Genomic DNA, 113599 nt, shown 5'->3' with positions numbered 1-113599 from the left:
CCAGTACCCAATTTCACATTTAGGAATGGTCCAGTCAATCCTCTGAAGGCTAGTTATTCCAATAAAGTTATTGCTAGCTTTATCAAAAATAAGAAAACGAAAACTTTCCCTCTTTAAAAAATTTATATGAGCGTTTCTTAAATTTACCTCTGTTTCTTCAACAGTAGGAAGTTCTTGAGCAAATGGCAACCACGCTTTTAATTCATTAAAGGAACCCCTAATTGCTTGGTTTACAATTTTCCCGTCTCCTGTTTGGTGTGGTGCTCGAAGGATTAGTCTTTCTGTTTCCAATTGTAAAGGCACATCTAACAATAAAGGATTCATTTGATAACTCCTCTCGTAAGTTCAATGTTAAAAATTGAAAATAAGTAATAAAAACTCTTATCTATAAGAAATAATTCTTGAGGACGTGAGTTATAACTACTTGGTATCTATTTGTTTATCTATGATGCCTCCAGTAAGAATTGAATATTCTTTATTCTCTTCAAAGAATTTTTTCACACTAGAGTAATTCACTTGTAGCCTCACATACATTTAATTTTGGTTTGCAATTCATCAATCTTATTAAGTTCATACTCATAATCACAGTTTTCTTCTAAAACAAAATTCATAGTTTCAAAGAAACTTCTCGCATTCTTTAAGAGTGATTCAAAAAAATCAAGTTTCGGTAGTAAAACTTTTTGTTTTTGATCAATTTCAAATAACAACATATCATTCGATATTGATTTCATTTTCAATAGAAGGGGTTGATCAGGAAAATAAGTTTCGCTTTCTCCTGTTTCAATAGCTTCTTCAATTAGATTTAAAAAATAAGCCCACAATTGGTCAACCAAGTCCCACATAGTGACATCAAGCAAATCTTGTTCACCATATTTTAAAATAATCGCTCCAGATAAATAGTAAGAGTCTAACTGTGATTTTATGTTCTTTAGTCCCTCTATATTGCTAAGTGGAACAAAGTAATCGTCAATATTATTTTTTAAGATTGAAAGATCGTTTATCTTCTTATTTGGCCTAAGAATTAATGATTCAATATAAAACATTTTACCTCTCCTATTTTTCTGGATAGAATTGTCCTACTCTTCCTTTTTGAAAGCCAACAACATATTTTTGACCCTCATATGTTCCTCGAATTTGATAACTAAATTTAGTTCCTTTTTTTGTTAACTCTTCACGGTTTTGTTCATAATTGATTCTATCGCATCTGCAACATCGTTAACAGTCATCTCTTTATTGAGAAAAGATTGTTGAGACTTAATTGAACCATCCCATAAATTAGGATGATGGCGCTCTAAAATATGCTTCATTCCTCGCTTATCAATGAGGAATGATTGTCCTCCAAAAGTGTATTTTCTGCTTTGGAAAGTTTTTAATTCGTTTACAACTTCATGCGGTTTAGCTTTCTTTAATCCTTGTACAGTAGACGAGTTCTTAAATATTTCAAGTGCAGAGTTTTTATAATTCTCTCCATCAAGCACGTTAAAAGGAAAAGTCCCTGAACCACCAGCCATTGCGTACTGTTGTTCAAAAACACTTGGTATTTTAACGTATTCAATTCCTTTTTTTATTCCTGTTTTTGAAACTTCAAGTGTCTTAAGTGCAGCAACTTTTGAACCGGCTTTTGCAACTTTGGATACTTTATCAATACCCTTTGAACCCACTAATGCAAGAACAACCGTACTGCCTACATAGGAAACCCATTTTGCTCTGCTGTAGCTATCTCCATTAAATTCCGATGATAGTGTTAGGAAGACTGTATTATAAAAAGAGAGACAGAATATGGAGGAACTAAAAGAGAGTTTAGGGAAAACAATTGCACTAAACATAAAAGAAAAACAAGCCATTAAACCGACAGGGTTCTGGACATTTTTCTGTAACCCAAAGGTTTGGGCTATTGATGATTTTTTGAGTTCAAACCAAATAGAAGATACATTTTCCATTACAAGTTGGCAAAAAGAGTGGTTTAAGGAAGGTCCACAAGGGATTATTAGAGTTGGTCATGATAACCGGAATAAAAAAATGTTAAATGGTAAACCAAAATTAAATCGAGGTATTTATGCGGTAGTAGAAATAACGGGGAAACCCATCTATTCTGATAAAGATGAAAATTATTATTATGAAGAAAGTGATCATTTCAATTACAGAGTACCAGTTAGATACATTAAGAATTTGCTGCATTCACCAATCTTACTTGAGGATCTAGATTTTGAAAATGATGAATATGATAAGTACTTAATCGAAGGGTTTCAAGCCTCATCAATGCCGTTAAATCCAAAAGCATTTTAAAAAATATCTTCATTGATTCATAACACTGATGCACATCCTTTGAGAATTGGAGAACAATACTCAAGAAAAGATATTTACAAGATTTTTAACGTACCAGAGGGTAAACAGGGCGGTAATAATGATGTATTTGTCTTTATCAATATAAGTTCTGCCGGAAGAACGGGGCATGGTTACGATAATAAATTTATCGGAGATGACCTCCAATGGTTTGGTAGTATTCATTACAAAATGCTTCTATTCAATCTATGTTAAAACCCAAAGGTAATATTTATATTTTCACACAGGAAGATAGTAATAATCCCCTGTTTACTTACCAAGGAAATGCTAGAGTAAAAGAGTTTCATGACACTAAGCCAGTCAAAATTATTTGGGAATTTAATGATGAAAAAGAAATCCGACATAATCAAATGACTGAGGAAATTGATAACCCAACAAGATATATTGAAGGAGCCACAAAACAGGTCTCATTCAACGTTTATGAGAGAAATCCCATGGCGAGGAAAAAGTGTTTAGAGCATTATGGTTTTAGTTGTGTCATCTGTGGGTTTGATTTTGAGAAGGTATTCGGAGAATTGGGTAAAGGCTTTATTCACGTACATCATATAATTGAGTTAAATCAGATAGGCAAGGAGTACGAAATTGACCCGATCAACGATTTACGTCCAGTTTGTCCAAATTGTCATGCTATGTTGCATAAGAAAAAACCAGCTTTCACGGTTGAGGAGTTAGTGGAAATTATCAACGATAATAGATAAAAGCCAACCATTGTTTAAATCGGGTTGCTGCTCCATTTTTACTTCCAATTAGAAATTACAAATAAATGCACTTAATTAAAAAGAATTCGGCGCTATATAGGATTTGTGACGGGAAATACAGGTTTCACTTTATTGAGAGCTGATGGAAAATAAAGAGACAATAAATATTGTTGCTGGCTTGTCTCTTTATTCCATAAGGAGGCTCTAACTTTGCCGATTCAACCGTCTTTGTTTCAGAATGGTGATTATTAGAAAGGAAATCCCCCCAATAATGCAGTAAATAAAAAAAACAACTAAAAGTTTAGGGTGTTCTAATGACGTTACGAGAATCAGAATAAAAGGTATGAAAATTAAAAATATCAAGTTCAAAATAGAGCGTTTATTTACTAGAACCCATTTTCTCTCAATCATGTCATCCAGACATGCAACTAAAAAGAATAGACCAAATAAACCAGTTGTTAATTTTGTTATGTTCCAGAATGGATGTTGGGAATAACCTAGGGAAAATGCAAGAACTAAGTATAATACAACTAGTGCTGAAATAATTGGAGGAATAAATACATCTTTTAAATTAGATAGTGAGCGAGTTATAGTTTCCATAATGCTCTCACTATATATAATGTTATCATTGAACTTTATTAACTTAATAGCCTTTAAAATTTCATTTTTTATCTTTTCTGATTTATACCCACTACATTCATCGAGGTTTTTTTCTAAGATGTTTCTTATTATCAAATAGGTTTTTTAAATCAAGTAATGGTAGTTGAGTTTGTACATATTTTAAAAATTCATCATCGGTCAAACTTTCTCTTCCAATAGTATGATACTGTTTTAATATCTCTGAAATAATCTTTAGTGAATTTTCTCTCTCTGTCTTTCGAAGTTCCTTATCTTTTTCATAAACAGATTTGATTTGTCGGCTTAGCCAAATAGTGAATATAAAAGTAAGTGTTATAGTTAGACCAAGCAAGTATTGTCTCCAACAAGGTTTTTAACAGAATCCAATATTAACTTTTTCATTCTTAGTTCTCCTTAGCATCATTCTTTTAATTAAATAGTATACTGCTGAGCAATGATTAAACTGAAGAATTTCATAAAAAGAAACCAGTTCAGATAAAGAACTGGTTAGAATAAACTCAAAGAATTAATGATTAAATAAAGTTTTCTTTGAAAGAACGAACTTTTCAGTATTGAATGATTGGTTATCTTGTTTCCATTTCACTTGAACCGTTATCTTAGATCCTTTTAGATCAGATTCTTCTAAACGCTCTAAAAATGAAAATGATTTTTCTTTAGCTGATCCATCGCTAGAGGTACCACCTGAATAATCTTTCATAGGGATATCGCTGTTAAAATCTGAAGAATCAAGAAGTGTTTTATTATCTTTCATTATTGTTATTGATTCTATATAAGTTTTATCAGTTTTATCTTTATCGCCAATCCAAAGAATCTCCCCGCTAAACTCTTTTGGAGCATCTTCATTCTTTTTAAAGATTACTTCCCAGTTGTGATCCTTACTTTTACCTTCCCAGTTAGGATATTCGAGATTGTAATGGTTATAGATTTTTAATGAGAAAAACACTAGGAAAATAATCACCAAAGCAGAAATTGTAAATAAAACAGGTCTTTTATACTCCTTTTTCATAAATAACCTCCAAAAAATGTATTGATTTTTCCTCAAAAAGTAATTACTATATGATAGTACCATAAATTCAAATAAGGAGAAACAAATGAAAAAAATTGCACTTAGTCTTATAGTAACATCGGCTTTGAGTTTCACTTTCTTTAATAATGCTCATGCAGCTGAAGCTGAAAATGAGAACTTAACAGTCAAGCAAGGGGAAACCGAAGTCCAAAAGTATTTAAAAGCACAACATTTGAATTATAACATTAATTCTCAGGATTACATTAATTTTCTTCAAGGTATTAATGAAAAAGCCGATGAGATAACAAAATCAGGTTATAACTTTTCTTTAATGGAAGTCTATTCAGATACTTATTTAGAGGAATTGGCTAAGTACGCCGCCCAAGAAGAAAAAAAAGATGAGAATGGTGAAGTAGAGGTTGAAAACTTTGATCTTCCTAAACAAGTTGAAAATGAAACTGTTAAACAAGTACAACAAGAAAATATAAAAGAAGACAAACAAGCTGAAGCAAAAGTTGAAGAAATTAAAGAAGAATCAGGTCAAATTCCAATTGACTATATGGCAAGTACTAATTCTAATTCCTTTTTTGTAACTCAACTGGGGTCTAGTTATAGTAGATCGGCTGCAAAAAAATACATGGTTAACAATTGGAATAAGAAGACGAGTCAATATGGGTACTATGGAGAAAATAGCGGTGGAGGAGATTGCACCAACTATGCATCACAGGTAGTTTTAGCTGGTGGAATGCCAATGAATACTACGGGATTCAGCTTTAATCGTGGTCACCATAAAACCACAAAAGGTTGGTATAATCAATCAGTGCCTAGAAGTGCGGCAAGAACATATTCAACTTCATGGACTGTTGTTTCAGATTTTTATACATATTGGGCCGGTACAAAAAAACATAAAGTTTACAATTTAACAAGTCCTAAGGATGTTTCAAAGTATGTCAAGACAGGTGACGTTATTCAGATGTACTCTAAATCGTCTAAAAAATGGAAGCATACTGCTGTTATCTATGATGTTTATAAAGGGTATCCAAGATATTCTGCACATTCAAGTGCACACTTATATGCACATTTAGAAAAAGACTGGAAATCAAAGTATTATAAATATAGAGTTATCAAATTCTAATCCTAACAAAAATTGAACTAGTTACTTTGTGTGACTAGTTCTTTTTTTGTCTAAAAAAAATTTGAGATGGATTAGAATAGTATCTATAATGAATACTTACTCTATTTTCACACCTAAAAAATTAACACCCCTTAAATCATTTGAACATAATGAAAGTTGATGAAGAAGGAAATAAGGGGGGTTTTTGCTCACCAATTATTAACCATAATTCATACAAGCTATAGAAATGATGTAAAGTGGAGTTAGAAAGTGTAGTAAAAATAAGCTTTCATAACCAATGTTATAGATTTACTATGTTGAGAGCCTTTCTAATACAAACCAGAAAATGCATGTGTGTTACCTATCATTTTTAGGTTCCATTATATGTAATAAAATCAAAAAGAATAAACGGAAAGGATACCAGTTAAAATTAAAAGAATACGGGTTTATAATAACCTCAAAGATTTATATCCTATAATAGTGTAAAAATAAACTTTTATCATATTTATTACATATAAGATTGGAGTCTGAAATGAAAAAAGCAAGTTTATTTTAGCAGCTATCCTTTCTATTATTCTATTAGTTTTTTTAAGTTAGTTCTTTTATACTGCTACGCATCAGCCGCCAATTCTAAAGGGGCATTCAAAAGATGGGAAATGGAGCGCTGTCTATGCTCCTGAAAAAGACATTGATCTTGCAAGGAAAGATTTGTGGGCTGTTCATATTAAATGGGAAGGCAGATCTGAATTTTTGATAAAAAAGGTTGTTTTCAAAGAAAATAATACGGTGGAAGCATCAGGTCAAGCAGGTGATGAACCTAAGAATGCAAAAGAAATAGCAGTAGCCATAATGGCAGATCCACCAAATACCTCCAATGATTATAAGGTAGTAGTCACTTAGGAAGAGAATGGAAAAACACAAAAAGACATTATTCAGGTAAATAAAGAAACCAAACGTTCATTTGTTATTCCTAATGTAATAAAAAGAATTTTAAGTTTAGGATAAAGCTAAAACACTCTAATAGGAATATTTAAAAAAGCAGGTGAACGCGCCTGCTTTTTTTATGTTTATCTTAATTTTCACCTTAACCGATTACTTCGAGCAGGGCTGTTACTAAGTAAACATCAATAATAAGGTGATTTTTTTAAAAAAGACCGCTACTCCATTTTTGCTCCTCAATATATATAAATCATTATAAAACCTTATAATCAAAATAAATAAACACTGATATAAAAAGGTTTTGTAACAGAAAACACAGAATCACTTTATTGAGGGCCTAGTGGGTGAATAACCCGTGAGGTTCAAGTCCTCTCGGCCGCATCAATGATACCAAGGGTTGTAGACCTTTGGTATTTTTTGTGCTTATTTTTAAAATTGTCTACTGCCCTAAAACTGCCTACTTACCTACAGTAAGCCAACTAGATTTTCTGTTTATTTGGATTTAGCTATTCGTAAACATCAATTGTGTCCACAACTTCTGCCTCTTCAGAGTGATAACCAAGAATTATTGTTCGGTTAGCACCACCAGAACCGTTTACTGTTGTTTTTGGAAATTGATCACCTGTTGTATCACTGAATATCATAAAATGTACCGCCAAGAACCACAAATTACACCAGATCGATAAGTGAACCCTGACGAAATCATGAATTTCGTCAGGTTCTTTCTGCATTCTGGTTCATGATTAAATCAAAGTAATCTAAGTAAACATAAAAGTATTTTATATTTTTGTATAAGTTTACTTTACTTTTATATAAGGTGGATTTATAATTTGGTTCAAGAGGTGATGGTCATGAAGAAAGATTTTGGTGATTCGATCTCAAATAAGGTTTATGAATATCGTGTACTTGCCAGATTGTCTCAGCAAGAATTAGCAAAGAAAGTCGGGGTTTCCAAACAAACCATCTTTGTAATGGAGAAAGGAAATTATGTTCCGACTCTGCTGTTAGCTTTTCGAATTGCCGAATTTTTTAATGTGGATGTAAACGAGATTTTTACTTATGAGAAAGGAAATGATCAAAAATGAAAATGAATTCGATCACAGATACGATCACCAACGCAATTTTTTCCCCTTTAAAGTCCTGGGCTGAACATTCTCCGGGAAATTGGAATATTCTTATTGGTAGCGGGTTTGTATTGCTTGTAGTTGGATTGATTCTCACAATCGTATTTCATAAAAAAATGGGTAAGACTGACGAGAGAACAAATCAAATAGCATTAAAAAGTTGCCTCTATATGTTATGTGCACTAATTTTGTGCGACACGATTTTCCCGAAAGATTATATGTGGCAAGTTTTCTTCTTATTTAAGTATTCTATTGCATTCTTTGCTTCAGCAATCTATCTAGCTGTTCGATATAAAAAAGATTTTATGTGAATTCAATAACCGAGAAAGATAGTGTCTCTGAAGTTTTAATTGTTTTAGGAGAGGGAACGAATATGAAATCATTTTATAATGAGATTTGGAGAAGTGAGGAAGTAGGTTTTTGCTCACCAATTATTAACCATAATTCATACAAACTTATAGAAATGATGTAAAGTGGACTTAGAAAGTGCAATGAGCTTTCATAACTAATGATATGGATTTACTATGCTGAGGGCCCAGTGGGGTGAATAACCCGTAAAGTTCAAGTTCGCTCGGCCGCACCCCAATAATACCAAGGGTTTACCATCTTTGGTGTTATTTTTTTATGCAGAAAAACGACTATGGAAGATCGTATGCTAACCAATACTCACCAGTTATTTAAAACCACTTATTATATTTCATATTCCCCTGTATCCCCAAACCAAATAATTCAAAAAACGGTATCCTACATAGAACAGGAGTCAGATTTCTTTTTTTTGAACATTTTCATCACCTCTCCATATTATCAACAAACACGAAAAGGATTTTAATGAAAATAAAATGATTAGCGTATGTATCTCTAATTCTCAAAATGAATGAATAGTCCTTTTTAAGATTTACACACAGTTATTCTCCAAGGAAAAATGACTCAATTTTTCGATTTTTTATGTAAATCAAAAAAGAATCATGTTAGAGTAGGTGTGCTGAAAATAATTCAAAAAATTATTTTGAGATATGATTAAAGTAATATTGCCAGAGAGTTTCAATTGGACAAAATTGTAAGTGTTTAATACACTGGGGCTGCAATCAAATATGCACCTGGAATCAATTGCTAAACGGGGGAGTTTATATGAACAACAAGAAAAATATCTTTGATATTGTAATGTACATTATTTTCGGTGTGTTAAGTCTTTTTCTAGTTGCAAAAACTGATTATGGCACTGGAGTTTTAGTGTTTGTTGCAATTTTATACCTCGCTGTTATTGCTTATAAAATTAAGCAAGTATTTAGTAATTCAGATTCTTAAGGTGTAACACAAGGAGGATTTCAATTGAGAAAGAAAAGAGTTATTACTTGTGTTATGGCTGCATCATTGACTTTAGGCTCACTTTTACCTGCAGGTTACGCTTCTGCAAAGGAGGACTCTAAGACAACCCCTTCTTACGAAGAACTAGCTCTACATTACAAAATGAAAAGTGAAAAGATTTCATCGAACGGGAAATTAGTTGAAATTGAGTATGTGAGTGGAAATGAAACTCACAAAGTTCAGATGAACGGAAATGATCATACTGTAAAAGTCGATGGCATAGAACAAAAAGGTTTAAACTTTGAGTATGATGAAAATGTTGCTAAAAGAACAAATTATGAAAACAATAATTTGAAATCAAATGAATTCACAACACAGGCTGCAAAACCTAAAAAGGGATACCATTATGTGGGGACTTTATCTGGGCATACAAAAGCAGCTAAAAATGCGTTATCAGTTACAATGTCATTAGTCGGTATTGTCCCTGGCTTGGGATGGGGGAGTAAGGCTGCCACTATTTTATTCTCTTATTGGGCAAAAGAACAAATCCCTGATGCGTATTATAAATATGATTTATACGAAAAAGGAGCAATGACTGATAGTTGGTATCAGTATGCTACAGTTCAATTTTTTGAAGATAAAGCTCATAAAAAGAAAATGGGCAAACCTTGGACAAGTACTCCTGCAAAAGTAGATTTACCTAATAGCTAATTTTAAAATCACTTTGTCTTTATAAAGGACAAAGTGATTTTTTGTTATACAGAAGTAAAATCCCTCGTCTGAGGAATCTTGGAAAAAACTTGGTTCAATTTTGATATAACATGTTTTTTTCTTGCTAATTTAGTTTTTCTATGTATCGCTACACATTCTAAATAATAAGATATTAGCCGGACGGTTGATGCCAAGCTCAAAAGTTTATATGGAAGTCAAAGCATAAAAAAGGGTGTTACAACGTGTAGTCTTCTTTTTATTTTGCCAACGTAACAAGTGTGAAAGTAATGATTTGTAGGATCAGTTAAGAAAGGTTTAAGATTAGATATTGAAAAATTTTATATATTTTCAATAAAATACTGGTACTATAATAAATGTATACAGATTGTATGGAGATGTAATTAATTAAAAAGGAGTTTTTTAATTGCGTTGGAGTAAATGGTTCAATGTTTTTTGTATAGTAGCATTGGGATCAATATATGGTTATAAATTATTTACTAACCAAGAAGTCAGTACTACTCGTTTAATAATAGCTTCTGTAATTGTGTTGTGGAATATTGTTGGACTTTTTAGCAAAGAATCAGTAAAACAAGCACAGCAAGCAAATTAAAAGTCATAAAGTTGGGAAAGAAGGATGTTACTTATGTAGTATCCTTCTTTATTATTCCTTGAAAAATGAAACAAATTGGAGATTACAGCTTATATAATCAATTGAAGTCGTTGATTATTTTCATGAACAGGAGATTTAATGCTTTCTGATGAAATATTATCGTATGAATGTTGCAAGAGGAAACGTTACTCAAAGATTACAGGGATGTGATGAACACTCCTCTTTATCGCACTCACCTGACCCCAAATTGTTGGGGAAGGGCAGGTACGGAAGATAGAGTATTTTTTCTTCGTAACAAATCGAAAAGGTTGGATAATAAAAAACTTATAATCTAAGGCGGTATATAGTTGTGAAAAAGGCGTTATTTCTTATATTAGACCAGTATGCAGATTGGGAAGGTGTTTACTTAGCATCTGCATTAAATCAAAGAGAAGATTGGTCGGTTCACACTGTTTCTTTAGACCCTATTGTAAGCTCAATAGGTGGTTTTAAAACATCTGTCGATTACATAATAGGGTTAGAACCTGCAAATTTTAATTTGCTAGTTATGATTGGCGGGGATTCCTGGAGTAATGACAATAAAAAACTATTACATTTTGTAAAAACTGCATTTCAAAAAAACATTCCAATAGCAGCGATATGCGGTGCAGTGGATTTTTTGGCGAAGAATGGTTTGCTGAATAATCATAGCCATACAGGTAATTTTGTTTACTTATGGAAAGATTACAAACAATATAAACCGATTAGCAGTTTTGTAGAGAAACAAGCAGTAAGAGATAAAAATTTGGTTACTGCTAATGGAACTGCCCCTATTGAATTTACTAATTTAATTTTAGAGATGATTGATTTTGATACTCCTGAGAACATAGAGAAAATGATGTATATGAATCGTTATGGTTTTTATCATTTTTGTGATAAATATGGAAATCCATTTGTTGATTAATTTGCTGGAAATGATTTTCCCGAATAGGGGGCTTTGCGATTGAGTTGAATTTCCTAATAAAGCAAAGAAAGATGATTTGAGGTCAAGTTTAACAAATAATGCCATCAATATTAATTTGCAGTTATTTCCGATACCTGATATAATAAAGAAGAATTATTTTTGTTCGGTGTAAAGGATAGTATGAAGATTGACTTTTCGTCTTGATGATACTTTGGGCAAGGATAGTATATACTGTGTGGTTACACACTAGGAGGCAACAAAAATGGAACAAGGTACAGTTAAATGGTTTAATGCAGAAAAAGGTTTTGGTTTTATCGAACGCGAAAATGGAGACGATGTATTCGTACACTTTTCTGCAATCCAAAGTGACGGATTCAAATCTTTAGACGAAGGTCAAAAAGTATCGTTTGACGTTGAGCAAGGTGCTCGTGGAGCTCAAGCTGCTAACGTTCAAAAAGCTTAATCTTCAATCGTTTATACAAACAGGCTCTTTATATAGGGCCTGTTTTTTTATGTCTATATCATACTAAATAAAAAACCCTACTCAACGTTCGAGTAGGGAGATGCTACAAGGTATAGAAAAAGATTTAAAACTTCAAAGGTTTGTTTACAGTATAACATACTGGATTGACAATATGCGGAATGTATATAAATTATTTAATGTTTTGTTCAAATATAACTCTTTTTTTCACTAACCTGTTCGTTAATTTAAGTAAGATTAATGAATTATAAAAATGGTTTCATCTAGATGTTATAACTCGCATATCTCTTTTATGAGAAGAAGATAAACAATTATTATTCAATGTGGCAGTGGATATAAGAAATTCTTAAAAATAATGAGGAGATCGATTGTTTTTTTCTCCTGGAAATAATCACTTAGAGATACCTAAAACAATGAAAGCCCTACCTCTCTTCCATCCTTACGGCTCCTTGTCCGTGCCAGTGTGAATCAGGATACTAAAAAAGTGACTATTTTATTGAGTTTTTTGGTAAAACTTCAATCTTCGCAGAAGAAATGTAAATAATAAAAATGGATTAGAATGTAGGAATAACAAAAGAGGTCGTTAATGTTCTAAACATAAGTTGGAGAAGATTTGCTTTTCATCATAATATTCCGAAATATTTTTTGGGATGTATCTAACCAAAACTTTTTATTTGTTTTTCAGTGATTCCTTTAATTACTTCCAGTTCACTAATCAAAAATTCATATGCATTATCCAGCATTTTTTTTTCGCTTGCATTAAGTGCTTTTTCTTTCTTCATACGCATTAAATCACGTACAACTTCAGCGCCTTCTTGTATTTCACCCGTTTTTATTTTGTCCGTGTTTATTTTATACCTTTGCTTCCATGGCAGTAACCTATCTGATTCTCCATGCTGAAAAATGTGCATAATGTGTTTTAATGCAAGTATATCGGTAACTGGTCGTATATTCGAACTCAATATTTTACGCGTTGGAATCATAACTGTCATATTACTGATTGACATTCTTATGACATAATACTGTTGTTTTTCCTCTAAGAATTCTTTTTCTTCTATGGCTTCAATTATACCTGCTCCGTGCATTGGATAAACAATGTTATCGCCAACTTGAAACATATCATCCACCTCCATATATGGTAACCTTCTTAAGATTAACATATATGGAGGTGTAATATCAAAATTTTAATAATAACATGATCGAATTTTTGATGTCAATAACTTTTTTGGAAAAACAGATCAAGCAAAAACAATAGGGAACGTGTCGGATTTCCAATCAGGAAAAGGTCAATTGATCCGTGTGATCAGTTTTTCATTGGCTCAATGACATCACAGAAATGATTTGAGTAGAAATAAGAAGGAACGATATTTGTGAAATGTCAGCTAAAAATAATAAAAGCACATGATTAAGTTCTAATTTCTTTACCGATTTGATATGGATAACGGCCCACTTACTTAATGATGCATTTTCACTTATCTTGCGAACAGAAAAAGGTTTGTTGATAAACATTTAGCCACCAAATTGGCATTATTATCAGGGAAATTGACAACCTTCAAATGGGTATTGAGGTGAGAAGAAAAATAAAGAAAGGAGAGATTATAAATGAAGACCAGAACATAAAGAAGTGAAGGGGAAAGAACAAGGTTAATTGAAAAGCAAACTATATAAAATAGTTTGCTTTTCTTTTTGTTATGAATTCACTTCTTTTTCTTTCTCTTTAATGACTAATAAAACACCGCTCAGAATTAAAAACGAACCTATCCAAAATGTCCCGCCTATTTGTTCTCCAAGCAGAATCCATCCGAGTAAGGTTCCAACCAGAGGCTGAAAAAAGAAAAAGAGGCCTCCACTTGAGGCATTTAATAATTGTAAGCCTCGGTTCCACAATAAAAAAGCACAAGCGGTTGAAACAATTCCCAAATACAAAAGACCACCTAGAATTTTAGGGTCAAGCAGTTGTGATGTAAAAATGGTGCTAGGTTTTACAAAAGGAGTTAGTGCCACAATGGCCACAAAAGTTGAATACGTGGTAACAAGTATAGGCGAATAGCTGTTTGGCACGCGTTTGATAAGCACTGACATCAGTGCCCATGTAAGGGCTGCAACAAGCAGAGAAATACCGCCAAGCTGATTAGAGGTATCAATATGTCCGTTTCCAACAATAAATAATACGCCTGTGGTCGCTAAAATTATTGAAGTTCCTTTTTTTATATTCAATGGTTCTTTAAGTAATAGACGAGCAAAAATAACCATGAACGCTGGTGTGGAGGACGTAATAATTGCTCCCATTTGTGCTGAAGACAACATCGTTCCATATTCTTGTGTAACAATTGAAATGGTGTTGCCAACAATTCCAATGGCAACAATTAATAAAAGGTCGCGCTTATGAATTTTCCAAGATTGTTTCCTTATCAAACCAACAATAAGAAGCGCAAGGATGGCGATGACGTACCTGATCCAAACCAATTCAAAAGGCGGAATTACTGCGACAACAACCTTAACCACAACATACATGCCACCCCAGATACTAGCGGCTAAAGCTAAATATATAGAGCCTAACAGGGTATTTTTCATTTTTTTGTTCCCTCCGTATTTAAAATTAGGTCAATAAATGCCCTAACGGAGAGAAGTAGTCACTTTACTCCATTAAGGGCGGAGAAGTGCTACTGGAACATCATTTTCAAATAGTGGAGCTAAAAACATGTTATGATCACCTCGATTTTCAAGAATGACTATCATTATACAATGTTGGTTTTAAAGCCGTAAACATTTTAAGAGGACTCCGTTTATTAATAGAATAAACTTTATGAATTCATTTTTTTGTATGATAATGGCGTCATATTCATCGCTTGTTGAAATTTACTTATGAAATAACTGGTACTGTTAAATCCAACTTGATAAGACACTTCTGTCACATTGGATTCAGGGTGTTGCAGTAATAATAAGCTTTTTTGAATTCTATAATCCATTACATAACGTAATGGCGTCTTATTCAGCATTCGTTTAAAATAACGGCAGCATTCAGAACGGCTCAGTTGGCCAGCTTTTGCAATGTCCTCTAATGTGATTTTTTCAGCATAATGGAGATGGATCCAGTTTAACATTTGTTTCATTCGATGACTTTTTATCATTTCAGATTGATCGTACTCTAATTGAAAACCATTAACGACCAGGTTTTTCCACATTAACGTTAATTGCATCGTAATGTCAATCTCATAGAGCGATGTCTTTTGTTGAATCAATTGATTTATTTTTTTAACAGCATCTAGAATATTTTTTGCCCACTGTTGATTTCCAGCCAAAAATAAATAGGGCAAATTGGTTGAAAACATATAGGGCTGAACATAGCTTGAATACAGTTCCTGAGATAAAACGAAATGGGGTGACACATTCAAGCAAATATACGTACAATCCGAGCCTTCCTTTTCTTCGGCCATGTGCAGGCAGCCGCTATTGATAAATAATCCATCCCCTTCGTGAACCTCTATTTTTTCTTCATTTATTTGAAAGAGAGCTATCCCTTTTAGTATCAAAACAAATTGGATTTCATCATGCCAATGAAGCGGAATATAGCCATTTATATTTTGATTGATCGTTGTCTTGTAGCAGGCAACTGGCAATTCTACCGTTCGGTGCTCTGTTAATTCTTTTAAATTTTGATCGATCACAAAATTCTTCATTCTGACTTCACACCTCAATATATTTATATTTTTTCATTCAATTTGAGTATTTTTTATCATGTTTTGCATTTATTATAACACTATTATTATATTTATTAGTGAGGAGTCATGTATGAATACTTCCAATAGAAGAATGGGATTGTTCTATGTTATCACAGGGGCGACATGTTGGGGGATTGGAGGCACAGTAGCCAAAAAACTTTTTCAAGAATATCAAATTGATGTCAATTGGCTTGTAACGACACGCTTGCTTACGGCTGGAATGTTACTTTTAATGCTGCAACTGTTCAGAAAGGATCGGTCTCAGGTTATTGAGGTTTGGAGAAACAAAGCGTCGGCTGGCCAGCTTCTTATTTTTGGCCTATTGGGAATGCTAGCTGTGCAGTACACATATATGGCATCCATTCAACATGGGAATGCTGCCGTTGCTACATTATTGCAATATTTATCCCCAGTAATCGTCATTATCTACACGCTTTTGCGAAAACAAACGGTTCTTACCAAACAAGATATCATTACTGTTGTACTTGCTTTAGTGGGTTGCTTTTTTTTGTTAACAAATGGTTCAATGTCTCAACTTTCAGTGCCGGCAGCTGCAGTAGTATGGGGAGTTTTATCAGGATTCGCGGCAGCTTTTTATACTTTGTATGCCGTTGGTTTATTAAATAAATTTGATTCTCTTGTCGTTGTAGGTTGGGCTATGATTATTGGCGGTTTTGCATTGGGTTTTATCCATCCGCCATGGCAACTGGATTTTCAACGATTAACTGCTGAGGCGTATGCATATATTTTATTTGTGATATTATTTGGAACAATGATTGCGTTCTGGTTCTTCATAAAAAGCTTGGAAAGCCTCTCTCCAAAAGAAACAAGCCTACTAGGCAGTCTAGAGCCTCTATCAGCTGTTGTAACAACTGTCGTTTGGTTAAAAGCGCCATTTGGTTCTTTTCAATGGATTGGTGCTATTTGTATTATAGGGATAACTTTAATATTGGCTTTACATAAAGAGCCTTCTATGGAGAGTGAAAAATCGATATTAAAGATTAGGAATCATGCAAATCGGGATATATAGGGGCTTTTTTTGCTTACATGACCGGTCCGGCAATGAAAAACACTGGTGGAGTTTGAGCCCTCTCGGCAATATCAAAAATACCAAGGGTTTTGACGCCCTTGGTATTTTTTCTTCAAGAACCTTCAATTTTTCTTTTTTGTAATTGGTATCCAAATTTCGCTTTTAAAAGATGGTGATGTTACATCCTTATGCTCGTTCCACAATATTTCTGGACCTTCTATTTGTTCGTAATTTGACGATGGAAACCATTCGGAATAAATGCGTCCCCATACTTCTTGCAGTGTATCCGGAAATGGCCCGATTGATTCGAATACAGCCCATGTTGAGGCAGGAACTTCAAGCCGTGAGAAGTTATCTGGACACTGTTTCGTTGTGGCTGCGCCAATATAGTGATCGAGCTCTCCTTTTTCCTCTGTCCGACCTTCAGAAAAATTGGTGGATGCACTAATGAGTCCTGATAGTGCTACATTAGAAAGCTCTTTTAGTTTATTTATTGCTTTTTCATCTAAACTTTCCCACATAGATGCAATTTCCGGATTAATTCCTTTGAAAATAATAGGAACTCTTTTTTTAATGCCAACGATGCGAAATGCCTCTTTTTCTTCAATACGGTAGTTCATTTCATTTCCTCCTTTAATTGTTAGCTGGAAGGTCATTCGTGGATAAGCTTTAAGGGAATGGCCATTAAGTCTGGCTTTTGATGGGTTTATGCCATGTAAATTTTGGAATGCCCGTGCAAAAGAATCTGGTGAGTTATAACCGTACTTTATTGCAATATCAATCACTTTTACATTGCTGTCTTTCAGTTCAAAAGCTGCAAGAGTAAGACGTCTGCGACGAATATATTCCGATAATGAAATACCTGCAAGGAAGGAAAACATCCTTTTAAAATGATATTCAGAGCAGAAAGCAAGCTTTGCTGCCTCTTGAAAATCAATATCATTAGTGAGGTTTTCTTCAATATACTTTAACGCCCTATTCATACTTTTAAGCAAATCCATTTATTTGGCCTCCTTTAACCAAAGAATAACAGGAGTGAAATGTATTTATCCGACATTCTGTGCACAGTTTTGCAGGATGACTTATATGAAATAAAGTAAGTGATTCACTTGTATTTGTACAGGTTTTATTGAAGCATGCTGTTCATAAAAAGGCATCAATAAAGAAAGTTATAATTGTCTTATAAGCAGCACATTCATATAATTGAGTGAAAAAGGATGCGTATCATGCCTATCAATTCTTTTGAAAATTATCCGATGAGCTGGAAGCCATCGATTGATAAAGCTGAAAAGCCTATTTATAAAGCACTTGCAGGGCAATTGGAACAGGATATTTTAAACGGAGTTTTATTACCTGGAACAAAACTTCCTCCACAGCGAGAATTGGCCGATTATTTAGATTTAAATGTGAGTACGATTTCCAAAGCATTTAAAGTGTGTGAGTTAAAGGGGCTGCTGAGTGCGACTGTAGGGAGCGGCACATTTGTATCGTATGATGCGTTGTCGAATGCGTATTTACTTGAGGATACAAAGCCGACACATTTAATTGAAATGGGAGCAATACTTCCAGATCACGCTTCATATGAGCCCTTGTTACACCAACTGAAAAACATGATTCAGGAGGAGGATTATGAAAAATGGTTTAGCTACGGCCGGGCAGGCGAAAGCCTTTGGCAAAAAGATGCAGCTGTAAAGCTCATCCAAAGAGGCGGATTTGAAACATCCGTGGATCACATTTTATTTGCAAATGGAGGGCAAAATGCGATTGCTGCGACATTGGCGAGTCTTTGTAAGCCTGGAGATCGCATCGGTGTTGACCATCATACGTACCCTGGATTAAAAACTGTTGCATCATTGCTTAGTGTGCAAATCGTACCGATAAAATCAGAAAACGATGAAATGAGTCCGGAGTCACTTGAATATGCGTGTAAAAACGAAAATATTAAAGGTTTGTATTTAATCCCGGATTATCATAATCCGACGACTTCCTTTATGTCTGTTGAGAATCGAAGAATGGTTGCAGACATTGCAAAGAAATATAATCTATTTGTTATTGAGGATGCATCGTACCATCTTCTCAACAAAAATCCGCTTCCGGCACTCGCCTCATTCGCACCGCAACAGGTTATTCATATTGCAAGTTTATCAAAATCGTTAGCGCCAGGCCTGCGTTTGGCTTATGTAGCAGTGCCGAGACAATATAAGGAGCCAATATCGAAGGCGCTTTATAATTTAAATATAACCGTTTCCCCGCTATTAGCTGAACTTACTGCTCGCACGATTGTATCAAATCAATTTGAAGTCTTAATTGAGAGTCATCGTGAACAAACCATTCGCAGAAATCAACTCGTAAACCGATATGTTGCGGGATATACATGTTTAGGTGTTGAAACAGGCATTTTTCGTTGGTTGTTGTTACCGGGTAAAATGTCTGGTGCCGAATTTGAAGAATTGGCTGCTCGACATGGCGTGCAAGTGTATGCGGCTGAACGCTTTGTAGTGGGAAATAGTTGTCCTGAAAGGGCTGTAAGGGTTTCTGTCTGTGCACCAAAAACACTTGAAGAGCTTGAACAAGGATTAATGATCCTGAGACGTTTGCTAGATGATCTTACCTAATATTGTTTGCCATACAATTATGACATTGTATGGCTTTTTTGTGCGTGTTATGATGATCCACATCTAGAGGGAGGTTTATACAAAATTGGCTTTTAGAAAGGAAGGTCAGATGATGTTAGACAAGGACAGCGTAAAAGCAATAGATGTTCAAACTGCTTCATTACAAAGCTACATCGGTTCACCAGAAAAACAAAAATCGTTATACAAGCGTACACTATTCGTTGTGAGTATCTCACAAATTTTTGGCGGTGCGGGGCTGGCGGCAGGAGTGACTGTCGGTGCGCTTATTGCACAGCAAATGCTTGGCACTGATGCGTTTGCTGGTCTGCCTTCTGCGTTATTTACTTTAGGGTCAGCAGGATCTGCATTAATTGTTGGAAGACTTTCTCAACGTTATGGCCGTCGAACAGGTCTTTCGGCTGGCTTTATGATTGGCGGACTTGGAGCAATAGGCGTTATTATGGCAGCAATCATAAATAGTATTTTCTTGTTATTTATTTCGTTGCTTATTTACGGTGCAGGTACAGCCACTAATTTACAGGCCCGTTATGCTGGTACAGACTTAGCAAATCATAAGCAGCGAGCGACTGCTGTTAGTATAACCATGGTTTTTACTACATTTGGCGCAGTGGCAGGTCCAAGCTTAGTGAATGTGATGGGGGATTTCGCTCTTTCTATTGGTGTTCCATCACTTGCTGGCCCTTTCATTTTAGCCGCAGCAGCATATATGTTAGCAGGTGTGGTCCTTTTCATTATGCTTCGTCCAGATCCATTAGTTATCGCAAGAACAATAGAAGCGGCAAATGAAGAGCCTGGTGATAAAGGACATTTGGCGGCAACTGAGCATACAGAAAACAAAAAAGGGATAATCGTTGGGGCAACGGTTATGGTTCTTACCCAAATAGTAATGGTAGCTATTATGACAATGACACCGGTTCATATGAGACATCATGGGCATGACTTGGGGGCAGTAGGGCTTGTTATTGGTTTTCATATAGGTGCTATGTATCTCCCTTCACTGGTTACAGGTGTTCTTGTAGATAGGTTGGGACGTACCGCAATGGCTATTTCCTCTGGAACAACGTTGCTTTTGGCAGGTGTAATAGCAGCATTTGCTCCGGGAGATTCTATGGTTCTTCTCGTCATTGCTCTTTCTTTACTGGGATTAGGGTGGAATTTTGGTTTGATAAGCGGGACTGCCCTTATTGTAGATTCAACTGATACTGCCACACGAGCTAAAACGCAGGGGACAGTGGATGTTCTGATTGCGTTGTCAGGGGCTGCTGGCGGAGCATTATCTGGAATGATTGTGGCAGGTTCAAGTTACCTAGCATTATCATTTGCTGGAGGGATGTTGTCCTTATTACTCATTCCAGTGGTGGTATGGTTTAGGGGACGATAAAGGATAGGATTGTTTAATTTACATTAATTTGTTATATTGTTAGATAAAGTCTATTGCGTCGTCTAATAATCTAACTAACTATAGTTGCTCCATTAAATCTATTATAAAGATTTGACTAGGATTCCTTATAGCTGTGTCACTCACTGCATATTCTTTAATTGAATCACATAAAATGGTTATCGGATTTGAAAAAGGCAGGATTACTCGCTTTAGGTAAAGGAGTCATCACGTTGTTAAAAAGGTTTTCTCTTGTTTTTGTTACACTAATGATGTCTATCGTTGTTGTTTTAGCGGCAGCTAAAGAGTCGCCTGGAGATTATGTCATCTCATTTGATGAACCTATTATCTTGATGATCTCAATTGGAATCGTTGTATTTTTATTTATCCCTCCATTAGTCATGTCCTTTTTTGGCAATTTGGTTGTAAGAATAATATCTGGTGTATACCAATGTTTTATCGTTTTCACTTTTCTGGGGCTCATTCCAATTGGATTTCTTATTCCCAATGGCTTTTTGACAATTCTAGTTTCTATTGCAGGAACTTTAGTCAGTATAGCTAGTGTTGCCGTAACCTTATGCATTGGCAAGAATAAAAAAGATATATAATAATCGAATTGTTATTTTTTCAGATTGTCAGTGAAATAATTATACAAGAAGAGAAGGCTTGTGGGCCTTCTTTTTTTGTTGTTGCATCATCCCCACTTTAAGCTTAATCTATTGAATAATAAGAGAAGGAACCTATAGAAGAATAAAATAAATACCGAGATGTCAAAAATAAAACTGGACTTCATTATTGTCAATTCACGTAAATGTAAAAAGCTTGGAAAGAGAGGAATTCCTTCATGACAAATAGCAGAACGAATCCGAAGGTTGATGAATTTTTAAGTAAAGCGAAAAAGTGGAAGGAAGAATTTGAGAAGTTGAGAACCATCATTCTTGACTGTGAGCTGACTGAAGATTTTAAGTGGATGCATCCTTGTTACACATACAATAATAAAAATGTCGTTTTAATACATGGGTTTAAAGAATATTGTGCGCTTCTGTTTCACAAAGGCGCCTTATTACAGGATACCGATGGAATTCTCATTCAACAAACGGAGAATGTACAGGCGGCGCGCCAGATTCGGTTTACAAATGTTCAGGAAATAAATGAGCTAGAAAACATTTTGAAAGCCTATATTCACGAAGCCATTGAAGTTGAAAAAGCTGGTTTGAAAGTGGATGTTAACAAAAATATTGAATTGAACATTCCTGAAGAACTTCAAAATAAATTCGATGAAATCCCTGCCTTGAAAACTGCTTTTGAAGCATTGACCCCGGGACGGCAAAGAGCATACACTCTTTATTTTTCTCAAGCCAAACAATCCAAAACCCGAGAATCGAGAGTCGAAAAATATGTGCAAAAAATTCTCGATGGAAAGGGATTAAAGGATTAGGCACGCCAAGGTTCAGGCTAAAGGAATAGCATCATAGCGTAATAAGATACTTTCTATAGAAGAAAAACAAGCATAGTAAGATGCTTGTTTTTTTCTTAGGACAACATTCACTTACTGCTGAAATGCTTCTTTTGATTAACATTGTATGCCACTAGACAGCGTTATAAAATATTAATGCAACACCTAGAAATAGCTCAATGGTACGGCTCATCACATTTAGAATGCCTAGGAGAACTAATAGAACTGGAAGATTTTTAGCAAGTTACTACACTCCAAACTTTGTTTTTATATTAATATACCTTATTAGCCATTGTTTACTAGTCAGGTGCAGACAAACGAATACTGATTAATGAATCATCATGATATCAATGAGCCGCTTGATTTTTTCATTGTCACCTGTATCAACATACACTGTTTTTCTGTTTTTTATGATATTCTCAGTCACTTCCCTCATGACGCCTTTTTCTACATCATCAGCAGAATCCCATCGTAAAGGCACATTATATACATGAATCGTGCCATCCCCATTGCCATGATAAGTGACTGATCCATCCACTAAACGAGAACCTGCTAACTGGGTTACATCTTCTGGATAGCTGGCACTTGTATCATCATTAGGATTAATTAGCTCGCCAGCCGAAATATGTCGAACATTTAATTCATCTATCTCTTGATTAGGTCCAAGTTGAAGCCAAACTCTGGCATATTCAATTTTTTCCGAAGAGTATGCTGCCAATACATTGTCTTCTTTGCTTTTCTCCTCTGCTGAAGAGGTATCATTTGCAGCTTTTGTTGCGGATTCTTCTGATTCTGTTATTGGCTCCGCTTCATCCTTGCGTATTTTGGTGCTGTCTTCAGTCTCAGTGTGTTTTTCGTCAGTTTGTACAGCAGAAGCTTGATTTGAAGGTTGTTGTGCTTCTTCATCCTTACTGCCCGTACATCCAGCAAGCAAAATCATGAGCAGCAGGGCAGTATTGCAATAACATATCATTCTGCATTTCTTCATTCTTTCATTCCTCTCCATTAACTCAGGTCAGCTTCATATATAAGTTTATGTATCTAAATATTACCATGGAATAGATAGGATGATATTGAAAACTGTTTAAGAAGAGGAAACGATCTTGAATAACATCGCGAAAACTTAAGAATTCTTAAGAAATTTTGCCCCTTTTTCTTCAGGTTTTGAATGTAAAGTGGGATATAAATGCAAAACAAATGGAGAGATTAGATATGAAACGCCTGTTATTCTTATTTCAGTATATAGTGAATCCGAGAACTGTTGGTGCGATCCTTCCTAGTTCAAGGTATCTTGGAGATAAAATGGTGGAAGGAATTGATTTCAAGAAGGCTGCATACATTGTCGAATATGGGCCGGGTACGGGTGTATTCACAAAAAAACTGCTTGAAAAAAGAAGACCTGAAACGACTATTTTATTAGTGGAGCAAAATGAAGAATTTTATTTACTATTGAAAGAGACATTTAAAGACGAAAAGAATGTATTCATTGTAAATGGATCTGCTGAAAATAGCAGCCAGTATGTAAAGGATTATGGTATGCCTTATATAGACTATGTGATTTCTGGCCTTCCCTTTGCAAGCTTGCCAAAAACTGTTTCAGCCAACATTTTATTAGATACCGCAAAGATTTTAAAAAGAGATGGTGAATTCATTACTTTTCAATACACTACGTTGAAAAAACCGTTTTTTGAACAGTTTTTTACCAAAATAGATGTAAAAAGAGAGCTTAGAAATGTACCGCCGGCTTATGTCTTTAGCTGCTCGATGCCGCAAAATGATTTGGAGGAATTATATGGAGTCGAACGTTCTTATTGTTGATGATGACAAAGACATTAGAAATCTCATCTCTGTTTATTTAGAAAATGAAGGCCTGCACACTCAAAAGGCTAAAGACGCAATCGAAGCTTTAAACCTGCTGGGACAAAAAGAATTTGACCTCATGATTTTGGATATTATGATGCCCAACATGGATGGAATTGAAGCATGTATGAAGATTAGGCAAGAACGAAATCTGCCTATTATCATGCTTTCTGCAAAATCGGAGGATATGGATAAAATTCAGGGACTTGCCGCTGGTGCCGATGATTATTTATCAAAACCGTTTAACCCATTAGAATTAATCGCCAGGGTTAAATCTCAGTTAAGAAGATATAAAAAATACAATACTGATACAAGCAGCACGAAGAACATCATTGAAATTGGTGACTTGACCGTAAATACAGATACACGGCAAGTATGGGTGCGGGGCCGGGAAGTGAGGCTGACCCCAAAAGAATTTGATATACTCGAACTTCTTTGCATCAACAAAGGAATGGTTCTGAGTGTGGAGAAGATATATGAAGCAGTATGGAAGGAAGACTTTTTTAAGTCGGACAACACTGTCATGGTCCACATTACAAAAATCAGAGATAAAATAGAAGAGGATTCCAAACATCCCATTTACATCAAAACTGTTTGGGGAACGGGATATAAAATATGAGAAAGTTTGGAAATAAGCTGGTTGCAAAGCTTCTTGGCGCGATTGCAATTAGTTTTCTTGTTTCATTGGGTATGATGGCACTCATTATATTATCGAACGTCTATCTACAAAAGATGAATTATCTCAAAGAGTTTAGCATCCGGAGCAGCTATTTTATGATACTGCTTCAGTTTTCGGCAGCTATTCTTACTTTTATTGCAGTTTTTTTTATCATGGCACGGAAAAAAATATTATATTTGAAGCTTATTACTGAGAGTGTTCATCATATTGCTAATGGAAAATTAGGCTTGACCATCAGGATTGAAAGTAGGGATGAATTGACCCGGCTTGCACAAAACATTAATGATATGTCCAAAGAGTTAGAAAAAAAGTTTGAACACGAAAGACAGTTAGAAAGGTCGAAAAGTGAACTGATTTCAAATGTATCCCATGATTTAAGAACACCATTAACATCAATTATCGGATATTTGGATTTATTAAAAAAAGGGCAATACGACAGTAAAGCGCAATTTCAGGAATATCTTCAAACGATTGATTCGAAATCGCAAAGACTGAAATACCTGATTGATGAACTGTTTGAGTATACGCATTTATCGAGCCCGGACGTTAAGTTAACCTGTAAAGAAGCTGATTTGTCAGGTTTATTGGAACAAATAATAGGAGAATACATTCCCATTTTTGAAAAGGAACGACTAAGTGTTCAAAAATCAATTGCAGAAGACAATGTACCTGTTGTAATGGATATAGAAAAGATGGTTCGCGTTTATGATAATCTCTTTATGAATGCGATAAAATACAGCAGGAAACCATCTGAATTATTCATAAGCCTTGAGATCATTGGTGACAAAGCACTTTTGAAAATTTCTAATCAAGTTGAGGGTTTTCCGGCTGACAATATAGACAAATTGTTTGAACGGTTTTTCAGGGGTGATAAGGCAAGAACAGATCAACGAGGAAGCGGCCTTGGGCTAGCCATTTCAAAAAGAATTGTTGAGCTTCATAATGGTAATATCCATGCGGATTATAGAGAGGGCTGGATGAGCTTTATTGTCGAACACCCATTGTGTATATAAAAGCTTATGGAGGAAAGTTTCCATAAGCTTTTTTCTTTAGAATAAAACTTAAGAAACCTTAAGAATTTTACGGAGAGTTTCTTCATTCTTATTGCTTATCATGTAGGTATGGAAAGTGAGGAGAGTGTAGAAATTGAAAAGTAAATTTCTTATTTTAGCTTTGTGGTTTTTAGCCATTTATATAGCAAAGGAATTTCATTTACTGTCACTCGATATGGATGATTTACAGGAATTTATATCGGAGAATACAAAATACGCAATGCTGCTGTTTATTGCGCTCTGGATCATTAGACTTCTCTTTTTTATTCCAGGTGTGACTCTCATGTTTTTGGGGGGAGTATGCTTTGATCCGGTTGTGAGCTTTATATTGTCGATAGCTGGCATTTTTTTGAGCGAAACCTTGGTTTACGTTTTTTCAAGAATGTTTTCAAGCGGGAACATGATGAAGGATTTAGAACGTAAATATCCAGAGTTGAAAAAATTATTGGAGACTTACAATTATAAGTTTTTGGCGCTGGGGATGATTTGTCCAATAGCTCCAACAGATGTCGTTTGTTTTTTATCGGCAGCTGTAGGAATCAAGTATACCACTTACATTTTAACGGTTATCGTTACGAATATCCCTTTATTGATATTTTCGAGTTTCATTGTGATCAATTTTAGTGAGTCATTAATGGGAACTGTATTGGTTGTCGCATCATTTGTTTTGGTTTCTATTGTATCCATTAAAATGTGGAACACCCTTAAGCATAAACGGAGCACATAGAAATGCCACGAGACTAACCATTTATAGCTTATAAGCACCTGTAGAGATTTAAGTTCTTTCGGTATCCAATAATACCAAGGGTATAACTGCCCTTGGTATCCAATAATACCAAGGGTATAACTGCCCTTGGTATTATGTTCTGCTGCACATATATAAACCCTCCATTTTCGTTTGTAGATCCTTTTTAATTTTTGTATTTTAGGTTGAATGATCACCAGAAGAAAAATGAACGCATGATCTGAAAAGCTGTTTTGTCGCAAAATAAATAAATCAACCAACGATAACAATCTCGCTACTACGATAGATTTTGATTACTGTATATAATCGTTTTTTAGTAAATGCTCTTTCATTTTTTGAATTGCCTTCGCTTCGTCGGCTCCATGAGCGTATATATGTATTTCGGTTCCTGGTTTAATTCCTAAATCCATAATGTCCATGATGGCTTTTGGCGCTTGTTTGAGGTTAACAGTTTTCCCTTGGTATTCAAGAAAAATGTCTGATGTAAACCGATGAGCTATACTGACTAACAGGGGAGCCGGTCTCGCAAACCCTGTTTCCTTAATGATCGTAAATTGTCTTTTAATCATTCTTCACCTCATTACATTCTGCCTCTTGACGGATTTATAGTTGGGCTGCAGATCAAATTCGAATTTAGAGTACCTTTAGGATAAGCGGTCTAATTTCATCGAAATAACACCCTTTCTTTGTGTTTACAAAATAATTCTCAACTAACTAAAATGGACAATGACTTCATTCGGGAAAAAGCATGATTCACTATCAACTTTTATTTATTATTGTAAATACAAACATGGTGTGTACAATGGTTACATTCAGGCGATTTGTTGATTATTCAACATTCCACTCTAAATTGTTGATTATCTTAAGAAAGTTTGGTGAAAAGCTATGTCCAAAGTGGATAGAAGAATAACCAAAAGCCAAGAGGCTATTAAAATAGCTCTGATTGAGCTGATGACTGAAAAAAGTTTTGATCATATTACGATTAAGGAAATTTCTGAAAGGGCAAATGTAAACCGGGGAACAATCTATCTTCATTACTTAGATAAATTTGATCTATTAGAAAAAATTATGGAAGAGCATATAAACAATATGGGGGATTTTTGTGAGTCGGCAGCTGAAATGGACTGGATTGAATCGACTGTACACTGCATGGAATACCTTGAGAGTAATTATTTATTCTTTTCGACGATGTTAGCCAGTGAAGGCGCTCGATATTTTCGCAGTCAGTTCCTTAAGTTTAATATCGAAGAGTTCAGGAAAGATGTAGATGTAACGAAAGGCAAGAATTACGGCCAAAGTGAAGATGTCATTGTTGAATTTATAGCAAATGCTTATGTAGGGGTAGTGGAATGGTGGTTGAAAAACGAGATGCCTTATCCGCCTCGTGTCATGGCAGAAAAAGTGGGGGATTTATTAGAGCGGATTTTATAATGGCGTCAGGTAAATGGGTGTTGCGAATCGTTAGGAACAAAGGTGACTTATTTGTCTAAGCGAGAGATTCAAGTCTCCTCGATCGCATACAAATACCAAGGGTTGCTGGCCCTTGGTATTTTTATACTTTCATGCATTTTTGAAGTTTATGCTTAAAGGTCTGCCTTACTTTGCAAATCGCCGAGCTGCTGCAACGCACATGATAACGGCGATATTCACTGCTACGAGTGCCCAGCCCACTTTCTCGTGCAGAATCACTGAGGCAAGCAGCAGCCCAAAAAAAGGCTGGAGAAGCTGGAGCTGCCCAACCGCCGCAATTCCTCCTTGGGCAAGACCTCGATACCAGAACACAAAGCCGATCAGCATGCTGAATAAGGATACATATGCAAGACTGAGCAGTGCGGGAACGCCGATGTCCGACCATGAGTCCGGCGTAAAAAAGAACGACAATGGCAACATAAGAGGAAGCGACAGAACGAGTGCCCATGAGATCACCTGCCAATTCCCCAGACGCCGTGAAAGCCTTGCCCCTTCTGCATAACCAAGACCGCATACGACAATAGAAGCCAGCATGTACGCGTCGCCAAGCGGGGATGAACCTCCCCCCTGAATGAGGGCGAAACCTGCTACTAACAAGCTGCCGGCAGCTGAGAAAATCCAGAAGACGGGGCGGGGGCGTTCACCCCCGCGCAGTACGCCGAAGGCCGCCGTTGCGAGTGGAAGAAGTCCAATGAAGACAATGGCGTGTGCGGATGTGACATGCTGAAGCGCTAAAGCTGTCAGCAACGGGAAACCAATGACTACGCCAAACGCTACCACTAATAATGAAATGAGGTCTCTTTTGGCAGGATGCTGCTGCCGGAAGATGAGAAGGAGACATCCCGCCAGTACACCAGCTATCGCAGCACGGCAAACGGTGAGAAATAACGGATCGAAGTCTGACACAGCCAAACGGGTCGCAGGCAGCGAGCCGCTGAAAATGAGTACGCCTATAAAACCATTTATCCAGCCATTTGTTGTTTTGTTCATTATAATCACTCCACATATCTTTCTTGTTCATTGTCTGTATTTTCTTAACAAAACCAGCAGCTAAGGATTACAATGACTATAAACTGGAATTGGCCTTTTTTAAACGGCCAGTTTTCATAAAAAAATGCATACCAGTTAGGAGAACAACGCGCAAATGGATATCACGCCTTTTTTGAATAGAACTCTGGATATTCCGCTTTATCAGCAGCTTTATCGGTATTTTAAAGAAAATATGCATCGGGGCCGTATTCAAAAAGGAATGAAGCTTCCTTCAAAAAGACTCCTGGCGAATCAGCTTTCCATCAGCCAAACGACTGTAGAACGTGCCTATGAACAGCTCGCTGCTGAAGGTTATATTGTGAGCAAGCCAAGAAGCGGGTGGTTTGCTGATTATCATGATTCTGATTTTGCTTATGATAGAATGCCAAGCACAACACCCATTCAACAAGAAGCAGAAGAAAATAAACAATGGATTGATTTTCATTATGGGAATGTAGATTCTTCTTACTTCCCTTTTTCCGCATGGCGAAAAAGCATGGTCAATAGCTTAGACCAATATGGACACGAGCTTTATCGGCCGGGACATGTTTTAGGAGAGTTTGAGCTGAGAACACTCATTGCAGAGTACCTGTATCAATCTCGGGGGGTTCATTGCGGCCCTGAACAAGTGATTATAGGTGCCGGGAACCCTATTCTGCTGCAAATCTTGTGCCAAGTTTTTGAGCCGAATATTTCTATAGGGTATGAGGATCCTGGTTATCCAAGAGCACGCAAGATTTTTGAAGCCAACCGCATGAATATTGTTCCTATACCAGTCGATGATGAGGGAATCTGTATACAGAAGGTCAAAGAACAGCAGCCAAACCTTGTATATGTCACACCTTCCCATCAATTTACGCTGGGAACCATAATGACAATAAACAGAAGAATTCAGCTGCTCAAATGGGCGGCCGAAAATCAATCCTTTATCATAGAGGATGATTATGACGGGGAATTTAGGTACACAGGACAGCCGGTTCCTTCTCTGCAAGGGCTTGATCAGCATAACCGTGTCATTTATATGGGCACTTTTTCTAAGTCTCTTTTGCCCTCGCTGCGTATCAGCTATATGATTCTTCCTTCGCCTCTTTTAAAAAAGGGTCATGAAATCACGTCCTTATATAAGCAAACAGTGTCCTGCCACAGTCAGCTAACCCTAGCTGAATTTATAAAAAATGGAGAGTGGCAAAAACACATCAACAGAATGAGAAAACTTTACCGCAAAAAAAGAGCCATTGTATTAGAGGCAGTGCAAAGGGAATTAGGAGAGCATGTCAGAATCCGCGGAGAAAACTCTGGGCTTCGTATCTTACTTGACGTTTATTTGCCATTTGGTGAAAAAGAGTTAATTGAGAAGGCGAAAAAACATGGAGTAAAAATTTATCCTGTTTCTCTTTCTTATCAAAATCATCCTCCTGCAAAAACGGTCTCGCTCGGGTTTGCAGGGGTTTCTGAATCCGACATAAGAGAAGGTATAAAAAAACTGAAGGCTGCCTGGAAGATATGAGGGAGCTTTCAGTTTAGCAAAACGGCCAAGTGACGACTAAGTGTTGAGAGCTGTTCAATATTTTTTAAGTATATGATGAGTGCCAGCAGTCCAGTCCACGATATGTCTGTTTAGCGAAAAACAGAATTTTTTATTTGCTCCTCACAGTGCTAAAATAAACAAAATAGACAATTGAAAAAATAGAGGTGTAAGAATGAAGTTAGATGAGTTTACAATTGGCCAGGTCTTCAAAACGAAATCATTAAAAGTATCAAAAGATGATATTATGCGGTTTGCGGGTGAATTTGACCCTCAGTATATGCATGTAGATGAAGAAAAAGCGAGTAAAGGCAGATTTAATGGAATTATCGCTTCCGGCATACAAACACTGGCCATATCTTTTAAACTTTGGATTGAAGAAGGTTTCTATGGAGACGATATTATAGCCGGAACAGAGATGAATCATATGACATTCATAAAACCTGTATATCCGGATGATGAATTGTTTACAATTGTTGAGGTTCTTGATAAGCAGCCAAAGAGAAATGAATTGGGAATACTCACAGTATTGCTATCTACTTATAATCAAAAAGAAGTAAAAGTGTTTGAAGGTGAGTTATCTGTATTGATCAAACGATAACTCAGAAAGCCCGCTTTTCGCGGGCTCGATTGAAGCAGATGGGGGAAAGATGTTAGCGAGTTTCCTTTGAAAAATAAGAGGTTAAAACATCATAAACAATAGGCAAAGAAGTAAATCCCTCATCTTCTAGAAAATGACCTCCGTGCTGAACTTCATATAACGCAGCATCAATTTGTTGTGCCAGATCCTTGCTGAATGAAAAAGGCACAATTTGGTCGTCCTTAGAAGCAATGACAGCACGGTGCTTCGCGGACTCAATGATTGTTTGATGATCAAACGATCCCTGTGTAAATTCATCTAACATCTGTAAAGTGGGCAATGATTTGGCAAAGCCGGAAACAAGTATGATTCCGCCAAGCTGTTTTCGTAATTGAAGATGTTCCAAAAATCTCAAAATGGCGGGGCAACCTAAGCTGTGCGCAACCAAATACGTATTTTCATGTAAAGTGTGCTGATATAAAGAGAGTGTATCCAGCCAATCCTCAAGTCTTGGCTGGAGCGGATTAGGCATGTTTAAAATGTCTGCTTGGACCCCATCTGCGAGCAGACGTTTTTTCAGCCAAGGGAACCAATGATTTGTTGAGGAGGCTCTGTAGCCATGAATGATATAGACTTGTTTTGTCATTATTTCCTCCTAAGAAATATTTTCATTCAGTATAAAATTCCTCTCATTGGGAAACAAGTACGCACTTTTTTGTAAGTAGCTTTACATATGAGGCACTCCTTGTGCCATTCCCCACTTACACATCTCATCTATGAGGGGATACAAAGATCGCCCTCTGTCAGATAACGAATACTCTACTTTCAGTGGGGTTTGAGAAACCTCAGACCGATGAATAAGGCCGTCAGTTTGCAATTCCTTAAGCTGTGCGCTTAACATTTTATGGGTGATGAAGGGCATAGCCCTTTTCAGCTCGCCGTATCTCATCGTTTTTTCACACCCTAACTCATAGAGAATTCTCATTTTCCATTTGCCCCCTATAAGAGATAAGGTGTATTCAAATGGGGCTTGTTTACTGCGGCACAAGCTATTCACTGTAATCAAACCTCCTTTTTTTAGTATCATAACAGAATAATTCAGGGTTTTCGGTGTTGAAGTTTGAGGGCGATTCACGATCTGAAGTGAAAGGGGCCGCTTGCTCAACAGGCGGCACGGTACATGAATGTTCTAAGTCAAAGAGGGTTACCTTACTGTTAGTTACTTTATTTAAAAAAACGCATGTTTTTAGCTGAAAATATCTATTATGGTATATTTAAATATAACGAAATATTTGAGAAATGAGGAATGGTATGAATACACCCAAAAAACATAAGAAATTTAAAGCGAAAATGATTCTCCAAATCATCATGGTTATCATTGGAGGAATCATAGCGGCATATGGACTAGAAACAGTGCTCATTCCAAACAGTGTATCTGATGGAGGGGTGACGGGTCTTAGCATCGTTGGTTCACAGCTATTCAACTTGCCGCTGGGGATTTTGATTGCTGTGATCAACATTCCATTTGTCTGGTTAGGATATAAGCAAATTGGGAAAAGCTTTGCATTATTATCAATTATCGGAATCGTATCGCTTGCCGCGGGGACAAGCTTTTTCCACCACACACCCGCCATCATAGAAGGAGATACCCTGTTAATTACCGTTGTCGGCGGGATTATCCTTGGATTCGGAATGGGGCTGGCGCTGCGTAATGGCGGCGCATTAGATGGAATTGACATGCTTGCTGTGCTGCTATCCCGAAAACTGCCATTCGGAACGAGCGATCTCATTCTATTCTTAAACCTATTTGTGTTTATTTTTGTTTCCACAGTATTTGGCTTACAAGGGGCATTGCTTTCAGTCATTGCTTACTACATTGCATCCAAAGTGATTCATGTTGTGGAGGAAGGCTTAAGCGGCTCTAAAACCTTTCAAATTATTACAACCCAACCTGAATTAATGGTAGAGACAATACGTGATCAATTAGGCCGAAGCGCCACATATAAAGAAGCTTACGGGGGTTTTTCCCACGAGAAATTTAAAGAAATCACATGTGTCATCAACCGTTTAGAAGAAACCAAGCTAAAGGAAATTATTAATGATATTGATAAATCCGCCTTTGTCACCGTATATGACGTAGCTGAAGTGAAGGGCAGCAATTTTAGAAATCTCAATCATCATTAGAAAAAAGAATGACCTTAACTGACATGCCGCCGATAAATATAATCAAAAACACTTTTTGAGGGCTTGAGGGTGTAACCGTAAAGGTCTGAATTATAGAAATACCAAGGGTGTCAAAACCCTTGGTATTTTTTCTGCCAAAAATAAGCCATTTTGGTGAAAGATTATTTCTCTGTGATGAAATAAAGCAAAGCGATGACCGGAAAAGCGATTCCAATCCATAATGCTGTACTCCATCCCCCTGAGGCATATGCCCATCCTCCAATTGATGACCCTATCGCACCGCCTAGAAAGAAGATCGCCATGAATAATCCGTTTAATCGACTGCGAATTTCAGGCGCCAACGAAAAAATAGCACGTTGACTGAGCACGAGGTTTGCAGATACACCCATATCTAACAGAATAGCTGCGGCCACTAGAACTGTTATACCGACGGGGGAGCTGCTCTGAATCATGAGCGGCAGTAATAAAGAGACAACGACAACACCGAGAGCGATTCCAGTGGCAAGCCGGGTCAAGCCTCGATCAGCCAGCCGGCCGCCTATTGGTGCAGCGACTGCACCCGCAATGCCCACCAATGCGTAGAGTGCTATTGCCTTCTGAGAAAAATGAAAATCAGGACCCGACAATAATAAAGGAACGGTAGTCCAGAACAAGCTGAAAGCTCCAAATACAAACGCATGATAGATGGCACGGCGGCGTAAGATTGGAGTCGTGCGCAGCAGCTTCCACATTGAACCGAGTAAGGCAGTATAGTTTGTATTTGCTGTTGGTTTTCTGGCAGGAAGCACTTTTGATAATACGATGGCCAGGATAACACTTACCACGGCGGACAAAGCGAATATTGCATTCCACCCCCAGATATCAGCGACTAGACTAGATATCGGACGGGAAAGCATAATACCGAGTAATAAGCCGCTCATGACATTGCCAACAACCCGGCCGCGTGCAGCGTCTGATGCAAGGTATGATGCAAATGGAACAAGCACTTGGGCTGCGATTGATCCCAATCCGACGAAAAACGCAGCTGCTAAAAACAGTGTTCCATGCTTCACAAATGCTGTTAGTGTCAAAGCCGCTGCGCTTAGAAGGAGCGATACAACAATAAGTTTTTTGTTTTCGATAATATCTCCTAAAGGGACAAGGAATAGTAAGCCGGCAACGTATCCGATTTGGGTGAGTGTGACAATCAATCCAGCACCGCTTGGAGAAAGTCCAATTGCCTTACTAATTAATCCGACCAAGGGTTGTGCATAGTAAAGATTAGCAACAATGATACCGCATGCAGTTGCGAGAAGAAGGGTTAAACTGGGTGAAATCCTCTGACCTGCTTGTTTGTTTCCATTAGCCATATGAATGAACTCCTTTTTAAGTGGTTTTTTGAGTGTAATCATGACTTCTCACAAGTGATTTTATAAACTGAACGTTCAGTTTCGTCGATTAATAAAAATAATATACTAAACGTTCAGTTTTGTAAATGGATTTCTGTTTTCTTTTTTTATTCAATTTAAGTATACTGAACGTATAGTTTATATTGCGGGAAGGAATGATTTATGTGCAGAGTAAACGAGGGCGGCCGCGTGATGAAGGAACGCATAAGGCGATTCTCTCTGCAGCCTATGACCTATTGCTGGAAAAAGGCTTCGATGCGGTGACAGTCGATAAAATTGCCGAGCGTGCGAAAGTGAGTAAAGCAACGATTTATAAATGGTGGTCTAACAAGGCTGCCGTTATCATGGACAGCTTTCTTTCGACCGCGACGGACAGGCTGCCTGTGCCTGATACAGGGTCGTCAGTACAAGATATAGTAACCCACGCCACGAATTTAGCTAGGTTTTTGACAAGCCGGGAAGGAACCGTTATTAAGGAATTAATAGGTGCAGGGCAGTTGGATGAAAAATTGGCAGAAGAATATCGCACGCGATTTTTCCAGCCTCGCCGCCTCCAAGCGAAAGGCCTTCTAGAAAAGGGAATTCAGAAAGGTGAATTGAGAGAGAATCTTGATATTGAAGTAAGCATAGATCTCATTTACGGACCAATTTTCTATCGTCTGCTTATAACAGGGGATGAGGTGAATGATTCCTATGTGCGTGATTTGGTGATGAATGCGTTTAAGGGAGTTCAAGCTACCTCTGCTACAGAGAGTATGTAGCTGATAAGAACTGCAAAAGCTGCGGATTATATGACAAATTGGTTCCATCGTACAGTGAAATATAAGATTTTTGTTGCTGAGCGGAATCATCGAGGGAAAAGTTCTCTTATCGGATGTCGAAAAAGAAGTCATTCAATCGTGAATACATAACATCATATTATTACATTCCTTTTCATCGATTGGAACAAGGGTTCTATACTTCAATGGAATACCGCAAAGTTGGAGTATTTAAACAACAGGGGAAAATCGATGGCCATTATGTAGGTGTCATGGCAATGGAAAAAATACTTGCAATGTAAACAGGCCTCTAAAGAGACCTGTTTTTTAATATCCAGATGATTGTCTAGTTTCAGCTTGGGCTCTATGACCACTCCCATAACTGAAATAGTCTAATATTTATACCAGAAGGGATTGTTTATATAAATAAAAGTTTATATAATGACGGGGGCGCTAAGGAAACGCGGGGAGCGACTCAGGTTTTCGTTTCAAAGTTTTGATCCTTAAGATATACGGAGCGCTACATATGGAAACGTAAAGGGGAATGTATAATCATTTGGCGTGTATATAACGATTTGCTTATATATTGATTTGGGAAGGAGGAGCTCATATGACGATTGATGTTGCGGCGATGACTCGTTGTTTGAAAACACTTAGTGATCAAACTAGGCTTATCATGATGAGATTATTTCTTGAACAAGAATATTGTGTCTGTCAATTGGTTGATATGTTCGAAATGAGCCAGCCCGCCATAAGCCAGCATTTGCGGAAATTAAAAAACGCAGGTTTTGTGAATGAGGACAGAAGAGGCCAATGGCGTTATTATTCAATAAATGGTTCCTGTCCTGAGTTTGATACATTGCAATTGATCTTACATCAAATTGATCAAGAGGATGAATTGTTAAACCATATCAAACAAAAGAAAACTCAAGCGTGTTGCCAGTAAGGAGGCATTAGATTGACATCAATGATTTTGGCAGTATTCATCTTTTTATTAACTCTAGTATTGGTCATATGGCAGCCGAAAAATTTATCTATAGGGTGGTCAGCCTGTGGAGGCGCAGTTTTAGCTCTAATAGCAGGTGTTGTCAATTTTCATGATGTGTTAACTGTGACAGGGATTGTTTGGAATGCGACCTTGGCTTTTGTGGCCATCATACTGATATCGTTAATTCTTGATAATATCGGTTTCTTTGAATGGGCAGCGCTTCATATGGCTAAGGCTGCAAAAGGATACGGTGTGCGGATGTTCGTTTATGTATCTCTATTAGGAGCTATCGTCGCCGCGTTATTTGCAAATGACGGTGCAGCTCTTATATTGACACCAATCGTATTAGCGATGGTCAGAGCATTACATTTTAATGAAAAATTAGTTTTTCCTTTTATCATTGCCAGCGGATTTATTGCGGATACCACTTCGCTTCCTTTTGTAGTAAGCAATTTGGTCAACATTGTTTCAGCGGACTATTTTCATATTACGTTTATTGATTATGCATCCAGAATGGTTGTCCCGTACCTGTTTTCGCTGCTGGCGAGCATCATTGTACTTTACCTTTTCTTTAGAAAAAGCATACCAAAACGCTATGATCTGACTGAGGTTAAAAAACCTGTTGAAGCAATTAAAGATCAAAACATGTTCAGACTGTCATGGTATATCTTAGGGCTGCTGTTAATTGGATATTTTGCAAGTGAATTTTTTTCTATCCCTGTATCAGTGGTAGCGGGCAGCATTGCAATCATTTTCTTAATCGCTGCGCAAAAGAGTCCGGCCGTCCATACAAAGAAAGTGGTGAAAGAGGCGCCATGGGCTATCGTATTCTTTTCAATTGGCATGTACGTTGTTGTGTATGGTGTCCGAAATGCCGGATTAACGGATGTCCTTTCAGATGTGATTCAAGCCGCAGCTGATCAAGGATTGTTTGCTGGGACAATTGGAATGGGCTTTATTGCGGCGATTCTTTCTTCCATTATGAATAACTTGCCGACTGTTATGATTGACGCATTGGCCATTGCCGGTACAGATACACATGGGATGATGAGAGAAGCGCTTATTTATGCAAATGTGATCGGTTCAGATTTAGGGCCTAAAATAACACCGATTGGTTCCTTAGCGACATTATTATGGCTTCATGTTCTTTCGCACAAAGGTATGAAGATTTCCTGGGGCACGTATTTTAAAACAGGAATTATCCTCACGATACCCACTTTATTGATCACACTTGTCGGCCTGTATATTTGGCTGCTGATAATCCATTCTTGTTTCTAAAAGGACAAGGTCACTATATCAAGGAAAACAATGCACTGGTAACTCTTGCCGCAGCCAAATGGCTGAAGGGTGGGGGAGAAAATACCTTGGGGCTAAGTGGAATGTGTACAGCGCAGGAATCGAAGCTCAAGGATGACATCGAGTGCTGTCAAAGCAATGAAAGAAGCAGGGATTGATATTTCAAATCAAACATCGGAGAAATTTGATGATCCGGCAAAAGCACACGGAACAGAAGAAGTGTTTCCAAAGGGTCCGTGATGAAATTGGTGACCGTTTAAAACAGTTTGCTGTAACTGGGGAATAAAGAATCGATATACTAGCGTTTCCTTGGGTTATATAATGCAATGTGTTGTTCAACAGGTGTCTGCGAGCTGAGTGCAGACACCTGTTTTTATTAGTCTGAGATTCGTAACAGGGAAGTTATTTAGCTGGTGACAGAGGAAAATTGATTTGTGAACAGAATCATGAAGGAGACGGTGTTTTAAAGGAGTTGTCTGTTTTGCAGGAATTAACAAAAGAAAAATACAGTAGCTTAAAAACGATGTTTGATGACAAATATTGTCCCACATTTGTCTATTCAATATTAGACCAAACCATTCCGGGAGCTGTTTATGCAGATGATCAAACCTTTCCTAAATCGTTTTTTATAGGAACTGAATCAGGCATTTATTTTATTGCGGGAGACCAAGGGAATCGGGATTTTCATGATTTCATTGCAGGATATTATGAAGAACAAGTGAAATCATCAAAACGATTTACCTTGTTTTCTTCCAGTGATACATGGGATAGTGTACTGAAACCCATACTGAAAGATGACTTGAACCAAATGAGAAGAGCTGCATTTTCTTATCAACCAAAATCTTTCAAAAAGACTTTGCAACTGCCAAAGGGGCTTGTATTGAAAAGAATTGACGAAGAGATCATTTCACACAGCACAGCGTTTAACAGCGCGTATTATGAGGAGTATTGGGATTCTGTCTCACAGTTTGCTTCAAAAGGTTTTGGATTTGCTGTATTACATGGCAATCATGTAGTAAGTGAGTGTACTTCTATATTTTTAGGGCATAATCGATCGGAAATGGATATCTATACACTTGAGGAATATAGAGGACTGGGGTTAGCTTATTGCGTAGCAAATAGGTTTATAGCGTTTTGTATGGAAAATGGGATTGTTCCTAGCTGGGATTGTGATATCTGCAACAATTCGTCCATTGCATTAGCAGCTAAACTAGGGTTTAAGCCGGTAACGGAATACACTATTTACTACTCTGGCTAATCTTAATGAAAGAACCTTAAAAGGAGATACCAACCGATGTTGGTATCTTTTTTGTTTTAGAGTTTTTTTACCCTTTTAGCAGAAAAATGGGTGATGAAAATCTTATTCATTTTATTTACTTTTAGGTAGGTAAAACATACCCCGCCAACTGTAACCACTCCGCCTAGCAGAGAGAGCAGTGTGGGTATTTCGCCGATCCAGATCCAAGATATGATCAAGGCTAAAGCCGGTGTAACATAAAGTGAAAGGGTTGCTTCTGAAGCACCGACGAGTGAAGTGACATATGCTAGTGCGAAGTAAGGAATAACCGTCGGCAATAATCCTAAGTAAACGATAGACAAAGTTGCGCTTATTGAAGCGTTCATCATCTCTTCGCCTAAGCTTGGCAGAAACACAAGCATAGGTATTGTTCCGCCCCAAATGGTGAATGTAACGAATGGAATAAAACCATATTTTTTTATATAGCGGGCTTGAAAAACGAAATAAATACTTTCCGAAAATGCTGCCAGCAGGATGACCAAGATACCGCTCATTGAATATGTAAAGTCTCCCGCCCCAAATGCAATCAATAATACACCCAATAAACTGATCATAGAGCCAAGCCATTTCGTAAATCCAAAATGCTCTTTGTAAAACAGGCGGGATAGCATGGCTGAGAAGATCGGTGCCGTAGTAACGAGTAAGCTTGCAACTCCGGCACTAACTGTTTTTTCACCGATGTTCAGCAAAATGTGATAGAGTGCAAAACCTAAAAACCCTAAAAGAAAAATGGCAGGAATGTCTTTCAAGTCGGGTAGGCGCATCTGAGTCAAAACAGCAAAAAGCAATAATGCCATAGAGCCGATTAACAAACGAAATAAAGCAAGGTGTTCTGGTGTGTACCCTTCTAGTCCTGCGCGAATTCCCGGAAAAGCAGATGCCCATAAACCAATCATGAGACTATGAGATATCATTATTTGAACTGTTTTCTTTCGCATTCCTCTCACTCCTCTTTACAAAAACCAACCAGTTATTTAATGTGTTTTTATATTAATAAAGATTTGGTGATATGGCTTCAACCAGTTAAACGGATTTTGACCCAACCAATTTATTTTAAGGAGACCGATTCTATGAGCTTTCCAGAAGAAAAAAAGATGAAAAAGCTCCCTAAGTACAGACAAATCGTTCATTTTATTAAAGAGAAAATAGGAAATGGCGAGTGGCCGATTGGAAGCAAGATTCCAAGCCAGCGCACGCTTGCAAAAGATTTTCAGGTAAATCGGAGCACAGTGATTACAGCCTTAGAGGAATTGATGGCCGATGGGCTAATAGAAGGCACAATGGGGAAAGGCACAGTTGTTATCAACAACACATGGACACTGATGGCTAAGAATTCTGCTCCCGATTGGGATCAATATGTCACCTCTGGCATTCAGATGCCAAGCCGAAAAATCGTTCAAGAGATAAATCAATTAGAATCAAATACAGACCTTATACAGCTCAGTAAAGGTGAACTTTCAGCTGAGATTTTTCCTTTGGCTGTTATGAAAGAGATGATGGGGAAGGTATCTCATCACATGGAGGCATTCGGTTATGAAGAACCAAAAGGTTACTTACCTTTGAGGGAGGCATTAAGCAACTATTTAAAAACCATTGGAATCAACGTCTCATCTTCTTCCATTCTGATTGTCTCAGGAGCGTTGCAAGCCTTGCAGCTGATATCAATGGGGCTGTTACAAAGAGGATCAACCGTTTATCTTGATCAGCCCTCTTACCTTTATTCATTACACGTATTTCAATCAGCTGGTATGAAGCTGACTGGACTTCCTATGGATAATGAAGGACTTTTGCCTGAAAATGTTCATTTAACAAGAGGAGAGCGGGGAAGGGCTATCTTATATACAAATCCATGTTTTCACAATCCGACTGGTATTCTTATGTCTAAAAAGCGGCGTGAAGAGATCCTGACAGTAAGTGAGAATACACAGCTTCCTATTATTGAAGATGACATTTATCGTGAGTTATGGATCGATGAAATTCCGCCATATCCTATTAAAACAATTGATAAAAATGGACACGTACTGTACATAGGAAGTTTATCGAAAACATTAAGCCCAGGTTTGAGGATTGGATGGATCGTCGGACCGGAACCGGTGATTGAACGTTTATCTGACATTAAAATGCAAACAGATTATGGATCCAGTTCGCTATCCCAGAGAGTAGCGGCAGAGTGGTTTACTTCCGGCCACTACCAGCAGCATGTAGAAAAGGTTAGGCAGCAATTAAAGGTGAGAAGAGAATTGGCCTTGAGTGCTTTAGAAACTCATTTGAAAGATGTGGCGACATGGAATATCCCAAAAGGAGGATTTTTTGTCTGGATAAAAATATTGCCTTCCATATCAATGAAATTACTTTATACTAAAGCCTTATCAAAAGGGATTCTGCTCAATCTCGGCAGTATCTATGCTCAGGAAAAAGGGAATTATATTCGCTTATCATATGCTTATGCATCTCTTGAAGACCTTCAAAAGGGGATTTATGAGTTGGGTTTAATGATAAAAGAATTGGCAAGCAGGTAACTTTTATATCCTTAAATGGATGTTTCACTAAAAAAGAGATCAAGCCTAATGATCGCTTGATCTGATAATAACAAGGGTTACTAGAATAGATCAAATCATGGTTCGGTCTTAAAATGATCATGTCTCTGAGCGAAAAGTCTTTCCGACTTCTCTTCCTAAACCAAAGTAATGTCTGAAATTATAGATAAGCGGGCTCCATTTGGAAGGGTTGATATGGTTTTCGTCTAGTATAATACTTTCCTCGGCATGAAAATGTAGTGCCTGCGTCTCTACAATTGCGAATGACGATTCATATTCTGGAAACCGAATGTGTTTCACTTCGGCTTCTATTTGAATAGGACATTCTTTGATTCGTGTTGGTGATACTGTTTTTGATTGTAAAGGCGTTAACCCTGCTGCCTCGTATTTTTCTTTTTTATATGTAAATCCGAGCTGTTTCTTCAAAGGCGGTATACTCTTTTTTCCGCTATAAGATGAAATTCTTTCAACGTTTTCCCATAATTCCGGGCCAGGCAAGTTTATGACACATTCTTTGTGTCTTTCCAAATTGTCGATGGCTTTTCCTCCCAGTCCTACTCCAAGGATTATATAATGTCCAAGAGCCCAAGAAGAAGACATAGGACTAATATTAGTGGTTCCATCCTCATTCAATGTGGTTAGAAGAAATGTCGAGGTACCATAATACATGATCTTGGGTTTGATTTCCTTAAATCGACGAGTGTCTTGTTTTTTGATGTCCAACGTTTTTTCCTCCTTGTCACGCTTACATTTATATTGTAAAGGATTAACATTTCAACTATCATCGAAATATGAATGTAAGGAGGAAAATCATGAATCCTAATATTGCAAAAATCTCTTCGTTGCTATCAGATCCCTCGCGTTCTTCCATTCTTCTCAGTCTGATGGATGGAAGGATACACCCTGCGGGAGAGCTTGCATATCTCGCTAACATTAAACCTCAAACTGCAAGTTTTCACCTGAATAAATTGCTTGAAGCAAAGCTGATTAGCGTAGAGAAGCATGGGAGACATCGGTATTACAGATTGGCTGACTCAGATGCTGCAAATGTGATCGAACAATTGCTTCATATTGCGCCTAAAGCAAAAGTCAAATCTTTAAAAGAGTCAAAAGAGAAAAAGGACTTGCATTTCGCCCGGACCTGTTATGATCATTTGGCAGGTTATGTGGGCGTGCAAATGGCACATTCACTAGTTGAGCGGGGGATGTTAAAAAAAGTTGATTTAAACTTTGAGGTGACTTCAGAGGGTGCTTTATTCTTTTCGAAGTTAGGCATCAATGAAGAGCAACAACGGAATAAGAGGAGAGCCTTTGCCCGCTGCTGTTTGGATTGGAGTGAACGGCAGCATCATATTGCAGGAGCATTAGGAAACGCCCTATTGGTGCGCATGTTAGAAGAAGAGTGGATCGTTCGTATGCCTAAAACGAGAGCGATTAGGATTACACAAAGCGGGAAAATCGCGTTTGAAAAGCACCTAAACGTGAAGATTTAGGATGTTGAAGCGAAGGCACGATATCCAGGAGGAGGAGTAAGATTTGTTCTAATCTTACTCCTTCTTCTTATTTTGAAGCAGCTCGATTCCCCATTGCAATAGAGATGCGGTTCCAACTGTTTATTTGATTAATGATCAGAACAAGGTCAACATAATGTTTTTCATCATAATGTTCCCGCACCCGATGATATAGCTCATCAGGAACCCTTTTAGATGGAATGAGCGTGATGTATTCAGATAGTTCGAGAGCCGCTTTCTCTTCAGGTGAGTAAAAATCACATTCATTCCAAGCATGTAAACAGTAAATTCGCTGTTCAGTTTCCCCCATTTTGCGGGCATCGGACGTATGCATATCGATGCAGAAGGCACAGCCGTTCATTTGAGAGACTCTGATTTTGATTAGTTCTCTCGTCGTTCGGTTAATTGAGGATTGTTTCGTGTATTTCTCCATATCCATCATGATTTTCATACCTTCAGGTGCAATCTCATAGTAGGACACTCTTTGACTCATAAGGCAAGACTCCTTTCCGTCGTATATCTAAATTGTATCTCGATATTGATATCTTTACCAATGTGCGAATTGTATGGCGTTATTTCACTATTTTTTAGCAAAAAGCTGCTTAGAATAAAAATAAGGGTAACCCAAAATGATGAGTGGAGCTGCTAAGGCAAGCAGGGTCCACGAGCCTGAGTGGCTGTCTCTAATGACTCCAATGAATACACAAGTACCGATCAGAAAATATAATAAAGCACCTAGAAACCAATACATGTTCAATCCTCTTTTTCCTTGCTTTTTGGTTGTGCATTTTTGTCTGTCATATGGCTTAATCGATCAGGGTTCTGATTTTTTAATACCTTTTCGGTCCGGATTCCTTTTCTCTTTAATGATAAAATTGTGAGATCAATCGATTTCAATGATGATCATTCCTTCAATGAATAGTAAGTTCCTTATGATTTTAAAGGTAAATTTGAAAAGATAAAACGTACATAGAGGCAGAACGTTCATGTACGTTTGGGCAATGATCACTTGTTGGAAACTCTAATGTTTCCCTGCACCTGATATTGTTGTGTTCCTTCTCTCATGTATGTTTGCACGTTGAAATATGGGTTCGATTTTCATGAATCTCTATTCGGTGAAACAGGTAAAGGAAGTGGATAAGGTTTGCTTATAAGGAATCCTTTTAAAGATAAATATTACTCACATGATAGGCGGGCATTAAACATGCTTGCACTCAGAGTGCCGGGCCTGGCTTTTATTCTCATGATCTATATAGCCTCTATCGTGCTACAATTTGTTTCTGGGGGCTGGTCCATTTTATTGCTTTATGCGTTTACCATATTAATCGCCATTTTTGCTTTGCTTCATTGGCACTCATATCGCTGGGTTAAGAAAAGAGTGATTCTGTATTTCGCGGTACAAGGTTTGATCACCTTTGCACTTGCTAATCTCATGACTGGCTTCTTTATACTTGTCATTATCGGCCTTTATGCATTTTTAATTGGACAAATTATAGGAATGGCAGACAGAAGAAGGACTTTTCTCATTCTTTATCTATTGCTGCTGCTGGTCATAAATTCGGCGTATCACCTTCATAAAGGTGAAGTTTTGCATTTTATTGTTATTGCTGCGCCGATCATGATTGTCATCATCACTTATGCCGCAACATTTTTTGCCCAAGTCGATGAAAAAATAAAAGCTCAATTGACTCTTGAAAGGCTGGAGCTGGCTCATCAGCAGGTAGAACAGCTGACGCTGCAGAACGAAAGACAGCGGATGGCCCGAGACTTACACGATACGCTTGCTCAAGGTCTTGTCAGTTTAAATATGCAGCTGGATGCGATTCATGTTCATCTCGCCAAAGGCAACACAGAGAGAGCGAAGGAAATCATACAACAATCGATGAAAAGAGTGAAAAGCACATTAGCTGATGCACGTTCAGCTATTGACGATCTCCGCAGCAAATCAGAAGAAATCGGTGTTTTAAAAGAAAGAATTACCTCGCTAATGGATCATTTTATAGAGTCGACAGGCATGGCTTGTTTATTAGATTACAGATTGCATCAGGTGCTGGATGTGCGTACAGCTGAAAACTGTTATTACATCATTGGAGAATGCATGACGAATGCGGCAAAGCATGCTGAGGCGAAAACAATCTGGATATCCATTTGGGATGATGAAAAGGGAAGGCTCCATTTAACAGTTAAGGATAACGGCAAGGGATTTGATGTTGAAAAAGGAAAGAAAAAGAGAGGACATTATGGGCTTCTTGGCATACAAGAACGCGTCAGGGCAATAAATGGCCAATTCAATATCAAGAGTACAAAATTGAAAGGAACACAAATTGAGATCACTGTACCAATTCAGGGAGAGATGCAAGATGAATAAGGTTTTAATCGTTGATGACCATCTTGTCGTGAGGGAAGGTCTGAAGCTTTTAATTGAAACGAATGATCAATACACCATTATAGGAGAGGCGGAAAATGGAAAAGTCGCAGTCCGTCTTGCAGATGAATTAGAACCGGATATCATTCTGATGGATTTGTATATGCCGGAGATGAGCGGGTTAGAGGCCATTAAACAAATAAAAGAACAACACGATACCCCCATCATTATTTTGACTACATATAATGAAGATCACTTAATGATCGAAGGGATTGAATTAGGAGCGAAAGGATATCTGTTAAAGGATACGAGTTCAGAAACCCTTTTTCACACAATGGATGCAGCGATCAGAGGAAATGTGCTGTTGCAGCCTGATATCCTTAAACGTCTGCAAGAAATCCAATTTGAGCGGATGAAAAAGCAGCGCAATGAGACGCAGCTGACAGAAAAGGAAGTCATTGTTCTAAAAGCAATTGCTAAAGGTCTTAAAAGCAAAGCGATTGCCTTTGATTTGGGCGTCTCTGAGCGAACAGTAAAGTCCAGATTAACGTCCATTTACAATAAATTAGGCGCGAATTCAAGAACTGAGGCAGTAACGATTGCTATGCAAAAAGGTATTCTGACAATAGACAACTAAACTGCATATTTGAAAATTGCCCAAACGTACATGCCCGAATGTACGTTTTTTTTATTTCATTGTCAACTACAATGAGAAAGAATGTGATCAAGCAATGTGTTGAAAGGAGATTATCATGTCAAAAATGTTATATACATTAGGAGGATGGGTTGCTCGCAATCGCATAAAAGCAATATGTGCGTGGATCGTTGTGTTAGTTGCTGCGATAGGCCTTGCAGTCACCTTGAAACCAAGTTTTTCTGAGGATATGTCCATACCTGACACACCTTCGGAAAAAGCGATGGATGTGATTCAAAAAGAATTTCCTCATGGTCCTGATAAAGGGAGCATACGGGTTATTTTCGGTGCTGGTGATGGGGAGAAACTTACTGGGAAGCCAGCAAAAAAAGCAATAGAAGATACGTTCAAAGAAATCAGTAAAGATGATTCTGTTGACTCGATTGCAAGTCCTTTTGTGACAGGGACAATCGCGAAAGATGGCACAGTTGCCTATGCTGATATCAAGTATAAATCATCAGCAGATGATATAAAGGATTACTCTATCAAACACTTAAAAGACAGTTTGAAAATGGCTGATGATGAAGGATTGCAAACTGAGCTAAGCGGAGATGTACCGGGAGCCGAGATGGAGATAGGCGGTGTCTCTGAAATTGTCGGCATTATCTTGGCTTTTGTCGTTTTAGCCATTACATTCGGTTCTTTATTAATAGCAGGTTTGCCGATTTTAACTGCACTGATTGGTTTAGGTGTAAGTATTGGACTGGTTTTGATTGGGACACAAGTATTTGATATTGCTTCCGTCAGTCTTTCATTAGCCGGAATGATTGGCCTTGCTGTTGGTATTGATTATGCTTTATTTATTTTTACGAAACACCGCCAGTTTTTAGGCGAAGGCATACAAAAGAATGAATCAATTGCGAGAGCCGTGGGAACAGCGGGAAGCGCAGTCGTTTTTGCCGGACTTACTGTTATCGTTGCACTTTGCGGATTGACTGTCGTTAACATTCCTTTTATGTCTGCGATGGGGCTGACAGCAGGGCTTAGTGTACTGATGGCTGTTTTGGCTTCAATCACACTTGTGCCTGCGGTCTTATCGATTGCAGGGAAGCGGATGATTCCGAAACCAAACAAGAAAATAGAAAAACAAAGCACTGAAACAAATGTCTGGGGACGCTTTGTCACCAAAAATCCTATCATGCTAAGTGTATGCAGCATTCTGATTTTGATCGTCATTAGTATCCCATCTATGCATTTGGAACTGGGCTTGCCTGATGCTGGGATGAAAGCTAAGGATAATCCGGATCGCCGGGCATATGACTTGCTTGCCGAAGGCTTTGGAGAAGGATTTAATGGCCAATTAACAATCGTAGCGGATGCCACAAATGCTACAGAAAATAAGGCGGAGGCTTTCGCAGATGCAGTGAAAGAAATAAAGGGTTTAGACCATGTAGCAAGTGTCACCCCTGCAATGCCTAATAAAGAAGGGAACTTTGCCATCATTACGGTCGTTCCGGAAACAGGTCCAAATGATGTCACAACGAAAGATTTGGTACACGATGTACGCAGTTTGTCAGATAAAAACGGAGTAGATTTGCTTGTTACTGGATCGACTGCAGTGAATATTGACATTTCAGATCGCCTGAATGATGCGATACCGGTGTTTGCTGTACTTATTGTTGGATTTGCGTTTGTATTGCTGACCATCGTTTTCCGTTCGCTGCTTGTGCCGCTTGTTGCTGTTGCAGGTTTCATGTTGACGATGACAGCCACTCTTGGGATTTGTGTATTTGTCTTGCAAGACGGGAATCTCATCGACTTTTTCAAAATACCTGAAAGAGGGCCGATACTCGCGTTCCTGCCGATTTTATCTATTGGGATTCTGTTCGGGTTAGCCATGGATTATCAAGTATTCCTTGTCAGCAGAATGCGTGAAGAATATGTAAAAACAAAGAATCCAGTACAAGCCATTCAGGCTGGATTAAAACACAGTGGTCCTGTTGTTACAGCAGCCGGCTTGATCATGATCTTCGTTTTTGCAGGATTTATCTTTGCCGGCGAAGCTTCTATTAAAGCCAATGGGCTGGCTCTTTCCTTTGGTGTACTCTTTGATGCCTTTATTGTAAGAATGACACTGATTCCAAGTGTCATGAAGCTGATGGGGAATGCAGCTTGGTATTTGCCGAAATGGTTAGACAAGATTATTCCGAATGTGGATATAGAAGGGCATCAACTGACAAAGGAAATACAGCCAGAAATAGATCATGAACAAAAGAAACAAATCAGTGTGTAATAGAAAAAGCAGATCTTTTATGATCTGCTTTTTTGCTTATGGTAGTATTTAGAAGATGAAGTCGGCAGTTAAAAGGAGACACTTATGGCGCAATCACTCATTTTCGATATGGATGGAACTTTGTTTCATATTGGCAGAAGCTGCGTCATACTAGCAGGCATCCCAGGAGAAGTGATAAAGCACATCAAATGATTTTTTTGACGCTGCCTTCTCTCCGTGATGCCTAGGTTCTTGATAATTCTAAGAATAAACCAACTGATCATATAAGAAACCTAAAGAAACAAGCACACAAAACCAGCTGCGGGTTTTGTCCAAGAAAAATAGAGTCCATGAGAGAGACTCTATTTTTTGAAATGCCCGGCTAGAAGCATATTGCAGGACTTTATGAATGCAAATCACTATCTTATAAGCCCTTACCGTGAAATGCCTGTTTCTACATTGAAAAAACGCATTACACGTTCATTTACGTAAGCGGGTTGTTCCATCGATAAAACATGTCCGGCATTTTTAATGACTTCCGCCTCAATATCAGGAACGAATGAAGAGGCTCGGTGCAGGGCTGAGTGGGGATCATAGATGACTTCATGTTCACCAAGTAATAATAGGATAGGAACTCTTGCTGAACGTAATTCCTCATCGGTAAAAACATACGGAAATCCGTCGGCATTAGGATTTGGATTTCTTGATCCATCCTGCCACATTACCCCTGCCTGAAACTGCTTCACAAAAATCGGGTGCAGCACATTCTGATCATTCATCATCCAATTTAAGAATATTTCAACTCCATTTGACGCTGTAAGGCCAAGAGCGTATTTGTAGAAATCGTGATGAAATGGCAAAAACGTTTCTGCCGGACTCAGTATAGCTGCGCTTTTTACTCTCTCAGGCATACGTAAAAGGAAATTCATCGTATGGAGACCGCCAAGCGAAAGTCCGATCATGTGGGACTTTTCGATCCCCAGATTGTCAAACACATCAAGAAGCCAATTGGCGTAATCCGTTCTTGTACCGCTTACATTCTCAGGAATACTCTTGTTTTTATCACCTATGATATCAACTGCATAAGTTCTGTATTTACTGCTCCAATCGGCGATGTTGGGATACCACATCGTCGAGCTGAATAATGCTCCGTGGAGTAATACAAGCGGCGGGGCATCCTCTGGGCCGCTTGCAATCACATGTGTTTGACCAAAACGAGTAGATATATAGAATGATTCCCAACGGACCGGCCAAAGACTAAGGCTTTCATTATAAGTTTGATAATAGCGGATACCGTTGTCACTTAATTCGGGAATACTAGATGAATGGTTTGACATACAAATGCCCCTCCCAATTTTGTTTAAATGAATGTGCCGTTTCGTGATGGGGAATCTGATATTGATATAACAGACTTTATTTACAATATAATACAGTTGTTATTCGACGTCAAATCCAAGATGAAAAGGAAATAAAACGATTGGAACAGATTATTGAAAATCAATATAACAGAATATTAACCTCCTTTGTGGAGCCGCTTCATTAAAGCCGCAATCCAAATGAATGAATCACAAAAATCACAACAGGAGGGATCAAGAGGGAAGGCAGCAAATTCAATGTTTTGAACTTCTTGATTCCAAGAATGCTTAGACCTGAACTGAGGATGAGTATGCCTCCCACAATTGTGATTTCATTAATAAGGTCTGTATTGATTGCGCTCTCCATTACTTTAGCAAATAAATAGATGGAGCCTTGCCAGGCAAATAATACAATGGCAGCAGCCGCTATTCCAAAACCAAAAGTTGAAGCGAGCACAATGGAGGTGATCCCATCTAACATCCCGTTTGTCAGGAGGTATGTATAATCTCCATGCAAAGCGGCTTCAACAGGGCCTAATATTGACAGCGAGCCTATACAAAATAATAAGACCGCAGTTGATAAGCCCTCTGCTAAATTGCTTTTAGAAAATTTGTTCACCAGCTTGTTGAATCGTAATTCTAAATTGATGATCTGGCCTAGCAAACCTCCAATGGCTAAACTCACGATGAATAGAATGGGGTATTTACTATCAGGCAAATGCTGTGTAATGGCGTTGATCCCCAGTGCGACCGCAGCGAATCCCATTGCCTGCATCAAAATATCCTGGTATTCATCTTTAATGCCTTTTTTGAATATCCCCCCGATTATGCTTCCTGCAATGATCATCACTGTGTTAAAAATCGTTCCAAACATAAGCTTTCTCCTCCAAAAATCATTCCTGCATAAAAAATAAACCCTCTAGTTAGTAGAGAGTCAAGGGAGATCAAAACATATTCATGAGATTATTTGATGGGCAGCAGGATTTCAGTCACGTAATTATCTAGGTTATTCGTAATGCCATAATCAATGAGTGTGATTTCGATTGAGTCCCCTGCTACTTCATAATGATGTTCTTTCATATATGCCAGTAATTTTTTGTAGTATGGTTCGGCTTCTGGATGTGACCCTTTAAACCTAATTTGCAGATATTCTCTTGAAGGAAAGATGATTTCTGAAGAAGTTTTTTCATTTTCATCTTCAAGAATCATAAATATACTGGAATATTTGTCAAACTGTTTTGCTTTCACATTTGCTGCTGATATGGATAAACCGATCTTGCCTATGAATATATCTTCGTTCACATTCAGGTGGGTTCTCAATTCAGCTAACGAATGTTCGATATCATGGCCGAGAACATATTCATGCTGCAAGTAAGCCACACGCATTGCGGGAAGTTTGATTTTTGTAATTTGATGTAACGGCATGTTAACGGCATCTTCTATATGTGTGATGCGTCGGGAGATCTTTCGTTCAATGCGTTCCAATTCTTTCTTTTTGCGATCAATTTCAGCCTGCTGGCTTTTTAGTAAATGAAGAAGAGTGTTTGTATTTTGAGAGTTATAAAAATCAAGAAGCTTATTGATTGGCAGGCCTAGGGCCCTCAAATACTTGATGGTATCCAGCCGCTCAAACTGTTGGGTAGAATAATATCTATAGTTCGTTTGCCCATCTTTATATTCCGGTTTCAAAAGGCCGATTTCATCATAATACCGAAGAGCAGAGATTTTCACATTGAATAACCTTGACACTTCTCCAATCGAAAAAAATTCCTTCATTCTAACAACCTTTCTGTCCCTATGATTATATACATCCACATTATATAGTACGGGCGAGTTCTAAAGGTAAAGTTTGCAGCAAAAAGAAAAAACTCCTTCTAAAAAGGAGCTTTTCATTCTTCGAAATAAGGATTTACATGGATGAGCACTTCTTCTACATCTGAAAACTGTCTTTTGATTTCATTCCGAATTTCGCGGGCAATGTCGTGTCCCTGCTTAATTGTCAAATCATGATCCAAAGATAAACGGACATCAAGCAATTTATAGTGGCCATGTTCTCGCGCGCGGATTCTATCAATTCGTTTTACTTGATCACATTGAAAAATAACAGCTTTATATTCCTCTATCAGCTCGGGATCAACACTCTTTTCCATGAGCACATCAACAGACGGCCTGATTAATTCCATTGAAATCTTAAAAATGAGGTAAGCAACGATTGCACTGGCAATGGCATCGGCGTACAACAGATAGGACCATCCGCGGGTGTTTCCGATGATAGCCAACAGGACGCCGATAAAAGCGGCAAGAGAGGCAACGATATCGCCTTTATGATCGTACGCAATCGCTATAATCGCTTTGCTGTTCCATTTTTCCCCTTGCTTTATAGAATAACGATATAAGATTTCCTTAGCCACGTACGAAATCAGAGCCGCAAACAATGCGCTGTATTGGGGAACGCTTGGCCCTTTAACAAAGGACAGAATCGCTTCTATGAGGATATAAACGGATACGATCACTAAGATAATTCCTACAATCGCCTCACTAATGACTTCAGCTTTTCCGTGACCAAAAGGATGGTCTTGATCGGGCGGTTTATTGGAAATTCCGATCACTGCCAAGACTGCAATCGAAGCAACGACATCTGCCGCGGAATGTATTCCGTCTGCAAACACGGCTTCACTATCGCCTACCAGCCCAAAAAAGACCTTTCCTGCCATTAAGATCAGATTGGCGATCAATGCAATCAAAGCAACTTTTCTGCTTATTTGTTCTCTTTCACTTGCCATTTTTTCCTCCTATAAAACTGCACAAAAAAATAGGAGTGCTCTATATACGCTCTCCGTATCCTTTCCTGTGTAATCACTTTGTTTATCATACCAATTCAATTTCGAGTGGGTCTATAGCAACGTTGTTTCCTGTTTACTAATAAATAAGGTGACAGAAAAAAAGTTGGAGCTATGCTAAAAAGGTCATACAGCAAACAAATGAGTTCTTATGTAACAACAGTGATGATTCGCTATTAAAATGCTGCCGTCAGTGAAAAATTTCCACCTAATTTTCAAAAACCTATTGACATGAGAAGATCTGTATTTTACTATTATCTCATATTCAAGATATTTTAATTTGAGATATTTGGTCGGAAAGATCAGCGATCAAGCGCATCTCTAAGTGTTCAATCCGTTGTCATTTCTTTTACACAATATTCAATATGGATTTTTTATAATAAAATATCTCGAATTCGAGATAAAAGGGAGTGTATCGTAATGGCTGAATTTACACATTTAGTCAATGAAAGACGATCTGCAAGCAATTTTCTTTCAGGTCATCCAATCACAAAAGAAGACCTCAATGAAATGTTTGAATTGGTTGCATTGGCACCATCGGCTTTTAATTTGCAGCATACAAAATATGTGACGGTTCTCGACCCGGACGTAAAAGAAAAGCTGAAGCAGGCTGCAAACGGACAATATAAAGTGGTTAGCTCTTCTGCGGTTCTCTTGGTATTAGGGGATAAGCAGGCATATCAACAAGCGGCCGATATCTATGAAGGTTTAAAGGTATTGGGGATATTAAATAAGCAAGAGTATGACCACATGGTGCAAGACACCGTTTCGTTTTATGAAAACAGGGGAGAACAATTTAAGAGAGATGAGGCGATAAGGAATGCTTCACTTTCGGCGATGATGTTTATGCTGAGTGCTAAGGAAAAAGGCTGGGATACCTGCCCGATGATCGGCTTTGATGCGGAAGCCGTAAAACGGATTTTGAACATAGACGACCAATTTGAGGTTGTCATGATGATTACGATTGGAAAAGAAAAAACAGAGAGCAGAAGACCGCGCGGCTACCGGAAGCCTGTGAATGAGTTTGTTGAGTATATGTAAAAGGAGCGGATAAAAATGGCGAAAAAAACGATGGGAATTCATCATATTACAGCGATTGTCGGTCACCCTCAAGAGAACACAGATTTCTACGCAGGAGTGCTTGGGCTTCGTTTGGTCAAGCAAACTGTCAATTTTGATGACCCAGGTACGTATCATCTTTATTTTGGGAATGAAGGCGGGAAGCCGGGAACAATCATTACCTTCTTTCCGTGGGCCGGAGCCCGCCAAGGCGTCATTGGAGACGGTCAAGTTGGCGTGACTTCGTATGTCGTGCCGAAAGGGGCTATGGCATTTTGGGAAAAGAGACTAGAAAAGTTCAACGTTCCCTACACCAAAATCGAGCGCTTTGGGGAACAATATGTAGAATTTGATGATCCTCATGGACTGCACTTAGAAATCGTGGAAAGAGAAGAAGGAGAGGCTAATACGTGGACTTTCGGAGATGTAACGCCCGATGTTGCCATTAAAGGTTTTGGGGGTGCAACCCTATTATCAGCGCAGCCTGACAAAACCGCTGACCTTTTAGAAAACATCATGGGGCTGGAGCGAGTCGGCAAAGAAGGAGACTTCGTTCGTTATCGTTCCGCCGGTGATATCGGAAATGTGATTGACCTTAAGTTAACGCCTATTGGCCGCGGGCAAATGGGGGCCGGAACGGTGCATCACATCGCTTGGCGGGCTAACGATGATGAAGATCAGTTAGATTGGCAAAGATATATTGCTTCCCACGGATATGGTGTAACTCCTGTTCGGGATAGAAACTACTTTAATGCCATTTACTTCAGGGAACACGGGGAAATCCTGTTTGAAATCGCAACTGATCCCCCGGGCTTTGCACATGATGAAACACAGGAAACAATGGGCGAAAAACTGATGCTGCCTGTGCAATATGAACCGCATCGCACACAAATTGAACAAGGGCTGCTGCCGTTTGAAGTAAGAGAGTTAGATTGATTTGACACATAAAAAATAAAGAAACATATATTCAATTGATGATTGCTGGATGGTACTGTCAGCAAAGAATCAGATAAAATCAAAGATGAGGAGAGATACAAATGGAAGATGCAGGACTGTTGCTTATTCGTATAATGATTGGTGTGGTGTTTTTGTTTTATGGCACACAAAAATTATTCGGCTGGTTTGGCGGATACGGGATTAAAGGAACCGGACAATGGTTCGAATCAATTGGGGTGAAACCAGGAAACGTTGCGGCCGCTCTATCAGGTCTTGGGGAGTTAGTAAGCGGAATTCTATTTATTTTAGGCGTATTCCTCCCGCTTGGAGCTGCTATCATAACGATCATCATGTTAGGTGCTATCGTAAAAGTCCATGGAGCGAAAGGTTTTGCGAATGGCGCCGGAGGTTTTGAATATAACCTGGTGCTCATTGCAGTTTCCATAGGGGTTGCACTCATCGGTTCAGGAGCTTACGCTTTGCATTTTTAATACGAAAGTATGTAAGAACAGTTGCTGCTTGTCAGTAACTGTTCTTTTATTTTGACATTTTCGGCAAGCTTGCAGGTACTCTGCAAAGCAAAAAAGCGGATATCATAAATAAAAATCTGTATAGTGAATGATACGTATTGATGAGCTTGGTCATGAAAAACAGACCTATTTGAAGGAGTAAATGGATGAAAGAGATGACAGAATTACATTCATTAGTTTCTATAGAAAACTTTATCAAACAGCACAAATTCAGTTTTATTTATATATCAAGGCCTGCCTGTACAGTATGTCACGCAGTTCTGCCCCAGCTCAGAATAGTATTGGATCAGTTTCCAAACATCAAATTGGGGCATATCAATGCTGACGATTCAGCAGAGGTCGCCGGCAGATTTTCAGTTTTCACCGTTCCTGTGCTTCTTTTGTTCATTGATGGGACTGAGTTTCTAAGAGAAGCCCGTTTTGTTCATTTTGAACAGCTTGAACAAAAGCTGAAAAGGGTTTATCGATTATATGAAGGCGAATAAAGGAATAAGGCAAAAAAAGAACTCAAATGAGTTCTTTTTTTATTCTTCACTAGGCGAAGAAGGGTTATCAACCTGCCCTTGATCACTTGTATCATTATCACAACTTGCTGAAATAATAATTGAATGAGAAGGAGAGTAATCTCCTAATGTGAAATTCACTCCGTAATTTTTGCTGTTCGCAGTATGGCTGTTTTGCAAGTTTTGTCCGATATCTGTATTGGCGTTTTGTGTCATTCCATTTATCGTGAGATTTGAGATGTTGATTTGAGATCGCATGCTTCAAAAACTCCTTTCACTCAGAAGTAGCCGTCATAGAGGACGCTGGCAGTCTATTTACTTCTATGATATTGCGTTTTTATATCATTGCATCAACATAATGGTAAAAATAATAGCGAGTGAATGATCATCTTTTGAAGATGATCAACCTATCAGCAGAAATAAAGCCGCCTGATAAAGAGGCGGCAGATCGTTATATGTCATCTATGAATTTGATGTATCGTTTTTCGTTTGCCTGAAGGATAAGATGGTCGTTTTTAATGATGAGTAGGAGCCTATAGCAGCGTAGCCATAAAACCAGCCCATAAATACGCCAGAAAAGAGGCTGTGTCGATGGCTTATGAAAACAGAAATGACAAGGCCTGTTATTAAGGCAACTGACGGTACAAATGTTTTGGGGATTTTCAATAATATTTTGAGGATTTGGGTTATCAATATGATGATTGGAACAGCTATCACAGCATCCCAAAAGTTCGTGTGAATAATTGGAAAAGCCATACGGCACCTCATGAAGTGTTTATTTCTTAATTTTTACGCTAAAAGCTTGGAAAGCAGCTCTTGGATCGCATATGTTACATTTTGGGCTTGATTGGCGGAGCTTGTTTGGCTTAAAGCATTGGATTCAAAAACCAAACCTGTATTACTCCCACCGGAACCCTCTGTTGTTTTAGACACAGAGAACGGGCTGATGGAAACTGCAAATCCGTTATTAAAAACGCTGTTCCCGGATATCGAATGAATATAAACTGGGAATTTCATCATTCATCTCTCCTCTCTGTTATGACTGTTTATACAATATGGTGTGTGAGCAGCAGTTGCTTAAACAAAACGGAAAAAACTTTCAGTAAGAGACAAAAACCTGCAAAATGCCACAAGCGCCTTTTGTTAATGCAGCTTTTTAGGGACGTTTTTTTTATTTTTTTTGCCAACTTCATCAAAAATATTCTGATTGCCAGACTGGGCTTGTCCGTCCTTATTTATGAAATCGGGGTGAATGAGTTTTTTCAGATCCCTGACTGTTAAAGGCTTGGCGTCATCAGTTAATTCTATTCCTAATTGCCCGTTTGCCTCTAATGTCGCAATTTTGACATCTTGTATAGCCGTAACGCCGTGAAGCCTTAGCTGCATTTCAAGCTGGTCAGCTGTAAGTCTCATCTTCTTTAAGTTTTCGATATGAAGCTGTCCGTTTTCAATGACGATTTTTGCTTTTCCGGTTAACATCTTTTCAATGGTGTTCGATTTCATTTGGATCCATTCCATAACGATGAGTGTGCTTGTGAAAATTGCCGCTGCAATTAATGTTTTGAAGAGGCTGTACTCGATGATTGGCTGAACGATAATAGTTCCGATCGAAATCATGACAACCGTTTGAGTCGACGTCATTTGTGCGATTGATTTCCTTCCTGAAATTCTCAGCAAAATGACCCCGGCTACAATGAGAACAAGAGATTCCCAAGTGAAATTCATGCTACCACCTGACCAATGATGAATTAGATTTGTCATGGGATTGGCTTTTCTTCCGGCCAATCGCAATTTAATATATCCGAAAGGCAGTCGGTTCATTCTGTCCTGAACCGAACAATATTTTTGGTATAGATGGATATATTAAGCCAAACAATGATAGCAACAGGAGTTTTTTGGCCGAAACAATCTGGGAAGCGGGGAGCGCCATAACATGATTGAACTTGAAGTTGTCATTAGAACGGTTGCCAGCTTTGGCTTGCTGTTAATCGCAGAACGAATTTTAGGCAAACAGACAATCTCTCAAATGACGATTTTTGATTTTATTGCGGCGATCACACTAGGGGCGATTGCTGCCGGATTAGCTTACAATACTTCAATAAAACCGCACAATATGGCCATTTCGTTTAGTATTTTTGTGCTAACCATTTTTCTAATTTCGTTTCTGTCGATAAAGAACAGGAAGCTGAGGAAATTTTTTGCCGGAGATCCAACAGTGCTGATTCAAAACGGGAAGATACTTGAATCAAATATGAGGAAAATGCGTTACACACTTGATTATTTAAATCAGCAATTACGGGAAAAAGAAATATTTAATATCGAAGAAGTTCTTTTTGCCATTCTTGAAACGAATGGTCAGCTGACTGTGTTAAGAAAACCGCAATTCCGGCATGTGACCAAACAGGATTTAATGATTGCGGTAAACCAAGAACAAAGGCTTCCGATAGAACTTATTATGGACGGAGAAATCATTGAGAATAATTTAAAGCAGAATCGTTTGACGGAATCCTGGCTTTTGGAAGAATTGCGAAAAAGAGACATAAAGGTGAAAGAGACCGTGTACGCAGTGCTGCTGGGTAATGGGGATATTTATGTGGATCAATATAAAGACCATATATCAGTCCCTATGGATAAGGAATGAAGGAACAATCAATCTTAAAGCCCCTTATTGAACGCAACGGTTTCAACTTGTCTTGGGTACGAAATATGCAGAAGCCCGTTTAACAGCTGAATCTGTAACAAATGAGTTTCAGCGGCTTCGGGAAGCTGAATGATTCGCTCAATTTCTCCGTAATACCGTTCACGCAGCACTTCCATTTCGGCTGGAAAAACAGGCGTGATCGTTCCTTTGATCAGCAGCTGGGTTTTAGACAGTAAACGGATCGTTAATTCTTCCTCATACACACCGGGCATTTCCACAATGATAAAATTATATTCCTCATCTTGATAAAAGTCGTAAACAAACGTAGAAGCTTCGGAATCAAAAAAATGTTCCGGGGCTTTATATTTGAGCACATTTGTCCAAAAGTCACTTTGTTTATATTCATTCGTAATCTCAAGCCACTTTCGAATTTTTTCGAAATCCATATGAGATTCTCCTTAAATTTGATTTGAAATCGGCGCAGAAGGGTTTCCGATTTGGTCTTGGTCACTAACGTCTGAATCAATATTTCCAGTGTTTAAAAGTGAAGACGTAGGCGAAAGATCCCCTAAGGAAAAGTTTGCTCCAAAATATTTGCTGTTCGCAGTATGGCTGTTGTGCACAGTCGGACCGACATCTATATTTCCGTTTTGCGTGACGCCGTTGATCTTAATATTTGCGATATTAATTTGATATGGCATAGACGAAACCCCTTTAATCTAAAATTGGCGGTGGTGCAATCGGAGGAGCATTAACGTTGGATGTATCAGAGTTGCCGATAGATGTCTGGTCATTTACATCAGGATCGTTTAAGAAGTTTTCCATTACGGATTCTGTAGGTGATGTATCACCGAAAGAAGAGTTGGTCCCTTGAGATTTTTGATTGTTGGTAGGGCTGTTATAAGCAGCTTCGCCTATTGTAATTGAACCATTGCCCGAAATACTGTTGATCTTCAAATAATATAGGTTGATTACTGTAGACGGCATCCCATCACACCCTTCCATCTTTCTGTACAGTACATTATGCGCCGCTGCACCCAATTGTTCCTTGCATTTACGGGCAAAACTCTATCTGGCCCTGGAGTGATGCTCGTTAGAAAAAAAGAATAAAGTTTGTCACAGCCTGAATGTCAATCTATTTGGCAAATACTTATCAGTGAATGAAAAGCCATTGATATAGGAAGCAATGAATTGATTCAGTTATTCGAAATGCATGAGACCCTTTAATAAAGAAAGCTGGCAAACAGGATCAGTTTGAAATCATTGACAATGAAGCTAATGCCATGAAATAATACTCGTTAGTAACATTACTAGCGAGTATTATTTTTGGGGGGGGTCCTCGTTGAAAAATAAAAAAGGACGTAAAGGAGAAGAAAGCCGGAAACGGTTACTCAAAGCTGCCGCTAATGAATTTTCGATTCGGGGATTCCATGACACGAAGATAAGTGAGATTGTAAAAAAAGCTGGGTTCACACAGCCTTCATTTTACCTGTACTTTCAAAGCAAAGAAGCCATCTTTGCCGAGTTAATCACCGATTTTCACTCTCGGGTCAAAAAGCTGACAGAGTCACTTCTTCTGGAAAACGGATTAAACACGGAGGATGTGACAAAACGGGTGCTGTCTGCTTTGGAATCTGTTTTTCAATGTCTGGCTGAGGACAAGGATTTAACCAAGATCGGCTTTTTTCTTAACCCGGAAGCAAAACAAATGAAAAAAGACTTGGCGATGGTTTTGAAAGAGAACTTAGAAGCAGAACAGCGGCTTGGCTATTTTCACTCTGAACTGGATATGGAAACTGTCGCTGAGTGTTTGGTCGGCATGATTGAACATTTAACCGATTCATTTTTGTTAACCGGAATCAAAGATCCGGCAAGCCTCGCAACAGAGGTTGTGAATCTTTTGATATACGGGATGCTTCCGAAAGGGAATGACGTAAGATGATATCTATTATTCTGAAAGTCAGTTTGGCAGTTTTTATGCTTGCGGGAGGCATCATAAAGGTAAGCCGTGTTCCCTTTCAAGTTGAGCATTGGCGGCATTATCAATATCCATTATGGTTTCTGACTGTTACCGGCATTCTCGAAATAGCCGGGGCACTTGCTATGACAGCGGGAATTTGGAATCGGTATGCAGCGATTGGAGCAGGTGTTCTGTTTGTCGTTCTCATGGCGGGAGCCATTCATGCGCATACGTTTCGAGCAAGACAATCGGTCATCATGACGATACCAGCGATAATCTGTTTGATTGTTTCTATCATGATCATCATGGGGAGTTACACGTAAGCTTTTTCACTATTGTTTAAGAACAAGTCCATTTGCAGGAAATCTCCTTTTCTTATCGAATAATAGAAAGTCCAGGAATTAACTGAATCAGTAAAATAGAGCTCCATTTCTGCGTTATTCGTCCGGTGTCAGCTGGGCTTTTTTTATAAAGGAGGAATACAGGATGGCATTCACTTTGGAAGACATGACTGAGGAAGAGTTCGAAGCCTTTCGCGGGATGTCCGTGCAAAATTATGCGAAACAAAACATAACGTCAGGAACTTGGACGGAAAAAGAGGCGTTTGAGAAATCGGAGCAGGCATATGAGAACATGGTTCCGAATGGGCGAGACAGCAGCAATCATTATTTTTGGAACATCACAAATGACCAAGGGGAAAGAATGGGCTGGCTCTGGCTGTATGCTGATCCGTTTCATCCGCAAAAGGAAGCGTTTATCTATTCCTTTGGATTGTATGAAGCCTTTCGCGGAAAAGGACTTGCTCAATTGGCGCTTCAAACACTTGATGAAAGAGCAAGAGAGCTTGGTGCGGAAAGGCTGGCTCTACATGTATTTGCACACAACGAGACAGCCGTCTATCTTTATCAGAAGATGGGCTATGCCTTGACCAATATACGTATGCGGAAACAGCTATGCTGAAAAGTCGCTTACGTTACCCAAACACAAGATGCCTATCTGGAAGCAGTGGCAGGGTACTATAAGTCATCATTAGAAACATTAAGGTCATGGGAAGGCTTGAACATATAAAGAAAAAAGGACAACAGCTGTTGTCCTTTTCAATGCCGCTTGAACTTTCTCCCTCAGTCTTTTTTGTCTTGATGATCCAGCTCTTTTATTCGTTTCGTAAGCTCATTGAAAGCCTGATCAAGCTCCTTATACCCTTTATCATTTGGCGTCATAAAACTGAGCTTTCCCAGCACTTCTTGTCTTTCTGTCTCAAGCTTTAACCGAAGCTCCTCCCGCTCATTTCTTTCTGAAGGAGCGTCGTTTAACTGCTTTTCGATGCCGTTGTTTGAGATGACGAGTTTACTGTTTGTTGTTTTTTCGAGAAAGTATCGGTCATGTGAAACCGCCAGCAATGTGCCGCTGTATTGTGACAGTGTTTCTTCCAGCTGTTCGCGTGACGGCAGGTCGAGATGGTTTGTCGGCTCATCTAAAATCAGCACGTCTTTTTCCTCCAGAATATAGGCCATCAGCTTGATCTTTACACGCTCACCCATACTCATATGCTTGATCGGTTCAGTCCATTGGGCGGCTGTAAAACCTAAGTGCCTCATCAGATTTTGAACGTGCCCCCTTGCTTTGAATGTTTCATTCTCAAATAACTCTTCCGGTGTTTGTTCTAAAGGCAAATCAAACACCTCCTGCGTTAAATAGCCGATGTTTGCGGACGGCGACACCCATACACTTCCTTCTGCTGTTTCCTGTCCCAGAATGATGTTCAGTAATGTCGTTTTTCCGCTGCCATTGGGGCCTATGATCGCAACCTTTTCGCCGTGCTGAATCGTAAAGTTTGCGTTTTTAAAGAGGGTCCTTTCTTCAAACGCTTTTGTTACATTCTGAACTTCTAAAAAACGTTTTCCTGTTTTGTGGGTTGTATCGATTGAAAAGCGGACTGTATATTCTGGGGTAACGGGTTTTGCCTTTGCTTTTTCCAGCTCTTTTTCAAGCCGCTTCTGCTTGGATTTTATCTGGGCATCCGTACGCTTCGCTTTTACCCGGTGATATTCTTTAAACCCTTCCTTTTTCGTCGATTGAGCATGGGCTTTTTCCGACCAAGAAGCGAGCTCATTCATTTGTGCTTCAATCCGTTCAACCATTTTTTGCTGCTTTTCATATTCACGCTGCTGGGTGAGTCTTTTCTTCTCCCGGAACTTCATATACCCGGAGTAATTCCCTTTGAATTCAATCAGCGTCTGATCCTCAAGCGACCATATTTTTGTTGCGGCTTCGTCTAAAAAATATCGATCGTGAGAAACGAGAATCACAGTGCCGTTATAATGTTTCAGCTGTTGGATGAGAAATTGCAAGCTTTTTTCATCAAGGTGGTTTGTCGGTTCATCTAACAGCAGCAGATCTGCATCCTCTGATAGTCCTTTCGCCAGCCGCGCTTTTAGTTTTTCACCGCCGCTTAACTGATGAAAATCACGAAGAGGCACATGCCATTTCTCCAGTAACTTCTTTTCGGCAGGTGTCTGATCCGCAAAGGAATATGCCGCTGTTTCCTGTTCAACCAAAGCCAGTTTTATATCCTTTCGAAGGATTTGACCCTGGGAAGGGGCTAAGTCATTGTGAATGAGGTGCAGCAGCGTAGATTTCCCAGCGCCGTTTTTGCCGATAATTCCAATGATATCTCCTTGCTGAACACTGGCATTTATATTTTTAAAAACAGTCAGATCCTTCACTTCATAGCTAACGTTTGTTAATGTTACGATCTCTTTCATCCATATCCCTCGCTTTAAAGGGAGAATAAAAAAATCCTCCCAAATGTGTTGGAAGGATTAGCCGTGCCTGTGCATGATCAAATAAGCTATTTTTTATAAATAGCAGGTCGTATATATAGAAAATGGGCAGACTAATCCTATTTTTTGATTTGAAATATTGATTTCAAACGGTAAAAATAAGATTAGTTAATCATTGTCCACCCATCATCCCTTCTTGTTTTGATTACAAACACTATAGCATACCTTCAAATTCAAAAGCAAAGGTCATTTTCATCAAAAAACTCCTGCTCTCATTTTTGAGGCAGGAGTTTCGAGTGTTATTGATGCTTCGCTTTTCTCACTTTATAAATTACAATCAGCAAAATAAACCAAACCGGTGTGACAAATAAGGAAACACGAGTATCCTGTGCCAGTGCCAGCACAACCAGAACAAACGCCAGGAACGCAAGAATCAGGTAATTTGTAAACGGATAAAGCGGAAGCTTAAACTTGTTTGTTTTCGCTAATTCAGGTCTTGTTTTGCGGTATTTCATATGGCAGATGACCGTAATCCCCCAAATATAGATAAAGCATACGGTTGAAATACTTGTGATCAGGGTGAATACGCCTTCTGGCATGATGTAGTTTAACGTAACACCGATTAAAATCACGATAGCTGAAAAGAATAAAGCATTTCTAGGCACTTTACGCTGAGTCAGTTTCGCCATTGACTCAGGCGCATTGTGATCTTTCGCCAGGGAATAGACCATACGGCTTGTACTGAATACAGCGCTGTTGCATGCTGAAGCAGCGGAAGTCAATACAACAAAGTTGATAATACTTGCAGCCCCGACGATGCCAACCGCGACAAATACTTGTACGAATGGGCTTTCGCTGGGATTGATGACATCCCAAGGATAGATGCTCATAATCACGAGAAGAGCCCCGATATAAAAAAGCAGCACACGGACAGGAATATTGTTGATCGCCTTAGGGATTACTTTTTCAGGATTTTCTGTTTCACCGGCCGTAAGCCCGACAAGCTCAATGCCGACAAAAGCAAACACAACCATCTGGAACGAGAGGATAAACCCGTGCATGCCATTCGGGAACAGGCCTCCGTGGCTCCAGAGGTTTGTGAAGCTGGACACTCCTGAGCTTGTGGAAAAGCCTTTGAAAATCATCACAAGGCCAATGACGATTAACGCCAAAATGGCAATGACTTTAATCAAAGCAAACCAAAATTCTAATTCTCCAAAAAGCTTGACTGTCGCCAGATTCATAATCAGTAAAATAATAAGAGCGATTAAGCCAGGCACCCATTGCGGCACACCCGGGAGCCAATATTGAGTGTAGAGCCCGACTGCTGTCAGATCAGCCATCGCAATGGAAATCCAGCAGAACCAATATGTCCAGCCGGTGATAAATGCTGCCATATCGCCTAGGTAGTCTTGTACAAAATCCACAAAAGAGTGATAGTTCAAGTTTGATAACAGCAGTTCACCCAGCGATCTCATAATTAAAAAGCAAATGATCCCTGTGATCATATAAGCAAATAAAATCGAAGGTCCGGCAAAATGAATCGATTTGCCCGAGCCGAGAAATAAGCCTGTCCCAATGGCTCCACCGATGGCGATGAGCTGGATATGCCTGTTTTTCAAGCCTCTCTGCAACGTTTGCTGATTTATATTGTCTTTCGTCATGTCGTCTGTCACTTTATGTGTTCCTCCATTGAAAATTGTTTATTGAGTCAGCAATCTATTTTTAATGATTATTATAACACTAAAATTTCTATCTTTTTTACTAAAAAAGGATTGATGAAAAGAATTTTAATGTGATTTGGACTATTTCCCGAAAAAAGCGGCTCCATTTAGGGAGCCGCTTTCTTATGCTTTTTCAGTTTTTTTCATAAACAGGTAGAGCCCGTAATCTGTCGGTGCGGATGCGTAGCCTGCCTGCCGCAGCATTGCTGTGATATTGCCACGGTGGTATGTCCCGTGGTTGACAACGTGGGGAAGCAGTTCGGAAACAGTTGTTTTCATGATTCCGCTTGAGGGATTCTGAATCTGGAGTGGCTTATTGAGCTGTTCTTTTTGCTGTAAAAATAGTATATAGCGCTCGGATAACCTCAGAAAAAGGTCTTCCATTTCCTCTATTTCTTTAGCCTCTGTCTGTTCTTTAAGCTGTTCAGCTAAAGCCAACGCATCGCTCAAGGTTTTGCCGGAAAACACTTCAATCCAGCCGAGATCAGAAAGATAAACATGAGACAATACATGGGATATTGACGGAAACACGCTTTGAATTTCTTGATGGTATACCTCTTTTGGAAGCTCTTTTAATCGGTTGAATATTTGTTGATTGGCCCAGACGTTATATTCATACAATTTGAATGCAAAATCTGACATGTTAAAATTCCCCCTTTCGTGTGTATAGCTTCCATTATACACGAACATGAGTTCTTATATAGAGTGCTCAAAAATAAAATTTGTTGACATATATAGTTTAGAGGAATAAACTAATTGACATTGAACATAAAGTTTAGCGGGGTAAACTATAATGAGGAGGGGAAGATATTGAATGAACAAAAGCTATGTCAGGCGATAAACCTGTTTGTGGAAGTCCTGCTTGAAGGGACAGAATTTGTACATCGTGAAATCAATCAGGATGTCTTCAAGCATATCTCAAGGGAACAGGCAGACCTGTTGAAAATTTTAAAAGTCAAGGGCCCAACCTCTCCCGGCAGCCTGGCCATGTACCAAAATGTACATAAGAGCGCGATCTCTAACAGACTGAAAAAGCTGCTCGAAAAGGGATTGGTTCAATGGGACGACTGTCCGGAAAAAAGTGATAGGCGCTCTAAGCTTATTAACATTACACCCAGTGGTGAACACATACTAGAAGAATTAGATTCAGCCATCTTTAACGCGCTCAAACCGCTGATTGATGATATAGATGAGGAACACTTACATTCCATCATCGAGATATTCACCATTTTAAAAAGCAAATTTAAAGGAGGAGATTCTGCCGAATGAGAGCAATCATCAAATTCAAGTGGGCAATTGCAGCCATAGTATTAGCACTTACCGTCGTTTTGAGTTTGTTTTCTCCGAACTTAACGGAGCTGGCCAATCAAAAGGGGCAGGCCCAGCTTCCCGCTGATGCTGTTTCAGAAAGGGCAAACGCCATTTTAAAACAAGCGGGAGAAGACAATAATTCGATCAGTGTTGTCTTTACATTAGACAACGCTATAAAGAAAGAAACAGAGAATCAGCTCCGGATAATGATTGATAAAATCAAAAAGATCGACGGTGTAGAAGAGGTAACATCTCCTCTGTCAGCGGAAAAAGAAGTCAAAGACCAGTTGATGTCGAAAGACAAGAAAACCGTTCTCATGCCTATCACGATTACAGGTTCTGATAAAAAGGCGGAAAAAATCGCGGACGAGATTTATCAAATCGTTCCTGATGATTTGACGGCTTATATTACGGGAGCTTCCCTTATCAACCAGGATTTCGCTCACAGCTCAGAGGAAGGGCTTAAGAAAACGGAAGTGATAACAGTCTGCCTGATCATCGGTTTACTGTTGATCGTGTTCCGATCTGTTGTGACGCCTTTTATCCCGATTGTGGTTGTCGGTTTTTCTTATCTGATCAGTCAATCTATACTGGGCATCCTTGTATACAATGTTGATTTTCCTATCTCGACGTTTACGCAAACCTTCTTAGTTGCGATCCTGTTCGGCATTGGAACAGATTACTGCATACTGCTTCTTACACGGTTCCGTGAAGAATTGGCAAACGGGCATGATAAAAAAGAAGCGGCGCTTATCGCTTACCGCACAGGGGGAAAAACCTTATTTATCAGCGGATTTGCGGTATTGATCGGATTTTCCGCCTTAGGATTTGCGAAGTTTGCGATTTTCCAATCCGCAGTAGGGGTAGCAGTCGGTGTGGGAATTTTAATGATCATCCTCTACACACTGCTGCCATTATTTATGGTGACGCTGGGTGAAAAATTATTCTGGCCTTCTAAGAAAGTGCTGTCACACAGTGATAACAAACTATGGGCGTTTCTCGGCAGACACTCCGTTGCGCGTCCGTTTCTGTTCATTGTCATCACGGTGGTGATTACGCTTCCGTTCATCTTGACCTATGATGACCAGATTTCATTCGACTCAACTGCGGAAATCAGCAGCGATTATAAATCTATAAAAGCTCTCGAGGCCATTAAGGATGGATTCGGGGAAGGAAAAGCGTTCCCGATCAATGTTGTCGTAAAAGGAGACAAAGATCTTACAACAGCTGATACAATCCCCTATCTAGGAAATATCAGCAAAGCGATCGAGAAAGTTGATCATGTTGACTCTGTTATGACCATTACGCAGCCGACTGGTGAAAAAATCAAAGATTTATATATTGATAACCAGCTAGGATCGGTATCAGACGGGCTGGATAAGACGGTAAAAGGGATTGCCGATGTCCAAAGCGGATTAACGGATATAGAAAACGGATTGAATCAAATGGCAGGGCAAACCGGCTCGGCCTCAAATGGAGGGTCTGGCGGTTCACTGGGCGATGCGGCAGATGGCTTGGGCAAAATCAATCAGCAGCTGCAGCTTGTGAGCAAACAGATTTCCCAAACCGGCAATACCGCACAGACCGTGCAGCAGCTTACGGCAATAAGCGGACAGCTTGGCCAGATTCAAACCGGCCTTGAACAAGCAAACCAACAGCTCTCAGGCCAGCAGGCACAAGCTGGAACCCTGACAGAAAGCCTGAAGAAGCTGTCCGAAGGCGTAAAAAGCGCAAATGAGGGCCTGACGAAAGTCTCTGACGGTATTACAGCTTCCAGTGATATGTTAGAGGACATGAGCAAAAGTTCAACTGTAAGAGATACAGGCATATTCATTCCTGGTCAAGTAATGAAGGACAAAGACTTTAAGAAGTCAATTGACCAGTATTCCTTTGCAGACGGCAAAGGTGTTCAATTAAGTGTCGTTCTGGATTCAAATCCGTACTCAGAACATGCTATTGCGACAATAAACCAAATCAAAAAAGCTGTCGCAAACGAAGTTGACGGCACTCCTTTGGAGGATGCACAGATCGTATACGGCGGGGTCACGAGTATGAACGCGGACTTAAAAGAGCTGTCCACAACGGACTTCTCCAGAACAATGGTGATTATGATTATAGGCCTGTTTATCGTGTTAACCATTTTGTTCCGCTCAATGATCATGCCGATTTATATGATCGCGTCATTGCTGCTGACGTACTATACGTCGATATCCATAACAGAATTAATTTTTGTAAACGGCTTAGGAAACGCGGGTGTCAGCTGGGCAGTGCCATTCTTCAGCTTTGTCATCTTGATCGCGTTAGGGGTAGATTATTCAATCTTCTTGCTGGATCGATTTAAGGAAGAGGTGCACCTTGGCATTGAGCAAGGTGTCGTCAGGTCAATGAGCAAAATGGGATCTGTCATTATTACAGCTGCCATTATATTGGCCGGTACGTTCGCGGCGATGATGCCTTCAGGTGTCAATACCCTGATGCAGGTGGCAAGTGTTATCATCATCGGGCTCTTGCTTTACGGCCTTGTCATTCTTCCGCTCTTCATCCCGGCAATCATTGCGACCTTTGGAGAAGGAAACTGGTGGCCGTTCGGCAGGAAGAAAGGAAAAGAGTAATCGAGAGAAGAGTGATGAATGGTCATCACTCTTTTTTCATGATCTAAACGACGAACTTCAGACGTGTTACCCAAAAAAGGTCAGACGATCAAACGGCGGCTGTACTTAAAAACAAAGAGCCCGGAAAACATTCCCGGGCTCTTTGTTTTATTTCCATTCTGCAATTGTATCAATCGGCAGACGGTAGGAAGCATAGCCTTCGTCTGCTGCTTTTCCGATAGAAAGTAGCATAACCGGTACATAACGTTCTTTATCTAATCCGAAGGTTTCCGCGATGTTTTCTTTATCGTATCCGCCGATCGGGTTTGTATCGTAGCCATGCGCGCGTGCAGTCAGCATCAGCTGCATGGAAACAAGACCTCCATCAATCAGGATCGTTTCACGGTTGACCTGTGCCGGAAGCTTTTCAAAATGTGCGGTCAGCGCGGCGATTTGTCTGTCTTTGACCTCCTGCGGCATGTAACCAAGTTCCACGGCTTTTGAATAGATTTCTTCTAAGTAGTCTGCATTGTTCATGTCTGCAAATACAGCGATGACAGCAGATGATGTTGTGACCTGTGTTTGGTTAAAGCTTGCAAGCGGTGCGAGCTTTTCTTTTCCTTCCGGGCTGTCAATGACAAGAAAACGCCATGGCTGCGCGTTAACAGAAGATGGCGCAGTTGTTGCTTCCTCTAAGATCTCTGTCATTTCTTCTTTGCTGATTTTTACTGCCGGATCATAGTTGCGGATAGAACGGCGGCCTTTCATAATTTCCATAAAATCGTTTGTTTTGATCATGTTGATACACTCCTCTTAAGCTTCGATATTATTTATATTGTTTCGCATGCGCGCCAGCACATCAATGAGCAGGCGGCGTTCTTCTGCGCTTACATTTGCGAGCATTTCCTTCATGAAACGCTCCTTTTCCTTCTTAGAAGACTCAATTCGCTCTCTTCCTTGGTCTGTTAACCGAACAAGGGTGATGCGGTTGTCCTCAGGCTTGCGCCGCCTTGATACCATGCCTTTAGCTTCCAGCTGTTTCAGGTGTCTGGTAACGGCTGCGCTATCGATATTTACTTTCTTTTGAAGGTCGCTTTGACTGATCTCATCTGCATGATAAAGCAATGTCAGCAATTCCAAACGAGATTGGCTGATGCCCGTGCATGCCTCGAACTTCACGCCAATCACCTTGTTCACGCCTTGCAGCTGATATAAAATCTCGGCTTCCTCTGAACAAAATGACGCCAAAACCCATCCCTTCTTTCCTGTCAAAACTATTAATTGATATATCAATGATTGACACGTCAATTAATATACAACGATTGATTTCATCTTGCAAGCCATTTGCACTCTAGAAAAACCTCCCAGCGTATAAAATTCGCTAGGCTAGAACTTAGCAAAAAAAGTTGGCCGCTTCTTCAGATGATGCTGGTCACGATGATTCCCTGCATCATTCCCATTTATAGGTGTTCGGAATATCACTTTGCCGAGCCCATGCTCAAGCGGCTTTCACAGGCTGAAAGTTATGATACAATATACAAATGTTTCACAGCTTCAATCCATAGTTGGAGCTGACATCCATTATATAAGGGACTAGGTTGAAGGGAAGGTTTGATAACATGCTGCACAATCCAACTGGAAAAGAACGCTTGGCACTAGCGTTTCTGCTCGGCATGCTTGCTATATTGGGCCCGCTTAATATAGATATGTATTTGCCAAGTTTTCCTGAAATCGCGGAAGATTTATCAGCAAGTGCTTCACTTGTTCAGTTAAGTTTAACAGCCTGTCTGGTCGGACTTACGATCGGCCAGCTGATTGTCGGGCCGGTCAGCGATGCGCAGGGAAGACGAAAACCGCTATTAATCTGTATTTTTTTATTTGCGTTATCTTCTCTGTTTTGTGCACTGTCGCCCAATATAACAACTTTAGTGGCTGCGCGTTTTTTACAGGGCTTCACTGCTTCTGCAGGGCTTGTGCTGTCTCGCGCAATCGTCCGCGATGTGTTTACCGGAAGAGAGCTTTCTAAATTTTTCTCGCTGTTAATGGTCATTACCGCGGTGGCGCCAATGGTTGCGCCTATGACAGGCGGTGCCATTTTGCTTTTGCCGTTCGCAACGTGGCATACAATTTTTCACGTTCTCATGATCATCGGATTTTTACTAGTTCTTCTGATTGCATTGAGGTTAAAAGAAACGCTTCCGCCGGAAAAACGGATTCCAAGCTCAATCGGAACATCCGTCAAAACGATGGGCAGCCTGCTGAAGGATCGGTCCTTTATGGGGTACGCGTTAACTGTCGGATTTATTCACGGGGGAAGCTTTGCATATGTGTCTGGTACGCCTTTTGTATACCAGGATATCTACGGGGTGTCTCCGCAGGTATTTAGTATTCTTTTTGGCATTAACGGGCTGGCGATTATATCGGGCAGCTTTATCATCGGGCGCTTTGGCGGAATCATTCATGAAAAAAGCCTGCTTCGTATAGCGGTCATTACGGCTGTGATTGCGACGGCTGTGCTATTAACCATGACCATGATTCACGGTCCTCTTGCTACATTAGTCATATCCATTTTCATTTACATGATTACGATCGGCATGGTTCTGACCAGCACGTTTACCTTGGCCATGGAAAAGCAGGGGCACCGCGCCGGAAGTGCAAGTGCGCTGCTTGGGATGCTCCCGCTGCTCCTCGGTTCAATCGTGTCACCGCTTGTAGGCATTAATGAGACAACAGCCGTTCCGATGGGAGCCATCATGTTTGTAACAGCTGTCATCGGCTCACTGGCGTTTTTTGGATTAACGAAAGAACGAGTAGGGCAGAATTCATAAAAAAACCTGACATGACGTCAGGTTTTTTGTTTTATTTAGAATAACAACAGCAGGCCTGCAATCGCCGGAGTCAAAAAGATGGCTGATTTCAAAACCACCTTTGGCATGAGGTTGGTGAATTTCGCGCCTACATAGGCACCGCACATTGTCCCGACCAGAACTTTGACAAGCAAAACGTAATCAACAAAACCTTCTGTGATATACCCGATGCCTCCACCTACAGCCAGAGGGATGATCACAAGCATCGTCGTTCCGACAGAATGGCGAATGGACAGATTCAGCATAATCATTAAACCAATTTGAATAAAAGGTGCCGACCCAATGCCGAATGTGCCGGAAAGAACGCCGGCTGCAATTCCTAAGATGACCGCTCTCGTATACGTTGAAAGAGTGCTTTGATTCACTTGAGCCTTCTCTTTTAAAATAAATAATCTGATTAAAATGAGAATTGCTGATAAAAATAACATTCCAGCCGTCAAATAATGAAGCAAATCAGCCGGAATAAAAGAAGTCAGCTTGGCGCCGAAAAATGAGCCAACCGCAGCAAAGCCTCCGACTATTAAGCCGATTTTCATTTGAATGTTACCCTCGCGATAGTGGCTGTATGCCCCTGATAAGCTTGTAAAAGCCATGCCGGCAAGCGAAGTGCCTAAAGCCGTATGAATCGGGATATGGAAAAGAAGCGTTAAAAGGGCAATGACAAAGCCGGCTCCACCGGCGCCAATAAAGCCTAAAATAATTCCTAGAAGAAACATAACAAGAATAATGAGCATATTTTTTCCTCCATTGAAAAGATGTAAAAATGTAATCGTGCGCTATTCTGGCGGAGGTATGGTGTCCTATTGACGAAGAAAAACACGCCGTTTTTTCAGTTGCCAGTAGTCCGTCGACCGTCGTTCAGCAAACATATCGTACCTCAAATTCAGGGATCTGACAAGGCAGTTTGTTGCTTCCCATTACCATCTGTTATATGATTTTGATGAAGAAAAGCCCTTGAATATATTCAAAAGAGGTATTATATATGGACGATTTTAAATTAGATAAGCCGACTCCCTACTACCTGCAATTTTATAACCAGCTAAAAAAAATGATCTTCAACGGGACTTTTAAGCCTGGGGAACGGATAAACGAAACACAGCTGGCGAAAAGCTTTGGCGTCAGCCGCTCTCCGATAAGGGAAGCCATGCGATTGCTTGAGAAAGATGGTTTGTTAAAAGCGGATGACCGAAATGGGTTTTCGATCACGTCGTTAACGGCAAAAGATGTAGATGAGATTTATAAAATCAGAATTCCGCTGGAGCAGCTGGCAGTCGAATTAGTCATAGACGAAGCGGACGAAGAAGAGCTGACCATACTCGAAAAACAGCTTGAAGAAACAGAGAAAGCCATTCGCAACGGCACGAAAGATACGGAAATCATTCGTTTAAATCAAAAATTTCATGAGTTGCTGGTTGATTTCAGCCATAACAGACATTTGAAAAATTTGCTTGAGCATGTAAATGACCTGATTCATTTTTGCAGAATTCTTAATTATACCGGCGACCACCGTGCAGAAACGATACTGCGTGAGCACCGCAGGATATTTGAAGAAGTGAAAAAGAAAAACAAAGAAGCAGCCAAACAGCATGTGCTGGCTCATTTCAATCATGACTGTGAGCATTTGAAGCATGTGCTTGAAGAAGGAAAAGAGAATTGATTTGTATGATCCGGTACCAAGGGGGAGCAGAACCCTTGGTATTTTTTTATGTATTCACCACATATCTAAGAGGCCCCGTTAATAAGATTTTATGATGGATTGACTAACGAATAATGGGGGTTAAACATGTTTATCCATATCGTCGGGCCTGGTGATTCTTTGTTTTCCATAGGCAGAAGATACGGTGCTTCTGTTGATCAAATACGGGGTGTGAATGGTTTAGATGAGACAAATATCGTGCCGGGGCAGGCTCTGCTTATCCCTCTTTATGTATATACGGTTCAGCCGGGAGACACGCTGACCGCCATTGCGGCAAAAGCATTTGTTCCCTTAGAGCGGCTGCGGGCCGCAAACCCGGGCATCAGCCCAAATGCTTTACAAGCGGGAGCAAAAATAACGATTCCTTCGATCTCAAATTACATTGCGGGAACATTGAGTTTTTATGTGCTCCGTAACCCAGACCTCGATCGGGAATTAATCAATGATTATGCGCCATACTCGTCTTCGATTTCGATTTTCGAATACCATATTGCACCGAACGGCGACATTGCAAACCAATTGAATGATGCGGCCGCTATTGAGACAACTTGGCAAAGGCGAGTCACGCCGCTGGCAACAATAACGAACCTTACATCAGGAGGCTTCAGTACGGAGATTGTTCACCAAGTACTGAACAATCCAACAGCGAGAACCAATCTGGTCAACAACATTTATAACTTAGTTTCCACAAGGGGATATGGGGGTGTCACAATCGATTTTGAGCAGGTGAGCGCCGCGGATCGCGATCTTTTCACTGGGTTTTTACGCCAGCTGAGAGATCGACTTCAGGCGGGAGGGTATGTGCTGACGATAGCTGTTCCTGCAAAAACAAGTGATAATATTCCATGGCTGAGAGGCTACGATTACGGGGGATAGGAGCGGTTGTCAATTATATGTTTATCATGGCTTATGATTGGCATCATGCCGGAAGTGAGCCGGGTCCTGTAGCGCCGATTACTGAAATAAGGAGAACCATTGAGTTTACGATTGCGCAGGTGCCGAGCAGAAAAATCATTATCGGAGTCCCGCTCTACGGGTACGACTGGATCATCCCGTACCAGCCGGGCACAGTTGCTTCAGCGATTTCAAATCAAAACGCAATCGAAAGAGCGATGAGGTACCAAGCCCCGATACAATATTCAGCCGAATATCAATCACCGTTTTTCCGGTACAGTGATCAGCAGGGGCGGACGCATGAGGTATGGTTTGAGGATGTCAGGAGCATGAGCCGGAAGATGCAGATCGTCCGCGAATACAGATTGCAGGCTATTGGCGCTTGGCAGTTAACGCTGGGCTTTACACCGGGCCCATGGCTTCTGCGGAAATTTTTTACGATCAGAAAAGTGTAAAAAAAAGACACCAGAGCTGGGGTGTCTTTTTTTTGATTAAGTCCAGAGCAGCAGAATAGTTCATTCATTTGTACCTTGCATGGGTTGTGTTCCCATTTTACGATTAGTAGTAGTCTGATTAAACAAAGAGTCAGAATACGATTTGAGAGGGAGTTGTCTACATGAAGACAGTATTGATTTTGAATTTTCCTGCGGAAGGCCATGTGAATCCTACCTTAGGCATTACAAAAGCGTTTTCCGATAAGGGATATGATGTCCATTATATATCCACTGAAAAATATAAAAAACGATTAGAAGCAGCGGGAGCAACGGTCCATCTTCACCGGGATCTGCTGCGAACGACACCTATTCATGTCGGTTCGCCCAATGGCATTCTTGATTTCGTGAAAATCCATATCAAAACGTCATTGGACATTTTACAGATTGTCAAAGACTTATCTAAGAGCATTCAATTTGATTTTGTTTATTATGATAAATTCGGCGCGGGGGAATTGGTGAGGGATTACTTAGATATTCCAGGGATCTCTTCATCGGCGTCTTTCTTGTTTGGCGAGGAGCACCTGAAAATCCTGCCGCTGCATCCGGAGTCTGGAGCGCCGCTTGAATTGGATCAAGAGTGCGAAGATCTTTTGGCAAAAATGAAAGAAACGTACGGTGTTGCCCCGAAAAACCTGGTTCAATTCATGAACAATAAAGGGGAATTGAACGTAGTGTATACAAGCCGTTATTTTCAGCCAGAAAGTGATCGTTTCGGGGATGAATGTCTGTTTATCGGGCCGAGCTTTCCAAAGAGAGCGGAAAAAACAGATTTCCCGATTGAACAGCTAAAAGATGAGAAGGTCATTTATATTTCAATGGGAACTGTACTGGATCATACAGAGGATTTCTTCAACCTTTGTATTGATGCATTTTCAGGCTTTAACGGAAAAGTCGTCATCGCTGCCGGAGAAAAAGCGGACCTGACCAAATTAAAGCAGGCGCCGGAAAACTTTATCATTGCTCCGTATGTCCCTCAGCTGGAAGTGCTGGAGCAATCGGATGTTTTCATTACACACGGCGGAATGAACAGCGTAAACGAAGGCATTCATTTCAGCGTGCCACTGGTTGTCATGCCTCATGACAAGGATCAGCCGATGGTGGCGCAGCGTCTCTCTGAACTCCATGCAGGCTATGTCATCTCTAAAGATGAAGTCAATGCCCAAATATTAAAACAAGCCGTAGATGAGGTTTTGCGCAACGATCAGTATACGGCAGGCATTAAAAAAATCAATCAAAGCTTCAAAGAATGTATGGACATGGAAGAAGTGATGGAGCGGATTGATGAGTTGATTCGCCAAAAAAACAAATAAGAAAAAGAACTCCCGTACCTTGTACGGGAGTTCTTGATTTAAAACTTGATTTTGATTTTTTGAGCATCGCTGATTTTCTTATGGTTATGGTCAAAGACGTCACTTGTCGTGATTTCGATCCACTTGATCTTTTTTGTTTTCTTCTCAGCATCCGCGGCCTTATCATGAGCATGGCCGCTTGATGCGTTCACAATAAAGCCGAGATTTCCGGACTTTTCGGCGCCGCCTTCCAATTCGCCGTTTAACTCTTCAAGATAAATATCTTTGTTCCAATCAAAGGTTTCACCCGAATTTGTTTTCATCAATGCAATCGGCGCAACATTTACTTTTTTTGTAGAGGTGTTCTTGATATCAACGAAAACCTTAACGAAATCAAACTCTTCATCATGTGTTAACTCATGAAAGTAATCAATCATGCTGTAGTCCGGGCGCAAGTGGATCAGCTTCATTTCTTTTACTGTTAACTCCACGTCGCCAATCTTATAGGTTTTGTTCACTTGTTTGATATCTTTTAAGACAGCTTTTCCTTTATCATCTGAAAACGTTTGGCCGACCTTAAGCAATGACCGGTCATCAGTTACCTGGGAATTAGGCTGATAATTATCTGTGCTGTCCTTCTGGGATGAAGTGCTTTGCGGCTCAGCTTTTACTGTTTTCTCCCCGCTTGCATGCTGTTTTTCAGTACTGGCGTTTGATGAGCAGCCCGCAAGCATGATAGCAAAAACGAAAATTGAAAGAATTCTTCTCATGATGATTCCTCCATTAAAAAGAGATCCCGTTACTTCATACAAGCAACGGGACACCTTGTATTCTTTTATTTATCGTTAATCTTAATGTTGTATTGTAAAGCCTTGAAGACATTTTTGGCGATTTCTGTATTGTCGATTTGGCCGGCAAATGTCTCACTAGACGGACCGTATGCATAGACGGGCACATCTTCACCGGTATGTCCGCCTGTTGTCCATCCAGTGTGAGAGCGTTTATTAAAAATGTTCTCGATTGCGTTATCGATATCCAGCACTTCCTTCGATTTTGCCGCTTCTTCGACAGATTGAATTTCGGCTTTTGTTAAAGCCAATTTCTTTTGATCGATATATGTTTTCAACGTTTTTTCAACATCCGCGCCGTCAGCGATCTTTTCTGCCATAAAGTCAGGTGTGCGCTTTGCGGCTTTAATGGGTTCACTGAACCAATTGTAGATGCCGTCCGCACCGATGGAATATCCGCCGGTTGAGTGGTCAGCCGTTGCCACAACCAATGTGTGCTTGTCTTTTTTGGCGAAATCAATAGCCGCCTTATAAGCTTGTTCGAAGTCTTCCATCTCGCTCATGGCGCCGACGATATCATTGTCATGGCCCGCCCAGTCAATTTGGCTGCCTTCCACCATGAGGAAGAATCCGTCTTTATCCTTGTTTAATTTTTTAATGGCTGTGTTTGTCATATCTTTAAGTGATGGGATATCCTTCGTCCGGTCAATCTTTTTAGGCAGGCCGCCGTCAGCGAATAGGCCGAGAACTTGGCTGTCTTTGTTTTTCAGCATGTCCTTGCGGTTATCCACGTAGCTGTATCCCGCTTTTTTGAATTCCTTGATCAAATTACGGTCCTTACGGTCAAAATTGCTCTTTCCTCCGCCTAAAAGGACATCAATTTTGTGCTTGCCGTTGACCATCTCATCAAAATAATCATCCGCAATTGAGTTCATATTTTTTCGGCTATGGTCGTGTGAACCGAAAGAGGCCGGAGTGGCGTGTGTAATTTCTGAAGTGGCCACAAGTCCTGTTGCTTTTCCTTTTTCTTTCGCAGCTTCAAGCACCGTTTTGGCTTCTGATCCGTCGTTATCAACGGCTATGGCATTATTGTATGTTTTAATTCCCGCAGACATAGCTGTTGCCGCCGCTGCAGAATCCGTTACATTTTGTTCAGGATCATCGGGGTAAGTTGTTTGCTGGCCGACAAGGTACTGATCAAAAGCCGTAGGCTCCACAACTTTTGTCTTTTTATTATCCTTTAAGTATCGATAAGCAGACGTATAAGACACACCCATACCATCACCAATCAGAACAATAACATTTTTAATTTCGTCTTGGTTCCCCTTTTTCTTTTCCTGGGCGCTGGCTTCAGGCACACTGCCGCTGGCTAAGCTGCTGAACGCAATTGATGATAAAACCGCGATAGGCAGTAATTTCTTCGGGAATTTTTTCAACTGGATAACCTCCTAAATATAGATGAATCTCAATGACAACCCAATTATATTTTTAAACTGTTAAGCTAGTATTAATCGATTTTAAAGATTGGATTTACAAGAATAATGAACTGCTATCAAAAGAAGGAAAGAGTGATAGTACTAAAGAAATAAATTGGAGGAATAGATACTGGCCGTGGATAGGCGGACTGAAATCTGCTATAGTCGCATAGAAGCAACCCGCTTACATCTTGAACAATTTTAAGTATTATGTTGGAAAGAGGTATTGTGTAAGCACATGTCTGAGCAGTTCATATGGAGTGGCATCATTTTATTTTAGGAGGGAACAACATGGACGTTTTTTCTGAGTATTTAGCGGGGATTGATGACCCGTTCCACCGAGAAAGAACGGAAGAGGTGTTAACTTGGATAAAAAATAAATATCCAAATTTACATACAGAAATAAAATGGAACCAACCGATGTTTACGGATCACGGTACATTTATTATTGGCTTTAGTGTTTCTAAAAAGCATTTAGCTGTCGCTCCTGAAAAAGTAACGATAGCGCACGTAGAGGATGATATTGTGAAGGCCGGATATGATTACACCGAGCAGCTGATACGTATCCCTTGGAACGGTCCAGTTGATTACACGCTACTTGAGAAAATGATTGCGTTTAATATTCTGGACAAGGCGGAATGCTCCACTTTTTGGCGGAAATGAAAAAAGTAGAAAAGGCATAACATATGAGCTGTATAAAATATGCTATTCCTTTTCATTTGTCTATTTTTCGTTTTGATCATCTATTGCTGCTTTTCTTCAAACAAGGTCATTTCATTGAGCGTAAGCTGGCTCGCAGAATAATGATTACCTTGTTTCCATTTCACTTCAATCGTAATATCATGGCCTTCAAGCTCATGTTCATCTAACCGCTCTAAAAAAGAAACGGACTTTTCCTTTGCGCTTCCATCACGATAAGTGCCTCCAGCATAATCATGCATCGGGATTTCCGTGTCAGAACTCAGCAGAATTTCATCATCCTTTTTTACAATCAGTGATTCCAAATAAGTGTTGTCTGTTTCATGTGGTTCACCGATCCAATAAAGTTCGCCGCTGTATTCATTCGGTGCATCTTCATTTTTTTTTGAAAACAGCTTCCCAATTCTGGTCTTTGCTTTCTCCCTGCCAATTCGGATACTCCAAACGAACATGATGAATCAGGTGATAGGAAAAAAAGATCAAGCAGAGAGCGATTAATAGGAATGCCGTGAAAATGAGAGGGTATTTATAATGACTGGACATAAAAGACTCCTATTCGTTTAATCAATTACCTTCGAAAATAGAATTTCATCCCGAATCAAAATGCCGTTTTCAGCCACCTCGGGAATCTCCGGCTTGAGTCGGCGCGCTTTTTCAACTGCGTTCGGAAACACTTCGGCGAATTGATAGCTTCTCTTTTGATAAAACGCCATCGCATGTACATTATCATTCGTTGTGATAAGCTTTATTCGTTGACAATGTGCATGTTTAGCCGTCTCTTCAACCTGCTGAAGTAAAGCTGTGCCGATTCCTTTATTTTCAATCATACTATCTAATGAAATAATTTCACAATCTTTCCCATCTATTGTGTATGTAATACAGCCAATGATTTCGCCGCTTTCATTTACTGCGGCAAATCCATCTAATTCATCACACCGAAAAATGCCGCTGGAGATCGCCATCTCGGGTGTACCCCAATGCTTGGCAAAAAAATCGGTCAACATCTGTTTCGCTATCTCATTGTTTGGGATGATGATCATCATAACACTCCTCTATTGAAAGATTGCATATGTACTATCAATATTAAACAATATATAACAAAAAAAATAGATGTTGAGGTGACGGCATGGAAATCAGCGATGTCATTTACGGGCAGCACCATATAGACAGAGTGCTGGAAGAGCTTATCAAAAGCGCTCCTGTGCAAAGATTAAAAGGAATCTATCAAGGCGGAGCAAGCCTTTTAGTCAATCGAAAGTGGAATGTGACCCGGTATGAGCACTCCATCGGCGTAATGCTCCTCATCAAAAAGCTCGGAGGAACGATAGAAGAACAGATTGCAGGTCTGCTCCACGACGTATCACACACAGCTTTTTCTCATGTGGTCGACGTTGTCTTTGAAAATCAAGCAGAAGACTATCATGAAAACATCTTTCAACAAGTCATTGTTCACTCTGAAATCCCGGACATTTTACAAAAACACGGCTATCATACTGAAGAACTTTTATCTGACGATTCAAGGTGGACATTGCTCGAACAGCCCGCACCGGAGCTGTGTGCTGATCGGACAGACTATACGCTGCGTGATATGTACCGATATGGACACATTAACCTGCACGAAGCGCAAACCTTTTTGGATCATCTTATTGTGAGAAACGGAAGGATGTTTCCTGATAGTATTGAAGCTGCCGAATGGTTTGTCAGTGTGTACTACAAGGAAGTGATTGATTTCTTTTTGAATCCCATGAATGTATATGGATATGAGTATTTAGCGCGAGCATTGAAGGCAGCGCTGCGGCATGATGTCATATCCGCAGAGGATCTGCTGAAAACGGACCAAGAGGTACTGAACATCCTGCGTGCATCAAAAAATGAAGAAGTTCTGAGCTTGCTTACATCTATTCATCCCGGCATACAAGTAATAGAAGATGACATCCAGTACGATTTCCATCAAAAGAAGAAAATGCGCCTAATCGATCCATCCATTTTTCTTGATGGCGAATGGATCAAATCCTCAGATGCTTCTGAAAAGGTGAGGAAAATGGGTGAGGCCGCTTATCAAAAAGCAAAAAAAGGTGTGTATATAAAAGTCTTAAATCAATAAATGCCGCCTGACAGCGGCCTTTTTTCATGTTTGGCTTTGCAAACAAAGGGGAATAGGACAAACTGCGGGAACGCATTATGAGAATATCAGCGTATTTACATACCGTTCGGGGGTATAGTATTATCGAGAGGGCATGTTTTCATTGTCTGCGGGCAAAAGTTACAGGAAAAAAATGAAGCAAAGGAGAATGAACATGAAAATCTCTAAAAATGCACTGGGAATTCTGATGTTATCTCTAGTTTTTGTTTTATCAGCATGCGGCAATAACAACAGTACGAAAGAAAGCACACATGACAATCATTCAGACTCCTCATCACATGAAGAGATGGACCATTCCGGATCAGCTGACGTTCCAGAGGGATTACAGGAATCTAAAAATCCGAAATACAAAGTAGGCAGCCAAGTAATCATCAATACTTCTCATATGAAAGGCATGAAAGGTGCCGAAGCTACGGTAACAGGCGCCTATGATACAACGGCGTATGTGGTTTCTTATACTCCGACTAATGGGGGACAGCGTGTGGATCATCATAAATGGGTGATCCAAGAAGAAATCAAAGATGCCGGAGATAAAACGTTACAACCCGGAGATCAGGTGATTTTAGAGGCTTCTCATATGAAAGGCATGAAAGGAGCAACAGCCGAGATCGATTCCGCGGAAAAAACAACTGTATACATGGTTGACTATACATCGACAACAAGCGGCGAAAAAGTGAAAAACCACAAATGGGTCACCGAAGATGAGCTATCAGCTAAATAATAAAAAATCCTCCTTTTACAAGGAGGATTTTTTTGCTGTTTGAACAGGTCTTGTTAAAGAAATGAAAGCAAACAGGACAGCGATGATCACAATTGACCCGCCGCACCATGCTGTTGACACTACAGTACCCGTCTGATCCAAAACAACACCGCCAATGGCTGAGCCAAGGGCAATTCCGACTTGGAGGGCCGATGTGTTAAAGCTTTGCTGAATGTCAGACGAATCAGGTGCAATTTCAATTAAATAGCTTTGCTGAGCCGGGGCGAGGCTCCAGCTCAGAAGACCCCAAATCACCATGACAGGCAAAAAGAAAATCATAGACGATGTAGACAGCGGCAGTAAGAACATAATGATGGCAAAGGAACCGGTCACCAGCAAAATGCTCTTAAAGGAACCAAGCCGGTCAGATAGCGCTCCTCCGAAAGGGCCTCCGCATACAGCAGATATCCCGAACAGGAAATAACAAATGCTGACCCAGAAAGAGCTCAGGTGAAGAGTCTCTTCTAAAAACGGTGCAAAGTAAGCGTAAAGCGTGTAGTGGCCAGCTAATGTAAACATCGTGACGAGGTGTGAACTCGCGATTTTCAGATTACCGATCGTCTTGAGCTGTTCCCGGAAAGGAATCATTTTCTCCGCCGGTATTCTTTCAAAGAAGATTGAAATAATCAGCATGGAGATCAGCGCCAACAGGCCGATGCCAAGGAACAAAATCCGCCACCCGAAGGAATCGCTGATTAAGATTCCGAGCGGCACGCCTAATGCGATAGCAGAGCTGAAACCCATAAAAATAATTCCGATTGCGCGGGCTCTGTATTCAGGCGCTACAATTTTCGGGGCAATCGTTAAAGAAAGTACAACAATCAGCCCTGTACTCATCGCCGCCAATACCCTAGATACCATCAATGTTGCGAAATTAGGGCTGAAGTAGGCGACAAGATTGCTAAGGAAGAAAACAAATAAAGCAATTAAATATAAGCGCTTCCGCTCAATCTTCGCAGTCAATGCCAAAAGCAGCGGCCCAGATACTGCATATCCCAGCGCAAACACACTGATCAGCTGTCCGGCTGAAACAATGGAAATGTCTAAATCATTTGCGATCTGAGGAAGAATTCCCCCCACAATTAACTCAACCAATCCGACTGCAATCGTAGAAGCTGCAAGCAGGAAAACTTTGAAATTCATAACAAACTCCTTTACTTAAATGTTTTGATAAATAAAAAAAATCCTGATTACAAAAAATGTCATAAACAAATTTTGTAATCAGGATTTTACGGTTCCTGGTAGACACCCTCAAACCATATTATTGAGGTTATACAAGTGATAATAGCTATTTAATTGATTCGTTTCCGTTGATGAGTGTACCACATTATGAATGAATCTTCCATAGAAAAATTTACAAAACGGTGAACCGGACAAAAATATGATTATATTTATTTTATAAAAGTATAGACATTTAAAATTAAATGACTATAATAATAAATGTAAGCGTTTTAATAACAGGGGGGATAGCAGTTGAAAAAAATATTACTCGCGTGCAGTTCAGGAATGTCTACCAGTTTATTGGTGACAAAAATGAAGGAATACGCACAGTCTATCGGTGAGGAAGCGGAGATTTGGGCTGTTGGCCAAGATAAGGCAAAAGAAGACATGAGAAAAGCGGATGCCGTTTTGATCGGTCCGCAAATGAGCTTTCTGAAAAGCGAGCTCCAAAAAGAAGCAGATCAATACAACATTCAAGTTGAAGTCATTGACATGATGGCCTACGGAATGGCAGATGGGAAAAAAGCGTATGAGCAGGCATTGTCCTTAATGGTGAATCAATAATGGAACAGATGAAAATCACGAATTTAACAGACGAGCAAATCAGTTTTCAGCTAATCCTGCACAGCGGAAATGCCCGCAGCTGCATCATACAATCACTGCGCGCCTACAAAGAAGGGAACAAGGACGAGGCTGATGCCCTCATTGCCAAGGCTGAGCAGGATTTATCCGCGGCCCATGACATTCACTTTCAAATGATACAGAAGGAATCCGGCGGAGAAGCAACAGCTTTTTCATTGCTGCTTATGCATGCAGAGGATCATCTGATGTCAACATTATCCATGAAAGAATTAGTGAAAGAGATGCTTGATCTCTTTAAAACCAAGAATCTATAAATAATCGGGGTGGATAGGGTGTTCGAGAAAATCAGCCAATTCCTTGTTCCAATTGCAGGGAGGTTAAACAATAACCGCTATTTGCAAGTGTTGCGTGATGCATTTATGCTGGCTTTCCCGCTGACGATATTCGGGTCCATTTTTGTTGTGTTAACGAATTTGCCGTTTCTAAACAAAATCATGAACGCCTCAATGCTTACGTCGTTTCAGTCTCATTTCGGCATTGCCTCCACGGCGACAATGGGCATTATGTCTGTCTTTGTTGTGTTCGGGATAGGCTATTACCTGTCAAAAAGCTATCAGGTCGAAGCTGTATTTGGCGGAGCGATCGCTTTGGTTTCCTTTTTGCTCTTAACGCCATTTATCATTCAGCCAGAAACAGGAGATGCCATTACAGGGGTTATCCCGGTCGATCGTCTCGGTGCAAAAGGGATGTTTCTTGGGATGATTACGGCATTTCTTTCTGGTGAAATTTACAGAAGAATCGTTCAAAAAAACCTGACAATCAAAATGCCAGCCGGCGTTCCGCCTGCTGTAGCAAAATCATTTGCCGCACTTATTCCGGCTTTTATCACATTGACCGTATTTTTGTTGATTAACGTAATGGTGACTCTGTTTTTTAAAACAAATATGCACGACGTTATTTATCACGCGATTCAGGCTCCGCTTGTCGGACTTGGAAGCGGTATCATTCCAACGCTGATTGCCGTGTTTTTCATACAAATTCTTTGGTTTTTCGGACTGCATGGACAGATCATTATCAACTCCGTGATGGACCCGATTTGGAATACACTGCAGGTAGAAAACCTTTCTGCTTACACGGCGGGAAAAGAAATCCCTCATATTATTTCAAAACCGTTTATGGAGATTTATACAGTAGGGATGGGCGGAACCGGGATGACGCTTGCGATTGTGTTTACCATTCTCATATTCATGAAAAGCAGGCAGATGAAGCAAGTATCAAAACTTGGCCTCGCTCCCGGTATTTTTAACGTAAACGAACCGATTATCTTCGGGCTTCCGATTGTCATGAATCCGATCATTATTGTGCCTTGGGTGCTGGCACCGATGGTTGTTACGCTCGTCACCTATCTGGCTATGTCAGCCGGGCTCGTTCCGCCTCCGACTGGTGTGACAGTGCCGTGGACGGTTCCATTGTTCATTAATGGCATCATGGCGACGAACTCAATCATGGGGGGCGTGATGCAGCTTATCAATCTGCTGATTGTCTTCGTGATCTGGTTTCCGTTCCTAAAAGCAATGGATAAATTAAATCTGGCAAAAGAAAAAGAACAGGCTGTGCAGGAGACAGCTGCTCAGCAAAATGATAACAGCATAAAAATGTGACATAAGGGGAGAGAGACTTGGCACAAACAGAACAATATCGTTTTCCAAAGGATTTTTGGTGGGGATCATCGGCTTCAGCAACACAAACGGAGGGTGCCGCCGACAGAGACGGAAAAGGCCAGAATATATGGGATTATTGGTTTGAAAAAGAACCGCATCGTTTTTTTGATCATGTCGGCCCCGCAGACACATCCCAATTTTACGACAACTATAAAGAAGATATCAGGCTGATGAAGGAGCTTGGCCACAACTCGTTCCGGATGTCGATTTCCTGGTCACGTTTAATACCAAACGGAACGGGCGAGATCAACGATAAAGCCGCAAATTTCTATAACAATGTCATTGATGAGTTAATCGCTAACGGAATTGAACCTTTTGTCAATTTGTTTCATTTCGATATGCCGATGGCGCTTCAAAAAATCGGCGGCTGGGTCAACAGAGAGACGGTTGACGCGTATGAAAACTATGCAAGAACTTGCTTCCGTTTGTTTGGCGGCCGGGTGAAAAAATGGTTCACGCATAATGAACCAATCGTTCCCGTAGAAGGCGGATACCTATATGATTTTCATTATCCAAACAAGGTAGACTTTAAAGAGGCCGTCCAGGTTGGATTTCATACGATGCTGTCAAGTGCCCGCGCCATTCAGGCTTACAGGGAGATGGAGCAGGACGGAAAAATCGGAATCATTTTAAATTTGACCCCATCATACCCGAGAAGCAGCCATCCGGCGGATGTAAAAGCCGGGGAAATCGCAGACGCGTTTTTTAACAGATCCTTTTTAGACCCATCTGTCAAAGGCGAATTTCCAAAAGAGCTGGTTGACATTTTGAAGCATGAAGGCTTTATGCCTGATTACAACGCTGAAGATCTTGACATCATCAAAAAGAACACGGTTGACCTGTTGGGAGTGAATTATTACCAGCCGAGACGTGTGAAAGCGAAAGAACATCTTCCGAATCCCGACGCTCCTTTTTTGCCTGACAGGTATTTTGATCCCTACGTCATGCCGGGCCGCAAAATGAATCCGCATCGCGGCTGGGAGATCTATGAAAAAGGCGTTTATGATATTTTGATCAATTTAAAAGAAAACTACGGAAACATCGAGTGTTTTATCTCTGAAAACGGCATGGGGGTTGAAGGTGAAGAGCGCTTCAGAGATGAACAAGGCATCATTCAAGATGATTACCGGATTGAATTTATAAAAGAGCACCTCAAATGGATTCACCGCGCCATACAGGAAGGCTCGAACGTAAAAGGCTATCACTTATGGACGTTCATGGACAACTGGTCTTGGACAAATGCCTATAAAAACCGATACGGATTTGTATCAGTCAATCTTGAGAAAGACGGAGAAAGAACCGTCAAAAAGAGCGGAAATTGGTTCAAAAAGGTTGCTGAGCAAAGCGGTTTCTAGATTTTCCTAAAGGTCAAGATCTTCCGGCAATCATCATAACGAATAGAGATGACGAAAATCCGCAACATTGATGAAATAGGGAAAAGAACTTATGATATCCGTAAAAGCTTATGTGATATCAGACTCTAACAGCTGCCGGAGGATACCAATGAATAAATACGAAATCATTGCAAATGAAATGAGAAATAGAATTAAAAATAACGTATATCCGATCGATCAGCCCATTCCTGATGAAGTATCTCTTGCAAAAGAATTTAACTCAAGCCGCATGACGATGAAGAGAGCCTTGGATAATTTAGTTGCCGAGGGTCTGCTGTTTAGAAAACGAGGCCATGGCACGTTTATTATTCAATCTGCAATACAGGATGACCATGTCCATGTAGTCAGCAATGAGATTCTCGGATTGACCAACTTGCTGAAAGATAAAAAAATCCAAAGCAAGGTCATTCAGTTTGAAGTGCAATTTCCCACTGAGGAAGTGGCCGCCCATTTGTCTATTGATCAAAAAACACCGGTTTATTATGTCGTTCGGCTGCGAATTGTAGAAGGTGAACCCTATGTATTGGAAAAAACATATATGCCGACTCATTTAATACCGGGCATTAATGACGATGTCCTTCATGATTCGATCTACAATCATATTACAAATGTGCTGCAGCTCAAAATCGCCGGAACGCATCGGAAAATCAGAGCATGCAAATCTGATCATATTGACCAGCAGCATCTGGGCTGCAAACAGGATGATCCAATTCTGGAAGTGGAACATGTGGGCTTCTTAGATACCGGGATTCCATTTGAATATTCCTTTTCACGTCATCGGCATGACAAGTTTGTTGTGACTTCTGTAAACATACGGCGCTGATTGCGGAGACAACAAGGAGGCCATCTGCATGCTTGGCGGTATTGAAGCAGGCGGCACAAAGTTTGTTTGTGCTGTCGGTAGAGAAGATGGAACGATCATTGACAGGATAGAATTCCCCACAAAGATGCCGGATGAAACGATAGAGAAAGTGATTCAATATTTTCGCCAATTTTCATTACAGGCAATCGGCATCGGCTCCTTTGGTCCTGTTGATAACGATAAAACGAGTCAAACATACGGTACCATTATGGCCACGCCGAAAGCGGGCTGGAGACACTACCCCTTTTTGCAAACTGTTAAGAACGAAATGAAAATCCCAGTCGGATTTAGTACAGATGTCAACGCTGCGGCGCTGGGTGAATTCCTTTTCGGTGAAGCGAAGGGTCTCGACAGCTGCCTGTATATAACGATTGGTACTGGCATCGGTGCGGGCGCAATTGTAGGGGGCAGGCTCCTTCAGGGGCTGTCGCACCCAGAGATGGGCCATATTTATATCCGGAGGCACCCGGATGACGCATACCAAGGGAAGTGTCCTTATCATGGAGATTGCTTTGAAGGCTTGGCTTCCGGTCCCGCCATTGAAGCGCGCTGGGGAAAAAAAGCCGCGGATTTATCAGATATAGCACAAGTCTGGGAACTGGAAGGGTACTATATTGCCCAAGCACTGGCTCAGTATATTTTGATCCTTGCACCTAAAAAAATCATTCTTGGCGGCGGCGTCATGCAACAGAAACAAGTGTTTTCTTATATCTATCAATATGTACCGAAAATCATGAACAACTACTTAGATTTTTCTGAATTGTCAGATGATATAAGTGATTATATTGTACCTCCACTTTTAGGCTCTAACGCCGGAATCATCGGCACGCTAGTTTTGGCGCACCAGGCCTTACAAGCAGAGGCAGCATCCGGGGAGGTGCGATCATGACGCATCCTTTATTTTTAGAGCCTGTCTTTAAAGAAAGACTATGGGGAGGGACGAAGCTTCGTGACGCTTTTGGCTACGCAATACCCTCACAAAAAACAGGTGAGTGCTGGGCCGTTTCTGCACATGCCCATGGCTCGTCGTCTGTAAAAAATGGCCCGCTGGCAGGAAAGACACTAGATCAAGTATGGCAAGATCATCCGGAGATTTTCGGTTTTCCAGATAGGAAGGTGTTTCCGCTGCTGGTAAAATTGCTGGACGCCAATATGGATCTCTCCGTGCAAGTCCATCCTGATGATGATTATGCAAAACTGCACGAAAATGGCGACCTTGGTAAAACGGAGTGCTGGTATATCATTGATTGCAAAGATGACGCCGAACTAATTTTGGGACATCATGCAAGCACAAAGGAAGAGTTCAAACAACGAATAGAAAGCGGTGATTGGAACGGGCTGCTGAGGCGAATCAAAATCAAGCCCGGAGATTTCTTTTATGTGCCAAGCGGTACACTCCATGCTTTATGTGAGGGAACCCTTGTCCTTGAAATCCAGCAAAATTCTGATACAACGTATCGCGTATACGATTATGACCGCTGTAATGACCAGGGCCAAAAAAGAACTCTTCATATAGAAAAAGCCATGGAAGTCATAACGATACCGCATATCGATAAAGTGCATACACCGGAAGTAAAAGAAGTTGGTAACGCTGAGATCATTGTTTATGTGCAATCAGATTATTTCTCAGTGTACAAATGGAAGATTAGCGGCCGAGCTGCTTTTCCTTCACATCAAACCTATTTGCTGGGGAGTGTTCTGAGCGGATCAGGACGAATCATAAATAATGGTATTCAGTATGAATGCAATGCAGGCTCACACTTTATTCTGCCTGCGCATTTTGGAGAATTTACAATAGAAGGAACATGTGAATTCATGATATCTCATCCTTAATGAATGGGGGAGTTGCATTTGTTTAAGAAACATACGATCTCTTTGCTCATTATATTTTTACTTGCGTCTGCTGTTTTAGCACAACCAATTGAAGCGCATACTGTGTCGCCTGTGAATCCTAATGCCCAGCAGACAACAAAAACAGTGATGAACTGGCTTGCGCACCTGCCGAACCGAACGGAAAACAGAGTCCTTTCCGGAGCGTTCGGAGGTTACAGTCATGACACATTTTCTATGGCTGAGGCTGATAGAATCCGAAGCGCCACCGGGCAATCGCCTGCTATTTACGGCTGCGATTATGCCAGAGGATGGCTTGAAACAGCAAATATTGAAGATTCAATAGATGTAAGCTGCAACAGCGATTTAATGTCGTATTGGAAAAATGGTGGAATCCCTCAAATCAGCTTGCACCTGGCGAATCCTGCTTTTCAGTCAGGGCATTTTAAAACACCGATTACAAACGATCAGTATAAAAAAATACTAGATTCTTCAACAGCAGAAGGGAAGCGGCTGAATGCCATGCTCAGCAAAATTGCTGACGGACTTCAAGAGCTGGAGAACCAAGGTGTGCCTGTTTTGTTCAGGCCGCTGCATGAAATGAACGGTGAATGGTTTTGGTGGGGACTTACATCATATAACCAAAAGGATAATGAAAGAATCTCTCTATATAAACAGCTCTACAAGAAAATCTATCATTATATGACCGACACAAGAGGACTTGATCATTTGATTTGGGTTTACTCTCCCGACGCCAACCGAGATTTTAAAACTGATTTTTACCCGGGCGCGTCTTACGTGGATATTGTCGGATTAGATGCGTATTTTCAAGATGCCTACTCGATCAATGGATACGATCAGCTAACAGCGCTTAATAAACCTTTTGCTTTTACAGAAGTCGGCCCGCAAACAGCAAACGGCAGCTTTGATTACAGCCTATTTATCAACGCAATAAAACAAAGATATCCTAAAACCATTTACTTTCTGGCATGGAATGATGAATGGAGCCCAGCTGTAAACAAGGGGGCTTCAGCTTTATATCATGACAGCTGGACACTCAATAAGGGAGAAATATGGAATGGCGATTCTTTAACGCCAATCGTTGAGTGAATCCGTAATGTCACAATTAAGAAGGTGCTCAAGAAGTTTCTTGAGCACCTTCCCACTGGATTAAGCATTCATATCGCCTAACCCAGGACTGTGTTCATTTGGTATTTCAGGAAGCACTGGTACGGGAAAACCTGCCGGAGGATCTATGACTTGTAACTCTCCGCCATTTCGGCTTGGAGATTTCCCCTGATAGATTTCACCGATTCTCGTTTCATCCAACCTAAAGTTAAACTGTGCATTATGGTAGCCTAATTCGACATACTTTCTGCACTCAGGATATTTATTAATGTCATAATTCGGTACAGGGAGGAGCTTCGCCCACTCAACGCCCAATGTCTCGAGCGCTTTCGCGAATGCATTCTGGTGAGCATTGTCGCGTACAATCAGAAAAGCAAGTGTTTCGCGGAACGTCTGATTAGAGCTCATTTCATAAATTCTTGTTTTTTGCAGCACACCTGTCGACTCAAGAAGCAGATTATCAAGCAGGTCAGTAATTAAGTTTCCGTGGTTATACACCCACGACCCGTTCCACGGATTGCCCCCTGCATCAACAGGAAGGGAACTTTGCGCTCCAATAATATAATGATGAGGATTAGCATGTTTAACCGCTTCATCAAGTGGCGCTTGATCTGCACCTTGACTGCCGACACCTTCACCGCCTGATTCATCTAATAAAGCATTGATTGTGTTTTGAACCAGTTCAACGTGGGCAATCTCCTCCAAAAAAATGCCGCGAAGCAGATCGCGGTACTGTTTCTGCTTTCCTCTGAAATTAGAGCTTTGGAAAAAAAACTGCATCATTGTACGCATTTCTCCGTAATGACCGCCTAATATCTCCTGCAGGACCTTAGCAGCTGCCGGGTCTGGTTTGTCCGGTTTAATGATATTAATCAGTTCCTCTTTGTAGTAATACATAACACGCCTCATTTCTTCTTAAGAGATTTTCTTATATTATTTGTAAGATGAGATAAAATATATACATGAGAAGGGGTGAAAGAAGAGAATAAAAAAATACAGAAAAAGTGTTGACCAAATAAAACAGGCATGGTATATTATTAAACGTCGCTGATGAACAGCGTGAAACAAAACGAAAAACAAAAAAAGTTTTTCTAAGGTGTTTACAAGATTTTAAAAATGTGTATAATAAGAAAAGTCGAATTGAAAAAGATTCGAAAAAACATTTTAAAAAACTTCTTGACTTCACCATCAAATGATAGTATGATAGTTAAGTCGCTTGATAAGCGCCCGTAGCTCAATTGGATAGAGCGTTTGACTACGGATCAAAAGGTTAGGGGTTCGACTCCTCTCGGGCGCGCCATTTAAGATACCACGCGGGTGTAGTTTAGTGGTAAAACCTCAGCCTTCCAAGCTGATGTCGTGAGTTCGATTCTCATCACCCGCTCCATTATTGAATGATCTTTGAAAACTAAACAAGACAAAACGTACCTGTTAATTCATTTTTATAAATCGCACAGCGATGTGCGTAGTCAGTCAAACTAGGGCCTGCACGACGCAGGTCACACAGGTGTCGCCGCAGGATGCGGTGAACTTAACCTGTGATCCATTTATCGGAGAGTTTGATCCTGGCTCAGGACGAACGCTGGCGGCGTGCCTAATACATGCAAGTCGAGCGGACAGATGGGAGCTTGCTCCCTGATGTTAGCGGCGGACGGGTGAGTAACACGTGGGTAACCTGCCTGTAAGACTGGGATAACTCCGGGAAACCGGGGCTAATACCGGATGGTTGTTTGAACCGCATGGTTCAAACATAAAAGGTGGCTTCGGCTACCACTTACAGATGGACCCGCGGCGCATTAGCTAGTTGGTGAGGTAACGGCTCACCAAGGCAACGATGCGTAGCCGACCTGAGAGGGTGATCGGCCACACTGGGACTGAGACACGGCCCAGACTCCTACGGGAGGCAGCAGTAGGGAATCTTCCGCAATGGACGAAAGTCTGACGGAGCAACGCCGCGTGAGTGATGAAGGTTTTCGGATCGTAAAGCTCTGTTGTTAGGGAAGAACAAGTACCGTTCGAATAGGGCGGTACCTTGACGGTACCTAACCAGAAAGCCACGGCTAACTACGTGCCAGCAGCCGCGGTAATACGTAGGTGGCAAGCGTTGTCCGGAATTATTGGGCGTAAAGGGCTCGCAGGCGGTTTCTTAAGTCTGATGTGAAAGCCCCCGGCTCAACCGGGGAGGGTCATTGGAAACTGGGGAACTTGAGTGCAGAAGAGGAGAGTGGAATTCCACGTGTAGCGGTGAAATGCGTAGAGATGTGGAGGAACACCAGTGGCGAAGGCGACTCTCTGGTCTGTAACTGACGCTGAGGAGCGAAAGCGTGGGGAGCGAACAGGATTAGATACCCTGGTAGTCCACGCCGTAAACGATGAGTGCTAAGTGTTAGGGGGTTTCCGCCCCTTAGTGCTGCAGCTAACGCATTAAGCACTCCGCCTGGGGAGTACGGTCGCAAGACTGAAACTCAAAGGAATTGACGGGGGCCCGCACAAGCGGTGGAGCATGTGGTTTAATTCGAAGCAACGCGAAGAACCTTACCAGGTCTTGACATCCTCTGACAATCCTAGAGATAGGACGTCCCCTTCGGGGGCAGAGTGACAGGTGGTGCATGGTTGTCGTCAGCTCGTGTCGTGAGATGTTGGGTTAAGTCCCGCAACGAGCGCAACCCTTGATCTTAGTTGCCAGCATTCAGTTGGGCACTCTAAGGTGACTGCCGGTGACAAACCGGAGGAAGGTGGGGATGACGTCAAATCATCATGCCCCTTATGACCTGGGCTACACACGTGCTACAATGGACAGAACAAAGGGCAGCGAAACCGCGAGGTTAAGCCAATCCCACAAATCTGTTCTCAGTTCGGATCGCAGTCTGCAACTCGACTGCGTGAAGCTGGAATCGCTAGTAATCGCGGATCAGCATGCCGCGGTGAATACGTTCCCGGGCCTTGTACACACCGCCCGTCACACCACGAGAGTTTGTAACACCCGAAGTCGGTGAGGTAACCTTTTAGGAGCCAGCCGCCGAAGGTGGGACAGATGATTGGGGTGAAGTCGTAACAAGGTAGCCGTATCGGAAGGTGCGGCTGGATCACCTCCTTTCTAAGGATATTATACGGAATATAAGACCTTGGGTCTTATAAACAGAACGTTCCCTGTCTTGTTTAGTTTTGAAGGATCATTCCTTCGAAACGTGTTCTTTGAAAACTAGATAACAGTAGACATCACATTCAATTAGTAACACAAGATATCACATAGTGATTCTTTTTAACGGTTAAGTTAGAAAGGGCGCACGGTGGATGCCTTGGCACTAGGAGCCGATGAAGGACGGGACGAACACCGATATGCTTCGGGGAGCTGTAAGCAAGCTTTGATCCGGAGATTTCCGAATGGGGAAACCCACCACTCGTAATGGAGTGGTATCCATATCTGAATTCATAGGATATGAGAAGGCAGACCCGGGGAACTGAAACATCTAAGTACCCGGAGGAAGAGAAAGCAAATGCGATTCCCTGAGTAGCGGCGAGCGAAACGGGATCAGCCCAAACCAAGAGGCTTGCCTCTTGGGGTTGTAGGACACTCTATACGGAGTTACAAAAGAACGAGGTAGATGAAGAGGTCTGGAAAGGCCCGCCATAGGAGGTAACAGCCCTGTAGTCAAAACTTCGTTCTCTCCTGAGTGGATCCTGAGTACGGCGGAACACGTGAAATTCCGTCGGAATCCGGGAGGACCATCTCCCAAGGCTAAATACTCCCTAGTGACCGATAGTGAACCAGTACCGTGAGGGAAAGGTGAAAAGCACCCCGGAAGGGGAGTGAAAGAGATCCTGAAACCGTGTGCCTACAAGTAGTCAGAGCCCGTTAACGGGTGATGGCGTGCCTTTTGTAGAATGAACCGGCGAGTTACGATCCCGTGCAAGGTTAAGCAGAAGATGCGGAGCCGCAGCGAAAGCGAGTCTGAATAGGGCGCATGAGTACGTGGTCGTAGACCCGAAACCAGGTGATCTACCCATGTCCAGGGTGAAGTTCAGGTAACACTGAATGGAGGCCCGAACCCACGCACGTTGAAAAGTGCGGGGATGAGGTGTGGGTAGGGGTGAAATGCCAATCGAACCTGGAGATAGCTGGTTCTCTCCGAAATAGCTTTAGGGCTAGCCTCAAGGTAAGAGTCTTGGAGGTAGAGCACTGATTGGACTAGGGGCCCCTACCGGGTTACCGAATTCAGTCAAACTCCGAATGCCAATGACTTATCCTTGGGAGTCAGACTGCGAGTGATAAGATCCGTAGTCGAAAGGGAAACAGCCCAGACCGCCAGCTAAGGTCCCAAAGTATACGTTAAGTGGAAAAGGATGTGGAGTTGCTTAGACAACCAGGATGTTGGCTTAGAAGCAGCCACCATTTAAAGAGTGCGTAATAGCTCACTGGTCGAGTGACTCTGCGCCGAAAATGTACCGGGGCTAAACGTATCACCGAAGCTGCGGACTGTTCTTCGAACAGTGGTAGGAGAGCGTTCTAAGGGCTGTGAAGCCAGACCGGAAGGACTGGTGGAGCGCTTAGAAGTGAGAATGCCGGTATGAGTAGCGAAAGAGGGGTGAGAATCCCCTCCACCGAATGCCTAAGGTTTCCTGAGGAAGGCTCGTCCGCTCAGGGTTAGTCGGGACCTAAGCCGAGGCCGAAAGGCGTAGGCGATGGACAACAGGTTGATATTCCTGTACCACCTCCTCACCATTTGAGCAATGGGGGGACGCAGGAGGATAGGGTAAGCGCGGTATTGGATATCCGCGTCCAAGCAGTTAGGCTGGGAAATAGGCAAATCCGTTTCCCATAAGGCTGAGCTGTGATGGCGAGCGAAATATAGTAGCGAAGTTCCTGATTCCACACTGCCAAGAAAAGCCTCTAGCGAGGTGAGAGGTGCCCGTACCGCAAACCGACACAGGTAGGCGAGGAGAGAATCCTAAGGTGATCGAGAGAACTCTCGTTAAGGAACTCGGCAAAATGACCCCGTAACTTCGGGAGAAGGGGTGCTCTGTTAGGGTGCAAGCCCGAGAGAGCCGCAGTGAATAGGCCCAGGCGACTGTTTAGCAAAAACACAGGTCTCTGCGAAGCCGTAAGGCGAAGTATAGGGGCTGACGCCTGCCCGGTGCTGGAAGGTTAAGAGGAGCGCTTAGCGTAAGCGAAGGTGCGAATTGAAGCCCCAGTAAACGGCGGCCGTAACTATAACGGTCCTAAGGTAGCGAAATTCCTTGTCGGGTAAGTTCCGACCCGCACGAAAGGCGCAACGATCTGGGCACTGTCTCAACGAGAGACTCGGTGAAATTATAGTACCTGTGAAGATGCAGGTTACCCGCGACAGGACGGAAAGACCCCGTGGAGCTTTACTGCAGCCTGATATTGAATGTTGGTACAGCTTGTACAGGATAGGTAGGAGCCTTGGAAACCGGAGCGCCAGCTTCGGTGGAGGCATCGGTGGGATACTACCCTGGCTGTATTGACCTTCTAACCCGCCGCCCTTATCGGGCGGGGAGACAGTGTCAGGTGGGCAGTTTGACTGGGGCGGTCGCCTCCTAAAAGGTAACGGAGGCGCCCAAAGGTTCCCTCAGAATGGTTGGAAATCATTCGCAGAGTGTAAAGGCACAAGGGAGCTTGACTGCGAGACCTACAAGTCGAGCAGGGACGAAAGTCGGGCTTAGTGATCCGGTGGTTCCGCATGGAAGGGCCATCGCTCAACGGATAAAAGCTACCCCGGGGATAACAGGCTTATCTCCCCCAAGAGTCCACATCGACGGGGAGGTTTGGCACCTCGATGTCGGCTCATCGCATCCTGGGGCTGTAGTCGGTCCCAAGGGTTGGGCTGTTCGCCCATTAAAGCGGTACGCGAGCTGGGTTCAGAACGTCGTGAGACAGTTCGGTCCCTATCCGTCGCGGGCGCAGGAAATTTGAGAGGAGCTGTCCTTAGTACGAGAGGACCGGGATGGACGCACCGCTGGTGTACCAGTTGTTCTGCCAAGGGCATCGCTGGGTAGCTATGTGCGGACGGGATAAGTGCTGAAAGCATCTAAGCATGAAGCCCCCCTCAAGATGAGATTTCCCATTCCGCAAGGAAGTAAGATCCCTGAAAGATGATCAGGTTGATAGGTCTGAGGTGGAAGTGTGGCGACACATGGAGCTGACAGATACTAATCGATCGAGGACTTAACCATATTTTTGAATGATGTCACACCTGTTATCTAGTTTTGAGAGAATACTCTCAAATTGTTTGGTGGCGATAGCGAAGAGGTCACACCCGTTCCCATACCGAACACGGAAGTTAAGCTCTTCAGCGCCGATGGTAGTCGGGGGTTTCCCCCTGTGAGAGTAGGACGCCGCCAAGCATTACTTTTATCATCGCGGGGTGGAGCAGTTCGGTAGCTCGTCGGGCTCATAACCCGAAGGTCGCAGGTTCAAATCCTGCCCCCGCAACCAAATATATGGTTAAATAAGGAGTGCCCTAAGGGTGCAACCAAAATAATCCTATACAAATATGGTCCGGTAGTTCAGTTGGTTAGAATGCCTGCCTGTCACGCAGGAGGTCGCGGGTTCGAGTCCCGTCCGGACCGCCATTAATGTAAACGAAACGATCATGTTTTCGTTTTTTTTGTGTTTTCTTTTACTGTATCTTCTGCTTGGTGTCATAGCCAAGCTTTCTTTATATCGGGAACATCTTGGATATTCCAGCAAAATTCGATAAACTAGGAAGAGCACAAATAGGCATAAGCAGGGTTGAAAGGAGGTTTTGGTTCATGGATGAATTTGATTTGATACATAGCATTACTCCGCGGACCATTCACCATTCTTCCGTTGATGTAGGAATAGGTGATGATGCAGCGCTCTACACTGCGAAACACGGCGTTCAGGAAATTGTTTGTGTTGATACTATGGTAGAAGACGTGCACTTCAAATTACACTATTCCTCACCTGAAGATATCGGGTACAAGGCGTTAGCCGTTAATATAAGTGATATTGCCGCGATGGGAGGCATTCCTAAGTTTTATCTGGTATCACTTGCGGTACCTTCAAAATGGACTGAATCTGAAATCAAGGCGATGTATGAAGGAATGAATGAACTGGCGAAACTATATCATATGGATCTGATTGGCGGCGATACAGTTTCTACCGCTGACAAATTAGTCGTTACAGTCACTGTAATCGGTGAAATTGAAAAGGGACAGGCCTGTTTGCGCAGCTTGGCAAAACCGAATGATATTGTGTTTGTAACCGGTGAAATCGGTTCTTCTGCAGCAGGGCTTTCTTTATTGCTGGAAGAGACTAATCCTCAAAACTCATCTGTGGAAACGGATTACTTTATCCACAGGCATAAACGGCCTGAGCCAAGAGTAAGCGTCGGCAGATTATGCTCGATTTTTAAACGGGCAGCTTTAAATGATGTTAGTGACGGATTGGCTAGTGAACTGAACGAGATTGCAGAAGCCAGCTGTGTTTCAATTGAAATTGATGAAAGCATGCTTCCAATTCATTCTGATTTGCCTAAGCTTCATCCTAACTGGAAAGAATGGGCTTTGTTTGGCGGTGAGGATTTTGAGCTGACAGGGACGGTTTCAAAAGAGGAGTGGGAAGTGTTGAAGCAGCAGTGCGCAGCACGTCAACTTCCCATTACAAAGATTGGCCATGTCAGGGAAAAAACAAAATCTAAAGTGATCCTAAAAACAGATCAAACATCAATGATCTTAGAGAAAAAGGGATATAATCATTTTAAATAAGACGGGTGACTCGTGTGAAGCAATTAAAATGGAGAACTGTAAATCCAGAAGAAACAAAAGCAATTGCCAAGCTGACGGCATCGTTTGCTAAACCGGGAGACGTCCTGACATTAGAGGGCGATTTAGGTGCAGGAAAAACGACTTTTACGAAAGGTTTTGCAGAAGGGCTGGGAATTACACGTGTTGTAAACAGTCCGACTTTTACAATTATAAAAGAATATAACGATGGCGTACTTCCTCTTTATCATATGGATGTGTATAGAATGGAAGATGAAAGTGAAGATTTGGGACTTGATGAATATTTTCACGGACAAGGTGTCTGTCTCGTTGAATGGGCTCATTTAATTGAAGAACAGCTGCCGCAGGAGCGACTGCAAATTGTCATCAAAAGAGCTGGTGATGATGAGCGGGAAATTACCTTTACTGCTGTCGGGAATCGGTATGAAATGCTTTGTGAGGAGTTAAGTAGACATGACAATATTAGCAATTGATACATCAAATTATACATTAGGCATTGCGCTGCTTCGAGAAGACACCGTTATAGCAGAATACATTACATACTTGAAAAAGAACCACTCTGTAAGAGCGATGCCTGCTGTTCATTCATTGCTGAATGATTGTGATATGGCACCGCAGGACCTTTCTAAAATTGTCGTTGCAAAAGGCCCTGGTTCATACACAGGAGTAAGAATAGGTGTGACGTTGGCCAAAACACTTGCCTGGTCTTTAGATATTCCAATAAGTGCTGTATCAAGTCTTGAGACGCTTGCGGCAAATGGCCGGCATTTTGACGGTCTGATCAGCCCAATCTTTGATGCTAGACGGGGACAGGTGTACACAGGTCTGTATCAATATAAAAATGGGCTTTTAGAGCAAGTTGTTCCAGATCAAAATGTGATGCTGGCAGATTGGCTGGAGATGCTAAAAGAAAAGGACCGCCCTGTTTTGTTTTTAGGCCATGATACTTCTCTTCACAAGCAGATGATCGAGGATGTGCTTGGAACAAAAGGGTTCATTGGAACTGCCGCCCAGCATAACCCGCGTCCTTCAGAATTGGCTTTTCTCGGGAAGGAAAAGGAAGCAGCTGATGTTCATGGGCTTGTCCCGGATTACTTGCGGCTGGCAGAAGCTGAAGCGAAATGGATTGAAAGTCAAAAGTAGGGTGATAGGATGAAAACAAAAGCAGCGGTTAGAAATATGCGGCTTGAAGATATAGATCACGTATACGAAATCGAAGCATCCTCCTTTACGTCTCCTTGGACGAAGGATTCGTTTTATCATGAGCTGCTGGAAAATCCGTATGCTCATTATCTCGTGATTGAAAAGGACGGCCATCTTGCTGGGTATTGCGGGATTTGGATTGTGATGGACGATGCCCAAATTACAAATATAGCGATAAAACCAGAGTATCGCGGCCAGTCTTTAGGAGAAACGCTTTTTCGCTCAGCTGTTGAACTGTGCAAAGAAAAAGACGCAAGGCGGCTTTCGCTTGAAGTGAGGGTTTCGAATCATCCTGCTCAAGGCTTATATAAGAAATTCGGGATGCAGCCCGGCGGAATAAGAAAGAACTATTATACTGATAACGGGGAAGATGCGTTAATTATGTGGGTGACGATAAATGAGTGAGCAAAAAGACATGTACGTATTAGGAATTGAAACAAGCTGTGATGAGACTGCTGCAGCTATTGTGAAAAACGGGAAAGAGATCATTTCAAACGTAGTAGCCTCTCAAATTGAAAGCCATAAGCGCTTCGGAGGCGTTGTTCCGGAAATTGCTTCAAGACATCATGTTGAACAAATCACTTTGGTTATAGAAGAGGCGTTTCGCAAAGCTGGCATGACGTATAGTGATATTGATGCGATTGCAGTAACAGAAGGTCCGGGACTGGTGGGGGCGCTTCTTATTGGAGTGAATGCCGCTAAAGCATTGAGCTTTGCACATAACATTCCGTTAGTAGGCGTTCATCATATAGCCGGTCATATATACGCGAACCGTCTTGTAGAAGACATCGTGTTCCCGGCACTGGCATTGGTCGTTTCAGGAGGCCATACAGAACTGGTTTATATGAAGGAACATGGATCATTTGAAGTCATTGGGGAAACCCTTGATGATGCGGCAGGAGAAGCCTACGACAAAGTGGCGCGGACGATGGGATTGCCATATCCGGGTGGACCGCAAATTGACAAGCTAGCTGAAAAAGGGAATGACAATATTCCGCTTCCTCGCGCATGGCTTGAAGAAGGCTCTTACAACTTCAGCTTTAGCGGGTTGAAGTCTGCGGTGATCAATACGCTTCATAATGCATCCCAAAAAGGGCAAGAGATTGCTCCGGAAGATTTGTCTGCCAGCTTCCAAAATAGTGTGATCGATGTCTTGGTAACCAAAACGGCGCGCGCGGCAAAGGAATATGATGTCAAACAGGTCCTTTTAGCCGGAGGAGTAGCTGCAAACAGAAGCCTCAGAGCTGCATTAGAAAAGGAATTTGCCCAGCATGAAGGGATTACGCTTGTCATTCCTCCATTAGCTTTATGCACGGATAATGCTGCGATGATTGCTGCTGCTGGTACAATTGCTTTTGAAAAAGGAATTCGCGGTACATATGATATGAATGGCCAGCCCGGCCTTGAATTGACTTCTTATCAAAGTCTCACGAGATAATAGCGTGAGACTTTTTATATGTTTGTTATTAACAGATAATTCACAACTTATCAACATGTCTGTGAGTAATTATAGAGATATAGATGGATAAAGGGCTGAAGTCGCTGTTAATAAAGTGGATAAATTCAGAATATTTTGTGGATATTGTGTATAAAGCGCTTACTTTGTTTTGCTTATTAGGGTATGTTCTGTGGATAAAAAGCACCTCTAAAAAGAGGTGCTTGACTTTTAATCTTCTTCTGTGGATAGTTCTTCCCATTCGGACAAAAGAGATTCCAGCTCCTGATTGAGCTTCTCATTGTCTGCATGGATAGCTTGTACTTTTTCATGATCCTGATAGACTTCAGGGTCACATAGCAATTCATCATTGCGGCTGATGTTCTCTTCAATGGTTTGAACAGTGGTTTCAATTTCTTCAATCCGACGGAGTCGTTGGCGCTCTTTCTTTTTCCATTCTTTTTCTTCCTCGTAGGAACGTTTGGAGTCAGACTTCACTGTAGCTGGCGTTTTTTCAGTTTCTTCTTGCTGATTTATTTTCTCCAATTCAAGCTGCTCTGTTTTTTTCTCTGTATAATAATCGTAATCTCCCAGATACTCCTCTATATGGCTTGAAGAAAGCTCCAGCACTCTTGTGGCGATTCTGTTAATAAAATATCTGTCATGTGAGACAAATAACAGTGTACCTGGATAATCAATCAGCGCGTTTTCGAGAACTTCTTTGCTGTCTAAGTCCAGATGGTTTGTCGGTTCATCAAGGATGAGAAAGTTGGCTTTTTGAAGCATCAGCTTAGCTAGAGCCAATCTTGCTTTTTCGCCCCCGCTCAGTGAATGAACTGGTTTCAGCACATCATCTCCGGAGAATAAGAAATTTCCGAGACACGTCCTGATTTCTTTTTCTGGGAGCCCGGGGTACTCGTCCCACAGCTCATCAAGGACACGTTTAGAGGAAGTCAACTCAGCCTGTTCCTGGTCATAATAGCCGACACTGACATTTGAGCCGTATGAGATCGTTCCTTGATCTGGTTTTAGGGTGTCTATCAATGTTTTCAGCAATGTCGATTTACCGATTCCGTTAGGGCCGACAAGCGCGGCGCTTTCTCCTCTTGTCAGCATGAATGACACTTCTGTTAAAAGCGGCGGCTGGTTTTCATAGCTGATTGTGAGATCCTGAACACGGAGGACTTCATTTCCGCTCTGTTTTGTAATATCAAAATGAAAGTTTGCGGATTTTTCATCGCCAAGCGGTTTTGACATGACTTCCATTCGCTCCAGTTGCTTTCTGCGGCTTTGCGCCCTTTTGGTGGTAGAGGCTCTCGCCAGATTTCGGTCTACGAAGTCCTGCAGCTTTGCAATTTCGTCCTGCTGCTTTTCATACATTTTCAGATCTTTTTCATACTGCGCGGCTTTTTGGTCGAGATAAGCGCTGTAGTTGCCGTGATACTTTTTGCTTTCTGCTCTTGATACCTCGTATACCTGGTTTACTACTTTGTCCAAAAAGTAGCGGTCATGCGAAACGATGAGAATGGCGCCTGAATAGCCTTGCAAATAATGCTCAAGCCAGGTAAGCGTATCAATATCCAGATGGTTTGTCGGCTCATCGAGAATGAGCAAATCAGGCTGTGTTAACAGAAGCTTACCTAAAGCCAGTCTTGTTTTCTGGCCTCCGCTGAGGCTTTGAACCTGTGTAGAATCGTCAAAATGGCTGAAGCCGAGACCATGCAGCACAGATCTTACATCCGCTTCATATTGATAGCCGCCTTTATCTTTGAATTCCTGCTGAAGGCGGTCGTAGGTTTTCATGATGCTTTCTAATTCACCCGGGTCAGCTGCCGCCATTTTTTCTTCCATAGCCCGCATTTCCTTTTCCATTGCTTTTAAGTGGTCAAAAACAGTCAGCAGCTCTTCTTTTATGGTAAGCTTAGAATCCAAGCCAGTATGCTGGGCGAGATATCCCATTGTAATATCTTTCGGTTTAATAATTTCGCCCTTTTCATACGAAAGCTGGCCTGCGATAATTTTAAGGAGCGTGGATTTTCCGGCGCCATTTCTTCCTACAATGGCGATGCGATCACGATTTCTGACTTCCAGCTTTATATTGTTTAAAATAGTATCAGCACCAAACGATTTGGACAGCTGATTAATTTGTAAGATCATCATATTATTTCACCTCTGCTATAATAAGTTAAGTGTAGCTTATGAACCAGAAGTCAGCAAACAATACATTGGCCATATAAGACATAGAGAAGAAAATAGTGTATGATCTGTTTAAGGAGCGTTTTAATATGAATGGATTTTCTCATTTTAATGAACAGGGCAGAGCCCAGATGGTGGATATCAGCGAAAAATCTTCGACTGTCCGTACTGCGGCGGCTGTTTCAAGCGTACACATGAAGAATGAGGTGTACGAGAAAATACAAAGTCACGATATCGGCAAAGGAGATGTACTGGCTGTCGCGCAGGTGGCAGGCATTATGGCCGCAAAGCAAACGTCGAATATCATTCCGATGTGCCACCCGCTTTCACTGAGCGGGGTAGATATATCGTTTGACTGGAAAATAAAAGAAGCAGAAGTTATACTTCATATAAAAGCACAGGTCAAAACGAAAGGGAGTACAGGTGTGGAAATGGAAGCGCTCACTTCTGCATCGGTGTGCGCTCTTACCGTTTACGATATGTGCAAGGCCCTTGATAAGGGGATGGTCATCGGCCCTACTTTCTTGCTGGAGAAGACAGGCGGGAAAAACGGTGACTTTAAAAGAGAACTATCCGAGTATAATTTGGAGGACCAAAAATGAATAAGGATCAATCAAAAATTCCGCAGGCGACGGCGAAACGGCTGCCGCTTTACTATCGCTTTTTAAAGAATCTGCATGCGTCAGGAAAACAGCGTGTATCATCCGCTGAACTCAGTGATGCCGTAAAGGTTGATTCTGCCACGATTCGGAGGGATTTTTCCTATTTTGGAGCTCTTGGCAAAAAAGGATACGGATATAATGTGGATTATTTGCTGTCTTTTTTCCGAAAAACGCTTGATCAGGATGAGATGACAGACGTCATCTTGATTGGTGTCGGGAACTTGGGAACGGCATTTCTTCACTATAATTTCACAAAAAATAATAACACAAAAATTTCTATGGCTTTTGATATAAATGAGAGTAAAATAGGAACTGAGGTAGGCGGCGTGCCCGTCTATAACCTTGATGACCTTGAACAACACGTAAAAGATGAATCAGTTGCCATTCTTACAGTGCCAGCAGTTGCCGCTCAATCCATTACAGACAGATTGGTCGCATTAGGAATCAAGGGAATCCTTAATTTTACGCCGGCCCGTTTGAATGTGCCGGAACACATTCGAATTCATCATATAGATTTAGCAGTTGAGCTTCAGTCACTGGTTTATTTTTTGAAGCATTATTCAGTTTTAGAGGAAATCGAATAGAGGGAAAGGAGGAGCCTAAATATGCCGATCGGTCCTGGAAGCCTTGCTGTTATCGCAATCGTTGCTCTGATTATCTTCGGTCCCAAAAAGCTGCCTGAATTGGGGAAAGCAGCGGGAGACACACTCCGTGAATTCAAAAACGCTACAAAAGGATTAACGAGTGATGAAGAGGAAAAAAAGAAAGAAGATCAGTAAGTTAGGATGACACGAATGAAAGTGAATCAAATGTCGCTGCTGGAGCATATTGCTGAGCTTCGAAAACGGTTGCTGATTGTAGCGCTGGCGTTTGTCGTTTTCTTTATTGCTGGATTTTTTTTAGCGAAGCCGATTATTGTGTATCTGCAAGAAACAGATGAAGCGAAGCAGCTTACGCTTAACGCGTTTAACCTGACAGACCCGCTTTATGTGTTTATGCAGTTTGCGTTTATCATCGGCATAGTCCTGACCTCGCCGGTTATTCTTTATCAGCTTTGGGCTTTTGTGAGCCCGGGCCTCTATGAGAAAGAGCGCAAAGTAACGCTCAGCTACATTCCGATCTCTATTTTGCTGTTTTTAGCGGGCTTATCTTTTTCATATTATATTTTATTTCCTTTTGTTGTTGATTTTATGAAGCGGATCTCTCAGGACTTGAATGTCAATCAGGTGATCGGAATTAATGAATATTTTCATTTTCTTCTGCAGCTGACGATTCCGTTTGGACTGCTGTTCCAAATGCCGGTCATCCTCATGTTTTTGACCAGGCTCGGAATTGTGACACCGATGTTCTTGGCGAAAATCAGAAAGTATGCGTATTTTACGCTGCTGGTGATCGCAGCCCTGATTACACCGCCTGAGCTTCTGTCCCATATGATGGTCACAGTCCCGCTTTTGATTTTATATGAAATCAGTATTCTGATATCGAAGGCCGCTTATCGGAAAGCGCAGAAAAGCAGTGCTGCCGATCGGGACGTGTCTTCGGGGCAATAATAAAAAATCCATTTCTCATGCGAGAAATGGATTTTCTTTATTTTTGGTTCTTTTTGATTTTAAATGAAAAGGCGAACATCTTAAAAGAAATGCTGATGTTGTAAGCGGCGAACACCATCAGCAGGATGGAGTAAAATGACCACATGCTGCCTGGCGAGCTTGCGGCAAGATAAGTAAAGATGCACCCTACGGCAAAGTAGATCATTCCCCAAACTACCGGGTTTCTCATAAAAATAATCCTCCAATAATCAATTGCATTTGTGTGCTCTGCTGTTCAAGGTAATTACGAACAGGCTCAAGCTGCATGATGACGACGAATGTATTCATCATTAAATGGGCGAAAATCGGCACCCATATCCGTTTTGTTCTCGCATATAAAAAGGCAAAGGTAAAGCCCATTGCTGTATATAGAAGGAGATGCTTCAAATCAGCGTGAACAATACCGAAGATAACCGAGCTGATCAGTCCTGCGAAAAAGAAATTCGTTTTTTCGTACAGCGCGCCGAAAATGATTTTTCTGAAGATGATTTCTTCTAATATAGGCCCGACGATGGAAGAAACGATAATCATGAGCGGGACTGCCTGAATGACATCCAGAATCGCTTGTGTATTTTCTGATTCTCTTCCGATGCCAAAAACATAATATTCAATAGAGCCTGCTATTCCTTGAGAGAAAAGGGCAATGAAAAAACCGGCTATCGCCCAAAGGATAGAAAGTCCGATTGAGTCCTTCTGTCCGTTTCGCAGCGTTTCTTTCGGAACGGTTCTCAGAATGAGCAGAACAACAACGAGACAGGCGATAAAGCTGATAACGGACCATAATCCTTGTGCATGCAGCATATTTTCATCTGTAGGCTGTCCTCCGGCATAACCGAATTTAAATAACAAGGGAATCGCGATTAATGCGGAAAACTGCATGATGATATATGTCAAAATAATAAACCAATACTGTTTTCTCAAATGGTATGTACTCCTTTGTTAAGTGGGTTTCGTTCATCTACAGCTATTGTAACATAATCGGTACGGGGGTGAAAAAGCTAACGGAAAAGGGAGCGGAAAAGAATGATGTAAGCGTGAAAAATTTTTTATCTTATCACTTGAAATTGGAAGGGAGATTCTTTATTATAAGAATTGTGTTAGCACTCTTTAGTGCTGAGTGCTAAAATTACATATTCATACTATTGAGGAGGTTATTTCATTGTTAAAGCCATTAGGTGATCGCGTTGTCATTGAACTCGTAGAATCTGAAGAAAAAACTGCCAGCGGAATTGTGTTGCCGGATTCTGCAAAAGAAAAACCGCAAGAAGGCAAAATCGTGGCAGCTGGTTCAGGTCGCGTGTTAGAAAGCGGAGAGCGCGTTGCTTTAGAAGTAAAAGAGGGCGACCGCATTATCTTCTCAAAATACGCAGGTACTGAAGTGAAATACGAAGGTACTGAATACTTAATCTTACGTGAAAGCGACATTTTAGCTGTTATCGGCTAATTCTTAAATAAACAATACTTAAAACATTTGAGGAGGTCTTGTAAACATGGCAAAAGAAATTAAGTTTAGTGAAGAAGCTCGCCGCGCAATGCTTCGCGGTGTCGATGCACTTGCTGATGCTGTTAAAGTAACTTTAGGACCAAAAGGACGCAACGTGGTTCTAGAGAAAAAATTCGGTTCTCCGTTAATCACAAATGACGGTGTAACAATCGCTAAAGAAATCGAGCTAGAAGACGCGTTTGAAAACATGGGTGCTAAGCTTGTTGCTGAAGTAGCCAGCAAAACAAACGACGTTGCCGGTGACGGTACAACAACTGCAACAGTTCTTGCGCAAGCAATGATCCGTGAAGGCCTTAAAAACGTAACAGCAGGCGCTAACCCTGTAGGCGTGCGTAAAGGGATGGAACAAGCTGTAGCGGTTGCGATCGAAAACTTAAAAGAAATTTCTAAGCCAATCGAAGGCAAAGAGTCTATCGCTCAGGTTGCTGCGATCTCTGCTGCTGATGAGGAAGTCGGAAGCCTTATCGCTGAAGCAATGGAGCGCGTAGGAAACGACGGCGTTATCACAATCGAAGAGTCTAAAGGCTTCACAACTGAGCTTGAAGTTGTTGAAGGTATGCAATTCGACCGCGGATATGCGTCTCCTTACATGGTAACTGACTCTGATAAGATGGAAGCGGTTCTTGACAATCCTTACATCTTAATCACAGACAAAAAAATCACAAACATTCAAGAAATCCTTCCTGTGCTTGAGCAGGTTGTTCAGCAAGGCAAACCATTGCTTCTGATCGCTGAGGATGTTGAAGGCGAAGCACTTGCTACACTTGTTGTGAACAAACTTCGCGGCACATTCAACGCAGTGGCTGTTAAAGCTCCTGGCTTCGGTGATCGCCGTAAAGCAATGCTTGAAGACATCGCTGTCCTTACTGGCGGAGAAGTCATCACAGAAGATCTTGGCCTTGACCTGAAATCTACTCAAATCGCTCAATTGGGACGCGCTTCTAAAGTTGTCGTTACTAAAGAAAACACAACAATCGTTGAAGGCGCTGGCGAAACAGACAAAATTTCTGCCCGTGTGACTCAAATCCGCGCTCAAGTGGAAGAAACAACTTCTGAATTCGACAGAGAAAAATTACAAGAGCGTCTTGCTAAACTTGCTGGCGGCGTAGCTGTCATCAAAGTCGGCGCTGCGACTGAAACTGAACTGAAAGAGCGTAAACTTCGCATCGAAGACGCCCTGAACTCAACTCGCGCAGCTGTTGAAGAAGGCATCGTATCCGGTGGTGGTACAGCGCTTGTAAACGTATATAACAAAGTCGCTGCAGTTGAAGCTGAAGGCGATGCTCAAACAGGTATCAACATCGTGCTTCGCGCGCTTGAAGAGCCAATCCGTCAAATCGCACACAATGCTGGTCTTGAAGGATCTGTCATCGTTGAACGCCTCAAAAACGAAGAAATCGGCGTAGGCTTCAACGCTGCAACTGGTGAATGGGTAAACATGATCGAAAAAGGTATCGTTGACCCAACGAAAGTTACACGCTCAGCTCTTCAAAACGCTGCGTCTGTAGCTGCAATGTTCTTAACAACTGAAGCCGTTGTCGCTGACAAGCCAGAAGAAAACGCTGGCGGCGGAATGCCTGACATGGGCGGCATGGGCGGTATGGGTGGAATGATGTAATAAAGGGATATTAACCCTTATACATCAATGTTTTAACCGTCTTAAAAAACTAGACAAAGCGTGAATAAAAAAAGAGAAGGTCTTTCATCAGTTTACTAAACTGTTGGGAGACCTTTTCTCCATATTAGCGGTCATATGAGCATAAATGTCCATCGTCGTATTTATGTCCGAATGACCAAATTGTTGCTGGATTTCTTTAATGCCTACTCCTGCCTCAATTAGTAAGGAGGTATGGGTATGCCTAAAAGAGTGGGGGGTGACATTCTTTTTATCCCAGCTTTTTTGAGCAGCCGTTTAAGTCTAGTCTCAATAACCTTTCTTAATTGCGGATGACCATCCTCCCGCTCAAAAATAAATGATGAGTCTTGATAAATCAATCTATTTTTAAGCTTAATTTCATTTTGATAAATTTTATTTTTTTTAGTAGATTGACATCGTTTCATCAATTCGAACGATATCAACAGATCCTGTTGTTTTAGGTGTTAGCAATTGGTATTTTTCAATTTGATTGTTAGGGGTGTATAGGGTCTTTGTGACCTGGCTTATCATTGAAATCTGTCCATTTTAAAGCAAGAAGTTCACCAATTCTTAGGTCGGTCTAGGCAAGTACGGTAAAGACCAAATGGTCCATTTCTAGCCCGTCAGATTGAGCGAGCTTTAGAAAATGTGTCAGCACCTCTTTTTCCAATGCTTTGTTGCTTCTTGGGTAATTGAAAATCCCCAGTTGGGTTCATTTTAATAATCCCTTGAGTTTTAGCTTTTCGGAAAATCATACGGCCGCAGGCATGAATACCTCCCAAACAATTGTGACTGTATTGCTCGTTCAGTTCTAACGTGCGGTCTTCATACATTTTTTTGTGTTTTGCTAATCGGGTATTGACCCAATACTGCGATAAAATGCATCATTTTCTTTTCACTGGCCCGTACACTGCTTATTTTTACCCCACTTCGGTTGTAAATCTTAAGCCAACCTTTTGCAAATGTTTTGAAGGGCATATCTGACTCCTTAATAAAAGTCCCGTTGTCGTTTTGGAGTTCTACGTGACGGGCTGCTACTGGGGCTTCTTTCTTTGTTTTAAATCTTCCTTTGGATATTTCTAGACGTTTTTTGGTTAAAGGGTCAATGCCTAGTAGATATGATAACTCCACGTCTTACCGCATTGCTTGAGTTTTGCCATTTATTTGTCCCTAACTAATTTTTTTTCATCAAATTGGTCTTTAAGTGAGTTTAATAATTTTTGTTTCTCTCGACTGGTCAATAATTGCCCTTCATATTTCAAAAGATTGGATAAATTTGAGATGGAATCAATCCTGATGGATTCTAAAAGCTTTGTAAATTTCTAATTTTATCCTGGCCTACTGTGCAACAGACCTTCTTAATCGAGCCTAATTTTCCATCTATTTGATTGGGGAACAAATGGCTTTTTAACAAGAAAGAAGTCCAAGAATACATTGATTGGTGGTCAATTGAGGTTAAAAGGAAAAAGAGGGCCTGATATATCTTTCACTTTCGCCTAACTAGCAAAATTTAATAAAACGATAAGCGATGTGAGGTGAAAATTATGCTAAGTGATAATAATTTTGTTTCCGAAACACTGGAGAATGTACAGTATCTATTGCCAGGTGCAAAAGTAATCAAATTGAGGGGATACAGCAGGGCCCACAAAGTATACACCATTGCAAAATCCCCGGTAGAAAAGTGGAAGGTCGCCGCAGGTTTATCCGGATCAGAGATAGCAATTCTGATTAGAAAAGGTCATTGGATTGGTGCAAGCATTCCAGCTGGCGGAATTGTCATCGATATTGATGATTCAAAACAGGGAGAGCTAGTGAAAGGTTTACTAGATGCGCAAAACTTTCATTGTCATTGTATTAGGACCCTAATGGGTGGCAGTTTATTTTTAAGGATAACCAACATGGGGAAAAGAAAATTAAACAAATAACCAAATTTTTTACTCAAATAGGTATCATAGTCGATGCTGGGATCGCTGGGGCAGGCTATATTGTTTTCCCAACAAGTAACACTGAGGACGATATATAGTAACTAAGAGTCCTAATGAGTTAGATGAAATACCTAATTATCTGAGGCCTGTACGGAATTCTGTTAATGTAAAGGACAACAACACTGGTGAAAAATATGTATTCCCTGTACCAATCGACAGAGTTGGTAGCAGAAATGATACTTTAAATTTGCTACACATTTGAAAGCCTGGAAGGTGGAACCATACGAAATTAGCAAGGCCATGGAATTGATTTATAAATACCTTCTGCTGGATAAAAAAGATTTCTCTTTGGAGGAATTTTATAAACTCACCATATATGCTATCAAATGGAAACTGGAACAAGCTCAGTTTCCATTGTATTTAGAATCCACAAAAAAATCGCATCAAAATGTTATTCCCCAGCCGTTTAAGATAAAAGGAAATGTCTTATATAAAACGGTAATCAAGAATAGCGGGGACTTTGAAGAATAGCTCATCATGGCGTGTAGGAGTGATTCACCCTTTTAAGAAACTGTCTAATATCGAAAGAAACAGTGTTCATTATGAACTAGCCTCAAACGATAACGGACGCGAAAAAAAGGATATAGTTCCTGCTAGTGTTATATCACCAAGCGGGAGTTGCTTTTCATTGGCGGATAATGGGCTAGTTGAGAAGGAAGGGCAAAAAATGAAGCTGACAGAGAGACAACGACGCTTTTGTGATTTCTTTACAGAAACTAGAAATACAACAGAGGCTACGCGTCTAGCCGGAAACAAAGGGAAAAATCTCAACAGAGTAGCTTCTCAAAACTTGTCAAAACTAGACATTCAAACTATATAGAGCAAAGAAATAATCAACTAGAAGCGGAGCGCATAGCAAACATTATTGAGGTAAAAATGTTTTGGACAATTATTATACGCGATGGAATAGTTCGGTTAAAGAGCGACTAAAGGCGTCTGAGTATATTACTAAAACAAATGCGGCCTTCAAGGAATAGATTGAACATACTGGTGAAATTAAAACAGGGAATGAGGAAGAAGCTAAATTCGAATGAGAGTGATCTAAGGCTTCTAGAATTGTATATGGAGGTGTGGTAACGTGAGCAAGCTTATATAGAAGGATTAAGTGATCAAGTTTAGTGTAATACTAGGAATGATAAGGTGTTCATTAACGCACATTACAACTAAAAATACCGTAAATGCCCTCAAGAGGATGATATATCCAAAGCAAAAACCTTCATTCTTTCATGAATTTAAAGTATTATATAAGCTACTGAAAAAGTTTTGTATAAAAGGTATAATGATAAAGAACATTCGTTCTTGTATGGGGTACTTTCTCTGAGAATGAAAATAATGTCTTAGGGTGATATAATGACAAATTTTATTTTAAATGAAAATAAACAGTTATCATTGGCAATTGAAGATGAGAACATAGAAAATTTTTATATAGATGGTACAGATTTAGTCCGAAAGATAATCCGTAGATCAGGTTCAGGAGTTACATCACGGGTTCCGGTCCTTAGCACCCAAGATTTAGAAAACAAGAACCTTCATGAATTATACGATGAATCTTGGCTCCGTATGAAAAACAGACCCAATACTGAGCTCACTACTGAGAGTATAAATATTGCGGATTTATTTAGTGGATGTGGAGGTCTATCCTTAGGGGTTTGGGAGGCATGCCGTGCCCTGGGGATAAATCCAAGATTTTCGTTTGCTTGTGATCTTAACGAAGCTGCCTTATCTGTGTACGAAAAAAACTTTTCTCCCGATTTTAGCTTGAATGAATCCATCGAAAAACATATTAATGGCGAGTTAGGTGCTCCATTAACTGTTGAAGAGCAAAGAATAAAAGATAAGGTGAAAAAAATAGATTTCATTCTAGCAGGTCCTCCTTGCCAAGGGCATTCTGATCTTAATAACCATACTAGACGAAAAGACCCTAGAAACGCTTTACTAATGAGAGTAAGTAGAGTTATAGAGTTGTTCCAACCTTCTTCAGTATTAGTGGAGAATGTACCAGGAATTATTCATGATAAATCTGGTTCTTTTAAAGAATTTAAGAATCATTTAAAGACACAAGGTTATTACTTCGATGAAATCGTACTAAATGCTGAAAAACTAGGTGTTTCACAAGCACGTCGTAGATATTTTATTTTTGCTTCAAAAACTCCTGTATCTTCCTTAAATCAAATAAATGAATTTTATTCAACCAATAGTAGGCCAATTAGTTGGGCAATATCAGATTTAGTAGAAAATGTAGGTGATGATATATTCAACACTGCTTCCGAGCATTCATTGGAAAACAAAAGGAGAATTGAATATCTTTTTGAAAATAACTTGTTTGAATTACCTAATTCAGAAAGACCGGATTGTCATCGGCTAAAACCACATTCATACAAATCTGTGTATGGCAGAATGTATTGGGATAGACCTGCTCCCACTATAACCAGAGGGTTTGGATCAACAGGTCAAGGGAGATTTGTTCATTCTTTGTTAAAGAGAACGATAACTCCCCATGAAGCAGCTAGGATTCAGTTCTTCCCGGACTTTTTTAACTTTGGTGACCTTCGGAGGAGACAGTATCAAGACGTTATCGGTAATGCTGTGCCTTCCAAACTATCCTATTTATTAGCATTACATCAATTAAGATAAAAAGATTTGAGGTTGATATCTTTGAAAGTTGTTAGTTTATTCTCCGGCATAGGCGGAATAGAGCTTGGCCTTCATCAGTCAGGACATACAACAGAAATATTTTGTGAGGTTGATCCTTTGGCAAAAGCTGTTTTATCAAAAAACTTCCCTGGCGTTAAGATAGAAGATGATATTAATGAAATTAGAGAGTTACCAAGCTGTGATTTAGTTGCGGCAGGGTTTCCATGCCAAGATTTAAGTCAAGCTGGAGGTAAAGAAGGGATTGACGGATCACGCTCCGGTTTAGTTAAGAAACTATTTGAACTTATAGAAAAGAAAGAACATGCAAATCGCCCTCCATGGATACTAATTGAAAATGTCCCATATATGTTAAGGTTAAACCGTGGTAAAGCTATGTCATATTTAACATCTGTCCTTTCTGAATTAGGTTATACTTGGGCATATCGAACTGTTGATGCTCGTTGTTTTGGTTTACCGCAACGAAGACATAGAGTTATTTTGTTAGCCTCTTTATTTGAAGATCCAAAAGATGTGATTTTTTCACAGGATCATTCAGAACCAGATTTAGATGGAAAGCCTTCTGTTGTGGATCATTCCAACTATT

The 113599-nt window shown here is 40.6% G+C and carries 119 protein-coding genes, 4 tRNA genes, 3 rRNA genes, 4 pseudogenes and 1 riboswitch (2 of these 131 cut by a window edge); of the genes and pseudogenes, 82 read left to right on the top strand and 48 right to left on the bottom strand.

The annotated features are described in order from the left end of the window. The 3 genes and pseudogenes from BGM23_RS19400 to BGM23_RS22245 all read right to left on the bottom strand — a co-directional run. Positions 1–324 carry the 5' portion of a GNAT family N-acetyltransferase gene (locus tag BGM23_RS19400; RefSeq protein ID WP_029727186.1) on the bottom strand. Its footprint begins 240 nt before the window's first position, so 324 of the gene's 564 nt are visible here — the first part of the coding sequence; the start codon lies at positions 322–324; the stop codon falls past the left edge of the window. A gap of 200 nt (positions 325–524) precedes the next feature. Then, positions 525–1043 (bottom strand): hypothetical protein, encoded by a 519-nt coding sequence (locus tag BGM23_RS19395; protein ID WP_015252758.1) that lies wholly within the window; start codon positions 1041–1043, stop codon positions 525–527. 10 nt (positions 1044–1053) lie between these two features. After that, positions 1054–1727: pseudogene (locus BGM23_RS22245) on the bottom strand (hypothetical protein); the annotation flags it as partial. A gap of 52 nt (positions 1728–1779) precedes the next feature. Between BGM23_RS22245 and BGM23_RS19385 the strand changes: the two are divergent. Beyond that, positions 1780–2286 (top strand): hypothetical protein, encoded by a 507-nt coding sequence (locus tag BGM23_RS19385; RefSeq protein ID WP_046664266.1) that lies wholly within the window; start codon positions 1780–1782, stop codon positions 2284–2286. A gap of 245 nt (positions 2287–2531) precedes the next feature. Beyond that, positions 2532–3041 carry an HNH endonuclease gene (locus BGM23_RS21650; protein ID WP_113713038.1) on the top strand — a complete coding sequence of 170 codons (510 nt, stop codon included), beginning with the start codon at positions 2532–2534 and terminating at the stop codon, positions 3039–3041. 697 nt (positions 3042–3738) lie between these two features. Here BGM23_RS21650 and BGM23_RS19375 read toward each other — a convergent pair. Then, a complete protein-coding gene (locus BGM23_RS19375) occupies positions 3739–4011 on the bottom strand; it encodes a hypothetical protein (protein WP_029725808.1) in 273 nt (90 codons plus the stop codon). Between the two features lie 174 nt (positions 4012–4185). Beyond that, positions 4186–4686: a DUF4944 domain-containing protein gene (locus tag BGM23_RS19370; RefSeq protein WP_015252753.1), complete on the bottom strand. Its 501-nt coding sequence runs from the start codon at positions 4684–4686 to the stop codon at positions 4186–4188. 85 nt (positions 4687–4771) lie between these two features. On the opposite strand from BGM23_RS19370, the gene BGM23_RS19365 reads away from it, so the two are divergent. The 9 genes from BGM23_RS19365 to cspC all read left to right on the top strand — a co-directional run bounded on the left by BGM23_RS19365 (position 4772) and on the right by cspC (position 11895). After that, positions 4772–5821 (top strand): amidase domain-containing protein, encoded by a 1050-nt coding sequence (locus BGM23_RS19365; RefSeq protein WP_015252752.1) that lies wholly within the window; start codon positions 4772–4774, stop codon positions 5819–5821. 687 nt (positions 5822–6508) lie between these two features. Further along, positions 6509–6700 carry a hypothetical protein gene (locus tag BGM23_RS22240; protein WP_231940254.1) on the top strand — a complete coding sequence of 64 codons (192 nt, stop codon included), beginning with the start codon at positions 6509–6511 and terminating at the stop codon, positions 6698–6700. Positions 6701–7590: 890 nt separating this feature from the next. Continuing rightward, on the top strand, positions 7591–7824 hold the full coding sequence (locus BGM23_RS19355; RefSeq protein ID WP_003240464.1) for a helix-turn-helix transcriptional regulator: 234 nt from the start codon (positions 7591–7593) through the stop codon (positions 7822–7824). Next, positions 7821–8174: a hypothetical protein gene (locus tag BGM23_RS22235; protein ID WP_029725810.1), complete on the top strand. Its 354-nt coding sequence runs from the start codon at positions 7821–7823 to the stop codon at positions 8172–8174. Before BGM23_RS19355 ends, BGM23_RS22235 begins: the two co-directional genes overlap by 4 nt. Positions 8175–8991: 817 nt before the next feature. After that, the gene (locus BGM23_RS19345; protein ID WP_009966645.1) at positions 8992–9168 is read left to right on the top strand and encodes a hypothetical protein; all 177 of its coding nucleotides are present in this window, start codon (positions 8992–8994) and stop codon (positions 9166–9168) included. A 24-nt stretch (positions 9169–9192) separates the two neighbouring features. Beyond that, entirely contained in the window at positions 9193–9879 is a 687-nt protein-coding gene (locus tag BGM23_RS19340) for a hypothetical protein (RefSeq protein WP_015252750.1), read from the top strand. A 424-nt stretch (positions 9880–10303) separates the two neighbouring features. After that, on the top strand, positions 10304–10489 hold the full coding sequence (locus BGM23_RS19335; RefSeq protein WP_009966647.1) for a hypothetical protein: 186 nt from the start codon (positions 10304–10306) through the stop codon (positions 10487–10489). A gap of 349 nt (positions 10490–10838) precedes the next feature. Then, entirely contained in the window at positions 10839–11432 is a 594-nt protein-coding gene (locus tag BGM23_RS19330) for a type 1 glutamine amidotransferase family protein (protein ID WP_003234249.1), read from the top strand. Positions 11433–11694: 262 nt separating this feature from the next. Then, a complete protein-coding gene (cspC, locus tag BGM23_RS19325) occupies positions 11695–11895 on the top strand; it encodes a cold shock protein CspC (protein ID WP_003234247.1) in 201 nt (66 codons plus the stop codon). A gap of 674 nt (positions 11896–12569) precedes the next feature. Here cspC and BGM23_RS19320 read toward each other — a convergent pair. The 3 genes from BGM23_RS19320 to BGM23_RS19305 all read right to left on the bottom strand — a co-directional run bounded on the left by BGM23_RS19320 (position 12570) and on the right by BGM23_RS19305 (position 15593). After that, positions 12570–13031 (bottom strand): CarD family transcriptional regulator, encoded by a 462-nt coding sequence (locus BGM23_RS19320; protein WP_029725811.1) that lies wholly within the window; start codon positions 13029–13031, stop codon positions 12570–12572. Positions 13032–13602: 571 nt separating this feature from the next. Next, a complete protein-coding gene (locus BGM23_RS19310; protein ID WP_015252748.1) occupies positions 13603–14487 on the bottom strand; it encodes a DMT family transporter in 885 nt (294 codons plus the stop codon). A 230-nt stretch (positions 14488–14717) separates the two neighbouring features. Continuing rightward, complete coding sequence (locus tag BGM23_RS19305) at positions 14718–15593, bottom strand: AraC family transcriptional regulator (RefSeq protein ID WP_015252747.1); 876 nt, start codon at positions 15591–15593, stop codon at positions 14718–14720. 112 nt (positions 15594–15705) lie between these two features. Here BGM23_RS19305 and BGM23_RS19300 point away from each other — a divergent pair, with 112 nt between their 5' ends. Further along, entirely contained in the window at positions 15706–16665 is a 960-nt protein-coding gene (locus BGM23_RS19300) for a DMT family transporter (protein ID WP_015252746.1), read from the top strand. 122 nt (positions 16666–16787) lie between these two features. On the opposite strand, the gene BGM23_RS19295 is transcribed toward BGM23_RS19300, so the two are convergent. Beyond that, positions 16788–17666, bottom strand: a complete 879-nt coding sequence (locus BGM23_RS19295) for an AraC family transcriptional regulator (protein ID WP_019712424.1) — start codon at positions 17664–17666, stop codon at positions 16788–16790. A gap of 225 nt (positions 17667–17891) precedes the next feature. Between BGM23_RS19295 and BGM23_RS19290 the strand changes: the two genes are divergently transcribed. From BGM23_RS19290 to BGM23_RS19275, 4 genes are all read left to right on the top strand, one after another. Beyond that, positions 17892–19280 carry an aminotransferase-like domain-containing protein gene (locus BGM23_RS19290; RefSeq protein ID WP_019712425.1) on the top strand — a complete coding sequence of 463 codons (1389 nt, stop codon included), beginning with the start codon at positions 17892–17894 and terminating at the stop codon, positions 19278–19280. 109 nt (positions 19281–19389) lie between these two features. After that, complete coding sequence (locus BGM23_RS19285) at positions 19390–20682, top strand: MFS transporter (RefSeq protein ID WP_026009831.1); 1293 nt, start codon at positions 19390–19392, stop codon at positions 20680–20682. A gap of 230 nt (positions 20683–20912) precedes the next feature. Next, positions 20913–21287 (top strand): hypothetical protein, encoded by a 375-nt coding sequence (locus tag BGM23_RS19280; RefSeq protein ID WP_015715290.1) that lies wholly within the window; start codon positions 20913–20915, stop codon positions 21285–21287. Between the two features lie 236 nt (positions 21288–21523). Beyond that, on the top strand, positions 21524–22117 hold the full coding sequence (locus BGM23_RS19275) for a YdeI/OmpD-associated family protein (RefSeq protein WP_019712427.1): 594 nt from the start codon (positions 21524–21526) through the stop codon (positions 22115–22117). Positions 22118–22463: 346 nt separating this feature from the next. On the opposite strand, the gene BGM23_RS19270 is transcribed toward BGM23_RS19275, so the two are convergent. Next, positions 22464–23123, bottom strand: a complete 660-nt coding sequence (locus tag BGM23_RS19270; RefSeq protein WP_029725814.1) for a hypothetical protein — start codon at positions 23121–23123, stop codon at positions 22464–22466. 224 nt (positions 23124–23347) lie between these two features. Here BGM23_RS19270 and BGM23_RS19265 point away from each other — a divergent pair, with 224 nt between their 5' ends. The 4 genes from BGM23_RS19265 to BGM23_RS21645 all read left to right on the top strand — a co-directional run bounded on the left by BGM23_RS19265 (position 23348) and on the right by BGM23_RS21645 (position 26453). Beyond that, positions 23348–23953, top strand: coding sequence for a class I SAM-dependent methyltransferase (locus tag BGM23_RS19265; protein ID WP_029317369.1), 606 nt, complete (start codon positions 23348–23350; stop codon positions 23951–23953). Then, a complete protein-coding gene (locus BGM23_RS19260; RefSeq protein WP_029317368.1) occupies positions 23928–24614 on the top strand; it encodes a response regulator transcription factor in 687 nt (228 codons plus the stop codon). The genes BGM23_RS19265 and BGM23_RS19260 overlap by 26 nt, the downstream gene beginning before the upstream one ends. Next, complete coding sequence (locus BGM23_RS19255) at positions 24611–25687, top strand: sensor histidine kinase (RefSeq protein WP_029725815.1); 1077 nt, start codon at positions 24611–24613, stop codon at positions 25685–25687. Before BGM23_RS19260 ends, BGM23_RS19255 begins: the two co-directional genes overlap by 4 nt. A 133-nt stretch (positions 25688–25820) precedes the next feature. Then, positions 25821–26453, top strand: coding sequence for a TVP38/TMEM64 family protein (locus BGM23_RS21645; protein WP_231940253.1), 633 nt, complete (start codon positions 25821–25823; stop codon positions 26451–26453). A 311-nt stretch (positions 26454–26764) separates the two neighbouring features. Here the strand turns inward: BGM23_RS21645 and BGM23_RS19245 are convergent, their stop codons facing one another. Further along, positions 26765–27040, bottom strand: coding sequence for an HPr family phosphocarrier protein (locus tag BGM23_RS19245; protein ID WP_046664265.1), 276 nt, complete (start codon positions 27038–27040; stop codon positions 26765–26767). A gap of 316 nt (positions 27041–27356) precedes the next feature. On the opposite strand from BGM23_RS19245, the gene BGM23_RS19240 reads away from it, so the two are divergent. Continuing rightward, positions 27357–27902 (top strand): TetR/AcrR family transcriptional regulator, encoded by a 546-nt coding sequence (locus BGM23_RS19240; protein ID WP_015252737.1) that lies wholly within the window; start codon positions 27357–27359, stop codon positions 27900–27902. 165 nt (positions 27903–28067) lie between these two features. On the opposite strand, the gene BGM23_RS19235 is transcribed toward BGM23_RS19240, so the two are convergent. Then, on the bottom strand, positions 28068–28931 hold the full coding sequence (locus BGM23_RS19235) for a DMT family transporter (RefSeq protein ID WP_029725816.1): 864 nt from the start codon (positions 28929–28931) through the stop codon (positions 28068–28070). 154 nt (positions 28932–29085) lie between these two features. Here BGM23_RS19235 and pdxR point away from each other — a divergent pair, with 154 nt between their 5' ends. Both pdxR and BGM23_RS19225 read left to right on the top strand, forming a co-directional pair. Next, positions 29086–30477, top strand: a complete 1392-nt coding sequence (gene pdxR, locus BGM23_RS19230; RefSeq protein ID WP_029725817.1) for a MocR-like pyridoxine biosynthesis transcription factor PdxR — start codon at positions 29086–29088, stop codon at positions 30475–30477. Positions 30478–30670: 193 nt separating this feature from the next. Continuing rightward, positions 30671–31096, top strand: a complete 426-nt coding sequence (locus BGM23_RS19225) for a MaoC family dehydratase (RefSeq protein WP_003234221.1) — start codon at positions 30671–30673, stop codon at positions 31094–31096. A 52-nt stretch (positions 31097–31148) separates the two neighbouring features. Here the strand turns inward: BGM23_RS19225 and BGM23_RS19220 are convergent, their stop codons facing one another. Together BGM23_RS19220 and BGM23_RS19215 are read right to left on the bottom strand one after the other, a co-directional pair. Then, positions 31149–31721 (bottom strand): alpha/beta hydrolase, encoded by a 573-nt coding sequence (locus BGM23_RS19220; protein ID WP_046664264.1) that lies wholly within the window; start codon positions 31719–31721, stop codon positions 31149–31151. An 81-nt stretch (positions 31722–31802) separates the two neighbouring features. Next, positions 31803–32132, bottom strand: coding sequence for a winged helix-turn-helix transcriptional regulator (locus BGM23_RS19215; protein ID WP_017695964.1), 330 nt, complete (start codon positions 32130–32132; stop codon positions 31803–31805). 254 nt (positions 32133–32386) lie between these two features. On the opposite strand from BGM23_RS19215, the gene BGM23_RS19210 reads away from it, so the two are divergent. Beyond that, positions 32387–33259, top strand: a complete 873-nt coding sequence (locus tag BGM23_RS19210) for a YitT family protein (protein WP_029725818.1) — start codon at positions 32387–32389, stop codon at positions 33257–33259. 161 nt (positions 33260–33420) lie between these two features. Here the strand turns inward: BGM23_RS19210 and BGM23_RS19205 are convergent, their stop codons facing one another. Further along, on the bottom strand, positions 33421–34608 hold the full coding sequence (locus BGM23_RS19205; protein WP_029725819.1) for an MFS transporter: 1188 nt from the start codon (positions 34606–34608) through the stop codon (positions 33421–33423). A gap of 203 nt (positions 34609–34811) precedes the next feature. On the opposite strand from BGM23_RS19205, the gene BGM23_RS19200 reads away from it, so the two are divergent. From BGM23_RS19200 to BGM23_RS19175, 5 genes and pseudogenes are all read left to right on the top strand, one after another. Next, complete coding sequence (locus BGM23_RS19200; protein ID WP_003244147.1) at positions 34812–35408, top strand: TetR/AcrR family transcriptional regulator; 597 nt, start codon at positions 34812–34814, stop codon at positions 35406–35408. Between the two features lie 607 nt (positions 35409–36015). Beyond that, on the top strand, positions 36016–36351 hold the full coding sequence (gene aseR, locus BGM23_RS19190; RefSeq protein ID WP_003243257.1) for a metal-responsive transcriptional regulator AseR: 336 nt from the start codon (positions 36016–36018) through the stop codon (positions 36349–36351). A gap of 12 nt (positions 36352–36363) precedes the next feature. After that, positions 36364–37671 carry an arsenic transporter gene (locus BGM23_RS19185; RefSeq protein WP_003243030.1) on the top strand — a complete coding sequence of 436 codons (1308 nt, stop codon included), beginning with the start codon at positions 36364–36366 and terminating at the stop codon, positions 37669–37671. Between the two features lie 58 nt (positions 37672–37729). After that, positions 37730–37975 (top strand): annotated as a pseudogene (locus BGM23_RS22045) (hypothetical protein). Positions 37976–38161: 186 nt separating this feature from the next. Then, entirely contained in the window at positions 38162–38947 is a 786-nt protein-coding gene (locus tag BGM23_RS19175; protein WP_082359965.1) for a GNAT family N-acetyltransferase, read from the top strand. 56 nt (positions 38948–39003) lie between these two features. Here BGM23_RS19175 and BGM23_RS19170 read toward each other — a convergent pair whose 3' ends face one another. Next, on the bottom strand, positions 39004–39924 hold the full coding sequence (locus tag BGM23_RS19170; protein ID WP_053581896.1) for a DMT family transporter: 921 nt from the start codon (positions 39922–39924) through the stop codon (positions 39004–39006). A gap of 132 nt (positions 39925–40056) precedes the next feature. Here BGM23_RS19170 and BGM23_RS19165 point away from each other — a divergent pair, with 132 nt between their 5' ends. After that, a complete protein-coding gene (locus BGM23_RS19165; RefSeq protein WP_015715304.1) occupies positions 40057–41505 on the top strand; it encodes an aminotransferase-like domain-containing protein in 1449 nt (482 codons plus the stop codon). A gap of 117 nt (positions 41506–41622) precedes the next feature. Here BGM23_RS19165 and BGM23_RS19160 read toward each other — a convergent pair whose 3' ends face one another. After that, a complete protein-coding gene (locus BGM23_RS19160; RefSeq protein ID WP_046664261.1) occupies positions 41623–42246 on the bottom strand; it encodes a flavin reductase family protein in 624 nt (207 codons plus the stop codon). 89 nt (positions 42247–42335) lie between these two features. Here BGM23_RS19160 and BGM23_RS19155 point away from each other — a divergent pair, with 89 nt between their 5' ends. Beyond that, on the top strand, positions 42336–43016 hold the full coding sequence (locus tag BGM23_RS19155; protein WP_046664260.1) for an ArsR/SmtB family transcription factor: 681 nt from the start codon (positions 42336–42338) through the stop codon (positions 43014–43016). A 67-nt stretch (positions 43017–43083) separates the two neighbouring features. Here BGM23_RS19155 and BGM23_RS19150 read toward each other — a convergent pair whose 3' ends face one another. The 3 genes from BGM23_RS19150 to BGM23_RS19145 all read right to left on the bottom strand — a co-directional run bounded on the left by BGM23_RS19150 (position 43084) and on the right by BGM23_RS19145 (position 43931). Then, a complete protein-coding gene (locus tag BGM23_RS19150) occupies positions 43084–43527 on the bottom strand; it encodes a carboxymuconolactone decarboxylase family protein (protein ID WP_029725825.1) in 444 nt (147 codons plus the stop codon). An 87-nt stretch (positions 43528–43614) separates the two neighbouring features. Continuing rightward, a complete protein-coding gene (locus BGM23_RS21635) occupies positions 43615–43791 on the bottom strand; it encodes a hypothetical protein (protein WP_080348091.1) in 177 nt (58 codons plus the stop codon). Next, the gene (locus tag BGM23_RS19145; RefSeq protein WP_014478971.1) at positions 43788–43931 is read right to left on the bottom strand and encodes a hypothetical protein; all 144 of its coding nucleotides are present in this window, start codon (positions 43929–43931) and stop codon (positions 43788–43790) included. The genes BGM23_RS21635 and BGM23_RS19145 overlap by 4 nt, the downstream gene beginning before the upstream one ends. Before the next feature lie 247 nt (positions 43932–44178). Between BGM23_RS19145 and ydfH the strand changes: the two genes are divergently transcribed. The 3 genes from ydfH (at position 44179) to BGM23_RS19130 (ending at position 48326) form a co-directional block, all read left to right on the top strand. Then, positions 44179–45402 carry a two-component system sensor histidine kinase YdfH gene (gene ydfH, locus BGM23_RS19140; protein WP_032678641.1) on the top strand — a complete coding sequence of 408 codons (1224 nt, stop codon included), beginning with the start codon at positions 44179–44181 and terminating at the stop codon, positions 45400–45402. Beyond that, complete coding sequence (ydfI, locus tag BGM23_RS19135) at positions 45395–46036, top strand: two-component system response regulator YdfI (protein WP_046664259.1); 642 nt, start codon at positions 45395–45397, stop codon at positions 46034–46036. Before ydfH ends, ydfI begins: the two co-directional genes overlap by 8 nt. A gap of 115 nt (positions 46037–46151) precedes the next feature. Continuing rightward, positions 46152–48326: an MMPL family transporter gene (locus tag BGM23_RS19130; RefSeq protein ID WP_046664258.1), complete on the top strand. Its 2175-nt coding sequence runs from the start codon at positions 46152–46154 to the stop codon at positions 48324–48326. A 413-nt stretch (positions 48327–48739) separates the two neighbouring features. On the opposite strand, the gene BGM23_RS19125 is transcribed toward BGM23_RS19130, so the two are convergent. The 4 genes from BGM23_RS19125 to mneP form a co-directional block, all read right to left on the bottom strand. Then, entirely contained in the window at positions 48740–49642 is a 903-nt protein-coding gene (locus BGM23_RS19125) for a carboxylesterase (protein ID WP_038427431.1), read from the bottom strand. A gap of 202 nt (positions 49643–49844) precedes the next feature. Further along, a complete protein-coding gene (locus tag BGM23_RS19120; protein ID WP_033883509.1) occupies positions 49845–50534 on the bottom strand; it encodes a DUF554 domain-containing protein in 690 nt (229 codons plus the stop codon). An 89-nt stretch (positions 50535–50623) separates the two neighbouring features. Next, positions 50624–51436, bottom strand: a complete 813-nt coding sequence (locus BGM23_RS19115; protein ID WP_038427434.1) for a MerR family transcriptional regulator — start codon at positions 51434–51436, stop codon at positions 50624–50626. A 113-nt stretch (positions 51437–51549) separates the two neighbouring features. Continuing rightward, positions 51550–52443: a manganese transporter MneP gene (mneP, locus tag BGM23_RS19110; RefSeq protein ID WP_015252717.1), complete on the bottom strand. Its 894-nt coding sequence runs from the start codon at positions 52441–52443 to the stop codon at positions 51550–51552. Between the two features lie 477 nt (positions 52444–52920). Here mneP and BGM23_RS19105 point away from each other — a divergent pair, with 477 nt between their 5' ends. The 4 genes from BGM23_RS19105 (at position 52921) to BGM23_RS19090 (ending at position 55510) form a co-directional block, all read left to right on the top strand. Then, complete coding sequence (locus BGM23_RS19105) at positions 52921–53541, top strand: nitroreductase family protein (RefSeq protein ID WP_038427437.1); 621 nt, start codon at positions 52921–52923, stop codon at positions 53539–53541. Between the two features lie 15 nt (positions 53542–53556). Continuing rightward, on the top strand, positions 53557–54495 hold the full coding sequence (locus tag BGM23_RS19100; protein ID WP_033883506.1) for a ring-cleaving dioxygenase: 939 nt from the start codon (positions 53557–53559) through the stop codon (positions 54493–54495). A gap of 101 nt (positions 54496–54596) precedes the next feature. Continuing rightward, positions 54597–54986: a DoxX family protein gene (locus BGM23_RS19095; protein ID WP_003234169.1), complete on the top strand. Its 390-nt coding sequence runs from the start codon at positions 54597–54599 to the stop codon at positions 54984–54986. Between the two features lie 185 nt (positions 54987–55171). Next, positions 55172–55510 (top strand): thioredoxin family protein, encoded by a 339-nt coding sequence (locus tag BGM23_RS19090; RefSeq protein WP_046664257.1) that lies wholly within the window; start codon positions 55172–55174, stop codon positions 55508–55510. Between the two features lie 39 nt (positions 55511–55549). Here the strand turns inward: BGM23_RS19090 and BGM23_RS19085 are convergent, their stop codons facing one another. The 4 genes from BGM23_RS19085 to BGM23_RS19070 all read right to left on the bottom strand — a co-directional run bounded on the left by BGM23_RS19085 (position 55550) and on the right by BGM23_RS19070 (position 57253). Then, positions 55550–55786, bottom strand: coding sequence for a spore germination protein (locus BGM23_RS19085; RefSeq protein WP_003244342.1), 237 nt, complete (start codon positions 55784–55786; stop codon positions 55550–55552). A gap of 204 nt (positions 55787–55990) precedes the next feature. Further along, on the bottom strand, positions 55991–56284 hold the full coding sequence (locus BGM23_RS22040; RefSeq protein ID WP_009969672.1) for a hypothetical protein: 294 nt from the start codon (positions 56282–56284) through the stop codon (positions 55991–55993). A gap of 33 nt (positions 56285–56317) precedes the next feature. Next, on the bottom strand, positions 56318–56548 hold the full coding sequence (locus BGM23_RS19075) for a spore germination protein (protein ID WP_003244212.1): 231 nt from the start codon (positions 56546–56548) through the stop codon (positions 56318–56320). A 123-nt stretch (positions 56549–56671) separates the two neighbouring features. Further along, positions 56672–57253, bottom strand: a complete 582-nt coding sequence (locus BGM23_RS19070) for a DUF421 domain-containing protein (RefSeq protein WP_003234158.1) — start codon at positions 57251–57253, stop codon at positions 56672–56674. A 208-nt stretch (positions 57254–57461) separates the two neighbouring features. Here BGM23_RS19070 and BGM23_RS19065 point away from each other — a divergent pair, with 208 nt between their 5' ends. Further along, on the top strand, positions 57462–58169 hold the full coding sequence (locus tag BGM23_RS19065; RefSeq protein WP_003234156.1) for a DUF421 domain-containing protein: 708 nt from the start codon (positions 57462–57464) through the stop codon (positions 58167–58169). A 14-nt stretch (positions 58170–58183) separates the two neighbouring features. Here the strand turns inward: BGM23_RS19065 and cotP are convergent, their stop codons facing one another. Genes cotP through BGM23_RS19050 form a run of 3 tightly spaced genes read right to left on the bottom strand, consistent with a single transcriptional unit; the run spans position 58184 to position 59156 of the window. Continuing rightward, complete coding sequence (gene cotP / locus BGM23_RS19060; protein ID WP_003234154.1) at positions 58184–58615, bottom strand: spore coat protein CotP; 432 nt, start codon at positions 58613–58615, stop codon at positions 58184–58186. 12 nt (positions 58616–58627) lie between these two features. Continuing rightward, complete coding sequence (locus BGM23_RS19055; RefSeq protein WP_003234151.1) at positions 58628–58870, bottom strand: spore germination protein; 243 nt, start codon at positions 58868–58870, stop codon at positions 58628–58630. 13 nt (positions 58871–58883) lie between these two features. Beyond that, positions 58884–59156, bottom strand: coding sequence for a spore germination protein (locus BGM23_RS19050; protein ID WP_003243854.1), 273 nt, complete (start codon positions 59154–59156; stop codon positions 58884–58886). 355 nt (positions 59157–59511) lie between these two features. On the opposite strand from BGM23_RS19050, the gene BGM23_RS19045 reads away from it, so the two are divergent. The 3 genes from BGM23_RS19045 to BGM23_RS19035 all read left to right on the top strand — a co-directional run bounded on the left by BGM23_RS19045 (position 59512) and on the right by BGM23_RS19035 (position 61089). Beyond that, positions 59512–60111 (top strand): TetR/AcrR family transcriptional regulator, encoded by a 600-nt coding sequence (locus BGM23_RS19045; protein ID WP_038427443.1) that lies wholly within the window; start codon positions 59512–59514, stop codon positions 60109–60111. Then, positions 60108–60452, top strand: a complete 345-nt coding sequence (locus BGM23_RS19040; RefSeq protein WP_038427445.1) for a DoxX family protein — start codon at positions 60108–60110, stop codon at positions 60450–60452. The genes BGM23_RS19045 and BGM23_RS19040 overlap by 4 nt, the downstream gene beginning before the upstream one ends. Positions 60453–60615: 163 nt before the next feature. After that, entirely contained in the window at positions 60616–61089 is a 474-nt protein-coding gene (locus tag BGM23_RS19035; protein WP_038427447.1) for a GNAT family N-acetyltransferase, read from the top strand. Positions 61090–61250: 161 nt separating this feature from the next. On the opposite strand, the gene vmlR is transcribed toward BGM23_RS19035, so the two are convergent. The 3 genes from vmlR to dinB form a co-directional block, all read right to left on the bottom strand. Further along, positions 61251–62894: an ABC-F type ribosomal protection protein VmlR gene (gene vmlR, locus BGM23_RS19030; protein WP_046664255.1), complete on the bottom strand. Its 1644-nt coding sequence runs from the start codon at positions 62892–62894 to the stop codon at positions 61251–61253. 317 nt (positions 62895–63211) lie between these two features. Further along, positions 63212–64588 (bottom strand): amino acid permease, encoded by a 1377-nt coding sequence (locus BGM23_RS19025; protein ID WP_014475969.1) that lies wholly within the window; start codon positions 64586–64588, stop codon positions 63212–63214. Between the two features lie 171 nt (positions 64589–64759). Next, positions 64760–65278, bottom strand: a complete 519-nt coding sequence (gene dinB / locus BGM23_RS19020; RefSeq protein ID WP_014478997.1) for a damage-inducible protein DinB — start codon at positions 65276–65278, stop codon at positions 64760–64762. A gap of 168 nt (positions 65279–65446) precedes the next feature. Here dinB and BGM23_RS19015 point away from each other — a divergent pair, with 168 nt between their 5' ends. Then, positions 65447–65905: a MarR family transcriptional regulator gene (locus BGM23_RS19015; protein ID WP_003242874.1), complete on the top strand. Its 459-nt coding sequence runs from the start codon at positions 65447–65449 to the stop codon at positions 65903–65905. Further along, the gene (locus BGM23_RS19010) at positions 65902–68559 is read left to right on the top strand and encodes an MMPL family transporter (protein ID WP_046664253.1); all 2658 of its coding nucleotides are present in this window, start codon (positions 65902–65904) and stop codon (positions 68557–68559) included. Before BGM23_RS19015 ends, BGM23_RS19010 begins: the two co-directional genes overlap by 4 nt. 147 nt (positions 68560–68706) lie before the next feature. Here the strand turns inward: BGM23_RS19010 and BGM23_RS19005 are convergent, their stop codons facing one another. Both BGM23_RS19005 and BGM23_RS19000 read right to left on the bottom strand, forming a co-directional pair. Continuing rightward, the gene (locus BGM23_RS19005) at positions 68707–69336 is read right to left on the bottom strand and encodes a nitroreductase family protein (RefSeq protein ID WP_003234135.1); all 630 of its coding nucleotides are present in this window, start codon (positions 69334–69336) and stop codon (positions 68707–68709) included. A gap of 15 nt (positions 69337–69351) precedes the next feature. Continuing rightward, entirely contained in the window at positions 69352–69846 is a 495-nt protein-coding gene (locus BGM23_RS19000; RefSeq protein WP_015252703.1) for a MarR family transcriptional regulator, read from the bottom strand. A 311-nt stretch (positions 69847–70157) separates the two neighbouring features. On the opposite strand from BGM23_RS19000, the gene BGM23_RS18995 reads away from it, so the two are divergent. Further along, complete coding sequence (locus tag BGM23_RS18995) at positions 70158–71366, top strand: Bcr/CflA family efflux MFS transporter (RefSeq protein WP_015382899.1); 1209 nt, start codon at positions 70158–70160, stop codon at positions 71364–71366. A gap of 35 nt (positions 71367–71401) precedes the next feature. Here the strand turns inward: BGM23_RS18995 and BGM23_RS18990 are convergent, their stop codons facing one another. Next, positions 71402–72139 (bottom strand): sulfite exporter TauE/SafE family protein, encoded by a 738-nt coding sequence (locus tag BGM23_RS18990; RefSeq protein WP_003234130.1) that lies wholly within the window; start codon positions 72137–72139, stop codon positions 71402–71404. Positions 72140–72387: 248 nt separating this feature from the next. Between BGM23_RS18990 and BGM23_RS18985 the strand changes: the two genes are divergently transcribed. From BGM23_RS18985 to BGM23_RS18975, 3 genes and pseudogenes are all read left to right on the top strand, one after another. Continuing rightward, on the top strand, positions 72388–73062 hold the full coding sequence (locus tag BGM23_RS18985; protein ID WP_029725842.1) for a GntR family transcriptional regulator: 675 nt from the start codon (positions 72388–72390) through the stop codon (positions 73060–73062). Positions 73063–73188: 126 nt separating this feature from the next. Then, positions 73189–74450 (top strand): annotated as a pseudogene (locus BGM23_RS18980) (glycosyl hydrolase family 18 protein). Positions 74451–74611: 161 nt separating this feature from the next. Continuing rightward, positions 74612–75799: a macrolide family glycosyltransferase gene (locus BGM23_RS18975; protein ID WP_029725843.1), complete on the top strand. Its 1188-nt coding sequence runs from the start codon at positions 74612–74614 to the stop codon at positions 75797–75799. Positions 75800–75837: 38 nt separating this feature from the next. Here BGM23_RS18975 and BGM23_RS18970 read toward each other — a convergent pair whose 3' ends face one another. Then, on the bottom strand, positions 75838–76548 hold the full coding sequence (locus tag BGM23_RS18970; RefSeq protein WP_029725844.1) for a membrane lipoprotein lipid attachment site-containing protein: 711 nt from the start codon (positions 76546–76548) through the stop codon (positions 75838–75840). A gap of 65 nt (positions 76549–76613) precedes the next feature. Beyond that, on the bottom strand, positions 76614–78002 hold the full coding sequence (gene phoB / locus BGM23_RS18965) for an alkaline phosphatase family protein (protein WP_029725845.1): 1389 nt from the start codon (positions 78000–78002) through the stop codon (positions 76614–76616). A 330-nt stretch (positions 78003–78332) separates the two neighbouring features. Between phoB and fra the strand changes: the two genes are divergently transcribed. Further along, complete coding sequence (gene fra / locus BGM23_RS18960) at positions 78333–78704, top strand: iron chaperone frataxin (RefSeq protein ID WP_015252695.1); 372 nt, start codon at positions 78333–78335, stop codon at positions 78702–78704. Positions 78705–78784: 80 nt separating this feature from the next. On the opposite strand, the pseudogene BGM23_RS18955 reads toward fra, so the two are convergent. Both BGM23_RS18955 and BGM23_RS18950 read right to left on the bottom strand, forming a co-directional pair. Next, positions 78785–79283 (bottom strand): annotated as a pseudogene (locus BGM23_RS18955) (YdhH/YoaO family protein). A 17-nt stretch (positions 79284–79300) separates the two neighbouring features. Continuing rightward, a complete protein-coding gene (locus BGM23_RS18950) occupies positions 79301–79783 on the bottom strand; it encodes a GNAT family N-acetyltransferase (RefSeq protein WP_080477812.1) in 483 nt (160 codons plus the stop codon). A gap of 83 nt (positions 79784–79866) precedes the next feature. Here BGM23_RS18950 and BGM23_RS18945 point away from each other — a divergent pair, with 83 nt between their 5' ends. Both BGM23_RS18945 and BGM23_RS18940 read left to right on the top strand, forming a co-directional pair. After that, a complete protein-coding gene (locus BGM23_RS18945; protein WP_029725847.1) occupies positions 79867–80844 on the top strand; it encodes an HD domain-containing protein in 978 nt (325 codons plus the stop codon). Positions 80845–80986: 142 nt separating this feature from the next. After that, on the top strand, positions 80987–81604 hold the full coding sequence (locus BGM23_RS18940) for a YdhK family protein (RefSeq protein WP_072557152.1): 618 nt from the start codon (positions 80987–80989) through the stop codon (positions 81602–81604). Between the two features lie 15 nt (positions 81605–81619). Here the strand turns inward: BGM23_RS18940 and pbuE are convergent, their stop codons facing one another. After that, complete coding sequence (pbuE, locus tag BGM23_RS18935) at positions 81620–82786, bottom strand: purine transporter PbuE (RefSeq protein ID WP_003234105.1); 1167 nt, start codon at positions 82784–82786, stop codon at positions 81620–81622. 55 nt (positions 82787–82841) lie between these two features. Next, a riboswitch (purine riboswitch) is annotated at positions 82842–82941 on the bottom strand. A gap of 175 nt (positions 82942–83116) precedes the next feature. Here pbuE and BGM23_RS18930 point away from each other — a divergent pair. From BGM23_RS18930 to gmuG, 8 genes are all read left to right on the top strand, one after another. Then, positions 83117–83428, top strand: coding sequence for a PTS sugar transporter subunit IIB (locus tag BGM23_RS18930; protein WP_003242472.1), 312 nt, complete (start codon positions 83117–83119; stop codon positions 83426–83428). After that, complete coding sequence (locus BGM23_RS18925) at positions 83428–83760, top strand: PTS sugar transporter subunit IIA (protein WP_015252690.1); 333 nt, start codon at positions 83428–83430, stop codon at positions 83758–83760. The genes BGM23_RS18930 and BGM23_RS18925 overlap by 1 nt, the downstream gene beginning before the upstream one ends. A gap of 18 nt (positions 83761–83778) precedes the next feature. After that, positions 83779–85107 (top strand): PTS cellobiose transporter subunit IIC, encoded by a 1329-nt coding sequence (celB, locus tag BGM23_RS18920; RefSeq protein WP_003244271.1) that lies wholly within the window; start codon positions 83779–83781, stop codon positions 85105–85107. Between the two features lie 17 nt (positions 85108–85124). Then, positions 85125–86522, top strand: coding sequence for a 6-phospho-beta-glucosidase GmuD (gene gmuD / locus BGM23_RS18915; protein WP_029725849.1), 1398 nt, complete (start codon positions 85125–85127; stop codon positions 86520–86522). A gap of 148 nt (positions 86523–86670) precedes the next feature. Next, on the top strand, positions 86671–87384 hold the full coding sequence (gmuR, locus tag BGM23_RS18910) for a transcriptional regulator GmuR (RefSeq protein ID WP_015715336.1): 714 nt from the start codon (positions 86671–86673) through the stop codon (positions 87382–87384). 28 nt (positions 87385–87412) lie between these two features. Next, a complete protein-coding gene (gmuE, locus tag BGM23_RS18905; protein ID WP_029725850.1) occupies positions 87413–88312 on the top strand; it encodes an ROK family protein in 900 nt (299 codons plus the stop codon). After that, positions 88309–89256 (top strand): mannose-6-phosphate isomerase, class I, encoded by a 948-nt coding sequence (gene manA / locus BGM23_RS18900; protein ID WP_029725851.1) that lies wholly within the window; start codon positions 88309–88311, stop codon positions 89254–89256. Before gmuE ends, manA begins: the two co-directional genes overlap by 4 nt. 18 nt (positions 89257–89274) lie before the next feature. Further along, positions 89275–90363, top strand: a complete 1089-nt coding sequence (gene gmuG, locus BGM23_RS18895) for a mannan endo-1,4-beta-mannosidase (protein ID WP_029725852.1) — start codon at positions 89275–89277, stop codon at positions 90361–90363. Between the two features lie 60 nt (positions 90364–90423). Here the strand turns inward: gmuG and BGM23_RS18890 are convergent, their stop codons facing one another. Continuing rightward, positions 90424–91278: a manganese catalase family protein gene (locus BGM23_RS18890; protein ID WP_015382918.1), complete on the bottom strand. Its 855-nt coding sequence runs from the start codon at positions 91276–91278 to the stop codon at positions 90424–90426. 326 nt (positions 91279–91604) lie between these two features. Here BGM23_RS18890 and BGM23_RS18885 point away from each other — a divergent pair. The 12 genes from BGM23_RS18885 (at position 91605) to tsaD (ending at position 100792) form a co-directional block, all read left to right on the top strand. Next, positions 91605–91681: transfer RNA gene (locus tag BGM23_RS18885), tRNA-Arg, on the top strand. 13 nt (positions 91682–91694) lie between these two features. After that, positions 91695–91768, top strand: a tRNA-Gly gene (locus tag BGM23_RS18880). 160 nt (positions 91769–91928) lie between these two features. Beyond that, a 16S ribosomal RNA gene (locus tag BGM23_RS18875) occupies positions 91929–93478 on the top strand. Positions 93479–93648: 170 nt separating this feature from the next. Continuing rightward, positions 93649–96576, top strand: a 23S ribosomal RNA gene (locus tag BGM23_RS18870). Positions 96577–96631: 55 nt separating this feature from the next. Next, positions 96632–96747, top strand: a 5S ribosomal RNA gene (gene rrf, locus BGM23_RS18865). Together the 16S, 23S and 5S rRNA genes with 4 tRNA genes alongside form the textbook arrangement of a ribosomal RNA operon. A 14-nt stretch (positions 96748–96761) precedes the next feature. After that, positions 96762–96838, top strand: a tRNA-Met gene (locus BGM23_RS18860). 60 nt (positions 96839–96898) lie between these two features. After that, positions 96899–96975, top strand: a tRNA-Asp gene (locus BGM23_RS18855). Positions 96976–97155: 180 nt separating this feature from the next. Next, positions 97156–98133, top strand: coding sequence for a thiamine-phosphate kinase (gene thiL, locus BGM23_RS18850; RefSeq protein WP_029726591.1), 978 nt, complete (start codon positions 97156–97158; stop codon positions 98131–98133). A gap of 14 nt (positions 98134–98147) precedes the next feature. Then, positions 98148–98624 (top strand): tRNA (adenosine(37)-N6)-threonylcarbamoyltransferase complex ATPase subunit type 1 TsaE, encoded by a 477-nt coding sequence (gene tsaE / locus BGM23_RS18845; protein ID WP_015715341.1) that lies wholly within the window; start codon positions 98148–98150, stop codon positions 98622–98624. Then, entirely contained in the window at positions 98605–99294 is a 690-nt protein-coding gene (tsaB, locus tag BGM23_RS18840; protein WP_003234078.1) for a tRNA (adenosine(37)-N6)-threonylcarbamoyltransferase complex dimerization subunit type 1 TsaB, read from the top strand. Before tsaE ends, tsaB begins: the two co-directional genes overlap by 20 nt. 9 nt (positions 99295–99303) lie before the next feature. Beyond that, on the top strand, positions 99304–99759 hold the full coding sequence (gene rimI, locus BGM23_RS18835; RefSeq protein ID WP_003243019.1) for a ribosomal protein S18-alanine N-acetyltransferase: 456 nt from the start codon (positions 99304–99306) through the stop codon (positions 99757–99759). Continuing rightward, entirely contained in the window at positions 99752–100792 is a 1041-nt protein-coding gene (gene tsaD / locus BGM23_RS18830; RefSeq protein WP_032722963.1) for a tRNA (adenosine(37)-N6)-threonylcarbamoyltransferase complex transferase subunit TsaD, read from the top strand. The genes rimI and tsaD overlap by 8 nt, the downstream gene beginning before the upstream one ends. Before the next feature lie 228 nt (positions 100793–101020). Here tsaD and BGM23_RS18825 read toward each other — a convergent pair whose 3' ends face one another. Beyond that, a complete protein-coding gene (locus tag BGM23_RS18825) occupies positions 101021–102949 on the bottom strand; it encodes an ABC-F family ATP-binding cassette domain-containing protein (RefSeq protein WP_015482882.1) in 1929 nt (642 codons plus the stop codon). 125 nt (positions 102950–103074) lie between these two features. On the opposite strand from BGM23_RS18825, the gene moaC reads away from it, so the two are divergent. Genes moaC through tatC form a run of 4 tightly spaced genes read left to right on the top strand, consistent with a single transcriptional unit; the run spans position 103075 to position 105197 of the window. Beyond that, entirely contained in the window at positions 103075–103587 is a 513-nt protein-coding gene (gene moaC, locus BGM23_RS18820; protein ID WP_003243499.1) for a cyclic pyranopterin monophosphate synthase MoaC, read from the top strand. Continuing rightward, positions 103584–104231: a redox-sensing transcriptional repressor Rex gene (locus BGM23_RS18815; protein ID WP_003234073.1), complete on the top strand. Its 648-nt coding sequence runs from the start codon at positions 103584–103586 to the stop codon at positions 104229–104231. Before moaC ends, BGM23_RS18815 begins: the two co-directional genes overlap by 4 nt. 21 nt (positions 104232–104252) lie before the next feature. Next, complete coding sequence (gene tatAY / locus BGM23_RS18810; RefSeq protein WP_003234072.1) at positions 104253–104426, top strand: sec-independent protein translocase protein TatAY; 174 nt, start codon at positions 104253–104255, stop codon at positions 104424–104426. 6 nt (positions 104427–104432) lie between these two features. Continuing rightward, entirely contained in the window at positions 104433–105197 is a 765-nt protein-coding gene (gene tatC / locus BGM23_RS18805) for a twin-arginine translocase subunit TatC (RefSeq protein WP_072174264.1), read from the top strand. Positions 105198–105234: 37 nt separating this feature from the next. Here the strand turns inward: tatC and BGM23_RS18800 are convergent, their stop codons facing one another. Next, positions 105235–105426 carry a YdiK family protein gene (locus BGM23_RS18800; protein WP_003225680.1) on the bottom strand — a complete coding sequence of 64 codons (192 nt, stop codon included), beginning with the start codon at positions 105424–105426 and terminating at the stop codon, positions 105235–105237. Then, complete coding sequence (locus BGM23_RS18795) at positions 105423–106157, bottom strand: CPBP family intramembrane glutamic endopeptidase (RefSeq protein ID WP_003234069.1); 735 nt, start codon at positions 106155–106157, stop codon at positions 105423–105425. Before BGM23_RS18795 ends, BGM23_RS18800 begins: the two co-directional genes overlap by 4 nt. 238 nt (positions 106158–106395) lie before the next feature. On the opposite strand from BGM23_RS18795, the gene groES reads away from it, so the two are divergent. Continuing rightward, on the top strand, positions 106396–106680 hold the full coding sequence (gene groES / locus BGM23_RS18790; protein ID WP_003155970.1) for a co-chaperone GroES: 285 nt from the start codon (positions 106396–106398) through the stop codon (positions 106678–106680). Between the two features lie 46 nt (positions 106681–106726). Continuing rightward, entirely contained in the window at positions 106727–108358 is a 1632-nt protein-coding gene (groL, locus tag BGM23_RS18785; protein WP_003234067.1) for a chaperonin GroEL, read from the top strand. Between the two features lie 87 nt (positions 108359–108445). Here the strand turns inward: groL and BGM23_RS22230 are convergent, their stop codons facing one another. Both BGM23_RS22230 and BGM23_RS22225 read right to left on the bottom strand, forming a co-directional pair. Further along, positions 108446–108577, bottom strand: coding sequence for an integrase (locus BGM23_RS22230; protein WP_223257635.1), 132 nt, complete (start codon positions 108575–108577; stop codon positions 108446–108448). A 624-nt stretch (positions 108578–109201) separates the two neighbouring features. Then, on the bottom strand, positions 109202–109507 hold the full coding sequence (locus tag BGM23_RS22225) for an Arm DNA-binding domain-containing protein (protein ID WP_009966699.1): 306 nt from the start codon (positions 109505–109507) through the stop codon (positions 109202–109204). A gap of 413 nt (positions 109508–109920) precedes the next feature. Between BGM23_RS22225 and BGM23_RS18770 the strand changes: the two genes are divergently transcribed. The 5 genes from BGM23_RS18770 to BGM23_RS18750 form a co-directional block, all read left to right on the top strand. Beyond that, a complete protein-coding gene (locus BGM23_RS18770; protein WP_003243716.1) occupies positions 109921–110301 on the top strand; it encodes a hypothetical protein in 381 nt (126 codons plus the stop codon). Between the two features lie 258 nt (positions 110302–110559). Further along, complete coding sequence (locus BGM23_RS18765; protein ID WP_010886427.1) at positions 110560–110832, top strand: hypothetical protein; 273 nt, start codon at positions 110560–110562, stop codon at positions 110830–110832. A 196-nt stretch (positions 110833–111028) separates the two neighbouring features. Then, entirely contained in the window at positions 111029–111181 is a 153-nt protein-coding gene (locus BGM23_RS18760) for a terminase small subunit (RefSeq protein WP_223257636.1), read from the top strand. Between the two features lie 530 nt (positions 111182–111711). Then, the gene (locus BGM23_RS18755; protein WP_003234063.1) at positions 111712–112995 is read left to right on the top strand and encodes a type-2 restriction-modification system methylase BsuMA; all 1284 of its coding nucleotides are present in this window, start codon (positions 111712–111714) and stop codon (positions 112993–112995) included. Between the two features lie 21 nt (positions 112996–113016). Beyond that, on the top strand, positions 113017–113599 hold the 5' portion of the coding sequence (locus tag BGM23_RS18750) for a type-2 restriction-modification system methylase BsuMB (RefSeq protein WP_003242904.1). The gene runs 587 nt beyond the window's last position; 583 of the gene's 1170 nt are visible here — the first part of the coding sequence; the start codon lies at positions 113017–113019; the stop codon falls past the right edge of the window.

This window comes from Bacillus sp. FJAT-14266, assembly GCF_001719225.1.
GTDB classification, from domain to species: domain Bacteria; phylum Bacillota; class Bacilli; order Bacillales; family Bacillaceae; genus Bacillus; species Bacillus subtilis.
The sequence above is the reverse complement of the archived record's forward strand: the minus strand, read 5'-3'. Positions and strand labels throughout refer to the sequence as shown.

Bases quoted from the DNA above. Each gene is read 5' to 3' on its own strand.
- BGM23_RS19395 (WP_015252758.1), bottom strand. From the start codon at position 1,043: ATGTTTTATATTGAATCATTAATTCTTAGGCCAAATAAGAAGATAAAC.
- BGM23_RS19385 (WP_046664266.1), top strand. From the start codon at position 1,780: ATGGAGGAACTAAAAGAGAGTTTAGGGAAAACAATTGCACTAAACATA.
- BGM23_RS21650 (WP_113713038.1), top strand. From the start codon at position 2,532: ATGTTAAAACCCAAAGGTAATATTTATATTTTCACACAGGAAGATAGT.
- BGM23_RS19370 (WP_015252753.1), bottom strand. From the start codon at position 4,686: ATGAAAAAGGAGTATAAAAGACCTGTTTTATTTACAATTTCTGCTTTG.
- BGM23_RS19365 (WP_015252752.1), top strand. From the start codon at position 4,772: ATGAAAAAAATTGCACTTAGTCTTATAGTAACATCGGCTTTGAGTTTC.
- BGM23_RS19355 (WP_003240464.1), top strand. From the start codon at position 7,591: ATGAAGAAAGATTTTGGTGATTCGATCTCAAATAAGGTTTATGAATAT.
- BGM23_RS22235 (WP_029725810.1), top strand. From the start codon at position 7,821: ATGAAAATGAATTCGATCACAGATACGATCACCAACGCAATTTTTTCC.
- BGM23_RS19345 (WP_009966645.1), top strand. From the start codon at position 8,992: ATGAACAACAAGAAAAATATCTTTGATATTGTAATGTACATTATTTTC.
- cspC (WP_003234247.1), top strand. From the start codon at position 11,695: ATGGAACAAGGTACAGTTAAATGGTTTAATGCAGAAAAAGGTTTTGGT.
- BGM23_RS19320 (WP_029725811.1), bottom strand. From the start codon at position 13,031: ATGTTTCAAGTTGGCGATAACATTGTTTATCCAATGCACGGAGCAGGT.
- BGM23_RS19310 (WP_015252748.1), bottom strand. From the start codon at position 14,487: ATGAAAAATACCCTGTTAGGCTCTATATATTTAGCTTTAGCCGCTAGT.
- BGM23_RS19305 (WP_015252747.1), bottom strand. From the start codon at position 15,593: ATGAAGAATTTTGTGATCGATCAAAATTTAAAAGAATTAACAGAGCAC.
- BGM23_RS19300 (WP_015252746.1), top strand. From the start codon at position 15,706: ATGAATACTTCCAATAGAAGAATGGGATTGTTCTATGTTATCACAGGG.
- BGM23_RS19295 (WP_019712424.1), bottom strand. From the start codon at position 17,666: ATGGATTTGCTTAAAAGTATGAATAGGGCGTTAAAGTATATTGAAGAA.
- BGM23_RS19290 (WP_019712425.1), top strand. From the start codon at position 17,892: ATGCCTATCAATTCTTTTGAAAATTATCCGATGAGCTGGAAGCCATCG.
- BGM23_RS19285 (WP_026009831.1), top strand. From the start codon at position 19,390: ATGATGTTAGACAAGGACAGCGTAAAAGCAATAGATGTTCAAACTGCT.
- BGM23_RS19275 (WP_019712427.1), top strand. From the start codon at position 21,524: ATGACAAATAGCAGAACGAATCCGAAGGTTGATGAATTTTTAAGTAAA.
- BGM23_RS19270 (WP_029725814.1), bottom strand. From the start codon at position 23,123: ATGAAGAAATGCAGAATGATATGTTATTGCAATACTGCCCTGCTGCTC.
- BGM23_RS19265 (WP_029317369.1), top strand. From the start codon at position 23,348: ATGAAACGCCTGTTATTCTTATTTCAGTATATAGTGAATCCGAGAACT.
- BGM23_RS19260 (WP_029317368.1), top strand. From the start codon at position 23,928: ATGGAGTCGAACGTTCTTATTGTTGATGATGACAAAGACATTAGAAAT.
- BGM23_RS19255 (WP_029725815.1), top strand. From the start codon at position 24,611: ATGAGAAAGTTTGGAAATAAGCTGGTTGCAAAGCTTCTTGGCGCGATT.
- BGM23_RS19245 (WP_046664265.1), bottom strand. From the start codon at position 27,040: ATGATTAAAAGACAATTTACGATCATTAAGGAAACAGGGTTTGCGAGA.
- BGM23_RS19240 (WP_015252737.1), top strand. From the start codon at position 27,357: ATGTCCAAAGTGGATAGAAGAATAACCAAAAGCCAAGAGGCTATTAAA.
- BGM23_RS19235 (WP_029725816.1), bottom strand. From the start codon at position 28,931: ATGAACAAAACAACAAATGGCTGGATAAATGGTTTTATAGGCGTACTC.
- pdxR (WP_029725817.1), top strand. From the start codon at position 29,086: ATGGATATCACGCCTTTTTTGAATAGAACTCTGGATATTCCGCTTTAT.
- BGM23_RS19225 (WP_003234221.1), top strand. From the start codon at position 30,671: ATGAAGTTAGATGAGTTTACAATTGGCCAGGTCTTCAAAACGAAATCA.
- BGM23_RS19220 (WP_046664264.1), bottom strand. From the start codon at position 31,721: ATGACAAAACAAGTCTATATCATTCATGGCTACAGAGCCTCCTCAACA.
- BGM23_RS19210 (WP_029725818.1), top strand. From the start codon at position 32,387: ATGAATACACCCAAAAAACATAAGAAATTTAAAGCGAAAATGATTCTC.
- BGM23_RS19205 (WP_029725819.1), bottom strand. From the start codon at position 34,608: ATGGCTAATGGAAACAAACAAGCAGGTCAGAGGATTTCACCCAGTTTA.
- aseR (WP_003243257.1), top strand. From the start codon at position 36,016: ATGACGATTGATGTTGCGGCGATGACTCGTTGTTTGAAAACACTTAGT.
- BGM23_RS19170 (WP_053581896.1), bottom strand. From the start codon at position 39,924: ATGCGAAAGAAAACAGTTCAAATAATGATATCTCATAGTCTCATGATT.
- BGM23_RS19165 (WP_015715304.1), top strand. From the start codon at position 40,057: ATGAGCTTTCCAGAAGAAAAAAAGATGAAAAAGCTCCCTAAGTACAGA.
- BGM23_RS19155 (WP_046664260.1), top strand. From the start codon at position 42,336: ATGAATCCTAATATTGCAAAAATCTCTTCGTTGCTATCAGATCCCTCG.
- BGM23_RS19150 (WP_029725825.1), bottom strand. From the start codon at position 43,527: ATGAGTCAAAGAGTGTCCTACTATGAGATTGCACCTGAAGGTATGAAA.
- ydfI (WP_046664259.1), top strand. From the start codon at position 45,395: ATGAATAAGGTTTTAATCGTTGATGACCATCTTGTCGTGAGGGAAGGT.
- BGM23_RS19130 (WP_046664258.1), top strand. From the start codon at position 46,152: ATGTCAAAAATGTTATATACATTAGGAGGATGGGTTGCTCGCAATCGC.
- BGM23_RS19125 (WP_038427431.1), bottom strand. From the start codon at position 49,642: ATGTCAAACCATTCATCTAGTATTCCCGAATTAAGTGACAACGGTATC.
- BGM23_RS19120 (WP_033883509.1), bottom strand. From the start codon at position 50,534: ATGTTTGGAACGATTTTTAACACAGTGATGATCATTGCAGGAAGCATA.
- BGM23_RS19115 (WP_038427434.1), bottom strand. From the start codon at position 51,436: ATGAAGGAATTTTTTTCGATTGGAGAAGTGTCAAGGTTATTCAATGTG.
- mneP (WP_015252717.1), bottom strand. From the start codon at position 52,443: ATGGCAAGTGAAAGAGAACAAATAAGCAGAAAAGTTGCTTTGATTGCA.
- BGM23_RS19105 (WP_038427437.1), top strand. From the start codon at position 52,921: ATGGCTGAATTTACACATTTAGTCAATGAAAGACGATCTGCAAGCAAT.
- BGM23_RS19100 (WP_033883506.1), top strand. From the start codon at position 53,557: ATGGCGAAAAAAACGATGGGAATTCATCATATTACAGCGATTGTCGGT.
- BGM23_RS19095 (WP_003234169.1), top strand. From the start codon at position 54,597: ATGGAAGATGCAGGACTGTTGCTTATTCGTATAATGATTGGTGTGGTG.
- BGM23_RS19090 (WP_046664257.1), top strand. From the start codon at position 55,172: ATGAAAGAGATGACAGAATTACATTCATTAGTTTCTATAGAAAACTTT.
- BGM23_RS19085 (WP_003244342.1), bottom strand. From the start codon at position 55,786: ATGCGATCTCAAATCAACATCTCAAATCTCACGATAAATGGAATGACA.
- BGM23_RS22040 (WP_009969672.1), bottom strand. From the start codon at position 56,284: ATGGCTTTTCCAATTATTCACACGAACTTTTGGGATGCTGTGATAGCT.
- BGM23_RS19075 (WP_003244212.1), bottom strand. From the start codon at position 56,548: ATGATGAAATTCCCAGTTTATATTCATTCGATATCCGGGAACAGCGTT.
- BGM23_RS19070 (WP_003234158.1), bottom strand. From the start codon at position 57,253: ATGAATTTCACTTGGGAATCTCTTGTTCTCATTGTAGCCGGGGTCATT.
- BGM23_RS19065 (WP_003234156.1), top strand. From the start codon at position 57,462: ATGATTGAACTTGAAGTTGTCATTAGAACGGTTGCCAGCTTTGGCTTG.
- cotP (WP_003234154.1), bottom strand. From the start codon at position 58,615: ATGGATTTCGAAAAAATTCGAAAGTGGCTTGAGATTACGAATGAATAT.
- BGM23_RS19055 (WP_003234151.1), bottom strand. From the start codon at position 58,870: ATGCCATATCAAATTAATATCGCAAATATTAAGATCAACGGCGTCACG.
- BGM23_RS19050 (WP_003243854.1), bottom strand. From the start codon at position 59,156: ATGCCGTCTACAGTAATCAACCTATATTATTTGAAGATCAACAGTATT.
- BGM23_RS19040 (WP_038427445.1), top strand. From the start codon at position 60,108: ATGATATCTATTATTCTGAAAGTCAGTTTGGCAGTTTTTATGCTTGCG.
- BGM23_RS19035 (WP_038427447.1), top strand. From the start codon at position 60,616: ATGGCATTCACTTTGGAAGACATGACTGAGGAAGAGTTCGAAGCCTTT.
- vmlR (WP_046664255.1), bottom strand. From the start codon at position 62,894: ATGAAAGAGATCGTAACATTAACAAACGTTAGCTATGAAGTGAAGGAT.
- dinB (WP_014478997.1), bottom strand. From the start codon at position 65,278: ATGTCAGATTTTGCATTCAAATTGTATGAATATAACGTCTGGGCCAAT.
- BGM23_RS19010 (WP_046664253.1), top strand. From the start codon at position 65,902: ATGAGAGCAATCATCAAATTCAAGTGGGCAATTGCAGCCATAGTATTA.
- BGM23_RS19005 (WP_003234135.1), bottom strand. From the start codon at position 69,336: ATGATCAAAACAAACGATTTTATGGAAATTATGAAAGGCCGCCGTTCT.
- BGM23_RS18995 (WP_015382899.1), top strand. From the start codon at position 70,158: ATGCTGCACAATCCAACTGGAAAAGAACGCTTGGCACTAGCGTTTCTG.
- BGM23_RS18990 (WP_003234130.1), bottom strand. From the start codon at position 72,139: ATGCTCATTATTCTTGTTATGTTTCTTCTAGGAATTATTTTAGGCTTT.
- BGM23_RS18985 (WP_029725842.1), top strand. From the start codon at position 72,388: ATGGACGATTTTAAATTAGATAAGCCGACTCCCTACTACCTGCAATTT.
- BGM23_RS18975 (WP_029725843.1), top strand. From the start codon at position 74,612: ATGAAGACAGTATTGATTTTGAATTTTCCTGCGGAAGGCCATGTGAAT.
- BGM23_RS18970 (WP_029725844.1), bottom strand. From the start codon at position 76,548: ATGAGAAGAATTCTTTCAATTTTCGTTTTTGCTATCATGCTTGCGGGC.
- fra (WP_015252695.1), top strand. From the start codon at position 78,333: ATGGACGTTTTTTCTGAGTATTTAGCGGGGATTGATGACCCGTTCCAC.
- BGM23_RS18950 (WP_080477812.1), bottom strand. From the start codon at position 79,783: ATGATGATCATCATCCCAAACAATGAGATAGCGAAACAGATGTTGACC.
- BGM23_RS18945 (WP_029725847.1), top strand. From the start codon at position 79,867: ATGGAAATCAGCGATGTCATTTACGGGCAGCACCATATAGACAGAGTG.
- pbuE (WP_003234105.1), bottom strand. From the start codon at position 82,786: ATGAATTTCAAAGTTTTCCTGCTTGCAGCTTCTACGATTGCAGTCGGA.
- BGM23_RS18925 (WP_015252690.1), top strand. From the start codon at position 83,428: ATGGAACAGATGAAAATCACGAATTTAACAGACGAGCAAATCAGTTTT.
- gmuR (WP_015715336.1), top strand. From the start codon at position 86,671: ATGAATAAATACGAAATCATTGCAAATGAAATGAGAAATAGAATTAAA.
- gmuE (WP_029725850.1), top strand. From the start codon at position 87,413: ATGCTTGGCGGTATTGAAGCAGGCGGCACAAAGTTTGTTTGTGCTGTC.
- manA (WP_029725851.1), top strand. From the start codon at position 88,309: ATGACGCATCCTTTATTTTTAGAGCCTGTCTTTAAAGAAAGACTATGG.
- BGM23_RS18890 (WP_015382918.1), bottom strand. From the start codon at position 91,278: ATGTATTACTACAAAGAGGAACTGATTAATATCATTAAACCGGACAAA.
- thiL (WP_029726591.1), top strand. From the start codon at position 97,156: ATGGATGAATTTGATTTGATACATAGCATTACTCCGCGGACCATTCAC.
- tsaB (WP_003234078.1), top strand. From the start codon at position 98,605: ATGACAATATTAGCAATTGATACATCAAATTATACATTAGGCATTGCG.
- rimI (WP_003243019.1), top strand. From the start codon at position 99,304: ATGAAAACAAAAGCAGCGGTTAGAAATATGCGGCTTGAAGATATAGAT.
- tsaD (WP_032722963.1), top strand. From the start codon at position 99,752: ATGAGTGAGCAAAAAGACATGTACGTATTAGGAATTGAAACAAGCTGT.
- BGM23_RS18825 (WP_015482882.1), bottom strand. From the start codon at position 102,949: ATGATGATCTTACAAATTAATCAGCTGTCCAAATCGTTTGGTGCTGAT.
- moaC (WP_003243499.1), top strand. From the start codon at position 103,075: ATGAATGGATTTTCTCATTTTAATGAACAGGGCAGAGCCCAGATGGTG.
- BGM23_RS18815 (WP_003234073.1), top strand. From the start codon at position 103,584: ATGAATAAGGATCAATCAAAAATTCCGCAGGCGACGGCGAAACGGCTG.
- tatAY (WP_003234072.1), top strand. From the start codon at position 104,253: ATGCCGATCGGTCCTGGAAGCCTTGCTGTTATCGCAATCGTTGCTCTG.
- tatC (WP_072174264.1), top strand. From the start codon at position 104,433: ATGACACGAATGAAAGTGAATCAAATGTCGCTGCTGGAGCATATTGCT.
- BGM23_RS18800 (WP_003225680.1), bottom strand. From the start codon at position 105,426: ATGAGAAACCCGGTAGTTTGGGGAATGATCTACTTTGCCGTAGGGTGC.
- groL (WP_003234067.1), top strand. From the start codon at position 106,727: ATGGCAAAAGAAATTAAGTTTAGTGAAGAAGCTCGCCGCGCAATGCTT.
- BGM23_RS18770 (WP_003243716.1), top strand. From the start codon at position 109,921: ATGCTAAGTGATAATAATTTTGTTTCCGAAACACTGGAGAATGTACAG.
- BGM23_RS18760 (WP_223257636.1), top strand. From the start codon at position 111,029: ATGAAGCTGACAGAGAGACAACGACGCTTTTGTGATTTCTTTACAGAA.
- BGM23_RS18755 (WP_003234063.1), top strand. From the start codon at position 111,712: ATGACAAATTTTATTTTAAATGAAAATAAACAGTTATCATTGGCAATT.